Raw genomic sequence first — 113178 nt, 5'->3', positions numbered from 1 at the left:
CCACGGGCTTTAGGAATTACTTCATGAGTAGAGAGATCAATCCGTTCGCTTTTCGAATGCCCCCCGAGCTCCGTGCGAAGGTCGAAGAAGCAGCCAAAGAGAATCGCCGCTCAATAAATGCGGAGTTGGTGGCTCGCGTTGAAGAAACTTTTGCGAACAACCCGTCAGAAAACCTTGACGAGAGCACGCGAATTCTTAAATCGGCTGAAAGACTCGAAAAGGTAATTGAGGTATTAGCGGAATTGGGTCAGCAGATGAAAAAGGCCGGTTCCGCAGAGAAGCCTAAGGACTGAAAACCCCGGCAGGCGGCGAACCTCCGGGGTTTTGCTTTTTCAGTGCGCAGAAATGAGAAAGCCCGCACTTGGCGGGGTTCTACGGAATCAGATCGCAGTCAGTCTCGACTGGATTCACTTACACGACCAGACGAAGATGCGGGACTGCAAGTCGCACTTTTTCCGGCTCCGGAACCACTTCGGCCCCCATAAGCTCCGTCAGGAACTCCGGCTTCACATGCAGAAGACTAGCGATCTCTTTCCGTGTGATGCCTTTCTTCTTGGCAAGGATGGAAAGGGAGTTCTCCAGCATTTCCGGGGGTTCTTGAGGAATCAGGTAGTCGTCCTTTTCGTTCGTACCCTCAGTCCGCTTTAGCGTGATCACGCCAGTTTTATACTGTGCTTCGGTAATCAGTTCCAGTTGCCTGGCGCGGTAGAGGATGGCGGCTTTGCTGGCCTTCCAGGTCGTCTTGAACTCTCGGATGCCCTTCCAGTCCAGCCGAGTTCCGTTGGGGCGCGGGAACAGCTTCACCATCATGCTGCGAGGCAGTAACAGAGCGCTGGCAAAACGGTTGGCCTGATTCTCGGTCACTCTGTCGCCGGTCACGATGCCCTCATGCATGACAAGGTGGCCCAGCTCATGAGCAATGTCGAAACGCTGGCGGCACACGCTTTCTTTGAGTGTATTGCGGATGATAAAAGGGCGTTCAACCGCTACGGAGAGCGCATCGATTTCTTTCGATAGCCCCTCGAAGGTGGTGACAACAGCACCAAGGTTTTCGGCCAGTCGGCTCATGTTGGCGATCGGCCCCCAACCAAGCCCCCACTCCATCCGGCAGTTTTCAGCAATGCGCTCGATCTCTTCGCTGGTGTGGGGTACAGGCACACTCGGGATTTTCAGCGTCGGGAGCCGTAGCTCCTTGTCCAAGAGCTTGATCAGGGCATCGATCATCTCGCCCCGGGCAATCGCGACCTGCTTGACGGTTTTCTTGGTGGTCAGGAGCTTTCTGAAATGGAATTGGTCTTCGTGCAGACGGTTCGCTTTGGAGGCGAAAAAGCCCACCTCTACCTTGAGCGCGTCGGCAAGGTCTTGGGTAAGAATTTCGGTCGGCATGCTCTGCCCAGTTTCCAGCTTGTGCAGGTATTGGCGCGTCTTGCCAACCATTTCGGCGACATCTTCAAGAGCAAGCCCGCTGAAAACGCGGGCCAGCCGTAGAGATGCGCCATCAAAAACAGCGGTCATCGGTGTTACTCGTTCTGTGCTTTGTCGTGCTGCCCAGCCTCGTCTTCGCGTACGTCGACCTGAGCCGGGGGGATTTCTCTAGCGGGCGGCGTTTCGCTGTCCACAGAGTGCAATACGGGGCTGGAGGATGCGTACATCCACTCGGAGACCTTCTCCTGATAGGCATTGTATCCGCTGAAGAAGACGCGATCCTCGTCTTCATCGGTCAACGCCTTCTCGACGATGAAGCGCCACATCACGGGGTGGTTATCATCGATCTCGAAAAGATCATCGACATGGTTGCGTTTGAAGAAACCGGCCTTTTCCGGGGCTTCGTGATCGTCGCGGAAGAAACGGCAGGGAACCTGGCCGATCCGGAAGGTGATATCCATGGCCGGGCTTGCCAGGGTGAGCCAGTCGTGCTCCCCACTTTTGCACATTTCGATCAGCTTGTTCCGCGAGCGACCAAACGCGGTAGTTTCGCGCGTGTAAGTGTCGTCATAGGGGGAGTCGAGTTCGCGGACCGCGCCGAATCGGATGTCGAGCAGCGCTGCGGCGATGGTTTCCAGGCGCTCGCTCGTCAGATCTGCATAGAAGTGCTGGGGATGGGGAAGGCTCATCTGTGTTCCTTGCAAAAATAGAGATTTGTCAACCTAAAGAATCTTGCAGAAATCGCGATTTGTCAACCAGATAGGCGAGGTACTCACCCGCCGCTACCCCTTATCCACATTCTGCCACAGGTATCTGTATATAAACACAGTATAACTACCCATTTTATCCCACCTTCACGCCGCCCCAGGCATCAACACCCGCCAAGCCACCCTATCCGCCGCCTGCAAACCCTCATCTGCACACATCACACTTGACGCCATAGCTTTGGCAATCGTTACTTGAAAGCTATGATTTTAAGCTCCAACGGCCAGCAGACTAGGCATCATGAACGACCCCAAAATTACAGCATCTGCTTTAAAATCACTTATTGATGAGCTACCCAAGAGTGCTTCTCTTGCTGATAAGGCAGCTATTTTTTCCGCTATACGGCTGCTCTGCGATGACTTTGTTAATGCTGAAGATTCGCAAATAAACGGATATGCCAAAGAAAAGGCGGAGCAAATTCGCCGGCACTCAGCTGCTGCTCTTGGCTTTGATACCGACAATGGGCACACATTTAATGATCATTTCTGCTGGTGTCTTGGCGCATTCAACTCCCTTAAAGGCTCTCTACAAGACTTATCGCAGGGTATAAAAATGGAACACTTAAAAGAAAAGGAAGCGTGCGAGATGCTAGGCATCTCATCTTCAATCTTTAACTCTATTCGGACATGGAGAGATAGAAGCCCAACCGGGGGTAAACGTGGCGGATTTCAAACTCAAGTCACAATATGGCCCATCTCTCCACAGGATATGGCCTGTAGAGAACTGCAAATTCCAGAATTCCCTAAACCAAGCTCGAATGAAAACGGAATATCAGTATGGGATCTAAAAGTTATTAATGAATGGTATGAGTCGAACGGTTCATTAATAGAGCAGCTCAAAAAAGAAATTAAATAATATTCAACGACGAAGCCCGCGCTAGGCGGGCTTTCGTTCGTCGATGGTGATGGTGATGGTGATGGTGATGAACAGCAAAATATGGAAAATCTATAAACGTTGCCTATGCTAGGAATAGATCGCCTTTATAAGCGGAGGCACTCATGGACGAATTCAGTGTGACGGAGGTGGCTCAAGGCTTTCGAGCCAAGCTCTGGCGAGGCGAGCGCATGTGCCTGATCGGAATGGATGTCGATCAGCCAGAAGCAGGCTTGGTGGGTTTTGCCATTGAGGTAATAGGGCCAACAGCCGTAAAGCTATTGCCGACCATTGCCGAAACCCCGTTACCGCCTAAGCGGCTGGCTTGTCATAGCAAAAGTTGAGACGGTTCCTGAGAGGAATGAAGCTGCTACCCCTTGGCATACCCGAGAACCGCACAAACATCTGCAGCGCAGAACCATGGCTGATCGTCAATCAACAGGGTGCGGACTTCTAGGGCTTCGAACTGGAACGGAATGACTTGAGCGGTTTGCATGACAGAACTCCTACGATCAGTTTGGAGTTCGCCGCATCGTGACCAAACAATGGAGGCGAACCGTACGCAGGTTGGTCGACCGGGGAATAGGACCCGGCAGGTACAAGGCCTCCCGCGCACAGCCCGCCACAACACGGGCACAAAAAAACGCCTTACGGCGCCGTGCGCCTATTCATTATCGGGCGACCAAACCCGACCGCACATTTTGCTGCGGCACGGGAAAGGTAATATCGGAAGTGTCAGGCGTCAGTCAACTACGGATGAAATTCAATAATTTGGCTTAGGCATAACGTGCTGCACTGCTCTTCAACATGTCTTCGAAGCCATAGATATCTTCGAGAGAGCTAATCGGATGCTTGGTTTCAGCTCTCTCTTCGTCAAAGATACTGATGTACTTCTGAGTGCGATTGAAATGGAGCCGGCAGATCGGTTTACGATTGTTATCATCGATAAGGATGCCGAAATAGCTCTGCGTATCGCGACAAACAATGCGCTTTGAATCAATCACCGACCTGACAATAGCTTTCACCATGTGAAAGCCCTCCAGTTCGTCCTCGGTCGTAACCACCAAGCTTTTTTCTACCGGTTCACTTTCTGCGCTATCGGTTTTTTCACTAGCAGGCGCCGCCATCTGGGTCGATACGGTAGCCGTACCGCTCATTGCAGATTTCAAGCGGTCATTGATCTGTTCATTGAGAAACTGCGCAGCAGCCTTGCGGGTCAGTTCTCCAAATTGTTCGCGGACCTTTTGCGTGATGATTCCATCGTAGACGCGAGAGGCGATCAGCTTGATGAAGTCGTCATCAGGCACGCTGAGCTGGTTGGCAATGACCTTCTTGATCTGACTGACATACTTCAATTCACCGGCGGCACTGATGATCGAATCCACATCGAACGCCGACTTGGTGAGCTTGATCAGTTCGGGCACGGCATATTCGTCAATGTCCAGAAGGTCCAGCTCAAGGAATGGTTTTTCATCCATCTTGTTCGGTGCATCAAGGTCAGTGAAGAACTTGTAGACCTGGCCGTTTGTCAGGATGGATATGCGGGCGTTAGTGACATGGAAGTAGCGAAAGAGCTGGGAAGCGTGGTTTACGTTTAAGGATTCGCCGATCTTTTTACATTCAATCAGGATCTGGATCTCGCCATTCTTGAGGATGGCATAGTCGATTTTTTCACCCTTTTTGGTGCCGATATCGCAAGTGAATTCCGGGGTTACTTCAGTCGGATCGAATACGTCATACCCCAGAACAGCATTTATGAATGGCATCACAAAAGCATTTTTTGTCGCTTCTTCCGTCTGAATTGCCGACTTCTGTTGGCGGATTTTCGCTGACAGGCTATTCAGTTTTTCGTAAAACTCCATGGCTCTATATTCTCCTTGGCAGATTGCCGGCAATCCTATGAGCGATAATCCGGCACCGCAATAAAATGTTACCGCAACTTTCTTATAGCTCAATGAAATAGTAAGGAAAGAAGTCATTGCCATGAAAGTCGAAACCGTCAAGGAAGAGGTATGGAATCTTGCCGAAGAGATAAACAGAGTGCTTGGGTACCCCATGATTACCCCAACACAGCAGCCCGCAGGAGACCATAAAAATAAAAACATCAGCCTGATTGGTAATCAAGGAAGGCTATATATCAGACCTGCTTCCGGGGGCTACTGGGTTGCCTTATCAGGCGCTTCATTGGTCAATAAGATGCATGACTTCATGTGCAATTTAACTCACGAAGAAAAGCACGGCTATTACCATAAACACCAGGAGCGCGAGCCATATTGGTTTGTTTCCGACTATCAGCAGGTTCGAAAAGCAGCCTATTTTTATGCTGACATCGACTTATCAAAACAGGCTCACTCCTTCTCGGATCTTGACCAAGAATTTCAAGACAAGGTGCTTGAGTCACTCCGGGAAGAATCCAGCTCCCGCCAGGACAGAATTGCAAAAGCCAGCAAACTTACCGCACAAATACAGGTTATTGCGGTAGTCTTTCTGAGAAACCCTGATGTCGTTGCCGAGGCTTTGTTTAGAGCCTCAGGAACCTGCGAAAGATGCCAAAGAGCTGCGCCATTCAATAGAAAATCTGATGGAACACCCTATCTGGAGGTCCATCACATCAAGCGGCTGGCTGACGGCGGTGAAGATACCCTCGAAAATGTTCTAGCCCTCTGCCCCAACTGCCACCGAGAACTACATTACGGTGACATTTGAACTGCGTGGTAGAGCATTGATATGGCTAAAGCTACCACTCCAAGATCAGTATACTTGCCAGCTTGAGCAACCCTCGACGGCTTGTTTGATAAGGGCAACGTCTATCAGGATGCAACCAACCGCCCCAGCACTGCCACCAGTTCAGTCTGCCGCTCTGTGTCGGTCTTGCGCAACAAAGCGCGTAAGTGAGTACGGATAGTGTTGATGCTTACATTCAAGTGTTCAGCACATGCTTCCGGTGTCAGTCCCTCAAGAAGCAGGACTGCAATACGGCACTCGGCATTGGTAAAGTGAAAAATATCTACCAGCAATTCGAGCTTCGGCTGAAGCTCTGAGAGGCTTAGCAACACCAATGGGCTCTGAGTAATAGAGTGGTTCAGCATGGGCACTACAAGTAAATCCCGGCGGCGTTTGCCAGGAAGCCGTATCAAGCTTGCCTGTGCCGCTCCTTGGCGCCCAACAGCACGCTGGATTGCCGTATTCAGTGAGGAATCCAGCTGTGATGCCCGTAGTCGCCCCTGTGTTTCTTGCAGAGGAAAGCCACGCTCTTTAAGACAAGCTTCGGCACGGCGGCTAGCGAATATCAAACGACTCCGATCATTTACCAGCCAGAATGTGCAATGAGATTGCCATAATACAAAAGATTCTAGATTCAGTTGCAGGCTCAGGTCGCGCAGACGGGTCGACAGTGTTCCGGCCAGGCGCAAGTGTGGTGAAAGTCGCTCTAATAGCTTCTGCTGGTTATTGGTAGGGTATCGCGCGTCACTGGCAGTTATGAGTGACAAGTAGGCACTGGTGTTAGCAGTTTCGTGCAGCTTGACACAGGATAGGTAACCCAGTCCGAAAGGATGCTGATATTCCTGATAGTAAGGATTGCGCCGGATTTCCTCTGCACCCAAGTGCTGCAGGTCATGGTACCAGAGCCCGGCGGGCCGCTGTGGCATGACCCTACGCCCCGGATCAAGCTGATTATAGTAGGCAAGATAAGGTGGAATTACCTCTTCCGCATAGCGATGATATTCGGATACAGCTACTCGATCGGTATTCTCTACCCGTATCATCACGCCGCCCTGTTGCCGTCCACTAAGAGGGATTAGTCGTTCGAGCAGTACATTCCAGCGGCTTTCGTCCAGAACACATTCATAGCAGAGTTGCACCAATTCGTCGTAATTCCGCATGGCCCAATCCCTCTATTCGCCTTGTGCCCTTACACTGTCAAAACGATAGCCAAGCAGATCAAGGTGAAAAAGAAATAATGTAGCCTGATCAAGCTGATCAAGCCGCCTGCTCTACAAGCAGGCCTTCAGCCTGAAGTATCTCCTGCGCCTCTACCAGCGCATCATTCACCATCGCTTCCAGTGCCTGGTATACATCTGCTCGCCAGCGCCTACGGGTGCGTTCAGGATGCGCCTCCAGATCCCAGGTGTTCATGTCGTAGAACTCCGATGGCAGAACAATCATATCGGTCGAGCGCTTTCCGTCTTTACCCTTCAGCGGCGGGATTGCCCAAGCCGTGACGGCTTTGTACCGAAAAAGCTGCGGTGCGGGTGACTCTACTATCATAATCAGGCGGCCGATTGCCTCGACCTTACGAGCCTTGTGGGTGCTGTACTTTGCCACCAGTGCATACCAGGATCTGGACTTGAGCTGGCTATGTAGCCGAGCAAATACCCAGCAGTCGATAGCCATCATGTCATCGGCTGATACCGAATTCTCGCGAGATACTGGATATCCAGACTGATATTGTTTTTGCCATGCCTGCTTACTGGTGTTGTCGATGCACTCAGCTGCTAGGCAGCGCACTACTGCGCTCAGTACGTCACGATAGATCATGCCGCTTTCCCCTCTTCAAACTTTGAAATTCGCACTTCAGTTGCGTCACTAATCAGCCCGCTCTCTCGCAAAATCCGCCACTGCTCCAGCAGCCACTGCTGGAAAAGATCATCAGCGCTCAAGTGTCAATCTCCCTCCATCAGCGGCACGATGCGTACTTGCACACACGGCGTCTCGGCATAGCGGCGCCGGAACATTCCGTCCGTTGCCTGGACATCATCGCGCCACACCACTCCATTGCAGCCGTCACAGATGGCCTTTAAAACATTGTCCGTATCCGGTTTCAGCATCGGCTTGATCTCGCCCGCCAGTGCCAGAGACTTCCGCTTTTTCGACATGGATTGAGGCACACCATGCAGGATCTGCAGCTCAATCAACACTGGCCCAGTGATCAACTCGCGGCCCCGCATCGCCTCCTGGGCAGCAAGCGCTACCAGACTCTCGTAGGCGACGGTCTTCGCTGGCGTGAACATGCGAGCGTGGTTGCCAACACGACCGATGCGAGGCCTTCCCTTGCCCTGAGGAACACCTGGCACAACAAACGACACTGGGTGCAGATGAGCCTCGATGCCAAAGCTGACATTACGGATGAAAAGATCGCTCATTCATCCCAATCCCATGTCAGCTTGCCCGGAATCGGCGGTATCGCTTGTAGCGTGTCCAGATCCAGCAGGGTGAAATAGCCACTCTCTTCGGGAAGCCAACCACCGGTGTCAATGTGGTAGACGTTGCCCAGGGTAGTCGGCCGCCTCAAAGGCGAATGACCAACGACAACAGCACGAATACCCGCTACGCCACTTTCGTCCCCTTCCTTGACTCTCCGGCGCGACCAGAGGCACATGGCTTCGACCTGCGCTGTCTCTGTGTTGTCTGTCTCCAGGGCGCTAACCAGATCGGCCCAGGATTGTCGCGGACAATCTGCATGCACCAATCCAACCAGCCCACTCGCTGTCTCCACTTCGATCAAAAATGGAAGATCGGACAACAGTTCCGCATAGCAACGTTGTTCAACTGTCGATAAGCCGTAGAACCAAGTACCGCCATTGGTCAGATGTATATCGCGCTCATCACCCGTGAAGTCAGCCCGATACGAATCAATCGCCATTTGCTCGTGATTACCGCGAACAGCGTGGAACCATGGCTTGTTCAGCCAGACATCCACATCCTCGTTCTCAGGCCCACGATCAACCAGATCGCCGACAGAGAACAGGCGGTCACATGCCGGGTCGAAGGCGACGGCGTCCAGTGTCTGCTGCAGGAGAGTGAAGTGGCCGTGGATGTCGCCGACCGCATAATCCTTGCCGGCGGTGTTTCGCTCGAATCGCCTGATCTTGCTCATAACTGAACCTCCAACAACCCCTCATGGGTTATCCTTTCGACCTCTGTCCACGCCCCAGCATCACCTGCGCGCAGAACCTCTAGCTCGATAAACTCAGCCACGGCGCTTCCCTCTTTTCGGTTCTTGCTTCTTCGGCTTGGTTGTCGATTCGCTCACCACGCTGATCTGCATCGGCTCGCCGCCACAGCAACGGACCATATAGCTGGCAAGATCCGAGACCCGCCTGAGAGCTGATTCATGGGCAGCCAGATCTTTTTCCAGCGCCTCGCTCCGGGCTTGTTCAGTCTCCAGCGCTTCTTTCAAATCACTGTTTTGGGCGCGCAGCATGTTCAGTTCGCGGTACAGCCCACGCACTTCAGCAACTGGATATTCAGCAACTTCAGCCATTGCACTTCTCCTTTGCATTACTCTCCATTTCTATCCGTCGCAGCTCATGCCACATCCACCGTTTTGCCCGGCCAGATCGCTGACACAGCTGCCATTGCTTCAGCTCTGAGCATGGCTGCGCCCACCATCGAAAACGGGTGATAGCCTGGCACGCTCACCATCCAGCACGCCTTGGGCCCATGGCTGGCCAAGTGCTCATCACACAAGCGGTTGGCATCAGCCGCAGCCGAGCACGCCCCGCCAATCGGTCTGCTCTGCCAGATGGCCTGATACCGATCACCTTGCTTCTCGATTTGATACCCCTCAATGCTCTCGACGAGCGTGGGGCTCAATTTGCGCCATTTCATGCCGGGCTACTCCGACCTATACCCAACCTTGCCAGCAGCGCCTGGCGAGCCTCTGCGCCGTCCTGTGGAATGCCCTGGGCCTTGATCCGATGACGCAGTTGCTGCTCGGCCTGCTCTTGTGCCCGATCGGCAGCGGACTTCTGGCTGTCATGGCTGATACCGGTCAGGACCTGGCCGTCCAGTGGCTCGCCGTTTTCTAGGCGACGCAGCACGATGGCGTAGTTGCGCTCGAACTGGGCGAACAGGGCCTTGTTGTCATGTCGAGATCGACGCAGATCGTACGTGCCGGTCAACCTGGCGGCGACCCGAACCGCATCGTGTTCATACCGACCTGCCAACGCCTGTCCCCATGCCCCTCGCGCATCAGGCAACCCATCGACACGCCGGCATAGCTGGATGAATTCCTTCAGGCTCGGAGGGAAATCCGCATCCAGCACCATGCGCTGCAAGCCACGATCGACCTGCGCATCGGTCAACGGGCGAACCCCGGTGATCCAAATGCGTTTCGCCAGGCGCTCAGCCTGCTCGTGCCCATAGTGCTTCTCGTACCAAGCTGGATAGCTGGTCTTCAGCGTCGCGAAAACCCGCTTCACAGCACGGCGAGCCTTTGCATCCAGATCGATCACCCCCTCGCGCACAGGTTCACCAGTTTCACCAGTTGTCGTCGTTGAGGATGTCGACAGCGTTTCGTGTACGCCACGCAGGAGTTCGTCCACGGGTTCCATGGTTCTGACCCTCAGTTTGTTGGTAGCGATGGGTGTATTTCAGTTGCTGGGCCAGTTGGTGTTCCCATTGGGCCTGGCTCTGATGCTTCTCTGGACGTGCGATCCAGTAGCTCCGGAACTCGAGCAGCTGATCGGGATGGAATCGCTGATTCGCGAGCCCGTTGCGGAACAGCACTGCGGTGAAGGTTTCGCGGTCCGGTTCCCAGTTGTCATGCATCGGGAAGCGCCGGGCGACAGCGAAGTCCTCGCGCGCGTTGTGCGCTGTAGGATTATCTTTACCGGATACCGGAAGTAGGTTGCTGCTCGCCGAAAGCTCCGGTTCTTGCTCTGGTTGCAGCTCGGCTGCTAATTCGCTGCAAGCCGCGCCGCTACTAGGCTGCAATGGATTACCCGCCGGTTGTTGCTGCGGTTGCTGTTCTGGTTGTAGCTCGGTTGTAGCTGTTTTGGACGGACTATCCCTGCGAGCGTGCGGAAACTCGAAAACCAAGTTGCCGATCGACACCAATAGGCCCAGCTTTTCCAGCCTGCGAATGGCTGATCGGTACATCTCGCGAGTGATCGGCTTCGGCTTCGCTCGCCCGGGTATCGGATCGACCGTGAACCCCTCCCGCAGCACCGTCTCGTTGAGCAGCGTCTTGTGCCCAGCGATACCCGTGGCGAAATCCATGCGGCGCTTGAGCGCGCAGTAGAGTTTCAGCAACTCGGCAGGCTCCCCGGCCAGCAGCTCCCACTCGGTGTCGCCGATCCGGATCGCTGGCATCAGCCCACCCATCGAATGGCTTGCAGCAACTCGCCCGCAGCCTTCATCAGGGCCAGCAGCAGCGGCTCCAGCGCGCGGCGCTCATCTGCACAGAAGCGGCCATCCTTCGCCGCCTCGGAGCCAACGCCCAGTAACTCGGACGCCGACGACACCAGCGACAGGAACAGACGCACGGCCTCAGCCGGCTCGCGTTCCTCCAGCTCAAAATCCATTGGCACCTGGCCAACAACCTGCGCGAGGGCGAACACCGTGCGCCGCGCCTGGGCCACAACGATGATTTCGAGGATCACCCCGAACGACGGCGGCGGCGCCTCGTGGTCCGGGTTGATCCCATTGGCCAGGGTGTTCCCGTTCATGCCCATGGCCTGGGCCAGGGCGCGGATGCCGCCGGGAAACTCCTTGGCATCGGCCTGGAGCGCCAGGAACAGCGCGCGGTGAACTTGCTTGACGGGTCTACGCATGACGAATGGCTCTCCGGATTCGCCTACCGCCGGAATCGGGCCGGGCGAATACTGGCTGGGCGGCCATGGTCATATCAGGCCACCGCCTTCTTGGAAGAGGCCTTCAGTGCGCCATTGGTTAGCCGCTCCAACTGGAACTGCCGTAGCTCTGGAATGACCGAGCCCCACATAGTCACAGCGCTCGGGCTGATACCAAGCGCTTCGGCGAGCTTCTTCTTCGATCCGAAATAGGCTGTAGCGTCTGTCGTTTTCATATGGACTCCTCATGGATCGAGAAGATTTCAGCATACTGAAATTTGAGAGTCAACGAATGTCTTCAGCATACTGCATGCTTAAGTTAAGCAATCTTAGTATTGGGCGCATGGAACGGCATGAACGAATCGCCATGGCCATTGAGGCCAGTGGAAAGAAAAAAGGCCAGATCGCCGCCGAATGCGGGGTTGCGAACTCGGCCGTAACTCAGTGGATAAAAGGCGAAAGCAAGAGCCTCAAGCTCGAAAATCTTTATTCCCTTTCAGAAGCGACAGGCTTCAATGCCGAATGGCTGGCGACAGGTAATGGACCCGAACGACTGCGGCAATGCGAAAGCAACGTCGAGCCCGGACCGCCCATCACTAGCCCATGGCGAGCTATCAAAATCGTCGGAACTGCTCAGATGGGAACCGAGGGATACTGGCATGGCCTTGATAGCGCAGAAGGCTATATCGACCTACCGTCCAGGGATGCCGACGCCTACGCTCTGCGCTTGAAGGGTGACTCCATGTCGCCGGCTATCAAGTCGGGCTGGATAGCGATATGCGAACCGAGTCACGACCTGGTGCCGCTGGAATACGTGATGATCAGGCTCCGCGATGGCGAAAGCATGGTGAAGGAATTGCTGCGAGCGACCGACGAGGACGTCACCGTCCAGTCGGTGAACGATGCCTATGGCCGCCGAACGATTCCTATTGAGCAGATCGAAACCATGCACTACGTCGCCGCAATTGTGGCGCCGAGCAAGATCAAGCTCTGAGCATCTGGCGCAGCGGAGAGATGTAACCAAGCGTCACAATCAAAAAAGGAAACCCCATGCGATTCAAGCTGTTCGCAGCCCTACTGCTATCTATCTCTGCCCCGCTTGCCCAGGCATTACAGACGGACATTCAACCGCCCAGAACATTTGTCGAGGCTAAAAAGGTCGCGTGGAAAATTTACGCAGAGCGGCCAACGGACTTCTATTGCGGTTGCAAGTACGAAGGAAACCGCATTGATCTGAAAAGCTGCGGCTATACCCCGCGCAAAAATGCAAACCGCGCCGGCAGGGTTGAATGGGAACACATCGTGCCGGCCTGGGTAATCGGTAACCAGCGCCAGTGCTGGCAGAAAGGCGGGCGCAAGAACTGTACGGCCAGCGATCCGGTATTCAGCGCAGCCGAGGCCGATTTGCACAACCTGGTTCCGAGCATTGGCGAGGTGAACGGGGACCGCTCGAACATGGCATTGGGTATGAGTACGGAGAAACCCACTCAGTACGGCCAGTGCAAGACGGTCGTGGATTTTAAAGGCGATGTGACAATGCCTCGTGAAGAAGTGCGCGGCGCTGCTGCACGCGTCTATCTCTACATGGCCGACCGTTACAAGCTGCGACTGTCCTCGCAGGATCGCAAGACCTACGAAGCCTGGAACCGCATGTATCCGGTCAACGAGTGGGAACAATGGCGGAATCAGAAAACAGCCTGCGCAATGGGCTGGGGGAATAACTACGTCGGCAAAGTCGATCTGTCTCGGTGCTCTGGAACCACAGGCAAGAGCAAGGCCCTCTCCTCCGCTGCATCTGGCGCCACGACTCCCGTCCTGGCCACATCATCGACCAGCAGCCCATACAGTTGCTCGCCCAGGAAAACGTGCGGGCAGATGACCTCATGCGCCGAGGCACGCTACCGGCTGGAACAGTGCGGCGACCACAGAATCGACGGAGATAATGACGGCACGCCGTGTGAGGCGTTGTGCAAGTAATCGGCATGGGCAGCAACCAGCGCACAGATTCACAACCCAGAAACACGTAAAGTCCACGGAAACGGAAACCACATGCAAGGAGGCAATATGGGCAATCTCGTGCTCACCCGCCACGTCGGCGAAAAAATCTACCTCAAGCTTAACGTCACCCTCGATACCGATATTGAGGACGTGATCCGAAAGCTCGTGCATGAAGGAATCACGATCAACGTCAAAGACATCCATAACGGCAGAGCTGCGATAGGCATCGAGGCGCCACGAGAGGTGCGAGTGCTGAGGGCGGAGCTAGTGGATGAGTAACTAGTGCGCCAAGGCTCCCGTTTCATCAGTGCAAAATAGCTGAATAGATAGAGCACGGCATGAAGCACTCTCAAAATAAAAAGTAGCTAACTACTAATTTCACCTTTTAAATAAATATTTAAGTTTCTGGCCTTTTACAGATATTTAGTTTACCCAGGGGAGTAGCATGACCAAGGTTGTAGAGGAAAAATTTTCAATCTCGTATGATGCAGATGAAGGCGACTTAAATAACCATGAGATTGGTGCCTTGGCATTAGGTAGATCGATTCTTGGCGTTAACGACGCGGTTTCGCAAGCTAATGCATTGATAAATAAAGGCGCAGAAGTAAAGTTAAAAGTTTCGGCACCTGTTCGAGAAGGCTCGATTATAGTTGACTTTCTGCTTTTGGCGAGCACTCCTAATGCCCTCGCATTACTGAAGTATCTGGGATTTTCAGGCGCAGTAGGCGCTGTAGCTGGAGGTTCTCTGATAGAAGTAGTGCAGAAACTAAAAAATCGAAAGGTTGCTAAGGTCACTATTGAAGCGGAATCGAACGTGGCAGTAATAGAAGTCGACGGCGAAAAAATAGAATGCGACAAATATGTAGCCCAGCTTGCCGTCGATAAGAAGGTAAGAGATTCACTACATAACGTTATCCAAGCACCAATCTCGGGAAAAAAGAACGCTAAGTTCAAGGTCCTGAACGAACAGGAAATCGAAGTTTTGGTGATTGACGAAGCTGTTGCACATAGTTTTTCGCCGTTACCTGTAGGCTCTCTTGAATCGGAAGAAATAACTAAAGAAACGACGACTGTTTACTTTGTACAAGTTAACTTCAACTCAAAACGTGGGTGGCGTATAAAGTTAGCAGACGGACAAGAATATGCTGTTGAGCTTAATGATAATAAGTTTATGGCGAATGTTAATCAGAATAAACAGACCTTCTCAAAAGAAGATCTTTTCGAAGTTATCTTAGAAAAAAGATCTCTCTACAGACAAACTCGCTCATCGTATCAATATACAGTTGTTGAAGTTACAAATCATTTTACTGATAAGGATCGCCGACTTGTTTGAGGTGGCCTATGTATGTAAACGAAAACTTCGCTGAAGCGCTGCTTTACATAGCTTTAATGATCGTTACGCCGGCTCTCTGGAAAATGAGTCGAATACTCTTAAGGTATGTTTTTAACCGCTATATCGCAGCAGACGAAATAGTGGTCGTTTATAAGCGGCGAGGGATGGTGGTAGAGACCAGGCGGATCAAGGCGACTGGTTATGTCGTTGACCAGTTGAAACAGCTGAAGGATAGAGCGTAATGACCGATAATCGGAACACCGCTCCTCAAGGCCTCCAGGCTTCGATTACGGCAGGTATAGGTACTTTTGCAACTGCAAGCTGTATGAAATGGCTACCACCAGAAGATACGCAGTATTGGATTAGTGTATGTACTCTTCTCTCTCCAGTCGTCGGATATTTCGTTGCGAAATTTTTCTGCTCAATCGATGAGCCCGAGGAACTGACGAAGTACAAGGCCTGGCTTAATAAAGACCTAACTAACCAGAAAAAGATACTAAAGGATAAAAATGTCCCAGAGGACGTGAAGAAAGAAGTTAGGCAAAAATACACAGAAACCACGCTCAAGCTTGCATCAGCAAATCAAGATTATTCGCCACGCGGTATTGTAGTTAACGATCCAGACTGACTCATCTCCACATGCAATACGAAGATAACACCCGGCACATTTCATATTAGTCAAACAGCAGTATGGCTTTTCATTTCTGTAATACCTGTGCTTTATGGTAAGCACTCTGCACAGGAGACCAGCCATGCTAGCCACAGACCGGCCTCCCACCCAACCAGAACGCCTGTCTCTGCCATCGAAGAGAAGAGCAGTTTGCCTAGGTTGAACGGTGCGGCTCAACCAATAACGAACATCAATTAGCCTCCACGCGCGGACTTCCTTTTCCGCACCGAACCTTTTCCGCGCCTGGGCGGTCATTCTTTACAGGCTTCGCCTCATATAGGTGAGCAGGCCGGTTGTAAAGGCTTTTCTCGCTCTAAAATTGTTCCCTTTTCAGTTTTAGAGTAGGTCACCCCCAGGCCACACCAAAAAATGCAAAAAATCAATAATTTAACGATACAAGAAAGTGCCTTTTTGTACCTGATAGAACTGTTTTAGCTCGGTTATGCCGTCTTAATGACAGCCTGTCATTATTCTGAAATCACTATCAGTAATTAACGCCTACTTGCTCCCATCAAACACGTTCCCATGATTCTACTTCCCCTACATACACTTTAAAGATGGGGTGCGGAATAGGAGTTTCTGCGGCTTGCAACTTCCGATAAAGCGAAGGGTTGCGAGTTTGCAACTTTCCCAGCAAGTGCTTCCATTCATAAGCCAGCTGCCCCGAGGTAACGCTAAGAGTGATTGATTTGTATGCTGGCCCGATTTTTGTTTTGTCGAAGGAATAACCACGCGTCTCGGCTTCTGCGTAAATGGCCTTCAAGTATACGGAGATAGCCTCAAGAGACGCTGAGTGATTTTTGAAGCGATCCAGTTGTGGGTGATGCTGATAACCCTTCGTGTCTCCACGAAGTACGGCCTGAGCCAAGAGTGTTTCACGCCATAAGGCCACTAGACCTTGTCGATCAAGATACTGAGGGTGTAACGACCAGAGCCGCATATTAAGGTCCCATACTTGTTAGCTGGAGAGCTTACCAAAAGAGGCTTGGCCCGTTCTCCAGAGCGGGCTTTTTTTTGTCTGATCTGAAATTTTCTTGTTTTCTTACAAGATAGCGCTAGATTTCAAATGCAGCTCAGGATGACGCTGCTCTTCGTGGACCAACTCCAAGCCCGCTCACTGATTCATGTACTTACTGAGCGGGCTTTTCTTTGTTCCGAAACTGTAACTTCTATCATCTAAACTGAGCGAACCGACAGAAAAGTCGGGTATGTAATAGCGATCATTTTCCCGCTCGAATCACGCTCCGAGCGGGCTTTTTTTTGCCTGACGATTCGCGACTCAGGCGTGTGCCTCTCTATCCAATGCCTCAATGACCCACTGGTTCAGGCTTTTACCTTCAGCTGCGGCCGCGATAGCAATATCCGCATGCAGCTCAGGTGGAACCCTCACATTGAATTTACCAGAGAAGCTTTTTTGCGCTTCCACACCATCTTCGGCGCACATCTCCAGGAATACCCGTAACGATGTCGCCCCTTCCCGCTTCAGACCTTCAATGTCGGCTGCATAAAAATCAGCCCCACCGTTCAGTCCAAGAAACTCGCCGCGAAACATCTCGATCTCGGGACCGTATTGGATTACGGCCTGGTAGCCGTCGATAACCATAATGTTCTTCATGGCTTCACCCCATTTGAATTCAACCACTCACGTATTGCCGCCACCGCGCCCTTGTCCGTATTGGGCGAAGGATGAGGACGGTGAAACACCCGACGGTCGCCGAATAACCGCACCCCGACGCGCGCCCCCTCGCGTTCGCTGATCTCGGCGCCAAGCTCGACCAAGAGCGCCTCGATATCCCGCCATTGGATATTGCTGCTGACTGGGCGAGAAAAGATCAGCTCAAGGGTTTTCTGGTGCTTTCGTTTCATGGAAAAATAGTACTAAATTAAAGTACTAAATTAAAGTGTTTCGCCGCATGGCTTGTGCCCGGAATCTTCCCTATCTTCCTGACACGGTGCGCGGCAAGCCTCGCCCTTCGGGCGTCAGCGAGAGGGAGGGGAGGATGTCAAACGTCATTCTTCCTTAAGCGGATTTAAGCCCGGTTTTTCTTCCTTTTGGAATCACTCGCCCGTCTCCTGCACTACCTGCATCCTTCAGATGCGATCTTCTGACCTTCGCCTGTCCCGCAAAGCGTGACCTGGCTCATAGCCACACTTCTTTTCTATTCCTACCGTGCATAGAAATAGTAAAGGAGGTTGCTATGTCTCGCTCTATCGCCCGCAGTATCACAGCCCTATGGCAGGTATCAAGCTACGATCGCATGGTGCGCAGGATCAACGGACAGCTCTCGAATCTGTGCGCCCACAACACAACGCAGGCTAGTATCCAGCGGTTACCCGGCGAACGTGATGACGACTGGGAGCGACTGCTTGATGAGTTGCGCATCGCTGACAACGTCGCGGTGGAAGCCGGTAGGGACTGCGCGCACCTGAGCTGGGGAGAGTCCGAAAACGAATAGCCAAACACGAAAATGAGCCCGCCGAGTGCGGGCTTTTTGTTGCCCACTGAAAATAAAATTCAGCATTCTTAAAAATACTCTTGACCATAAATTTCAGCTTGCTTAAATTAACCTCATCGCCGCAACACAACGCGATGGGCCCCAGGGCCTCGGGCGACCGAAACGCTCTTTAGAAATTCGACGTGACCCAGCGACTTACCGGGATTCCGGTGGCAACCAAGCTAAACAGTCGCCCATGCAGGCTCTGGAACCTGCCGTGCTCCCACATGCGAGCACGCGAAGTTGCGCAGCCACCCGATGCGACGCCAGTAGCGGCAGCGGGCAGAGGTGGGGAAACCCGGCAGATGCGCAGCGAGATTGACCGGTGAAAACCGGAACAGCCCAGCCGGAGAGTGGCGAATAACGCCGGCCAGCAACACCGACGAATCACTGATGCGCCCGATCGCCCGGGCGCAAGGGGATGAAATAGCGGGCTTGGCCGAATGGCTCAGGCACCAGCCTTCCAAGCTGGTTATGCGGGTTCGATCCCCGCAGCCCGCTCCAATCGAGACAGCCTGGATAGACAGGCCCGATGGCTTCGCAAGAGGCTGCATCGGAAAGAGCGCGGGACAGCAAAAAAGACTGCTCCAGTGGCAACAGAGGAAACCCGGTCCTCGCCGCCTTTGAGTTGGAGATACCGCTCTTTTTCCGATGCAGGAATGCGCAGGCTCACGCCAGCCGCCACGACGGGCGGCACATCGCCTAAAAGTTTGATCGATATCAAATATATTTTGTTACCTCAGGTTAAAACCTGAGCATCAAAATATAGGTGATTTATGGAATCAAATAATGATGACGAAGAAGAGAGGAAAATTGAAGATATAGCCATAGCAATTTTGCTGATTCTGATATCAATTACGAGTCTCTGGATATTTGTAGAACTTTGGCCGTATTGAGCAAATACAAATTTCAGTTTAATTGGCGAAGAAACACCCTTCCCCCCAGCAATTCTGCTGAAGACCCCGACGCCTAATCCCGATTGCAAATGACCTCCCTGCACGCCAGGGCGGCATGGATTCCTTTTGCCCGGAGATAACCAACCATGGAAACCCTCATCAACTTCGCCTTCTGGCTGTACGTCGGATTGGCTGCCATCGCTATTTCCGCTGGTTTTTACTTCGACGCCTACGAGCGCGGCCACGCTGATGGCTACGACGAAGGCTTCGATGCCGCCAAGAACGTGAATCGGAGCATCACCGAACGCGATGCCTCTCTGCTCATGAGTCAGGAGGATGTCCAATGAACGCCAGTTGCCCTGTGTCTGCCGACCTGGAGCACCGCCTCAATCAGATCGATCGTGAAAACGACCTCGAATCCCTGCAAGAGCGCATCGCCAGCGATATCTCAGAAGGCGATCCGAAGACCTGCAACGCCTTCGCCGATTTCTGCGCCAACGAGCTCAACGGCAGTCTGATCTATGCGTTTTGCCTCGCTCGCATCCAGGCGGATGACGGCCTGCTGAAGCAGACCCTGGACGAGCTCGACACCTGCATCGAAACGTACCGTGAAAAGTTTATCGATGCTGAAACGGGCTTGGCCTTGGCTGCGTACAAAGAAGATGCCGAAGCACGCTGGGAGGCCATTCATTTTGAATGACGAAAAGTGCATGACGTTGATCATCACATCAACCTGGAAACAGCTCATCGAGGCCCTGCAATACGCGGGGCTTTCTTTTGCTCGCATGCGCCGGTCGCCGGTGCGAATTGGTGGCCGTTGGATCGCAGAGGTGCGGACGTGAACGTCGTCACCGTGCGGGCCTCATCCTGGGCTGGATTGTTCGACTGCGGATTCAAGTGGCAAGGCATCCACCTGCTGGGTATCAAATCACCCAGCAGTCCCCGCGCCTTGCTCGGCACCGCCATCCATGCCAGCACCGCCGCATTCGATGCCGCCCGGGTCGAGGGCTATGAGCTGTCGGCATTCGATGCGGCCGAGTACCTGGTGCAGACACTCCAGCATCCCGAGTTCGATGTGGACTGGCGCGGCGCCGACATCACCCCACGCGAGGCCGAGGCCACCGGCCTGACCCTGCATACCCGCTATTGCAACGAGATCAGCCCGCGCTATGAATTCGTGGCAGTCGAACTGGAAACCAAACCGCTGGAGATCGACTGCGGCGGCGGAACCATCGTCCGCCTCACCGGTACCTTGGATCGCGCCCGCATCAAACGTGGCCATGACGGCATCGGCATCGCTGATGTGAAAACGGGTGGCGCAGCCGTCAGCCAGGGCGTGGCCAAGACCAAAGGCCACCGCCCCCAGGTCGGCACCTACGAGCTGCTCTACGAGCACACAACCGGCCAGGCTTGCACCGCCCCCGCCGAAATCATCGGCCTCAAGACCAAGGGCAAGCCCGAGACCGGCACCGGCGAGATCGTCGGCGCCCGCGAGTTGATGGTGGGCACCGACGAATACCCCGGCCTGATCCAGTTCGCAGCGGACATGTTCCGAACCGGGCTTTTCCCGCCCAATCCCGCCTCGCCACTTTGCTCGGAACGCTACTGCCCACGCTGGTCGGCGTGCCGGTATCGAGATCAATAACCAAGGAAATCCCCATGACTCAAACCCAACCAACCCAGTTGGCCAGCCTCAAGCAAACCGGCAGGATGCAGGCGCGCGATGCAGGCGTCGGCAACGTGAAGAAATTTTTCGAAAGCCAGAAAGGCACCCTCATAGCGGTACTTCCTAAGCACGTCGATGCTGATCGGATGTTGAAGATCGCGCTCGGCGCTATGCGCACCACGCCGAAGCTGATGAACTGCACGGTCGAATCGCTTTTCGGTGCTATCGTCCAATGCTCGCAACTCGGTCTGGAGCCGAACACTCCGCTCGGCCATGCCTACCTGATCCCCTTCGATAACAAGAAGAAGGGAATCACCGAGGTTCAGATCGTATTTGGCTACAAGGGACTGGTGGATCTTTCTCGCCGCTCTGGCCAGATCGTCAGCATCGCCGCCCATGAAGTCTGCACCAATGATCGCTTCGAGTATGAATATGGCCTCGAAGAAAAACTGGTGCACAAGCCAGCGCTCAGTAAGCGTGGAGAAGTGATTGCTTTCTACTCCGTGGCCAAGCTGGTTGGTGGTGGTTACGCCTTCGAGGTCATGAGCCGCGAGCAGGTCGAAGAAATCCGCGACGCCAGCCAGAATTACAAGTTCGCCCGCGACAAGGGCTCCACCGTTTGGGGCCAACACTTTGTCGAGATGGGCCGAAAGACGGTGCTACGTCGCCTGTTCAAGTACTTGCCGGTCAGCATCGAATTGGCAACGGCATCAGCGCTGGACGGCAAAGTCGATCATGACACCCAGGCACTGGACAGCGTATTGAGCGGTGAATTCACGGTGATTGATGACGATGCCCCGCAGGTCGAAGAAGAGCCGGAGCCTCCCGCCCTCACCCACGAGCCCGGCGAAACCATCAACACCCTGACCGGCGAGATCACCCAACCCGAGCCCGAACCGGTAACCCGTCAGGCCAGCACAAAACCATCCCGCACCACTGCACAGCCACAGCCCCAGCCCACCGAGCAGGCTGGCTTTGACGATCTGAGCATGGAGTAACAGCAAAAAGGCAGGAAACCCAGCCTCTTAAATACTGACAAGGCTTTGGTCGATAATGCCTTCTTGATAACCAGAGATATCGTCACAGCCTTTGGCGCAAAACTGGATATCTCTGATCAATTCACGAGGAATCTCGCCGCAGCGATATACTTGACCGGCAACCATTTTAGCTTGCAGCTCATTGGCCTTCAGCTCGTAGAAGTCGCCTAAGCAGACCCAAGTATTTAGAGGGAAACAGCAGCTTCCAGCCGGCAGCAAAAAAGCAGGATAGTAGTTTCCTGATTGGCAACCAAAATCATTGCGATAACGATGACCCTTAGACGTGGTTTTGACTGCAATCAGCGTATGATCGACTTTGCCAATAATGACAAGGTACTTCTCTTTGGTAGAGCCATCGCTAAACACAAATTTCTTGTCTAGTAAAACCTTCCCTGGGTATAGCAATTCAACTCCTTAGGGCTGCCAGCATTTCCTCTCGGTCACGAATTGCTTCAGACATTAACTCGCGGTCCTGAGCCCGTAGAGACATAGTGTAGGGGATTTGCGCCTGGCGCCGACCCTGGACCTCAAAGACCTGATGCCAAGGCAAGTTTTCAAGATGTGTCGCCTCGATCATATCGTCGGCTTGGGTATCTTTGAATTCTTCGGCCAGCGCGTTCATGATCCGTAGTTCACGCTTTGAAAAGTGCTGGCTATTGAAGCTGTCCAACGCATCAATCTTTAGCATCACCCCATTTCTCACTTGGATAGACTCGAAGCTGACCTGATTCGACCACTCGTCACCAGGGCTTTCCATCTCTTCGTAAAGCGCCACAGGAACCGGCCCCATCTTCCAGGCGAAGTAATCCATACCGGTCACCGAGCGGCCCGTCTCCTTGAAATGCGTGAAATCAAGAAAATACAGAAGCTTGCACAGCTTGATTTTTCCAAGCCGCTTAGTGTTTAAAGCGAAAAACTTCACAACTTCAATGAGTTTTTCGCGGTCATGAGAGATAAGCATGGCTGCATCATACCTCGCATTTGTTTTTTGCGACTATGTATAGACTCTCACTTTCGAGAGTTGACGCCCTTCGCTTCCGGTATTACCTTTCTCCGAGCCGCAGCAAAATCTGCGGCCGGGTTTGGCGACCCGGATAGCTATGGCGCACAGCCGCTTCAGCGGTTTTTTTGTGCCCGCGTTATGGCGGGCCGTGCGTGGGAGACCGAAAGGTCTGCCGGGTCCCATAGCCCCGGTTCGCCAACCCGCGCACGGTTCGTCTCCACCTTTTGGCGAAGGTGTGGCGAACTCCATCAGCTATGGAGATCCACCATGTCAAACACTCAACTTGCCACTGTCGATTTTAACGGCCGCGCCCTTACTGTCATCACTAGCCAATCTGGCGAACGACTCGTCGCCATGCGGCCGATCTGCGAAGGCATCGGTCTCGGATGGCAATCACAGTACAACCGAATCCAGCGCGACGAAGTGCTTTCGACCTGCGTAGTCATCATGAATATGCAGATGCCGGGCGACGATCAGCGCCGCGAAATCACCTGCCTCCCACTGGCCTACCTCAACGGCTGGTTGTTCGGCATTGATGTGGCTCGCTGCCGCGAAGAAATCCGTCCCGCTCTGATCCAGTACAAGCGCGAGTGCTATGCCGCGCTGGCCGCTTACTGGCATCAAGGCGAGGCGGTCAACCCGCGCAAGGCTCGCAAGCCTAAGGCTCTACCGGATGGCCTGACCCTCGACCAGCAGACTGCCATCAAGCAGCTGGTCAAAGCCCGCGTCGAATCCGTACCGAAGGACAAGCAGGCCAAGGCGGCAATCACCTGCTGGTCGGCACTGAAATCCAAATTCGGCTGCACGTACAAGAAGATCGATCCTGAGCAGTTCGCCGAGGCAGCAAGCCTGGTGGCGAGGATCGAACTGGAGGGAGAGTTCCTGGGCAAAGAGCCCGAGTCACTCAGAAAGCCGACGTTCGCCGACATCATCGGCCGCCCTGTTACAGCGCCTGATCGCTGGCTTGTGTACGTTGATCGCCAGGGTCGAGAAGTTCATAAGCTCATCCCGTATGACGCCAACATCATGACTCACAAGCAATTGATCAAAGCCATGATGATCGATATTCCGGTTTCGTCCGAAGAGATGTTTGAGTTCGCGATGGCTGCTCTGGCCAACCTCAAGGCCCGTGACGCCTACCAAAGCTCGCGCATCAAAAAAGCTCGCGCTGCCGGCTTGAAAATCTGACCCACCCGGGCGCCGCCCGGCGCCCACCCCCACCCAATACCTAACCTAACCACTCGCCGCTGGCCACCAGCAGCGCGGGCACCTGCACGCCTGGAGAAAACCATGCGCCTCACAAATATCGAGATCACCAATTTTCAGGGCATCCGCCATGCCGCCCTGCCCGTCACCGAATCGCTGCTGCTTGTTTCCGGTCCAAATGGCCAGGGACCTTACCTGTAGTGCATTGTGGAACCGATTCCAGCACTTTATCGATCTTATTCGCAAGCATTAGATTTTCTGGCCTGGCCGCCATCAAAGTAACAACTGACGCAACCGTTGAAACCACGATGGCTGCTGTTTCAGCCATCGTTTTTCCACCAGGTGTCGAATCCGACCCAACCTTTATCAGCCGCCCATTATTATCCAGTTCCACGTTGAATTTAGATGTTTCAAAAAAAGCGGGCTTATATTGAATTAAAGAGGGATTGTCATAGTCGGAAACCATCTTGGTTTCCGTCACATTCACGGGCTTACATAGCTTTTCAAATGTATCCGCCGGATAATATTTTACAATTTCATTTTTATCGTTGGTAATCTGATTAAGATAATATTTCGATTCATTATTCTTTAAAGGATAATACAATACGCCCTCATATTTATTGCATTTAAATATATCATTTTTATCTAAGTTTTTATTACCCTCATCGTTATGGCAAAAATAATTAGCATCTGGATAAGTATATAAGTACCCAGAACAACCAGATAAAAATATAGCCGCTATCAATAAGCTTATAAAAAAAATCATTCGAAACATGAAACACCTCTTATATCCATATAAAATTAGCCAAAATAAGCGTAGTAGATTTTTTCAGTATCACTGAAACGAATAATGCCTTTGGCATTCTACGAGAGGTACTTCACATAATTAATATATTGACGCCCTTCGCTTCCGGTATTACCTTCTCCGTGCCGCAGCAAAATCTGCGGCCGGGTTTGGCGACCCGGTTAGCTACGACGCACAGACCGCGTTAGCGGTTTTTTTGTGCCTGCTTTATGGTGGGCTGTGCGTGGGAGACCTTAGGGTCTGCCGGGCTCCGTAGCCCCGGTTCGCCAACCCGCGCACGGTTCGCCTCCATCCCCAACGATCCAGCATTTTGACTATATGTCATTAATGTCGTGGGTATAAATTTCATCGGTACCACATTTATACACATAGATTTTTTTGAACTGGCAAGTTTGACTATTTAGCAATCCCAAAAAACGGTCTAAATTAGCCCGCCAACCAGGAAGTGTCAGATCTGTAGATATGTAGGCCAGGAGGCGAATATCGCCTTGATGAGTATATTTTTTATTAAGCTTTTTACTGATAGTACTTTCGGTCTCATCAGCAATAAAAGTACTCTGAATTGGATTAAAACAAGGGCCTTTAAATCGACCACGGCTAATTGATACGTCATAGCTATTAACTTTTACATGTCCAGAAAACCCAGATGGCAAATCCAATAAACCGTCGAAAAACCTTGGTAAGGTTTCTCTTACTTTTGGTATCGTCATCGCCTTAATATCAAATGATATATCTGCATCATCATATAATAAGTCAAATTTTATGCGCTTTTCAGAAGATAATGATTCCATACAGGAAATGCACTCATTTTTTAAACTCAGACCTTTATTTATTGCGCATTCAAGATCTTGGTCGGTTATTTCTACCAACTCAAAAGCTATGATTGAACCGTCATGGCCTTTGTATAAAATATCTGGCTCTGGAGGCGCTTTACTAAAAAGCTCGCCTCCAGGCAAAAAACCGGCAACTAACGCAAACTCATTAAATAAACTACGTTCTTTTTCTTCTTTATTCATTTTTTTACCTCCAAGTAATTCTATGAATGCGCTCAAAATTAGTCATTAATCAAAGTCTAGTCTCTGAAGAAAAGCCTGAATGGATATAAATAAACGCCCAGTACATTTATCAAGCTGTTGACGCCTTTCTGTTCCGGGTTTATGTTTGCCCTGTCGCCTACATGCGACACGGGTTTAGCCTCCCGGAAAAGTCAGGTGGGTACATAACCACCGCTCACGAGCGGTTTTTTTGTGCCCGCAGCATGGTCGCCCCTGTTATGAGGGGAGTCGTGTAGGCACTCGCAAGAGTGGCCGGGTTCCTGACTCCGGTAAGGCTAACCTGCACGACTCCGCTCACCCGATTAGCCTCGGGCGCGGGAGGCTGACTAAAAGTATGATATTTTTGATTAAATCAAAACATCATACTTATTAACAATCGCTTCCATAGGAAGAAAATCAAACCCTTTTAAATCAATTAAAACTTCTGACTCTTGATTATTTACTTTTCCTTCCGCATCAGTGTGTATAGTAATATGCAGATCACAAAGAATCTTGGTATCTACAACATAAACAATTCCATCAAACAACCAATTACCGGTTGCAAATTTCTTAGCGATTTCTTCCGATGAGGAAAATGATACATAACTTGTTTTATAGGTATCACTACAGTAATTATGGTCATAACGAGCATTCACCCCAGAGGCATATATCGTAAGAAAAGTATCTCCTGCAAAGTGATGCTTACTTCCGGCATATATCTCAGAAGTATTTTCATCGCCTTTCGGTATAATTTTTCCGCAGCTTTGTGAGTCTAGGTCTTTACTAACGCCTCGATATATTAGCATTTCACCTTCCTAATCACTTGAAACTCCTTTGCTTCCAGTATGCCGAACTGGTCGCAGAATACCATCACGGTTGGCGATAACATTTATCGTATCGTCTACAGATACCGAAGGGAAAGCTAGTGAAAAAAAATATCCTGACCTGCCTGTCGCTTGCAGGAATGCTCTACGCAAGTACCTCCATCGCAGGGCCATTTGGCCTAAGTATGGGGATGAAGCTGGAAGATGTAGGAATAGCCCCAGAAAAAACGATATCTAACGGGAAGTATAAATTTATTAGCGTCCCAAATCCTCACTCATCGTTTGATGGATACATACTAAAGTTTTCTCCAACAAAAGGGCTTTGCTGGATAAAAGCCATAGGAAAAGATGTAGATACGAGCGTCTATGGATACGAGCTAAGATCAGCTTTTAATGATATGAAGGGCAAGCTAGAAAAAGCATATGGCCCAACTATAACAACAGATAAGCTTCTTTATGGAAGCATATGGAAAGAACCAAATGAATTTATGATGTCGCTTATTAAAAGCGAGCGCCTTTTATTTTCAATTTGGGATAAAAAAGCAAAATCTAAACTAAGCGATAATATCGATAGCATTGGATTATTTGTTGGCGCGCTAAGCAGAAACAAGGGATATAGCTCCGTCGAGTATTCGTTTAGCAACGAGGCCGAATGCGACAAAGAATTAACCGAGAAAGAAGATTCCGCACTTTGACAAGCACCTCCCCCGCTTGACGCTTCGTGCTTACAGGTTTATGTTCGGCAGCAAGAGCGTAAGAACTCGATTGCCTGCCGGATACCACCACACCCGAAAGATGTGGATTTTTTTCGCCCTCAGTTTTGCTGGGGGTGACTCCAGCCTGTTTATGGCCGGGAGGGTGACGGATACAACACCCGAAAGGGGAAGAAGTCCGCCGTGCAGGCACGGTTCTTAACCTCCCGGCCACCAATTTTGGTGGTCAATCCGATTAAGAACGGAGCCTGACCATGAATAATTCTGCTCAAGTAGTACCCTTCGAGTTCGAAGCCAAAGAGATTCGCACCTTACTGATCGACGATCAGCCTTGGTTCTGCGCCAAAGACGTATGCGCTGTTCTTGGCTACGTGAATGACTCTGACGCCATCAAAAAACACTGCAGGGAAAAGGGGGTAGCGAAACGCGACTCCCTTACCTCTGGCGGTAAGCAGTCCCTAACCTTCATCAACGAAGGCAATCTATACCGCCTGATAATCAAAAGCCGTAAACCAGAAGCCCAGCGTTTTGAGTCATGGGTATGCGATGAAGTCCTCCCTGCCATCCGCAAGCACGGTCGCTACGAGGATGCCAGCGGCAAGATGGGCATCCTGCTCGACGACATAATCGGAACCAGTGGCGTCCTCGTGCTGGATCGTGTGATCGAGCAAAAAGCCACGCCCATCACATCCAGCCTGCAACGCAGCTTCAAGCACACGATGAAAAGCCGGCTGCGGTCTCGCTTCAACGTTCAGCGCACCGATCTGATCCCGGCAAGTCAACTGGCGGATGCCTGCAACTTCATTGCGGCCTATGCGCTTGAGGGCGAGTGGCTGGGCAAGGAGGAATCTGGCCTGTCATTACCGTCCATGGACAGCAGCACCCTACTACCCGCTGCCCAAGCCAAAGAAATTACTGATCGGCTTAATCGCCTTGGTCATTTGTTCAACCCACTCAGCGAGCAATTCGGAGACGTGCTGGGCATCCGCCGCGCTCTACGCGGACTGCATCCAAGAATCGGATTGCCTCAATCCGACTACGTTGAAGTGATCGGGCGTCCCGCCTGACGCTTTAAACCCCATACCCAATTCAACCAATCCCCGCTGCTGAGCAACCAGCGGCGCGGGCACCTGCACGCCTGGAGAAAACCATGCGCCTCACAAATATCGAGATCACCAATTTTCAAGGCATCCGTCATGCCGCCTTGCCCATCGCCGCCCCTCTACTGCTTGTTTCCGGACCAAATGGCGCTGGCAAAAGCTCTCTGCTCGATGCCATCAGCCTGGCGCTCACCGGCCAACCGCGCCGGGTGAGCCTCAAGAAAGACATCAGTCAACTCATCGCAGATGGCGCTAAAAAGGGCGAGGTCAGTCTGTCCTGGCTCAACGCCGACAGCGAGGAATTATCAGCTACCACCGCCCTACCCAGCGGTAAAGGCAACCCGCTGGCCGACCAGCCTTTCCTGCCCTTCGTGCTAGATGCCGCGAAGTTCGCCGGCCTGGATGCCAAGGATCGGCGCAAGGTCCTGTTCGAGCTGACCGGCGCCAGTGCCAGCCCTGCCGAAATCACCAAACGCCTGATCGAGCGCGGTGCCGACGCGGCTCTGGTCGAGCACATCAAGCCTCTGCTGCGGGCCGGATTCCAGGCGGCAGCCGACGAAGCCAAGGAGCGCGCCAGCCAGGTACGTGGCGCTTGGAAAGAGATCACCGGCGAAACCTACGGGAGCCAGAAAGCCGAAGGCTGGAAACCCGATACCGCCGCAATCCAGGTCAACCAAGACGACCTCGACGCCGCCATCAAGGCCCACGCCGACATCGATGCCGATCTGGCCGAAGCACTGAAAACCCTCGGTGCCCACAAATCGGCCCATGCCCAGGGCAAGCACCGCCAGCAACGCATGGACGAGCTTGCAGAAACCGCCGGCCTGCTCCAGCGCCGGCAGAACAAGCTGAACAATGACAAGACCGACCTTGAGAATTGGAAGAAGCAGGTGGCCAGTGCCGAGGCAGCAGCCGGCCATCAGCACGGCCTGCTCCATGACTTGGCAGCGAACCTGGCAGACTGGATCGAGATATCGAAAACGTCTCAGGGCTATGCAACCAATGATGGAAAGCTGATCACTCCATGGTTTACCAGTCCGGTAGCAGATCGCGCTGATCTGTTGCTTGAGCAGTACACGGCAGAGCATGGCCCCATCGCCGCCGGTGACCTTGCAGACAATCCAGAGCATGCCAAGCGCCTGCCGGAATATCGCAGTTACGTCGAGAACCTAACTCGGGCCGTCGCCAACAGCGAGCGCGACCTGCGCGCCGCCGAGGATGCCGCTACCCAACTCCAAGCGCTACAAACCGAAGCGGCCGCCCTGCCCTCGGAATCAGCCCTGGCAAACGCCGAGCAGCATATCAACGACCTGCGCCAGCAGCGTGACCAGGCTCGGGCCAAAGCCGAGTTCCTGCAGGAGCAATGCCAGGCCAATGCAGTGCGTGACACGGCAACGGAGAAAGCGGCCAAGCATCACACCGACGTGCAGGCCTGGACGCTGATCGCCGAAGCATTGGCACCCGATGGCATTCCGGCTGAGATTCTGTCCGGTGCTCTCGAACCCGTTAACACCCTGCTGACTATCCAATCCGCCGCCGCCAAGTGGAACCAGGTGCAGATCACCGCCGGCATTGAAATCACATACGGTGGTCGGCTGTACGGTCTGTTATCCGAGTCCGAGAAATGGCGCTGCGATGCCCTTCTGGCAGTGGCGATAGCACGCCTGTGCTGGGCTGCGCATCGTCACGCTTGATCGTTTCGACGTGCTCCAGCCCTCAGCCCGACCGCAGATTCTGGGCCTGCTCCGAACCCTGACCCAAGATGGCGATCTGGACTGTGCCATCCTGGCCGGGACCATGAAAGAGCCGATGGCGCGTGTGCCCCTAGGAATACAACAGGCATGGATCGAAGGTGGCGTGATTGCCGGCGACCAATCCAGCCAGGCGGCGTAAGGGAGGATGCAGCATGCACCACAAGACAACGCTGAATCTGCGGCCTGGAGTCTCTATGCCCAAAGAAAATCCTAGAATACAACTCTGGAGCAGCGGCGGCGGCGTCCAGTCGGCCGCAATCGCAGCGCTGATCGTGAGCGGGCGAATAGCCCCGCCTGACATGGCGATCATCGTCGATACCGAACGCGAGCAGTCCACGACCTGGGAGTACATGGATCAGGTTATCCATCCGGCCCTGGCCGGAGTCGGCGTCACCCTCCATCGCGTCCAGAAGAGCGAGTTCGAGAAGTGCGATCTGTACGGCGGTGCCAGCGGGGAAACCCTGCTGATGCCGGTATTCACAACCTACCGTGGCGAAATCGGCAAGTTGTCCAACTATTGCAGCTCCTACTGGAAGCGTGAAGTGGTGAAGCGCTGGGCCAACAGCCAGGGCGTCAAGGCCGTAGATAACTGGCTTGGCATCAGCATCGACGAGTTACAGCGGGTGACCAAGGGACGCGGTGGTAAGTGGCAGAATCGCTACCCGCTGATCGAGCAACGCATGAACCGCGGCGACTGCATCGCCCTGGTGAAGCGAATGGGATGGCCTCCGGCTCCACGCAGCTCCTGCTGGAGCTGCCCGAACCACACCCAAGAAGAGTGGCGCGACATCCGCGACAACAAACCGGACGACTGGCGGCAAGCTGTCGCAATGGATCAAGAGATCCGCAAGCGCGACCCACACGCCTTCCTCCACTCCGATTGCGCCCCTCTCGACCAAGCTGACCTCGACGACAGCAACGGCGTGTTGTTCGGGCACGGCTGCGTCAGTGGCCATTGCTTCACTTAAGGCGCGAAATCCCTTTGCCTGTAGAAAAAAAGGCCAGCGGCATGATCAAACGGACATTCAAGCATTTCTCGTGCGGCCTAGACGCTATGCTTTCCCCGAAATACCACCTTCCGGTGATAAGCCAAGTACGCCACCTGTTTTGCTGTGAACGTTCCGACATTGATCGACAGCTTGATCCCCCAAGCTTCCAGTACAGGCTCGGCCACCTTTGCCACCAGTAAATCCCCACTGTCTTCAAAGGAGATCCAGCCCCGATCGAATAGCTTGTCCACGTGGGGTGCGAGCATCAAGCCATTATTACCATCCAAGCGTTCGTCATTTTCACAGTCCCTCCAGGGCCTGATATGGCTCGCTATCAAGAAGCTCTGGTCATCCACACCAGTCAATCGGCAACGCGGCTCGATCGCTAATACTTTTTGGCGGAATAGACCTTGTCCGCATCGGGCACGGATCAATTGCTCTTTCACAGTTTCAGGAGTGTCTGCAGCAGACTCGATCGCTCGCTGCTGCTCGTCAGCCAAAGTCTGCATTTTAAGTTCGGAGATAATCTGTACTGCGCTAGAGTCGCCCATCTTGGCTAGTTGCAGGATTAAATGGCCTAGTTCCAATGAAATGTGGGCAAGATAGCAGCCTTGGTTCCCGTTCCCGCTTGCTTGCAACGGCGAGTTCTTCACAGGTAGCAGCGGCTGAATCAGCACGATATGAGCCTTGGGGGATAAAGGAGCCTTAAGCAATACCCACTCCACTGGTACCAACCAACCAATGTTGGACCAGTTCTCGCCTACCAGGCCAAACGCTTCGGGTTTCGGCGCCTCATGGTGAGCACCAGTAACAATGCCGATCGTTTTTATCAGCGTATCGGCATAGGACACCACTATATCGCCCGACTGTACCAATGTCAGATTGTCGTAGGTCTGGTTGCGGGCGCCGTTCTGATTGGCCTTGGGTGACCAGATGTAGCCACCCTCGACCTCGGCCTTGAAGGTCTGCTTGTGGTTGACCCACCAAAATCGAGGCGCGTACTTACTCAATGCTCATGCCCTTGGCCCTTTGTAGTGAGCCTAAGCATATGACCCTACCCTATCAGCAGCAAGGCAGACCTAATTCCATATCGACCTGCTACGGCCAGTGGCTGTCGGTTTGACCATCCCACAGTCAGTCATCTGACTGGCTCAACACTCAATATCACCACTCACCAGAAATCTCACTCAAGGAAAACGACATGATCAAACGGATCAGGGCCATGTTCGCCCGCAAGAAAGCAAAGCCGGCGCTTACAACCAAGGCGCCGGGACCCGCTTCAGAGCCGCGCAGCCGCTCCAGCTATGCCGCCCCATCTACAGCAAAGCGACGCAGCCATGACGACTCGTCAGATCAGTTCAACGCAACCCACCCGCTGAACCCGTTGAGCCCAGTCAGCCCGCTGAACCCGATCAATCAAATTTCAGCATCGGAACACTGCTCCAGCGATGACAACCATCGCAGCAGCTACTCATCCAGCAGCAGTTACAACAGCTCAAGCGATAGTGGATCGTCATCCAGCAGCGACTCCGGTAGCTCAAGCAGCTGCGACTGATCGATCAACTCCACCCAACATCATTCACAGCGCGCCCGCGCAAGCAGGCGCAGAGGAATCGCCATGGCCGCAGCCGAGAAGCTGACCTATTCAATCACCCCCGGCGACTGGTTCCGGGGCAACCTGCTGGTGCCCACATTCGGCATTACCGCCGAGGCCGCTCGAAAATACCGAGACCGCGGCGTCTGGCTCGAAGGCAAGCACTTCCGGCGCGACCCGCTGGGCATGTACGTCTACAACCGCCAAGCCATTACGGATTGGATGGGAGGCAAGGTTTGAGCAAGGCCGAACTGCCCCGAGGTGTAGCGAAGCTGCCCTCGGGAGTTGAAATTCATGGCAACCAGGTGCGCATATCGTTCTACCTGAACGGAAAGCGCTGCAAAGAACCGGTTCCGGGCGTATCGAGCATCACTAAAGCCACCATCGCATATGCAGACAACAAGCGGCGCACGATCATGGCCGAGATCAAGGAAGGTCGGTTCGACTACGCCCAGCACTTCCCGAACTCGGAGCGGGCCGCCGCATTGTCGGGCGTTGGAAAATCGAGCATGAAGCGCACGATCGCCGAGGGCGTCGCGCGCTGGCTCGAGGTCCAGAAAGCCAGGAAGGCTGGCAGCACATACCTCAACTATGCCAGCAAGGCGAAGCATGTCACAGAATGGGCCGGCTCACGGCGCATCGTCGACGTCGGAAAGACCGATTTGGAGCTCTTCCAGGCGAAGATGCTGAAAGCAGGGCTAGCCCCGAAGACGGTCAACGACGTGTTCACGGTCGTGCGCGGCGTGTGGGGCGATGCGTTCCAAGACGGAATCTTACGGATGAACCCCCTCGACCGGATCAGCAACATCGAGCGAGATAGCGATTCCGAGTTCGCCAATCCATTCAGCCGCGACGAGATCCGGCGCATTGCCGAGGGTGATCCGGATCGGATGCCCGACGTGCGGATGATCTTGTTCAACTGCTAGGCAGGCCTATCGTTGTCCGAGGTCATCGCCCTGGCGGTCGAGGACGTCGATATGGAGGCTGGTGGCGTGCACGTCAGGCGTGCACGTGTAGCAGCAGAGTACAAGGTACCGAAGGAACGGTCGCGTATCCGCTTCGTCGAACTCATCGCCCCAGCTCTGGAGCTGATGCAGCAGATACTCAAGGACTCTGCCGGCTACGAGCGCACCGAACTGGAAGTCATTCAGCGCGACAACGTCACGCGGAAAAAGGAACGCATCACCCTGCTGTTCCGGAACTCGGTCAGCGGCATACCATGGAGCGGCCAGAACGTCAGTGAATGGTTTACCGCTCATCTAAAACGGTCAGGCGTTGCCCACCGTGGCGCCAATCAGTGTCGTCACACGTTCGCCAGCCAGGCGATTTCGAGCTATGTTCCTCTCGAATGGGTCGCCCGCCAGCTCGGTCACACCGACACGACGATGGTGAAGAAACACTATGGTCGATGGATTCCCGCCAACACTAAGAGCATGGCGAAGATTGTTTCTGAAATGATGGGTTTCTGACTGGACAGCAGCGGCCACGAACGGACTGTAAGGGTGATATTTGGTCCCAAATTAGTCCCATGCCATGACCACAAAACTAAAAATCATTTGAAATATCATTTAATTTCAAATGCTTGCAAGACTTTAAGTATGGCGGAGAGATAGGGATTTGAACCCTAGGTGCCATTGCTGACACAACGGATTTCGAATCCGTCCCGTTCGGCCACTCCGGCATCTCTCCAGAGGGTGCAGCATTATAGCAGCTTGATTTGTTTTATCGAACCTCTTTCAAGTAAATTTATAATTACATCAGCTTTTTTCAAGCAGTCAGCCTCGTCAAGGCCTCACGATATTTTTCAGTTGTTTTCTGAGCAATTTCACAGGGGATGCTTGGAGGTGGCGGCTGCTTGTTCCATCCAGAGGACTCCAACCAATCTCGCACGAATTGTTTATCGAAACTCGGTGGATTTTGCCCTTCTACATAGCTATCGATCGGCCAGAAACGACTGGAGTCAGGAGTAAGTACTTCATCCATCAATGTTAACGTGCCGTCTTCATCCAGGCCGAATTCAAATTTAGTATCTGCAATGATTATTCCGCGATCGGCAGCATACCGAACTGCTACTTTATATAAAGCAATGGAAGTATCACGAACCTTATTGGCTAACTCTTCACCAATGATGGCCCTGCACTGTTCGAAAGTTATATTCTCGTCGTGATCACCCACTGCTGCCTTGGTCGAAGGGGTGAAAATAGGTTCAGGTAGACGAGAAGCTTCCTTCAGCCCAGCCGGCAAAGGGATTCCGCAGATGGTTCCCTGTTTCTGATATTCCTTCCACCCAGAGCCAGCCAAATATCCGCGCACTATGGCTTCTACAGCCACAGGCTTGAGCCGTTTGGCTACGACCGAGCGCCCCTCCAGCAATGGAAGCGCACTGGCAGAAACCACATCTTCTACTTTGTCGCCAGTCAAGTGATTAGGCACCAGATCAGCCAGCTCACCGAACCAGAAGTTGGAGATAGCAGTCAGGATTTTACCCTTGTCGGGAATGGGTTCGGCAAGGATCACGTCAAAAGCCGAAAGACGATCACTGGCAACCATGAGCATGCGCTTTTCATCTATTGCGTAGAGATCGCGAACCTTGCCTGAATAGAGCTTCTTCAAGCCAGGAACAGCTGATAAGGTCATATCGATTTCCAACCTCGAGCCAAAAACTAACGATTTCGTGGACCTTGTGCGCCAGGTGGTCGCATATCGGTGCGCCTTTCCGGCTCACTCAGATTCTTCTGCAGAAGCGAGAGGACTCGCCGGGCCACATCAGGTGGAGCTAACGTATTAAGATCTTTTTCGACAGAAATCTGTATGCCGTTGGCGACTTCACTCAAACGAATCTGGTAGCGCTCTGCATTTTTTTCCCGCTCAGTCTTATCATTCGATCCCCAACCAAAAAACCGACTGAAAAAGCCCGGCTGATCTTCGGTTTTATCGGCACCTTCAGCAAGGTTTATATAATAGACGCCCAGGCTCCGGTTCAGGTCATCGACCCGCACATCAGCGCTTTCCAGAGCACGCCCAACTCTGGACCAAGCTCGGTTGAAATCGGTATCCAGTTGAAGAAGCGGATTACCACTGGCATCCTGAATAAAATCGACACGATCCGGCGCATCAAACTCGCGCTGAGCCAATAAGGAAATCGAATCACCTGTTTCGGCATTGCGGGTAAGACTGGCCTGAAGTTCGTCCAAAATAGCCGAGTCCAGCCTTGGGTTGATAGATGATGCAGGCCAGGATAAATCGCTAGTTCCCGATGGTTTCTCAGCACTCTGTACCGAAACCTCGCTGGTATTGCGTTGTACCCCTGGCTCGATACGGATGCGAATACGGGTTTCATCCGTTTTTGACGCATTCTGTCTAATTGAAGGGATATACGCTGAGCCTGACTGCCAAGCAGTAACTAGCTCGCCAGCCTGTGGATGCTCTTCAGCAATATCGAAACCATATTCACTCAAAAACTGGCGTACGGATATCCATAACTGCGCAGGTGTCCTGAAAGCCACGAGCGAATACTGACCATCGGAGCTCTGTACGCTGAAATCGTTGGTTTGGCTTGCTAACAGAACTTTTTGCGGCCGAGGTATCTCGTACTCTTCCTCATGACGAGGATCAGCGACACGTGCGGGGATTGGCAGAAGTGGCTCCAAAGGCCGAGAAGAAATACCAGAAGGCGTTTCCATCGGTGCAGTTAGCCGAGAATCGCGATAATCACTCGCACGATCATAAAAATAACCGTCCTTACCCCAGATCCATGATACGAGAGAACAACCCGTATTCGCAGAGGCCAGCAAAGCGAGCACGAAAAATCCAACTAATCGCCTCATCCCAGTCCCTTCAAGATCCATCAACCTAGCAGACCACACTGCTGCATGGATTCACGCAAGGGCCCTTGAAAAGCGGGGCTAAGCCAGGTGAGTGGCAGTCGTATTCCATCAGGGATCAAGCCCATTTCGTGCAGGGCCCATTTCACGGGAATAGGATTCGACTCAAGAAACAAGGAGCGGTGCAAAGGCATCAGGCTTTCGTTGATTTCACGTGCCTTGTCTACCTGCCCAGCCATGGCAGCCGAACACATCTCGCTCATCCGGCGCGGAGCCACATTGGCAGTGACGGAAATATTACCTCTACCCCCTATCAGCATCAGCTCGACAGCGGTAGCGTCATCGCCGGAATAAACCAGAAAATCCTGATTGACACGCTCAAGAACCTCACGGCCACGCTGAATGTTTCCAGTCGCTTCCTTGATACCGATGATGTTTGGTACTTTCGATAAGCGTTCGACAGTTTCAGGCAACATGTCGCACACAGTACGTCCTGGGACGTTATAGAGTATCTGCGGAATAGCTACGGATTCTGCAATATGCCGGAAATGCTGGAAAAGCCCTTCTTGCGTAGGTTTGTTGTAGTAAGGAGTAACCAGCAGACAGGCATCCGCTCCGACATCCTTGGCTGCGCGGGTCAGATCGACAGATTCACGGGTGGAATTGCCACCGGTACCGGCAATTACCGGAATGTGGCCGTTAACCTGCTTCACAATACGACGAATCACTTCGACGTGCTCTACCACGTCCAGGGTAGCCGACTCGCCGGTAGTGCCAACCGCAACAATGGCATCGGTCTTTTCTTGCAGATGAAAATCGACGAGCTTGCTCAGGCTGCTCCAGTCCAAGTCGCCTTGTGCGTCCATGGGCGTGACCAGTGCCACCATACTGCCCGCAATCATGCTGCCACTCCTGCAGAAAAAAGAAAGGCGTAATGGTACAAGGCTCGATTACGCTTTGCGAGCACCCCTAAGCATGATCCAGACAAAGCCGGCCGATAACCGACTATTTATAAAGAGAGACAAAGCCGAATTCCATCGGCCGACCATTTTCGTTACCCTTTTCCGCTTTCGGCAAGTAGCTCGATCGAGATCACCAGGAAATCTGCATGACAACCCCATCCATCCGTGAACAATTCCTCGTCATCAGCGCCCTGGGACCAAACCCCATGGAGCTAACCAACGTGCTATGCCGTGCCTGCTTCGAAAATCGCTGTGCCGTGGATAGCACTCGTCTATCTCGGCATGGCGAATACAGTGCACTGGTCCTACAGGTTTCCGGTAACTGGGACGCTCTTGCACGTATGGAGTCAGCCTTACCCGGTTTGGGCAAAAAGCATGATTTCAGGACCAGTGTCATTCGCAGCGCCATATCTGCAAGTCGTCCACAGGCACTGCCTTATGTGGCTTATGTCAGTGCAGTCTATCGCCCGGATATCATCAGCGAATTGTGCCAATTCTTTATCGACCACAGGGTGGAACTGGAAAGCATGACATGCGATACCTACCTGGCCCCGCAAACAGGTGGCACGATGCTCAATGCAACCCTGACCGTCACGTTACCTGCAGGCACACAGATAAGCTGGCTGCGCGACCAATTCCTCGATTTTGCCGATGCACTGAATCTGGATGCGCTGATCGAACCTTGGCGCCCGCAAAATCCATAGGAGCTTTGGTATGGATGTAGCTATCAATAACGCACTACCGAACTTCCAGGCCCAGGCTACCAGTAACCAACTGGTTAACCTTGACGATTTCAAGGGAAAGCAATTGGTTCTTTATTTCTATCCGAAAGACAGCACACCTGGCTGCACAACCGAGGGGCAGGGCTTCCGCGATCATTACGCAGGCTTTCAGGCAGCCAACACACTGATTTTTGGCATATCTCGCGACAGCTTGAAAAGCCACGAAAATTTTCGCAGCAAACAGAGCTTCCCCTTCGAATTGATTTCAGATGCTGATGAAGCTCTATGCCAACTATTTGGTGTCATAAAACTCAAGAAACTATATGGAAAAGAGTATGTTGGGATCGAGCGAAGCACGTTCCTGATCGATCAGTCTGGCGTATTGCGGCATGAATGGCGGGGCGTAAAAGTACCTGGACATGTAGAGGCCGTGCTTGATGCTGCTAAAAAGCTTCACTCGACAGTGATCGATCCAAGGCCTATATAACTGATTCAATTATCAAATTTTATCGTTAGGCTGTGTTGCCATTCCTTGCCGCAGCCTTTACAGCTTGTCATGGTGCCTTCTCTAAAGAACCCCGGCACTCGAGACTTTATATAATAGTGCCGGCCGCTGGAAAAACATCTCAAGCCTTCTGTAACCAGTAGCGATAGATCCCTTGTTCAGCTTCTTCATGGAGTAATTGGTGTCCAGCCAACCGAGCAAAACTTCGAAAATCGCGTTGCGAACCAGGATCGGTAGCCGTTATTTTCAAAATGGCTCCGCTGGATAAACGATTTAGCTCTAGCTTGGTCTTGAGTAAAGGCATGGGACAGTCCAGGCCACTCGCATCAAGCTCGGCATCACAAGCGGCTGGGTCGGGTTTGATCGAAGTCATATCTGTTTCCTCTTTCAAGCTTCTTGACATATTCGCTCCAGCTTATCGCTGGTCACCACATCAACCCTACAGTTACAGTCAGCATCAGTCCGCAATGAGTTCTACTGGATGAAACTGCTCCGCCCTACCCTGTTAACCTTGGCTTGCCTACTCGCTCAACCGGTTACCGCCAACGATCTACCTTCACTTGGCGATTCCAGTTCGAGCATTGTCTCGCCTGAGCAGGAGCACGTGTTGGGACGAGCCTGGTTAAGCATGTTGCGCGGCCAAGTCAAACAGCTTTCCGACCCCCAACTCAAAGACTACGTAGAGACTAGCGTTTATCGCCTGGCCGAAACCAGTCAAGTACAGGATCGGCGCCTGGAATTCATTCTGATGGACAGCCCGGAATTGAACGCATTTGCGGCCCCAGGTGGAATTGTTGGCGTCAATGGTGGGCTGTTTCTACATGCCGAAACCGAAGCAGAATATGCTTCGGTACTGGCTCACGAGTTGGCGCACTTGTCCCAGCGTCACTTTGCCCGAGGGCTAGAAACCCAGCAGCGCCTGCAGCTCCCCATGATGGCAGCTCTGCTTGTCGGTATAGTGGCTGCCGCCGCTGGATCTGGAGATGCAGGGATGGCGGCTATCACCTCGACACAAGCTGCAGCTATCCAGGCGCAAAACACGTTTTCCCGACAGAATGAGCAGGAGGCGGATCGAATCGGTCTAGTCAATCTGGAACGGGCAGGTTATGACCCACGAGCCATGCCTTCGATGTTCGAGCGCTTGATGCGCCAGTATCGGTACGACCAAAAACCTCCAGAGTTTCTGCTTACCCACCCATTGACCGAGTCACGTATTGCCGATACCAAAAACCGTGCGGAACAGGCAATGCCCGGCGGCGCCGAAGATAGCCAGCGCTATCAACTAATGCGCGCGCGAATGAAACTCCAATTCGAAACGACTCCTGGAGTGACAGCCAAGCAGTTTCGTGCCTTGCTGGACGAAACCCCCAAAGACGATGCGGCGCGATATGGTCTGGCAATCGCTCAAATCAAGAATGGCCAATTCGACGAGGCTCGCAAAAACCTTTCGCCGCTACTGGCGAAAGCTCCAAATGACATGACTTATAACCTGGCACAAATGGAACTGGATATTGCGACGAACCGGCTACCCCAGGCAGATGAACGCATGAAGCGTCTTTACCAGCTCTACCCCAGCAATTATCCGGTTCAACAGATGCATATCGAACTGCTACTTAAACGGCGGGATACGGAAGCAGCAACCCGAATTCTCGAGCGCGTAGTATCTCAGCGAAACAAGGATCCCAATATCTGGTATCAGGTAGCCGAAGTTCGCGGCCAAGTGGGCAATTTGGTTGGTGTCCACCAGGCCAGAGCGGAGTATTTTGCTCTGACAGGCCAATATGATCAGGCCTTTCAGCAACTGGATTATGCCAAGCGCCGATCCTCCAACTTCCAAGAAGCATCGCGTATCGATGCGCGCTTGAAAGAACTCAAGGAAGAAAAAAGAGTTATCGACGAGATGTTCAACTGACAAATTCACGGTGCCAGGAGCAAGATTCTCAGAAGGCGCCAGAAATCTTCAGGGCTATGGATCTGGGATCTTCGGCGGCAGCTTCTTCACCTGAACCAGAGGAAGTTACCAGAAAGTCAACCCGAAAAGGCTGGTAAATAGGGAACCGTTAACATCAACAATGCTTCTACAGGTTGAGGAAGCTAGGCGTTTTATCGCGCCGCCAAGATCAACTACAGAAGAGAAGCCCGATGACGATTCTTCGCAAAAGTATCTACTCATTTTTCAAAGCCGGCATACTGACCAGCCTAATCGCCCCAACCATTGCTTATGCAGAACAGACAGTATCGGCTCAGGCCTCTGGACAGTCGAATATGCTGCTGACGATTTTTCTCCGCCACGATCAATCGCAAACACTCTTGGAACAACAGAAAAAATTGCAGCGCCAAGGCTTCTACAAGCAATTCCCGCCAGAAGGGACAGAAGTGGTGTCCTGGTATGTAATGATGGGAATCGGTCAGGTTGTAACCTTGCGAGTACCACCAGACAAGCTGCGCGAGGTCAACCGGACTATCGAGGAAAGCGCCTGGGGAGCTTTCCAGACAGAATTTTATCCTACTTACGATTACATCGATCTGGCCAGGGAAAACTACAAGCAACTGGAAGATTGATTGCCCGTGTATGCTGAATTTCATGTCTCACCATACCCTCCTATCAGGTCGTTTTGTCTCTTATCTCACCTGATCGGGACAGCAAGCCGTTCACAAATGTACTATTTTTCAATATTATTCCATTTAAAATCAACAATATACATAATGGCTCGAATATTGCTAACTATGGCGCACCATAAAACCGGGTAGCGCTCCTGTATGAAACTCATCATCGATCGTCCCTACGTAGAAGCACTGGTCAGCAAATTTCCGGACTTGTCCATGTTGGGCAACCAATTGAAATTCGGTAATCGGGCAGAAACTCCTTTCGACCAGCTATCTACCGTACAAGTGGACTTCCTGCACAACCTGTATGTGAGTGCTGGACCAAGCATGGAAGTACGGGCAGCGCAATTAGCCACGCTGCGGAAAGTCCTGCACGCAGGTGGCCAACGCTACAGTGAACAGGATCTGGAAAAACTGGTTCCCGCCATCGCCGAGTTCCTGATCAAGGATGTGATCCGTGGATGGCTATTCAAGGTCAACGCAACCGGCAAACCTTACGCTTATCTGGTTTCACGTATCGACTTCACGCCACCCGGTGAAGAAGAAAGCGGCCGCATCCTGCTCGATCTCAAAGCCAACAGCATGGCCAAGATCGCTACCGTGACCATACAAATATTCGAACGGGACATTCTGGAGAAGACCATTCCCGAAATACTTCTGGCTAAGGGTTTTCTCAAGGAAACGCCAGAATTGATTGCCGCCTATGATCATTCAGCCCAACGCTTTTTCGAATGGCGCTCGGACTATGGCCGGCAATTTTCTGCCAGAGGAACTGGAATCTATACCGAGGATCCCACCGCCTCACATCGCAGTACCGATTGGGCACGCAAAGAGCGCGTTGTGCTCTCTTCTTCAGGAGGTAGCGCCCGGCTGGTCAATGATGAGGACATACTCAAGGATCGTGTATTAATGCTGGATACCTCGGGCGATTTCCTGGCCAAGTACCTGCGCAAAGCTGGCCGCAGCACGAAATACGACGAGCGAGTGGAAAAAGCTACCGAATCGTTGCAATCCGATGTTCCCGAAGGAGCTTTTTCCGAACTGCCAGTGCATGGCTATGTACTAATGTTCCATCTCGATCTACACCATCATCTCTGGGTACACGTCGACGACATGCAGCCCTATGAATATCAGCCAGAATTAAAAGACAAGCTGATCCTGCCTCCGGAACAGACAGACCTCATCGACATTCTTACCGCCGAGATGGATGTGCTGATGGATGACATCGTCGAAGGCAAATCCGGTGGCACTACTGTGCTCTGTGCCGGCCCGCCCGGAGTCGGCAAGACGCTGACAGCCGAGGTTTACTCGGAAATCATCAAGCGCCCGCTCTATCGCGTACATTCCGGACAGCTCGGCCTGAATGTCTCGGAGATGGAACAGATCCTGAAAAAGACCCTGACCCGCGCTCAGCGCTGGGGAGCCGTCATGCTGATCGACGAGGCAGATGTCTACATCAAACGCCGCGACGATAACATTACCGCCAATGCGGTAGTCGGAGTTTTCCTGCGTGTACTAGAGTACTTCAACGGACTGCTTTTCCTGACTACCAATCGCGTTAACGATATTGATGAGGCGGTCGTTTCTCGTTGCATAGCATTGATCAAGTACCACCCACCCGGCCAGGAAGACCGGCGTAAAATCTGGAGGGTAATGACCGAGCAGTTCGGTCTCAACATCGATACCGAGCTCACCAGCAAGCTGGCCACTCTCTTTCCGCAAGCCAGTGGACGCGATATCAAAGGCTTAGCCAAACTGGTCGCCAAATATTGCTACCACAAATCGGTGGAGCCGACGCTGGAAGTCTTTGAGCGCTGCAGCATCTTCAGAGGTATGGATATCGGTGGACCAGAGGCCGAAGCCTCGTACTGAGTGTATTCACCAGACGGGCCGACCGGTTCTTTTCAATAAACCGGTTGCCCGGCGTAATGATCGTTCTCCTCTTGGAACGGGTCCTGACGAAAGCCCGTGCTGTATACCAGCAATGAGATAACGACCATTTTGAAGTCTGTGCACGCCTTGCCTGCCGGCAAAGAAAGATTGGCAGTAAGCTCTTACACGCTCAAGAAAACAGCTCAATCTGCTGTCGAATCCCGCCATAGCTGGCTGATCATATCGGCAGGGAACCCTCGGTAAGCAAGAAATCGCGCTTGCTTACCCCGCTCACGTTGATCCTGTGGCTTTTGTCCAGCAAATTTGCGTTGCCAGACATCACGCAAGCGCTCGGACCAATCGAAGGTGCTTTCCTGAAAAGCCTGCTCGATAGCACTGCGAGAAAGGCCTTGACGGGCAAGCTCTTCACGGATGCGCAGCGGGCCATAACCACCGATAGCTCGCTTTCTTACGAACGCTTCGAGATAACGGGCATCACTCAACAACCCTTCATCGGCCAGACGATCCAGAACCGGATCGACAAGACCGACCAAAGCGCCACATTGGCACAATTTGCGAGTCAGTTCGAAGCGACCGTACTCACGGCGAGCCAGCAGATCCATTGCGGCCCGTCGAACGGCTGCAGGCGAGTCGAGGACAACGGGCATGCAGTCAGTAATCGGCCGTATCTACACCTGCAGACTCATCGCTCATGGCTGCTGGCGAAGTGTTTTTGCTACTTGAAGCAGCTGTCACGAGAAGCTGTTGACGGATCTGCTGCTCGATAGCCTGGGCAATCTCCGGATTATCCTCCAGATATTTGGCGGCATTCGCCTTGCCCTGGCCGATCTTGCTACCCTGGTAGCTATACCAGGCACCAGATTTCTCGATCAGGCTTTGCTGCACGCCCAAATCGATGACTTCGCCATTGCGGTAGATACCCTTGCCATAAAGGATCTGAAATTCCGCCTGACGGAATGGCGGCGCAACCTTGTTTTTCACAACCTTGACTCGCGTTTCGCTACCGATTACTTCATCGCTGTCCTTCACTGCGCCGATACGACGAATATCCAGGCGCACGGAGGCATAGAATTTCAACGCATTCCCCCCCGTAGTGGTTTCCGGGCTTCCAAACATCACGCCGATCTTCATGCGGATCTGGTTGATAAAGATAACCAGGCAGTTGGCATTTTTGATATTACCAGTGATCTTGCGCAGCGCCTGGGACATGAGTCGGGCCTGCAGACCGACGTGAGCATCGCCCATTTCACCTTCAATCTCGGCTTTAGGCACCAGGGCGGCCACGGAATCGACGATGATCACATCCACCGCATTGGAGCGTACCAACATATCGGTGATTTCCAGTGCCTGCTCGCCAGTATCTGGTTGCGATACCAATAAGTCATCCACGTTTACCCCGAGTTTGCCGGCGTAGTCTGGATCCAAGGCATGCTCGGCATCGACGAAGGCGCAGGTAGCCCCCTGCTTCTGGGCTTCGGCGATTACCGATAGAGTCATAGTAGTCTTGCCGGACGATTCCGGGCCGTAGATTTCGACAATGCGCCCCTTGGGCAAGCCACCGATTCCCAATGCGATATCCAGCCCCAGAGAGCCAGTGGAAATGGAAGGAATAGCAGGGCGCTCATGATCACCCATGCGCATGACCGCACCCTTGCCGAACTGGCGTTCGATCTGGCCCAGAGCTGCAGCCAAGGCGCGTTTCTTGTTCTCGTCCATCTGATGTCCTCGTGTGATCGGGCGGCTTGAGGCCATAAAGCTGTATAAGTAACCAGTATTAAAGCATACCCCTCAGCCTGTCGCCTAGGGTCTGTTGTCGCTTTGCCATATGACTTTAACGGTACTGCAAAAAAACGTTGTCTCGCCCGAACTGATCGCGCAATGTCTGAATAAGATTATCTGCAGGATCGATCTGCCAATGTTCGCCAAGTTGTAGCAAGGCCCTGGCTTCTCGTCCGGTGTATTCCAGTGTAATTGGACAACCACCGCGATAACGTCCACAGACATCGGCCAGCCAATGTAAACGACTGTGCAATGCCTCGCTGGCAACCCTGACTCGCAGGCTTTCGGCAAGGCTGGTCCGCGCCTCCTCAAGACTCATGACTCGCTTTGCTCTCAGACGTAAGCCACCAGAAAAATCATCGTTACTTACCTCACCTTCTACTACGACCAGGGCATCGGTTTGCAACAACGCCTGAGCACTGGAAAAAGCGTCGGCGAACAATGAAGCCTCAATACGTCCCGAACGATCGTCCAGGGTGATGAAACCCATCTTTTCGCCCTTCTTGTTCTTCATGATTCGCAGATTCACGATCAATCCAGCCAGGGTCTGGGTCTCACGGGCTGGTTTGAGTTCGACGATCCGTTGTCGGGCGAAGCGCCGGACTTCACTTTCATACTCATCGATAGGGTGCCCTGTTAGGTAAAGCCCCAATGTATCCTTCTCTCCTTTCAATCGCTCCTTGAGTGAAAGCTCGCGCACATCACGGTGACTGGCGTAGATATCCGCCGCGGGCTCGGCGAACAAGCCGCCGAAGAGATCCAGATGCCCGCTATCCTCGCAGCGGGCGGTCTGCTCGGCCGACTGTACGGCAGCTTCCATGGCCGCCAGCAATACTGCCCGGTTTCGGTCGATATTAGCCTGATAGGCTTTGGTCTCGTCGGAGAAGAACGGCCCCAAGCGATCCAGAGCTCCACCTCGAATCAAGGCCTCAAGAGTTCGCTTGTTGATCCGTTTGAGATCGATGCGGTTGCAGAAATCGAATAGATCTTTGAACGGCTCGCCATGAGCACGGCATTCGGCAATAGCCTCTACCGGTCCTTCGCCAACGCCTTTGATGGCTCCTAATCCATAGACGATTCGACTATCCTCATCCACGGTGAACTGGAATTCCGATTTGTTCACGTCCGGAGCAATAATGCGCAGCCGCATGCTGCGACACTCTTCGATAAGAGTCACGACTTTGTCGGTGTTGTGCATGTCGGCAGACAACACTGCAGCCATAAAGGGCGCTGGATAGTGGGTTTTGAGCCAGGCAGTCTGGTAGGAAACCAGGCCATAGGCTGCAGAGTGCGATTTGTTGAACCCGTAGCCCGCGAATTTTTCCACCAGATCGAAGATGTTTCCGGCCAGGTCGGCATCGATACTGTTATTGGTACAACCTTCGATGAAACCGCCTCGCTGCTTGGCCATTTCTTCCGGCTTTTTCTTGCCCATGGCACGCCGCAGCATATCGGCACCACCCAGTGTATAACCAGCCATCACCTGGGCAATCTGCATCACCTGTTCCTGATAAAGGATGATGCCGTAAGTGGGAGCCAAGACCGGTTTCAGCCCCTCATATTGGTAATCCGGGTGCGGATAGGAAATATCCGAACGACCGTGCTTGCGATTGATGAAGTCATCCACCATGCCTGACTGCAATGGGCCCGGACGAAACAAGGCCACCAGAGCGATGAGATCCTCCAGACAATCCGGCTTGAGCTTTTTGATCAACTCCTTCATACCGCGCGATTCTAGTTGAAACACGGCCGTTGTTTCGGCACGCTGCAACAGTTCGTAAGTATCCTTGTCATTCAGCGGAATGAAATCGATATTGAGCGGTTCCTGCCTCTTTCGAGCCCGCTCACGATTGATGGTCTCCATCGCCCACTTGATGATGGTCAAGGTGCGCAGGCCCAGGAAGTCGAACTTGACCAGACCGGCTGACTCCACATCGTCCTTGTCAAACTGGGTTACCAAACCACCGCCCTCTTCATCACAGGCGATGGGAGAGAAGTCGGTCAGCTTGGTCGGAGCGATCACCACCCCCCCGGCGTGCTTACCGGTACCACGCGTGATTCCCTCCAGTTTGAGGGCCATATCCCAGATTTCCTGAGCTTCCTCGTCGCTCTTGAGAAAATCGCGCAGCAACTCTTCCTGCTTGTGCGCTTTCTCCAGAGTCATACCTACTTCGAAGGGAATCAACTTGGACAGTTTGTCCGCCAGGCCGTAAGACTTACCCTGCACGCGTGCCACATCACGCACTACGGCCTTGGCCGCCATCGAACCAAAAGTAATGATCTGGCTTACCGCGTTGCGACCATAGGTTTCAGCAACATAGTCGATGACCCGATCACGGCCGTCCATGCAGAAATCGACATCGAAGTCGGGCATGGAAATCCGTTCTGGATTAAGGAAGCGCTCGAACAGCAAATCATAGGCCAACGGGTCAAGATCGGTGATTTTGAGCACATAGGCCACCAGCGATCCGGCACCCGAACCCCGTCCCGGACCAACTGGTACACCATTACTTTTGGCCCATTTGATAAAGTCCATCACAATCAGAAAGTAACCTGGGAAGCCCATCTGAATAATGGTGCCGAGTTCGAATTCCAAGCGATCGACATAGACCTGCCGCTTGCTTTCGTAATCCGCCGTATCTTTGGGCAGTAGTACTTGCAGGCGCTCCTCCAACCCTTCAAAGGAAACCTGACGCAAGTAATCGTCGATAGTCATACCTTCGGGAATTGGAAAGCTCGGCAAGAAATATTTGCCAAGCTGAACCTCGATATTGCAGCGCTTGGCAATCTCGACAGTGTTCTCCAACGCCTCAGGCAAATCGGCGAACAGCTCGGCCATTTCCTCAGGAGTTTTCAGGTACTGCTGATCCGAGTAGTTGCGCGGCCGGCGTGAGTCGCCCAAAATCCTTCCTTCGCCGATACACACCCGCGTTTCATGGGCCTCAAAGTCTTCCTGAGCAAGAAAGCGCACATCATTGGTAGCCACCAGAGGCGTACTAGTACGCTCAGCCAAAGCCACCGCAGCATGCAGATATTCTTCGTCGTTGATTCGACTAGTGCGCTGCACCTCCAGATAGAGGCGATCACCGAATACTGCTTGCCATTCATGCAGCAGCGTTTCAGCAGCAGACGTGTCACCAGCCAATAGCGCCTGGCCGATTTCACCTTCACGCGCACCGGACAGCACGACCAACCCACCAGCTGCTTCCTTTAGCCAATCTCGCTCAATGATCACCAAGTCATTACGCTGGCCATTGGTCCAGCCACGCGAAATCAATTCGGTAAGATTGCGGTAGCCGGCAGTGTTCATGACCAATAGCGTCATGCGCGACAAAGGGCCATCTTCATCCCGACTGGCCAACCAGATGTCGGCACCACAAATAGGCTTGATACCCGCCCCCATGGCTGCCTTGTAAAATTTGATCAGCGAACACATGTTGCTTTGATCTGTAACCGCTACCGCTGGCATCCCGGCAGCACTAACAGCCTTGACCAACGGCTTTACACGTACCAGTCCATCAACTAGCGAATATTCGGTATGCAGGCGCAGATGGACGAAGCGAACGGTCATTAGAATCCCTGCCCAGGTGAACAGTTAATGTTAATAAAGGCGGGAATTGTACTGCATGATGTGCAAGCCAGGACCCGACCTGCAGTAATGGAAATGCCTACGAAATGACGCAGTACAGCACAACGCAGTTCATTCAGAAGATCGCATCTTCGGCCCTGCCCGTTACACCGGCCTCCAGCAATTTCCGAACGGGGGCGAACGAGCGCCGGTGAATCACAGTGGGACCCAATCTGCGAAGTGCATCGAGATGGACAATTGTAGGATAGCCCTTGTGCCCGGCCAGGCCATATCCAGGATAAACCAGATCCAGTTCTCGCATTTCCCGGTCACGGCTGACCTTGGCCAGGATCGAGGCAGCAGCAATAGCAGGGATTTGGCTATCTCCCTGAATCACTGAAGCACATGGCACCGGTAGCGTTGGGCAGCGATTACCATCAATCAACGCCCGACGTGGTATCACACTCAACCCAGCGACGGCTCGCTGCATCGCCAACATCGTGGCATGCAGGATATTCAATTGATCGATTTCATCCACATTAGCCCTGGCTATGCTCCAAGCCAGAGCCTTATCACAAATCTCATCGAATAGCTTTTCACGTCGCGCTTCACTGAGCTTCTTCGAATCATTGAGTCCCTGAATCGGTCGGCCTGGATCAAGAATTACCGCAGCAGTGACCACAGGACCGCACAATGGGCCTCGGCCGACCTCATCGACACCCGCTACCAGCTCCTCGACGAGCGAAAAATCCAGCCCCAGTTGCATCAGGCAATTCCCGCCACATGTAGAACCACATCTGCAGCTCGTTCGGAAGCGTTACAACGCAGCGCCTTATGCATAGCAGCAAAGCTCGCAGTTTGCAGTTCGCCCTTTTCGAGCAATGGAGAGAGCAGCTCGAACATGGCTTGTGGCGTCGCATCGTCCTGAATGAGCTCTGGAACCAGCATGCGCCCAGCCAACAAATTGGGTAGCGAGAAAAAAGGAGTTTTTACCAGACGCTTGGCAATTCGGTAAGTCATTGGAGAAACTCGGTAAGCTACAACCATCGGCCGTTTGTATAGCATGGCCTCGAGTGTTGCAGTTCCCGAAGCGATCAAGACTGCATCACAGGCAGCCAGAACCTCATGAGATCGACCATCGAACAGGGTAAGCGGCAAGTCATCTTTGCCAATCAGCATTTGCTCGAGCTGCTGGCGGCGTGCCTGATTGGCACAGGGAACAATAAAACGTACATTCGGACGATTGGCCCTCAATAACCTCGCCGCTTCGAAAAAAAGCTCACCCAAACGGGCAACTTCACCGCCACGACTACCCGGCATGAGCGCGACCACAAGCTGGTCCTGCGGCAAATTCAGAGCGCCTCGTGCTGCCTGCCGGTCCGCCTCGAGCGGAATGATATCGGCCAGGGGGTGACCGACAAAACGTACAGGTACCCGATGCTCCTCGTAAAAGCGAGCCTCGAAAGGCAATAGCGTCAGCATCATGTCGCAAGCGTCACGAATCGTGAAAACTCGTTTCTGTCGCCAAGCCCATACCGAAGGGCTGACATAATGTACGGTGCGGATTCCTGCCTTGCGTAGCCTGAGCTCCAATCCCAGATTGAAATCGGGAGCATCGATACCAATGAAGACATCAGGCCGGCTCTCGATCAGGGTGTTAAGCAAGCGGTGACGTCGCAATATCAGCTCAGGCAGTCTTCCCAAGACCTCTACTAACCCCATGACAGCAAGGCGTTCTTGAGGAAAATAGGAATCGAGCCCTTGCGCCTGCATCCTCGGCCCACCGATACCGATGAATTCGATATGGGGATGATGCTTTTTCAGGGCTTGCATCAAGCCGGCACCCAGAATATCTCCGGAAGCTTCTCCTGCAACCAGAGCGACACGAAACAGGCGATCTCCGTTAGCGAGTGATGCCACGCTTCGAATCCTTGATCGAGTCACGGAATGTAGCTACCTCAGGATATCGGGTAGCATCTTCGAGCAACTCATCGAGCGCCTCTTCAATCGTGAAATTCTTGCGATAGACCGTCTTGTAGGCACGGCGCAAAGCCTGCACAGCCTCAACGGAGAAACCTCGCCTGCGCATACCTTCGAAGTTCATGCTGCGCGCTTCAGCAGGATTGCCAAGAACAGTCACGAACGCCGGTACGTCCTTGACGATACCCGAACCCATGCCGCAGAAACTATGCGGGCCGATATGACAATACTGATGAACCAGAACATAACCGGAAATGATGGCCCAGTCACCGACATGCACATGGCCGGCAAGTCCGGCATTATTGATGATGATGCAATGATTGCCTACCACGCAGTCATGTCCAATATGGGCATAGGCCATGACGAGGTTGTGACTACCTATAATGGTTTCCGAACGATCCTGGATAGTCCCTCGATGAATGGTCACACCTTCCCGGATAATATTGTGATCACCTATCACTAGCCGGGTCGGCTCTCCCTTGTACTTCATATCGGGAGTATCTTCCCCAATCGAGGAAAACTGGAAAATTCGGTTGTTCTTGCCAATTTTCGCTGGCCCTTTGACGATTACATGCGGGCCGATAACTGTACCTGAATCGATCTCGACATCTGGTCCAATGATTGACCATGGACCTACCTCGACATCGTCGGCCAACCTGGCCGAAGGATCGATGATGGCGCGAGAATCGATAATCTTCATAGCTTGCGTTCCGCACAAATGATTTCAGCCGAACATACAGGCTTGCCATCGACGGTTGCCTGGCAATCGAATTTCCAGATCGAGCGCTTGGCACTAATGAAGGTTGCATCAAGAATCAGTTGGTCGCCAGCCAGGACAGGTTGCCGAAGACGTACTTTATCTGAACCAACGAAATAATAGAGCGTACCGTCGGCTGGCGTTACGTCGAGCATTTTAAAACCAAGGATTCCAGCTGCCTGGGCCATGGCTTCGATAATCAACACTCCCGGCATGATCGGGTGTTGCGGAAAATGCCCGTTGAAAAACGGCTCGTTGATGGTGACGTTCTTATAAGCGCGAATGCGCTTGGCCTCTGTGTCCAGCTCTACCACCCGATCGACCAGCAGGAAGGGATAGCGGTGCGGTAGATATTCGCGAATCTCGTTGATGTCCATCATTTTCAGGAAAAGGGCCTGTTATAAAAGAAAGTCCGGGCGGGCCGTTCGCTCCAAAGCTGCCAACGGATTTCCGCAGCCTGAAGATCAGGCTGCGAATTAGGCATCAGGAACAGTATCGTTGTCACCAGCAGTCATGGCTGCCAAGCGTTTTTCCAACTGCTGCAGGCGTCGCGCCATATCATCCAGTTGATGAAAGCGTGCAGCACTTCTTCTCCATTCCGCGGCAGGCTGTATGCCAGTTCCAGACGAATAGGCACCAGGCTTGGAAATGGAACGCGTCACCATGGTCATGCCGGTAAAGAATACGTCATCGCAAATTTCCAGATGACCGGCCATACCGACAGCTCCACCAATAATGCAGCGACGGCCAATCTTCGAGCTGCCGGAAATACCAACGCAGGCGGCCATGGCAGTATGATCGCCAACTTGGACGTTGTGTCCAATCATGATCTGGTTATCGAGTTTCACTCCATTTCCCAGCCAGGTATCAGAGAGCGCTCCTCGATCAACAGTGGTATTCGCACCGATTTCGACATCGTCACCAATCTGCACTCCGCCAAGCTGGGCAATTTTCTGCCAGCTATCTTTCTCCTTGGCGAAACCGAACCCTTCCCCTCCTACTACGGCACCCGACTGCATGACAACCCGCTGGCCGATCACTACATCATGATAAAGAGTGACTCTGGGAGCCAGACGCCCGCCTTCGCCAATTCGACAACGAGCACCAATGAAACAGTGGGCACCGATCACAACCTCAGGGCCAATCCAGACTCCCGGCTCGATGACCACGTAGGGCCCGATACTGGCAGTAGGATCGATCTGGACGTCATCGGCAACCACGGCTGTCGGATGAATCCCCTTGATGGCTGGTAGGCGAGTTTCAAATAAGTGGGAAACACGCGAATAAGCCAGATAGGGATCGCTAACAATCAATGCGGCTTCCGGACAGGCTTCGGCATCTTCTGCTTTCAGAATGACGGCGGCAGCACGACACTCCGGCAAGAATTTGCGGTACTGCTTGTCGACCAGGAACGTCAGGTGCTCTGGTCCCGCCTCCTGCAATGGCGCAAGTCCTCTGACCACCGCATCAGGATTACCTTTCAAGTTAGCACCAAGATACGCTGCCAGGTGACCGAGAGTAAGCACGATGGAACGCTCCATAAATCAGCGCAGTTGGTTCATACGCTCGATAACACGACGGGTGATATCGTATTGCGGTTTGACATCGACCACGGCTCCCCGCTCGAATACGAAATCGTAATCACCACTCTTGATCACCTCCTCGACAGCCTTGTCCAGCTTGGGCTTGAGCTGCTTGAGCATGTCGCGATCGGACACGGCTTTGGCATCGTTCAATTCCTTGGATTGGAATTGGAAATCGCGTGCCTTCTGCTTGAACTCCAGCTCGAGACGCTCTCGCTCCCCCTGTGACATTTTTTCACCGTCTTTTGAGACGCGATCCTGGATTCGCTTGGCATCGTCTTCAAGCCGCTTGAGCTTGTCCAGTTGAGGGCCGAATTTTTTCTCTGCATCGACCGCATAGCGTTTGGCGGCGTCCGATTCGAGCAAGGCCATCTGGTAATTGAGTACGGCGATCTTCAAATCGGCAAATACTGGAGTTGCAATCAAGGTTGCAGAAGCTAAAAGGATTTGAATCAACTTACGCACGGCGAAGTCACTCCTCAAATAATGAATGGCCCGTAGCCGAAAGCTCCAGGCAATTAAAAGGTTTGTCCCATTGAGAACTGGAAGAACTGGGTTTCCGCATCCTTGGGCTTGCTTACAGGTAAAGCCAAACTGAAACTGAGCGGGCCAAAACCACTGACCCAGGTTCCTCCAATCCCGATGGAGTGCGCCATATCGGTCAGGTCAATATTGCTACAATCTTTAGAGCCTGATCGGCAATTGGTATCAAACACGTTACCTGCATCCCAGAAAACGCTGGTACGAAAGGATTTTTGGTCCTGAACGAAAGGTACCGGGAACAGTATTTCCGCTCCTCCTGTGATCAACACATTACCACCATAAGGTTCCGGACTCTGGTCATCGTCTTCCAGAGTCCCTTTGCGGCCTCCATTGGCCTCTCCTCGACTGGGTGTACTACGAGGGCCAAGCGTATTGTCCTGGAACCCACGAACCGAGCTGAAACCACCTGCATAATAGTGCTCGTAGAACGGCATGCGGGTTGTAGAACCAAAGCCATCGCCATATCCGAGGCGACCATGCAAGCGGAAGGTATAATCTTGGTTTATAGGGAAGAAAGCCTGATTATTGTAATCAATCTTGTAGTAATACAGGTCGCTGGCAGGAAGACTTGTCTCGAATGTCAGGCTTTGTGAAGCACCACGGTTGGGCATTATTCCTCGATTCAGGGTCGACTCCGACCAACCGACCGATGCCTTGAAGTTGAGGAAGTTCTTACCCTCTTTATCAAGAAAATCGAAAATCTCATCCACGGTATAGCGACCGGTACTAATGTCGTCTTGCTGCACGCTCGCACCGAATGTGAGGCGAGCCGTTTCACTGATGGGGTAACCAATATTGACTCCACCCCCCATACTATCGATCGAATAGCTGGAAACATCGTAATTCAGATCGCTGTAATCCGTGGTGCGATAGAAAGCATTATAGCCAAGGCTGATTCCATCCTCGGTCCAGTAGGGATTGAGAAAGCCAAAGTTATAGGTAGTCTGATATTCGCTTTGGTTGAGCCCCACTGTGACACGATTACCAGTACCGAGGAAGTTGCTCTGGTCAATCGACCCTCCCAGAATCAAACCGGAGTTCTGGGCAAAACCGACACTCGCCGTAACCGAACCAGATGGCTGCTCTTCAACCGTATAGTTAACATCGACCTGATCGTCGGTACCTGGTACGGCAGGCGTTTCGACTGCCACCGTACTGAAATACCCCAGCCGCTCCAAGCGCATCTTGGATTGGTCTATCAGGTAAGTGGAGGCCCAGCCACCTTCCATTTGGCGCATCTCACGACGCAAAACCTCATCGTCGGTTTTGGTATTTCCACGAAAATTGATTCGGTTGACGTAAGCTCGCTTGCCTGGATCAACGACGAATGTGATTGACACGGTTTTATCTTCGTCATGTGGTTCGGGAATACCATTGACGTTGGCAAACGTATATCCCTCATTACCGAGGCGGCGAGTAATCAACTCCGAGGTGCTTGTCATTACGTTGCGCGAGAAAATCTGTCCCTGCTTCGATAACAGCAGCGCTTCGACTTCCTCACGAGGAACTTTAAGGTCACCACTGAGCTGTACATCACGCACCGTATAACGATCACCTTCGACGATATTGACAGTGATATAAACGCTTTTCTTATCTGGCGTGATAGATACCTGTGTCGAAGTTATATCCATATTGATATAGCCTCTATCCAGGTAATAAGAGCGCAGTCGCTCCAAATCACCAGCCAGTTTTTCGCGTGAATATTTATCGTCATTGCGAAAAAATGAAAGAAGGTTGGTTGTTTTCAGCTCAAACAAGTTTTCAAGGTCTTTATCTGGAAAAAGGCTGTTTCCAACGACATTGATATGCTTGATTGCAGCGACCGAACCTTCATTAATTTTAATCTTGAGGGACACTCGGTTACGCGGTTGTGGCAGCACTTCGGCTTCGATGCTGGCAGAATAACGACCTTGTGCAACATATTGGCGCTGCAATTCGTTTCTTATGCCATCGAGCGTGGCCTGCTGAAAAATTTCGCCCTCGGCCAATCCTGATTGCTGCAATCCCTTGAGCAAATCCTCGCTTTTGATCGCCTTGTTCCCCTCGATTTCGATATTGGAGATCGAAGGACGCTCGACCACACTGATAACGAGAACGTTACCTTCTCGGCCAATCTGGATATCCTGGAAAAAACCAGTTCTGAATAATGAGCGAGTCGCCTCAACCAGACTTCTTTCGTCAGCTACGTTACCAACGTTAAGTGGCAACGCACTAAAAACGCTACCAGCGGAAACCCGTTGCAGGCCGTTTACACGAATATCTGAAATTGTAAAGGACTCGGCGTGAACCTCAGCAACCATAAATGCTGAAAAAACAACCGGTAGCAGCAGACGTTTCATGAAGTCATTTCTTGAAAAACCTTAAAAAGAACTGCTTGGCGAGAACTCTTGGCTTCAGAGGCGACCTATATCGTTAACCAAGGCCAACAACATCACCCCAATCACTAGACTAATGCCAATTTGCATACCCCAGGCCTGTACTTTCTCTGGCAATGGAGCTCCACGGACCCATTCGATCAAATAGAAAAGCAAATGTCCTCCATCAAGGACAGGAATGGGCAAAAGATTGAGTACACCCAAGCTGATACTCAGGTAGGCAAGAAAGTTTAGAAAGTCCCCCAGACCTGACTGGGCAGAAGCGCCCGCTACTTTAGCAATCGTTATCGGGCCACTCAAGTTTTTTACCGAAAGCTCTCCAAAAAGCATTTTCTTCAGAGAATCAAGCGTAAGCAAGCTCATCGACCAGGTTTTTCTGGCACCTTCGGCAATGGCATCAATCGGTCCGAAACGGATTTCCTGCAGCATTTCCTGCGGCCATTCTGCCGGTTGAACACCAGCGCCCAGATAGCCACGCCGAGCCTCACCTTCACCACGAACCCCTAACGTCAAAGCCATATCCATCGAGCGGCCGTCCCGCTCGACCAATAGTGTAATGGGTTGCCCAGCAAGCTCTCTGATTTGATCGACAATAACGTACCAATCGCTTACGGATCGGCCATTGAGTTGCAACAGGCGATCACCGACTTGAAGACCTGCCGCTCGCGCCGGTCCCTGTTCATCGAGCTCAGCAATGACTGGCACGATCACGGGACGCCAAGGCTTGATCCCGAGTGAATCGATCGGGTTGGGCTCATCGACATTCTTCAACCAATTCTCAAGCTGGATTACATGTTCTGTTTCAAGGGTAGCGTTTCGCTCGCGAACAACGAGATCCAATTGGCCAGTCTCGCCAAGGCGCTTCACCAGTTGCAGGTTGACTGCAGCCCAACCGCTAATACCTTCCCCATCGACAGAAACAATTTCCTGGCCAGCTGACAAACCTGCCGAATCGGCAAGGCTGCCCGGCTCAACTGAGCCGATGATTGGTCTCCCCTGTTGCGAGCCAAGCATTGCCAATAACCAGAAGAATAAAAATGCCAGAATGAAATTAGCCAGTGGGCCAGCGAACACAATGGCAAAACGTTGCTTTACCGTTTTCCGATTGAAAGCCTGGCCTATCTCTCCAGAGGAAACTTCTTCTTCTCTTTCATCCAGCATTTTCACGTAGCCCCCCAGCGGGATGGCAGCTACAACGAACTCTGTTCCATGCCGATCATGCCAACGAACCAGTGGAGTACCAAAGCCCACCGAGAAACGTAGAACCTTCACTCCACAACGCCTTGCCATCCAAAAATGGCCAAACTCATGGAACGTAACCAGTATGCCTAACGCAACCAAGGTACCGATGATCATGTAGAGAGCATTCATCAAAATCCTCCAGGGCGGCAGGTAGAAGCCGGCTCTGCGATCATTAGCGATCGTAGTTATTCAACCAGCTTTCGGCCAAGGCGCGGGCACGTTCGTCGGCTGTCAGCACATCATCCAGGCAGGTTGTCGGGATTGAAGCCTCACGTTCAAGCACATGCTCAATGACATCGGCTATTTCAGTAAAACGAATTCGCCGATTCAAAAATGCCGCAACAGCTATTTCATTGGCGGCATTCAGCATCGCTGGGGCCGTTCCGCAAGTCACGGCAGCCTGACGAGCCAAGCGTAGACAGGGAAAGCGTTGCTCATCCGGCGATTCGAAATCAAGGCAGCCAATACGAAGCAGGTCCAGTGCCGAAACACCTGATTCGATACGCTCTGGCCAAGCCAAAGCATGTGCAATCGGCGTACGCATATCGGGGTTACCCAACTGCGCCAGAACCGAGCCATCTACGTAATCGACCATTGAGTGGATAACACTTTGCGGATGGATGATCACTTCGACCTGATCCGACCGGGCACCGAATAACCAACATGCCTCGATCAGCTCCAATCCTTTGTTCATCATGCTTGCCGAGTCGACTGAAATTTTTCGCCCCATGGACCAGTTGGGGTGAGCGCATGCCTGCTCTGGCGTGACATCGGCCAGTTGTGACATGGCAAACTTGCGGAAAGGTCCTCCCGAAGCAGTGAGAAGTATGCGGCGTATGCCTTTGCCAGCAATGGTTTCTGACTTGGGCGGAAGACATTGAAAGATCGCATTGTGCTCACTGTCTATCGGCAGCAATTCGGCGGAACTGGCGTGCAATGCCTGCATGAACAATGCACCAGACATTACCAGCGCTTCCTTGTTGGCTAAAAGCACGCGCTTGTTTGCCTGGATCGCCGACAGTGTCGGATGCAAACCCGCCGCTCCGACGATGGCTGCCATGACCACATCGACATCCGGATGAGCAGCAACATCACAAAGTCCGCTTCTACCCAGTAGAACTTGGGTTTTGAGGCCAGCATTGGCAAATTCTGTACGCAGAAAACGCGCATCAGCTTCTTCCGCCACAACTGCATACTGAGGCCGATGAATCAGGCATAGCTGAAATAATTCACGTATGCGGCTGAATCCGGTCAATGCAAAAACGCCATAGCGTTCCGGGTGTCGAGCTATTACATCGAGCGTACTAAGACCGATAGAACCGGTTGCGCCCAAAATGGTAACTTGTAGAGTACGACTCATCAATTTCCCCAACCCGCCAACCAAAGCAGAACGGCAAACACAGGAATGGCGGCCGTCAGGCTATCAATGCGATCAAGAATTCCCCCATGCCCAGGTAACAGCTGACTACTATCTTTTACTCCAGCGCTGCGCTTGAACATACTTTCCGTCAGATCCCCTACCACCGAAATCGCCACTACGATAGTCGATACAATCATCGCGGCGATTAATACCTGTATCGACCACCCCTGGTAAAGAACAGTGAATAAAGTTACGGCAAGACTGGATACCAATCCGCCCCAAAATCCCTCCCAGCTTTTTCCAGGACTGACTTTGGGAGCCAATTTGTGTCGACCGAGCTTTCTGCCTACGAAAAAAGCTCCGATATCGGCAACCCAGACCAACAGCATGACAGCCAGGATCAACCAATTTCCCTGAGGCCATGACTTGAGCAATACCAGCCCTTGCCAAGCAGGTAGCAGGATCAGCAGGCCAATGAACAGAGTTCTCGGCTTACCTACCCAAAATCGGCTGCTATCCGGGTACTTAAGAATCAGCATGATAGCCAATAACCACCAAGCAGCGCTTAGCAGCAAAAGTGGAATCGCCAACAGAGATAGCCAATGGAGGGCAACCAGGAGCAGCGCAACGACCAGCGCATAGCCCATACGATCAGCCTGGCTTGAAAGGCCAGCCAAGCGAGCCCACTCCCAAGCCCCCAAGGTGATCACAAAGCCGATGAACAAGGCAAACGGCAGGCCATCCAGTCCAAAGAAACCAAGTATCGAAATGAGGACGAGTATCGATGCTGTAATGATACGTTGTCTTAGCATTGAGTACTTGCCTCTGCCTCCACTTGCTCATCCGTCCTGCCGAAACGGCGCTGACGATCGGCAAAGGCGTCAAGCGCCTCGCGCATTGCTGCATGTTTGAAGTCGGGCCAATAAAGATCGGAAAAATACAGCTCTGTATAAGCTAACTGCCATAACAGGAAATTGCTGATACGCCGCTCGCCTCCTGTACGGATGCAAAGATCAGGCGAAGGCAGATCCCCAGTCGACAAATGATGCTGGAAAAATGCTGGCGTAATATCTTCCGGTTTGATTTGCCCGGCCTGGGCCTGCCTGGCCAAATCGCGAGCAGCCTGCAGGATATCCCATTGGCCACCATAATTGGCTGCGACTTGCAAAACGAGGCGCTGGCCGCTTTCCGTCAAGGTCTCAGCATCTCGGATGGCTACCTGCAATTCGGGATGAAAGCGAGAGCAGTCGCCAATAACTCGTAAACGAATACCATTATCTCTAAGCTTGCGAACTTCACGACGCAAAGCAGAAAGAAATAGTTCCATCAAGGCACCCACCTCATCGGCAGGCCGCTGCCAGTTTTCACTGGAAAACGCAAACAAAGTCAAAACTTCAACCTTGGCTTCGGCACACACTTCGATAACGGCACGAACAGCATCGACGCCGGCCTTATGTCCTGCGACTCCAGGCAACAAACGCCTTTTTGCCCAACGATTGTTACCATCCATGATGATTGCGACATGGCGAGGGGTTTTTCGCTCGGCAATCTGCCTGATCTTTTCCATGATCTACTCTACTTGCGCCTCACAGCGCTTCGAATGAAGAAAAGAAACTACCAGCCTGATTCCCCAGCGAACATTTTCAAGCTGGAAATCGATGCTATGGCAGACTTGGCACCAGCAGAAATAAATATGTTCAGCAACTGCACTAGCGAACAGATGGCTGAGTTTCGATGGCTCAATAACCATCGCAAAGAATCTTAGAATCAATGTCCGCCCCAGATTAGACTGCCATCAAATCGGCTTCTTTCTTGTCTAGAGCCTTGTCGATTTCCGCTATGAATTTATCGGTGATTTTCTGAACGTCATCCTGTGCCCGACGCTCTTCATCTTCACTGATTTCCTTTTCCTTGACCAAATCCTTGAGCTGGGCCAGAGCATCGCGGCGAATGTTTCGTACGGCAACTTTAGCCTGCTCGGTCTCAGTGCGAGCTTGACGAGTGAAGCCCTTACGAGTTTCTTCCGTGAGCGGAGGCATAGGAACACGAATCGTGGTTCCGGCAGTTGCCGGATTCAGACCGAGATCGGAAGTCATGATGGCTTTCTCAACTGCCTGGATCATGGACTTGTCGAATACTGCCAGCGCCAGAGTGCGAGCATCCTCTACCACGATATTAGCCACCTGACGAAGTGGCATGTCGCTACCATAGTAGGAAACCATGACGCTATCCAGAATACTGGGGTGAGCCCGCCCAGTACGGATCTTTGCAAAAGCCTGGGCCAATGTATCAACAGTCTTTTGCATACGCCCCTGCGTATCTTTTTTAATCTCGCTGATCATACATTCGTCTCCTCGATCAGGGTTCCTTCAGCTTCCCCCAGCACGATATTCAACAAAGCACCTGACTTGTTCATATTGAAAACTCGTAGAGGCATGTTGTGATCTCGGCAAAGGCAGATTGCAGTCAAATCCATGACCCCAAGCTTACGATCAAGCACGGCATCATACGTTAATCGTTCAAAGCGCTCCGCGTTCGGATCCTTGAATGGATCAGCGGTATAGACGCCATCGACCTTGGTAGCCTTGAGAACCATATCGGCATGGATTTCGATTGCGCGCAGACAGGCAGCGGAGTCAGTAGTAAAGAAAGGGTTTCCAGTTCCTGCCGAGAAGATGACTACTTCGCCGGAGTTCAGATGACGCATGGCCTTACGCCGATCATAATGATCGGTGACACCAACCATCGAGATTGCCGACATCACCAAGGCCGGGATGTTGGATCGCTCCAACGCATCGCGCATGGCAAGGGAATTCATTACCGTAGCCAGCATCCCCATGTGATCACCGGTGACACGATCCATGCCGGCAGCGGAAAGAGCCGCTCCACGAAAAAGATTGCCTCCCCCGATGACCAGACCGACCTGAACGCCTATCCCGATCAACTGGCCAACTTCCAGCGCCATGCGATCAAGAACCTTGGGATCGATGCCGAAATCTTCCGCCCCCATCAGGGCTTCGCCACTCAATTTGAGCAGAATACGTTTGTAACGAGGTTTGCGCCCGCTTACTGATTGGACCATCGGCATATCTCCCTAAGGCTTTTCTGTATAAGACTTTTCAAGTCGAAATCAACTGCGCTTCGACAACGTGACGGCTGTTTCGTGCCGGACGCCACAAGAAAAATACGGATGGAGAATCAAAGCCCATCTGAAGAAAAGGCTGCGCGCAACGATAGCGAGCAGCCTTACACTATAGCAACCTGCCTTACTGCTTGGTCGCAGCAACTTGAGCTGCAACTTCAGCAGCAAAATCGACCTCAATTTTTTCGATGCCCTCACCTACTTCAAAGCGCACGAAAGATATGACTTCGGCACCTGCTTTTTTGGCTAGATCACCAATCTTGACATCTGGATCCTTGACGAAAGGCTGCTCGACCAAGCTGGCCTCGGACAGGAATTTCTGGATACGTCCAGCAACCATCTTCTCGACGATTTCAGCAGGCTTACCCTTGACTTTCTCCTCATTGAGAGCCAGAAAAATTTCTTTTTCCTTGGCAATCAATTCCTCAGAGACTTGAGAAGGATTCAGTACCGCCGGGTTCGTTGCCGCGACATGCATAGCGATGTCCTTGGCCAATTCCGGATTACCGCCACTCAGAGCAACCAGCACAGCGATACGCTTGTTGCCATGAACGTAGCCACCGACGACCACACCTTCCACCCGATTGATGCGACGAATGCTGATGTTCTCACCGATCTTCTGAACCAGAGCCTCGCGATCTTTCTCACGCGCTTCAACCAGAGGAGCAACATCGTTCAGCCTGTCGGCAAATGCCTTCTCGACAGTGGCCTCGACAAAGCCAAGAAAGCTTTCATCACGGGCAACGAAATCGGTTTCAGAGTTGACTTCTACAACTACGCCATATTTACCATCGGCAGCAACCTTGATAGCAACCACACCATCGGCAGCAATACGACCAGCCTTTTTGGCAGCTTTGGCTTGACCAGACTTACGCAGATCGTCGATGGCTTTTTCGATATCACCATCGGCCTCGACCAAGGCCTTTTTACACTCCATCATGCCGAGACCGGTACGCTCACGCAGTTCTTTTACCAGGGCCGCAGAAACTTGTGCCATGTTATCAATCCTCTCGATTCGGTTTTTAACCAAGCCTTTCCTAGAACGGAGGCTATCAATTCTGGAGTGATAAAAAGGGGGCCAAGCCCCCTTTTTATCATTCGGGTAACACTATGCAGACGCTATGCTTCAGCCTTCAGCGGCCTCTGGAGCGACTTCCTCGACATATTCGTCGCTCACACCGGCATTCTGCCGTCCACGTAGGACAGCATCGGCCATGGCTCCCAGGTAGAGCTGCACGGCACGAATAGCATCATCGTTACCTGGGATAATGTAGTCGACACCTTCCGGGCTGCTGTTCGTATCGACAATACCTATAACCGGAATACCTAGCTTATTGGCTTCGGAAATGGCAATGCGCTCATGGTCGACGTCGATGACGAACATGGCGTCAGGCAAACCGCCCATGTCCTTGATACCACCCAGGCTGCACTCGAGCTTATCGAGGTCACGACTACGCATCAGGGCTTCTTTCTTGGTCAGCTTGTCGAAGGTACCATCCAGAGACTGGGCTTCCAGCTCACGCAAGCGCTTGATAGAGGCGCGGATGGTCTTGTAGTTGGTAAGCATGCCGCCGAGCCAGCGGTGATCGACGTATGGCATCTTGCAGCGGGCAGCTTCCTCGCGAACCAACTTGCCAGCGGATCGCTTGGTGCCGACGAACATGATTTTATTCTTGCCGCTGGCCAGCTTCTCAACAAAAGACAGAGCCTCATTGAACATCGGCAACGTCTTTTCGAGATTGATAATATGGATCTTGTTACGCGCACCGAAAATATACTTACCCATTTTCGGATTCCAGTAACGGGTTTGGTGGCCGAAGTGCACACCAGCCTTCAGCATGTCGCGCATGGTGACTTGAGACATGAATAGAGTTCCTTATGGAATTGGGTTAGGCCTCCACGCATCCCGCTATTCAACCCTTGCGGGCACCCAGAATAACGTGCCGATACGTGTGTGGATTCAGGCTTGACGAGAATAGCTCTCCATCAAGCGGCGCACTTTATAGCACAAAACCGTATCACGGGCTACCAAACGATTTGGATGGTTCGACCCGTGGTCGCCTGCAGTTCTGCAAGCTTTCGTTTATCATTTCATACCTGTCTTTAGTTTGCTTAGCTCCACTATGTGCGCCAGCGCGCCGATGAGGATTGAATGCCTGTCACCATAAAATCCCCCGAGGAAATCGAAAAAATGCGTGTAGCTGGCCGGCTGGCCGCAGAGGTGCTGGAAATGATCGCCGAACACGTCAAGCCGGGAGTGACGACCGAGGAGCTTGACCGTATCTGCCATGACTACATCGTCGATGTGCAGCAGGCCATTCCCGCTCCACTCAACTACAAAGGCTATCCAAAATCGATTTGCACATCGGTCAACCATGTGGTCTGTCATGGCATTCCTAACGAAAAACCCTTGAAGGAAGGCGATATCGTCAATATCGATATCACCGTCATCAAGGATGGTTATCACGGCGATACCAGCAAGATGTTCCTGGTTGGCAAGACTTCGGAATGGGCCGAACGCCTTTGCAAAATCACCCAAGAATGCCTTTATAAAGGTATAGCGATGGTCCGCCCTGGCACTCATTTGGGCGATATTGGCGAGACCATTCAAAAACATGCGGAGAAGAATGGTTTTTCCGTCGTCCGAGAGTATTGCGGTCATGGTATCGGCAAGGTATTCCACGAGGAGCCACAAGTCTTGCACTATGGCCGTGCCAATACAGGCATGGAACTCCAAGAAGGCATGACCTTCACGATCGAACCGATGATCAATCAGGGCCGCGCCGAGACTCGCCTGCTGGGCGATGGCTGGACAGCCATCACCAAGGACCGCAAGTTGTCGGCTCAACTGGAACACACCGTACTGGTCACTGCCGATGGATACGAAATCCTGACGCTACGTAGTGATGACACTATTGCGCGGACAACTGGCTGAATTCCAACGAGCGCACGCTCGATACAGATTCAAGGAGGGCTTCCATGATCAGAAGGGATCCCGATCTGTTTGACTACGGCCAGTTCCAGACGGAACTGGTACTCCAAAGCAGCCCTATCACAGCATTCAAGAAAGCCATTCGCCAGGCTCGTGAAGTGCTGGACGAACGCTTTGCCAACGGTAGGGATATTCGTAAGCTGATCGAAAGCCGCGCGTGGTTTATCGATCAAATCCTGCAAACCGCCTGGGAGCGTTTCGACTGGAGCGACGAGATCGAAATAGCCTTGCTGGCAGTCGGTGGCTATGGTCGCGGGGAGTTGCATCCCTACTCGGATATAGATCTGTTGATTCTGCTCGGCGAAGGCAAACAGGAAACTTTTCGTGAACCGATCGAGCGATTTCTGACCCTGCTTTGGGATATCGGCCTCGAAGTTGGGCAAAGCGTACGCTCCATCCATGAATGTGCTGAAGAAGCTCGGGCCGATCTAAGCGTCATCACCAATCTGATGGAAAGCCGCACCATCGCGGGTCCCGAATATTTACGCCAAGCCATGCTCGATGTGACCAGCCCCGAACGGATGTGGCCAAGCGATGAGTTTTTTCTGGCCAAGCAAAAGGAACAATGGCTGCGCCACGACAAATACAACGATACCGAATATAACCTGGAGCCCAACGTAAAAGGCTCGCCAGGTGGCTTGCGCGACATCCAGACCATCTTCTGGATTGCTCGCCGGCAATTCGGTACGTCTGATCTGCCGACCATGGTGTACAAGGGCTTTCTGCTGGAGGGCGAGTACACCGTGCTTACATCCTGCCAGGAGTTTCTCTGGAGTGTGCGCTATGCCCTGCACATGCTCGCCGGCCGTGCAGAAGACCGTCTGCTGTTCGATTATCAACGGCAAATCGCCGGCTTGCTGGGACTCAAAGACAACGATGCGAAGCTGGCCGTCGAACGCTTTATGCAGAAGTACTACCGTGTCGTCATGGAAGTTGCCGAACTGAGCGACCTGATCAAGCAGTATTTCGAAGAGATGATCCTAGGCTCGGAAAACGACGAGTCGGTACAGCCATTGAACGAGCATTTCCAGATACGCGATGGCTATCTCGAAGTTACCCATGACAAAGTTTTCGAGCAAACCCCCAGCGCTATTCTAGAAGTTTTCGTACTACTCGCCCAACATCCGGAAATCAAAGGCGCGCGCGCAACTACCATACGCTTGCTGCGCGATCACCGTTATCTGATAGACGACAAGTTCCGTGCTGATCCACAGAATATCAGCCTTTTTATTGAGCTCTTCAAAAGGCCCGAGGGTATCCACCGCAACCTGCGCAGAATGAGCCGGTACGGCATCCTGGGACGTTACCTCCCGGAATTTGGCGATATTATCGGGCAGATGCAGCACGACCTTTATCATATTTATACGGTCGACGCGCATACGCTCAACGTCATCAAGCACATAAGAAAGCTCAAGCGCCCGGAACAGGCGGAAAAGTACTCCCTGGCGAGCAAGCTGCTGGACAAGCTGGCAAAACCTGAGCTGATCTACATTGCCAGCCTCTATCACGATATTGCCAAGGGGCGCGGTGGCAATCATTCCGAGTTGGGGGCAATCGATGCCCGGAAATTCTGCGAGCGCCACAACCTGCCAGCCTGGGATACCCATTTGATTGTCTGGCTAGTGCGCAATCATCTGGCCATGTCCAGCACAGCGCAACGCAAGGATCTATCCGATCCTCAAGTGATCAACGATTTCGCTCAATTGGTAGGTGACGAAATCTACCTCAACTACCTGTATATCCTGACCGTCGCCGATATCAACGCCACCAATCCTTCGCTATGGAACTCCTGGCGGGCCAGCTTGCTTCGTCAGCTTTATACCGAAACCAAGCGGGCACTCAAGCGCGGCCTGGAAAATCCATTGGACCGGGAAGAACAGATTCGCCATACCCAGATAGCTGCGCTCGATCAGCTAGTGCGCAGCGGGACTGACCCGGATGATGCGGAAATTCTCTGGTCACAACTGGGAGACGACTATTTTCTTCGGCATACCTCGGCAGACATTGCCTGGCATACCGAAGCGATCATTGATCATCCTGGCAACAATGGCCCACTGATACTGATCAAGGAAACAACCCAGAGAGACTTCGAGGGCGGTACACAAATCTTCATTTATGCACAAGACCAGCACGACTTCTTTGCCGTGACCGTGGCGGAAATGGACCAGCTCAACCTGAGCATTCACGATGCTCGAATCCTTACTTCCAGCAGCCAGTTCACCCTGGACACCTATATCGTGCTGGAAGCCGACGGCAGCCCTATCGGTCACGATCCGGAACGGATCGAAGAAATTCGCCAAGGCCTGATCGAAGGGCTGCGCAACCCGGATGAATACCAGAGCATTATCCAGCGCCGCGTACCACGACAGCTCAAGCATTTTGCCTTTGCACCTAAAGTCACCATCCATAACGATACCCAGCGCGCCCAGACCATCATCGAAATCATCGCACCAGATCGGCCGGGCCTACTGGCACGGGTCGGTCGACTGTTCCGGGAGTTCGAACTTTCAGTGCAGAATGCCAAGATCGCGACCCTCGGCGAACGAGTGGAAGACATTTTCTTTGTGACTGACGCGAGACACCAGCCGCTATCCGACCTCAAACTCTGTACGCGCCTGCAACAGGCACTGATCGAGCAGTTATCGGAAGAGAATGGAATCCAGCTCTCGCCCAGTAGTTTCACGATATGAAACAGGTGCGAGCATAGCTCGCATGATTCGACCCCGAGCAGCAGTGCCCGCCCTGGATAAACTCATGAATGACGCCTTGAATACCCTGCAACCCTACCCGTTCGAAAAACTTCGTGCGTTATTGGCAGGCTCGCAACCAACCAGTGACAAACGGGCGATTGCCCTGTCGATTGGTGAACCCAAGCACAATTCCCCGGATTTCGTGCTACAAACCCTGGCTGAAAATCTGCACCAGCTTGCCGTCTACCCCACTACCCAAGGCACCTTGGCCTTGCGCGAAGCCGTTGCCGGCTGGTGCGAGCGGCGTTTCCGCTTGGGTCAAGGTAGCCTTGATCCAGCCAGCCAAGTGCTACCTGTCAACGGAACTCGTGAAGCACTGTTTGCCTTCACTCAATCAGTAGTCAACCGTAATCCCGAAGCCTTGGTCGTCAGCCCGAATCCCTTCTACCAAATCTATGAGGGCGCAGCTCTACTAGCCGGTGCCAAACCGCACTACCTGCCTTGCCTGGAAGAAAACGGCTTCAATCCGGATTTCGACGCGGTTTCTAGCGAAACCTGGCAGCGCTGCCAAATTCTCTTCTTATGCTCCCCCAGTAATCCCACCGGTGCCTTGCTGCCACTGGAAACGCTGAAGAAACTCATCATGCTGGCCGACGAACATGATTTCGTGATTGCTGCCGATGAGTGCTATAGCGAGCTGTATTTTGATGAAGAAAATCCGCCAGCAGGATTACTGACAGCCTGTATCGAACTCGACCGCCAGGATTTCAAGCGCTGCGTCATCTTCCATAGCCTTTCCAAGCGTTCCAACCTTCCCGGGCTTCGCTCTGGCTTCGTCGCTGGCGATGCAGAGATTCTCAAGAGCTTTCTGCTCTACCGTACCTATCACGGTTGTGCTATGTCGCTTCCTACCCAGCTAGCCAGCATTGCAGCCTGGAACGAAGAAACTCATGTACAGGCCAACCGCGATCTGTATCGGGAAAAATTCACGGCCGTACTCGATATCCTTTCGCCAGTGCTGGATATCCACCGGCCGGATGGCGGCTTTTACCTGTGGCCAAAGACTCCGATCGACGACTGTACATTCACGCGGGAACTGTTCGTTCGTGAGTACGTCACCGTAGTGCCAGGTTCTTATCTCTCCAGAGAAGTGAACGGAGTGAATCCTGGCAGCAACCGTGTACGCATGGCCCTGGTCGCACCGTTGACCGAATGTGTCGAGGCGGCCAGACGCATCCGATCTTTCGTTCAAGATCTGCAATGACTTCGATCTTGCGCACTACGTGAAAAACCATTTCGCTCGTTTTGTCAGGGCCTGTTCAACGTCTCACAAGCTATAACCAAACAAAGCAAAAAGTCTGAGGAAGCGGACCGGGCTGGCGATCCAGGCCGATTTCAACGCCGTTTGGTCGACGCGCAGCAGATCGTGAACAGACTCTTAGAACTGCTACCAAACCGTTAGCCTTGTCCAACTATTAGAGAAAAAACGATGATTTCTTCCTCCGATATTATCGAGCTATCCAACACCTATGCTGATCGCTCGCCTCAAGACATCCTCAAACTGGCTTTCGAGCACTTTGGCGATGACCTATGGATTTCTTTCAGTGGTGCCGAGGACGTGGTTCTGCTGGATATGGCCTGGAAACTGAACAAAAATGTGAAAGTCTTCAGCCTTGATACCGGCCGCTTGCACAGCGAAACCTACCGCTTCATCGAACAGGTTCGTGACCATTACGCAATAGCTATCGACGTGCTCAGCCCCGACCCACGGCAACTAGAGCCTCTGATCAAGGAAAAGGGACTGTTCAGCTTTTACAAGGATGGCCATGGCGAATGCTGCGGAATTCGCAAGATCGAGCCGCTACGCCGCAAACTGTCGAGCGTATCGGCCTGGGCCACCGGCCAGCGTCGCGATCAGAGCCCTGGCACGCGCAGCCAGGTACCGGTGATTGAAGTCGACACTGCTTTTTCCACTACAGAAACACCCCTGATCAAGTTCAACCCCCTGGCAAAGATGACCAGCGAGGAAGTCTGGGGTTATATCCGTATGCTGGAAATCCCCTACAACGCGCTGCATGAGCACGGTTTCATCAGTATCGGTTGCGAACCTTGCACTCGCCCGGTATTACCTAACCAGCATGAACGGGAAGGTCGCTGGTGGTGGGAAGAAGCTACGCACAAAGAATGTGGCCTGCATGCGGGAAATCTGGCGGACAAATAGAATCGATAACCCGGTTTGGCTGACAACGAGGCATCACTGCCCCACTCAGCCAGCCAGTTCGTGCAGGCGAGCTAGAAAAGCTGCCTCGTCCAGAATCTGCAATCCCAATTCGCTAGCCTTGACCAGCTTGGAGCCGGCGCCAGGACCTGCGACCACGCAGGTAGTTTTTGCCGATACCGATCCTGCGACCTTGGCGCCCAAGGCTTCCAGTGCCTCCTTGGCTATCTCTCGGCTCATGCTTTCCAACGTGCCGGTGAGAACCCAGGCCTGCCCTGCCAGCGGCAAACCGACAGCTTGTCCTTTCTCACTCTCCCAATGCATGCCAAAAGCACGCAACTGCTCCTCAATGGCACGAGCTCGCACGACATTGGCTGCATCCCCAAAAAAAGCCCGAACCGACTGTCTGGCTTTTTCACTCAACCCCTTCATCGCACTCAAATCCAACCAATCAGCCTGGATGATCGCCTCGAGGCTACCAAAGCGCTCGGCAAGGTTCTTTGCCCCGGTGGCGGCAACAAAAGGAATATCCAGCTTGTCCAGCAGCTCTGCCAATGAAGCATACCCGGCAAATTCAGGATGCAAATCGCCCGCTTCCCCAAACACCACGCCTCGTTCGAGCAGGTTTTCGATTACTTTTTGGTTGTGCTCGTCTTCGAAAAAATGATGGATCTCGTGCGCAACCTCCAGACCAATTTCGGGTAGCCAAGTAAGTACCTCGGGCAACGCCATGCCGACACGCTGCAACGAACCCAGCGCTCGTACCAGCAGCTTGGCGGTTTCTTCGCCCACATCAGGAATACCCAAGGCATAGATAAAGCGCGCGAGGCTGGATGATTTGCTGTTCTCGATTGCCTCAAGAAGATTGCGACTGGATAAATCGGCAAACCCCTCCAGCAGGACGATTTGCTCATAAGTCAGGATATAAAGATCGGCAGGAGAATGTAGCAGTCCTTTGTCGACCAACTGCTCGACACTTTTCTCGCCAAGTCCATCGATATCCATGGCCCGACGCGAAACGAAATGAATGATCGCCTGTTTGAGCTGCGCCTGACAGGTCAGCCGGCCGACACAACGATAGATTGCGCCTTGGCTGAAAGTTTCCTTGCCCTTGCCGCGCTTGACCAACCGAGTACGCTCAACAACGGAACCACAGACCGGACAGTGCAACGGAACGGCTACAGCACAAGCATCCACCGGTCGACGCTCGGTAATGACCCCCAGAATCTGCGGAATTACGTCACCAGCACGCCGCACGATCACGGTATCGCCAATCATGACACCCAGGCGGGCCACTTCATCCATATTATGCAAGGAAGCATTGGAGACAACCACGCCGGCTACCTGGACTGGCTTCAATCGCGCGACAGGAGTAATGGCTCCGGTTCGCCCGACCTGGAATTCGACACCGATCAATTCGGTCACTTCTTCGCGCGCCGGAAACTTATGAGCAATAGCCCAATGCGGCTCACGAGCCCGAAAGCCTAACTCACGCTGCTGCACGACCGAATTGACTTTGAAAACCACACCATCGATCTCATAAGGAAGCTCATCGCGCCGGGCACCGATTTTCTGAAAATAATTCCGGCATGCTTCGATTCCCTTGGCCAGAACAAGCTCACGACTGATAGGCAATCCCCAACTTTTCAATGCCTGAAGAATACCGCCATGGGTATCAGGCAGTACTCCATCACTACGGCCTACCCCATACACACACAGCTCCAACGGGCGAGCTGCGGTAATTTTCGGATCGAGCTGACGCAGGCTGCCGGCAGCTGCATTGCGCGGATTGGCAAAAGTCTTGCTGCCAGTTTCCAGTTGCCTGGCGTTCAATGCCTCGAAACCGGATTTGGGCATATAGATTTCACCACGCACCTCAAGAAGCGCAGGCCAACCATTACCATGAAGCCGCAATGGAATGTTCCGCACAGTCCGAACGTTGGCACTGATATCTTCACCTATCGTTCCATCGCCCCGCGTAGCTCCACGCACCAACTGACCATTTTCATAAAGCAGGCTGACTGCCAGCCCATCCAGCTTAGGCTCGCAACTGTATTCCACCTCTACATTCGTACTAACGGAAAACCCCAAGCCCTTGCGTACACGTCGATCAAAATCCAGCAAGTCTTTATCTTCGAACGCATTGCCAAGACTGAGCATCGGAACATCATGACGAACCTGCCCAAAAGCCGCCAAGGCCTCGCCACCAACCCGCTGCGTAGGGGATTCTGGTGTAATCAATTCCGGATGCTCGTTTTCAAGCTCTTTCAGCTTGATGAACAATCGGTCGTACTCCGAATCCGGCACACTCGGTTCATCCAATACGTAGTAACGATAGTTATGCGTATCGATTTCACTGCGTAACTGGGCAATGCGTTCAGCAGCTATTTGGGCGGAAGACATAGATAGCTAAGGGCTTCAATAACGGAACAAAAGATGCGGAATTTTAGCTGCTTTGCTTGAGCTAAGCTTGATCAAACCGGAAGATTTAAGCACGACGGAGCTCATGCCATGATCAGGCAAGCCATTCGATAGATGAACTGACACCTACTGCGCCCTTGGATATTGGAAAAGGCTTGACTCCAGCTGAATCCCCTATAGAATGCGCACCCGTTACAGGCACATAGCTCAGCTGGTTAGAGCACCACCTTGACATGGTGGGGGTCGTTGGTTCGAGTCCAATTGTGCCTACCAACTCAAACCCGCATCAGGCGGGACTTAAAAGGCGATCCGAAAGGTTCGCCTTTTTTTGTTTTAGCAAAATACTTTCAGTATTTGTTCAAAACACCCCCATCCCGCCCGTCCTGGACAATCAATCCCCCCATAGAAAGCCCCGCACTTGGCGGGGCTTGAAAACAAAAAATCCAGCGACATGCCAGGCTCTACTTATTTATTTCTCTGAATATCCGGATCTTCTGGCACTACATCGGGGCCTGAATCATCGATAGGATCTTCATAGTCACCTTCGCTACCGGGACCTTCGTTTGGATCATCTATCGGATCTATCTGATCGTCATCTGGTATTTTCTGAGCCTTAATCATGAAGCACCTCCTATCAAGCTGCTTAACCAGTTGGAGGAGCACTATGGGTCAGCGTTCAGACCGCTTGGCGGGTCAGGATAGATTGGTGCTGGATCCGGCTGTTGTTTCGCTGTGTGGGTAGTGCTGCTGTTGTCTGTTGCGCGACATAAATAAAAACCCGGCACGTGGCCGGGGGCTTTATTGGGTTCGTCGAATTCCAATCTTTGGCTGATCAGCCTAAAGGGCTTTCTCCTGCGTTCGCCTCTTTCTTCCAGAATTTGTAAGAAGCTACTTTTTTACTGGGCGAACGGTAATCGTCCTGATCTTCCGCCGCTACATCCGAATCGTCATGCGGAGTTTCATAGCCAACATCACTTCCTAAACCTATCTCTGGGTCATCAAAAGGATTTGGCTGAACGTCATATGGCATTTGCTGAGCCTTGATCATGAAGCACCTCCTGCCGGGCTTTACCTGTCTTTGGAGGGACAACATCAATGAGTGTTCAACAAAAACACCAGCACTTGGCTGGGGTCTTGAATCTTTGAATAGGGTTTCGGCGCCCTTTCTTCCACCAGCAGACATCAACGTTCCTGCGCTAACCTAAACCATCTCGCCACTTCCGCCGCCTGCTCTGCTCCACGATTCAACCGAGCCTGTATCACCGCCTTGGTTTTTGATAAAAGGTTGTCGCTTTGCAGATCGGCTGCAGCATTCGCAGCATGTTCGTCGTAGTACGGATAATCTCGGACGGAAAACTGACGAAGGTTCCGGCTAGAAGAAATCTCGCCAACCAGTTGCGCTCCTATGGCTACCGATGTGAAACGTCAACAGCCCTTAAAACAGGGAAACAACCAGAGACAACAAAGCCCGCACAGGGCGAGCTTTTCAGGTGGTTTCGTAGACAATGAGAGACGTCTAGAAACAACATTCTGGTGCCGGCAAGAGGAGTCGAACCCCCGACCTTCGCATTACGAATGCGCTGCTCTACCAACTGAGCTATGCCGGCAGTGGCGGCGCATTATCCGAATTTAGCGGTACAGACTCAAGCCTCTCCTATATCGGATTCGATTACACACCAAGCCTTACTCAAGCCCGATCTGCCAGAGATGTCCATCGGATTGATCGGTTAGTACATAGAGATAACCGTCGGGGGCCAGACGGACTTCGCGGATGCGCTCTTCCAAATCCTTCAGTAACCGCTCTTCATGGGCAATTCGATTACCGTCCAACTGCAAGCGAATCAACGCTTGGTCTTTCAAGGCTCCGATGAACAGATTGTGCTGCCAGGGTGGAAAGCGTTCGCTATCGTAAAAAGCCATACCGCTGATAGCGGGTGATTTTTCCCAGACAAAATGCGGTGGTTCAGTATCCTTGAGGGTTTTACCCTTGGCTTCCGGGATCGGCAGAAGGCTATAGTTGATGCCATGGGTCGCCAACGGCCAACCATAGTTCTTGCCAGCGGCTGGCAGATTGATCTCATCGCCACCTCGCGGGCCGTGCTCATGGGTCCAGAGCACACCAGTCCAGGGATTGAAGGCAGCACCCTGCTGGTTGCGGTGACCATAGGACCAGATTTCCGGGTGGATGCCTGCCTGGCCGACAAAGGGGTTGTCTTTGGGAATGCTGCCATCGGGATAAATGCGGACTATCTTGCCTTGTAGCTTGTCCAGATCCTGAGCAGTAGAGCGCTGGTTGTTCTCGCCAAGCGCAATGAACAGATGACCGTCGGTATCGAATACCAGCCGGGAGCCGAAGTGTTCACCTACCGACAGTTTTGGTTCCTGCCGGAAAATCACTTGGAAGCCTTCTAGTTTCAACATGTTTTCGGACAGGCGCCCGCGTCCTACAGTCGTGCCAGCCTTACCATTTTCACCTGCTTCACCATAGGAAAGGTAAATCAGACGATCCTTGGCGAAACCGGGAGAAAGCCGTACATCCAGCAGACCGCCCTGTCCATCGGCAAATACTTCGGGCACTCCGTCTATGGGCGCGGAAATCTTGCCGTTCAAGTCGACGATACGCAGGCGCCCAGGCCGCTCAGTCACTAGCATTTGCTGGCCATTTGGCAGGAAGGCCAAAGCCCAGGGGTGCTCCAGTCCAGAAGCAATCAATCTGACCTGAACGGACCCCAGTTCGCTGTCGTAATGCTCGATTTGGGCTGCCTGAACATTGAATAGAGCAAAACCGAATATCACGATAAGCATGGCGTAGCGCAGCATCATATCCTCCACATCGTTAGAGGGTTCTGCGGAAGAAGACACTTTCGTAGGCCAGCAGGCAGGCACGAGCAGCGTCGGACAGAGCTATAAGCCCTGTCCTTGAGTGGGTTTCGGCTACGATGGGAAAATTGATCGCCAAGCCAGGACGACTAGCTAGCGGCCGGGCCTTCGGCCATCCGCTACAGCCTGGGCCAGTGCTTGGCTGGCAAAAGGCCCGGCAACCGTACAACCATCCAGTTCGACGACCCAGCAGACGAGCCAGGCTGCTCGCCAAGCTTGTGGAATTTCTTTGCTTTTCAGTTTCTTGACTTCGATTTTCATGTCCGTCTCCTTCACCGAGTTACGCAAGGACTACTGAGAAGCTAACCACAGCAAAATTGATTTGCTTATAGCTTGATGCAGTTTTCATTGGAAGTTCCACTCGTCGAAACTAGCCAGACAAGCTGAAACAGGTGAAAACGCGCCATGAAAATGCATGGTCTACCTTTCAGCATCCACTTGATTGGAGGTCATTGAAATGAATCCGTCAACCATGAGTCTGGATAGCGCCATGAAGCTGGCCAGCGAAGCCTTCCTACCCTATAGCTGTGTGACCTGTACCAATGCCGGAGAAGAAGGATTCAAGCTCGCCATCATGAGTATTGATGGCGAAAAGGTGCTCCAGAAAGCACATCTTTCGCGGGACGAATACAGCAATCCAGTACGGTTTTTCGATGCGATCGAACAGACGCGCCACCATCTGGAAGACAAGGGTCGCCACCTCAATCCCTGGAAAATGCCGTTCATCCTCGACGATACAGGGATTCCGGAAATGCCGCCAAACTACTGACCGCTTCGTCTGAGCTGATCTTCGGCGCGCTGGCTTTCGATTACTTCAGCCTGGCCGGGAGCAAGCGAGCCATGAGCGTGTTCGCCTGGTCCGTTAACGCGCTGCAGTTGAATGATTTCTCCCTGTTCCCAGGCATTGGCCAACGGATCGATTTTCGGTTGGGCGATCGCCTGTCGATTACGCTGGACGGCCTGGGTATCGATACCCAAACGCTGATCACGCAGCTTTACCAGCTCCGGATCGAGCTGACCGTCAGCTGTAAAGCCCATCATCAAGGCTGGAATGCCGTAGGGCAGCGTCTTGTCACGATCGGTATGCCAGGTGTGCCAAGTCTTGCCGTAAGTAGTGGCAACCTTTTCCATCAGTTCCTTTTCCGCTATATCGGGGAGTCCCGGCGCGACCAGTGCACCGGACTTCACCTCATAATCATGGCTGTGCCAGAGCTTTTTCTCATCCTCCGGCAATTCATGAAATAGCCGTGCGCTGATGATGTATTCCACCCCCATCAATTTGGCATCTTCGCCGTTGCCATCAAAGATCACTGCCTGTAGCAGATCCTCGTTGAGCCAGGTGACGTAATGGTGGGCTTCCATCTGGCCGTTAATATCCCCGTTATAGAAATGGAAACCGTCCAGATAGGCACTGACCGCATTCAGTGGCGACTTGCCCTGCAACAGCTTTGCCCCGGCTTCCAACACTTCGCTCTTGGTGCTTTTCTCGGCACCCGGAGCTTTGACGTAAGAAGCGGTGTTGTCCTGATTGCAGCCAACCAGCGCCATGATTGCCAGCGGTACGACGATTTTTTTCATCAGACTCTCCACTTCCTTCGTTCATCTTACAGAGTGGTACAGCAGATTCGAGTTCGGGTCGAACGGCAGAAACTTCGTACTTTCCAGTGAGTCGGTAAATAGAGAATCCACCGATTTCACTACCACTCCAGGGGGGACAATGGGCAATCTGGTACATGAGCCGAGCCAGCGATCAGTGATAACCGAACAGGGCAATCTGTTGCACCGCTACCTGCACAGCCGGACCACCAGCGAAACGATCTGCTCTCCGTTAGAAATCGAAGATCATGTAATCCAGAGCATGCCCGAGGTCAGTCCTCCCAAATGGCATCTGGGGCACACCAGCTGGTTCTATGAAGCCTTTTTGCTAGTTCCCTTTCTGACGCACTACAAGCCACTGAATAAGGCCTACGACCATCTGTTCAATTCCTATTACGAAACCCACGGCACACCCTTTCCTCGAGCGGCCCGCGGTCTGGTTTCGCGTCCCGGTGTGGTAGAGGTCTACCACTATCGCAACTATGTCGACCAGGCGATGGGAGAGCTGCTGAGCAACCCACCGGAACAACAGGCAGCGGAAATCCTGCGCCGCACCGAACTGGGCATCCAGCACGAGCAGCAGCATCAGGAGCTACTCCTGATGGATATCAAGCACATCCTGGCGCAGAACCCACTGCACCCGATCTACCGTAGCGATCTCAAGCCAGCTCCCGTGGCTCCTCCCAGCCGGTTGCGCTGGCAATTCCACGAAGGCGGGCTGAAGTACATCGGCCATACTGGCGGAGGCTTCGCCTTCGATTGCGAAACACCACGGCATCGGCAGTTTGTCGAAGACTTCAAACTGGCCAGCCGACCGGTCAACAATGGTGAATACCTATCTTTCATGGCTGATGGCGGCTATGCCCGTGCGGAGCTCTGGCTGGCCGATGGCTGGAGCCAGATTCAGCAGAGCGGCTGGCACGCACCACTCTATTGGCAGCGTCAGGATGGTTTCTGGCATGAAATGACCCTGGGCGGCCTGCGCCCGCTAGATCTGGCTGCGCCAGTCTGCCATATCAGTTTCTATGAAGCCGATGCTTATGCCCGCTGGGCCGGTGCTCGCTTGCCCACCGAGGCAGAATGGGAAATTGCTGCTGCCGACCAGCCGGTACAAGGCAATTTTCTGGACAGCGGCTATCTGCAACCCATTGCCGCTCACGATCCCGACGAAAGCACGCGAACCCATGTACCGGCCCGGTTGTTCGGCGATGTCTGGGAATGGACCGCCAGTGCTTATCGGCCCTACCCGGGCTTCCGTCCCCACGCAGGCAGCCTCGGCGAATACAACGGTAAGTTCATGTCCAATCGGATGGTGTTGCGTGGTGGGTGTTGCGCGACGCCACAGACCCATATCCGCGCCACATATCGCAATTTCTTCCAGCTTGAGCTGCGCTGGCAATTCGCCGGCTTGCGGTTGGCAAAGGAGATTTAGGATGGCTTTGGCTGTGCAGGTTCATGGGCAATATCCGCTCAAGCAACAGGATGCTCTACGCGACGCAGTGCTGGCCGGTTTTTCTGTATCGCCGAAATGGTTACCCCCCAAATTCTTCTATGATCGGCGCGGCTCCGAGCTGTTCGAAGCTATCTGTCGACAGCCCGAATACTACCTTACCCGTACCGAGGAACAGATCCTGGTCCGGGCAGTACGGGAAATCGGTGAACTTACCGGCCCTGGTGCGGACCTGCTCGAATTCGGCAGCGGTGCCAGCCACAAAGTCAGGCTGCTACTCGAAGCACTACGCCCAGCGCGCTACCTGGGTATCGATATCTCCGAAGATTTCCTGCTTTCCAGCACCCGGCGCCTGGCAGCGGACTATCCCTGGCTGGATGTCCATGCATTCTGTAGCGACTTTTCCCAGTGCGCCATCTTGCCGGAGGGTTTCGCAAGCGAGCATGCGCTGGCCTTCTTTCCCGGCTCCAGCCTCGGTAACTTCACTCCACCCCAGGCGCGACGTTTTCTGAGCGAGTTGCAACAGCTATTGCCCAAGGGCGGCGGCTTGCTGATCGGCATCGATCTGGTCAAAGACAGGAAAATTCTCGAAGCAGCCTACAATGATGCAGCCGGAATCACCGCAGCGTTCAATCTCAATTTGCTGGAGCGCATCCGCAACGAGCTGGATAGCGATATCGACCGATCCCGCTTCAGGCATCGCGCCTTTTTCAACGAGATCGAGTCGCGTATCGAAATGCATTTAATCAGCAAGACGACGCAAGATGTGAACATCGAAGGCCGGCAGTTTCGCTTCGAAAATGACGAAAGCCTGCATACCGAAAATTCCTATAAATATTCCCTGGAATCCTTCACGGCCCTGGCTAAATCGGCTGGCTTCGAGCCCATGGCTTGCTGGACCGATTTAAAGGAGTTGTTCAGCGTGCATTATCTGGTGCGTAGCTGACCCGGGCCTCTTCGAACCCTATTGCTCGATAACCGGCTTGCGGCGCTTGAGCGGTGCAAGCCCGTCCGCGCTCACCAGCGATGGCTTTTCCGGCCTGGATTTTGGTGTATTTCTAGCGGGTCTGGCGATTTTTTCACCAACCTTCTTCTTTTCCACTTTTTTCTTCTTGGTACCTGCTGCCTTGCCCGAAGCCTTGAGGTTCTTCGGTCCCTGATAGTGCCCTTTCAGACCGGGAATCAGGCGCTTCTCGAAACGCTGCTTGAGATAGCGCTCCACACTGGACATCAGGTTCCAATCGTTGTGGCAGATCAGCGAGATCGCCAGACCGCCCTCGCCCGCCCGCCCGGTACGGCCGATGCGATGCACGTACTCGTCGCCCGAGCGTGGCATGTCGAAGTTGATGACCAGATCCAGTCCGTCGATATCCAGCCCGCGTGCCGCCACATCGGTAGCCACCAGCACCTTTACCCCACCTTGCTTCAAGCGGTCGATGGCCAGCTTGCGCTCCTTCTGGTCCTTTTCACCATGTAGGACAAAAGCCTTGATCTCGCTGGCCACTAGACGCCCATAGAGCCGGTCGGCCTGGGCACGAGTGTTGGTGAAGATGATCGCCTTCTGGTAGCTTTCGTTGACCAGTAACCAGTGCACCAGTCGCTCCTTGTGCCCCGGATCGTCGGCCGTAATGACTTGCTGGCGAACGTTCTCGTTCAGCTCGCTGACCGCATTGAGCATCAGGTGCTTGGGCTCACGCAGCAGCTTGCCGGTCATCTCGCGCAGCCCGACACCACCGGTGGTGGCAGAAAACAGTAATGTCTGCTGGCGCTTGGTACAGATATCTGCCAGACGCAGCACGTTTTCAGCGAAACCCATGTCGAGCATGCGATCCGCTTCGTCGAGTACCAGCACCTGCACATCGTCGAACACCAGATTGCCGGCTTCGAGATGCTCGATCAGCCGTCCTGGCGTGCCGATCAATACGTCCGGGATCTTGCGCAGCATGGCTGCCTGCACCTTGAAGTCTTCGCCGCCGGTAATCAGGCCAGCCTTGAGGAAGGTATATCTGGCAAAGCGCTCGACCTCTTTTAAGGTTTGTTGCGCCAACTCGCGAGTCGGCAGCAGGATCAGCGCACGCACATCACTATTGCTTCGCTCCTCCTTCAACAGCCGATGTAGAACCGGCAGCACAAAAGCCGCTGTCTTGCCACTGCCGGTCCGAGCAGTGGCGCGCAGATCATGTCCTTGCAGTGCCAGAGGAATCGCGGCGGCCTGCACCGGCGTCGGCTCGGTGAAATTGAATTCCGCCAGTGCCTTGAGCAGGCGTTCATGCAAGTCGAATTGAGCGAACAAGGGCTGATACCTCAGTTGAAACATCAAAAGCCGCATAGGTTAGGAGGTGTTCGGAATAAATGCAGCAGTGATCTTATCGACAGATTTCGATTTTTCACCCCATGTTGATGGATTCGCGGCATTAAACAGCTGAACTTCGACGTCATAATCAATCGCTTGAATCGAATTGCCTTGCCAGGGTGGTACTTAACATGCTGAAAAAACTTGGACTCGCAATCTGTTCCCTGCTGCTCTCCAGCCAACTATTGGCAGCAGAAAACCCACGGGTGCTGTTGCATACCAGCCTGGGTGAGATCGAAATCGAGCTGGATGCGAAAAAAGCACCGATCAGTGTCGAAAATTTCCTTACCTACGTAAAAAGTGGCTTTTACGACAAGACGCTGTTCCACCGGGTGATTCCCGGCTATATCGTCCAGGGTGGCGGCTTCGACCAAAACCTCACGATAAAAAAACCACTATCGCCGATCAAAAACGAGGCTGACAATGGCTTGCACAACGTGCGCGGAACCTTGGCCATGGCACGCACTCAAGCAGTGGATTCAGCAACCAGCCAGTTTTTCATCAATCATCGTGACAATACTTTCCTTGATCATAGCAAGCGCGATTTCGGCTATGCCGTGTTCGGAAAAGTCATCCGTGGCATGAGCGTAGTCGATCAGATCGCTCAGGTTCCCACCGAACACCGAGGCGCTCTACGCAACGTCCCGCACGAACCAGTGGTCTTAATCTCCGCGCAACGCCTCTGAAATGACAACTACGCCCACTCCACCAAGCTGCTCCTGTCGGTCTTTCCTGGATATCCTATGATCTTTCGCCGCTTCGAAAATCTCATCGACCCTTTCCAGGAAGCCCCCACGCCCTTGCCCCCGCGAGGCGTCCTGCGTTTCTACTGCTATTACCTGTACCAGGCCTGGCCGGTGCTGCTGGCCCTGGTGACGGTGGGCTTCTTCGCCGCACTGATCGAGGTGGCGCTGTTCGATTTCCTCGGCCGCCTGATCGACATGGTCCAGGCAGCGCCCGGCGCGGACTTCTTTCGCCGGCACGCCAATGAGCTGATCTGGATGGCGGTGGTGACGCTGCTGCTGCGACCGCTGGCATTCGGCCTGCACGACCTGCTGGTGCACCAGTCGCTGACACCGAGCCTGACCAACCTGATCCGTTGGCAGAATCACCGCTATCTGCTGCGCCAGAGCCTGAACTTTTTCCAGAGCGACTTTTCCGGGCGCGTCGCCCAGCGCATGATGCAGACCGGCAACTCACTGCGCGACTCCGCCGTGCAGGCGGTCGACGCGCTCTGGCACGTGTTCATCTATGCCGGCAGTGCCCTGCTGCTGTTCGCCCAGGCAGACATTCGCCTGGTCATTCCGCTGGCCCTGTGGATCATCGGCTACATCGCCACGCTGATCCATTTCGTCCCGCGCGTCCGGCAGCGTTCGGCCGACGCCTCGGCGAGCCGCTCCAAGGTCATGGGGCGGGTGGTCGACGGCTACACCAATATCCTCACCCTCAAGCTATTCGCCCACTCGCGCGACGAGGAGGGCTACGCTCGCGCGGCGATGGGCGAGATGGTCGAAAACGTCCGTGGCCAGGCACGCCTCATCAGTGGCATGAACATCGCCCTGACCTGCCTGAGCAGTGCACTGATCGCCGGCACCGTCGGCCTGGCCCTGTGGCTGTGGAGTAACGGTCGCATCAGCGTCGGCGACATCGCCTTGGCCAGCGGCCTGGTGATCCGCATCAACAACATGTCGCAATGGATCATGTGGGTGGTCAACGGCATCTTCGAGAATGTCGGCACCGTGCAGGACGGCATGCAGACCATCGTCCAGCCGCTGGCCGTTACTGACCGACCCGGTGCCCGCACACTCGATGTGAAACGGGGCGAAGTGCGCCTCGAACAGGTGCACTTCCAGTACGGCCCGGAGCGGCCGGTCATCGACGGGCTCGATCTGATCGTCCGACCGGGCGAGAAGGTCGGCCTGGTCGGGCCGTCAGGCGCCGGCAAATCGACCCTGATGAGCCTGTTGCTGCGCCTCTACGATCTCTCTGGCGGACGCATCCTGATCGACGGCCAGGACATCGCCAGCGTCACCCAGGAAAGCCTGCGCGCGCAGATCGGTGTGGTCACCCAGGACACCTCGCTGCTGCACCGCTCGATCCGCGAGAACCTACTCTACGGCCGCCCCGAGGCCAGCGAGGCGGAGCTGCTCGAAGCGCTGCGCCAGGCCCGCGCCGACGGCTTCGTGCCGACGCTGCGCGACGCCCAAGGCCATACTGGGCTCGATGCCCAGGTCGGCGAACGCGGCATCAAGCTATCCGGCGGCCAGCGCCAGCGCATCGCGATCGCCCGCGTGCTGCTGAAGAACGCCCCGATCCTGATCCTCGATGAGGCCACCTCGGCGCTGGACTCGGAAGTGGAAGCGGCCATCCAGGAAAGCCTGGAAACCCTGATGCAGGGCAAGACAGTGATCGCCATCGCCCACCGTCTCTCCACCATCGCCCGCCTGGACCGGCTGGTGGTACTCGACCAAGGACGCATCGTCGAGAGTGGAACCCACGCCGAACTGGTGGCCAGCGGCGGTCTCTATGCCCGACTCTGGCAACACCAGACCGGAGGCTTCGTCGGCCTCGACTGACTAAGCGGGAGGAGCTGCCCGTACCGAAAGCGGCATTGGCATTGGGGCATTCAGGAGGGAGTGCGGAAAAACACCTTCTTCTCATCTCCCGAGTGCTGGCCAGCGTCCTCCCTGACCCACTCGTACAGCGTCGTCTGGGTCGGGTCGCACTTGCAACAGCCTGAGCCACAGGTGGAGCCCTCGGGCAGGCGCCGTACTCGTCCCTTGCGCTCCAGCCTGCCAAGAATGGCTTCGACAGCCTCAGGGGTGCTGTCCATGGCCATGGCCATATCGCTCAGGCTGGCTCGGCCATGCTGGTGGAGATACTCGTTGAGCTGGGCAAGAATCATATTCTCCGTCCTCTCTTAGAACCTATTCACGATCTGCTGCGCGTCGACCAAACGGCGTTGAAACCGGCTTCGAAATGCTCATTTACCACCCGTAAACTCGCACGCGAGCCCGGTCCGCTTCCTCAGCCGTTTTCGCCGCCGTTTAGCTCTAGCTCGCGAGATCGTGAACAGGCTCTTAGTCAGTCGCTCTCGTCACGAAACCGCCGCCAGATCATCGGTGACCGCACGCTGACCAGCGCGCCGCAGGATGTACACCAGGAGCGCGAGGCTGGCCAATATCACGACCACCCATGTCAACGAGGACAACGGATGCCTCGCCCAGGTTGCAACCTGATAGAACAGCGTGGCCATTCCATAGGCCAACCCGGTGGACCACAAGCCCACGAATAACGTCCAGCGTACCCCGGATTCCTGATAAACGGCAGCGGTCGCCGCGGTACAGGGCATGTACAGCAGGATGAACAGCAGGTAGGCGAAGGCCCCGACGGTACCGTCGAAACGGCTCGCCATGGCACCGAAGATACCGGCGGACACCTCCTGCTCCTCAGCTACCGCCTGCTGGTCGCTGAGGTCGCCGACCTCCACGCCGAGCGGGTTGGCCCAGTGGCCGAAGGCATCGGCGAGGTTGGCGGGAATGGTGGCGAAGGCGGCGGCGATTCCTTCGGCCAGCGAAGGCTCTTCCTCGTCGCCGGCCGCTCCGGCCTCATCGACAGCCAGGGATGCATAGGTGGTATTCAACGTCCCCACCACCGCCTCCTTGGCCAGGATACCGGTGAAGATGCCGACCGTCGCCGGCCAGTTTTCCTCGTTCAGCCCGAAGGGTGAAAAGACCGGTGCCATACTGCGACCGATGGCGGCCAGAACCGACTTGTCGCTGCCCTCGTTGTGGTAACTGCCGTCGGTTCCCAGCGCATTGAGCACATTCAGCACCAGCACCATGGGAACGATGACCCGCCCGGCGCGGAAGATGAAGCGCTTGAGCCGGTCCCAGGTATGGATCAGCACGCCCTTGACGGTGGGCAAGTGGTAGGGCGGCAGCTCCATGATGAACGGCGAGGCTTCGCCCCGCAGCAGGGTATTCTTCAGCATCAATCCGGTCAGCACCGCCACCGCGACGCCGATCAGGTAGAGGCCGAACACCAGGTTCTGCGCATATTCGGCGAAGAAGGCGGCGGCGAACAGCACGTATACCGGCAGACGGGCGCCACAGGACATGAAGGGCGCCATGGCGATGGTCATCAGCCGGTCACGGCGATGCTCCAGGGTGCGGGTCGCCATGATCGCCGGCACCGTGCAGCCGAAGCCGACGATCAGTGGCACGAAGGACTTGCCCGGCAGGCCGACCCAGTGCATGAAGCGATCCATCACGAACGCGGCCCGGGCCATGTAGCCGGAATCCTCCAGCACCGACAGGAACAGGAACAAAAAGCCGATCACGGGGATAAAGGTCGCGACGGTCTGAATGCCGCTGCCGATGCCCTGGGCCAGCAGCAGTTCGAGCCAGGCCGGAGCCCCCAGGCCGACCAGCAGGCTGGAGAAACCGTCCACCACCAGCACCTGGCCGAGCTGGTCGAAGAAATCGATGAAGGCCCCGCCGATGTTGATGGTGAACATGAACATCAGATACATCATCAAGAGAAAGATCGGAATGCCGAAGAAGCGGTTCAGCACCACGTGATCGATGCGGTCGGTGAGGTCGCGATTGACGCGGCCGCTGACCGTCACCACCTGGCTGGCGATGCGGTGGGCCAGGCCGTAGCGGGCGTCCGCCACCAGGATATCGAGATCCTCCCCCAATTCCTGGCCGAGCGCGGCAGCCTGTGCCTGCAACTCGGCACCGGCGAGCCGGCGGGCCAGATCGTCGCCTTCCAGCAGGCGCACCGCCAGCCAGCGCGACGATGAGCTACCCGCGCCATGCCGCTCCAGTTGCGGAAGCAGCGCGGCGATCGCCTGCTCCACGGCGGCATCGTATTCGAGCAGGGCCGTCGAGGCGCCGGGCGCGGCGACCGCCCGCTCGATGGCCGCCTTGAGTTCGCCGACGCCCTGGCCCTCCGAAGCCACCATCGGCACCACCGGACAGCCCAGGCTGCGGGACAGCGCCTCCGGGTCCAGCTTCATGCCCTTCGTCTCGGCCACATCGACCATGTTCAGCACCACCAGCAGGGGCGCCTGCATCTCGACGAGCTGGCTGGTCAGGTAGAGGTTGCGCTCCAGGTTGGCGGCATCGACGACATTGATGACCAGTTCGGCTTCCTTGCTCTGGATGTAGTCACGGGCGACCTTTTCGTCGAGGGAGACTTCGGCGTCCAGCACATCCAGCGAATAGGTTCCCGGCAGATCCACCACCTCGAAGCGCTTGCCTTCGAAGACGTATTCACCACTCTTCTTCTCGACCGTGACCCCCGGCCAGTTGCCGACCTGCTGGCGCGAACCGGTCAGGGCATTGAACAGTGTCGTCTTGCCGCAATTGGGGTTGCCGACCAGGGCAACGCGATGGTTCATCGTCATGGCAGCTTTTCCACCGACAAGGCATCGGCCTCGTGCTTGCGCAGCGAAAGCGCGAAGCCGCGCACGCGAATCTCGACCGGATCCCCCATCGGCGCTACCCGGGTGATGCGAATCTCAGCCCCTGGGGTGAGCCCCATCGACAGCAGCTTGCGGCGATAGGAATGACTGCCTTCGGCGAAGCCAAGCACCTTGGCGCGATCACCGACGCCCAATTCCTTGAGTAACATCAATACCTCCAAATCCATGAAAAATCTCGCCGCCCTCCTACTGATCGGAGCGGTCGATTCTCGATGTAAAGCTTCAGGCTTCGCACACCAGGATCTTGTGCGCCATGCCGACGCCCAGCGCGAAACGCGTTTCGCCGCGCGACACCACCAGACCCTCGCCCTGGCGCTGGCGGACCCGTAGTTCGCTACCCACGTTGAGGCCCAAATCGGCCACCCGGCGCGCCAGCGTGGCGCCACCCTGGATCGCCACGACCCGCACGGTGCTGTCCTCACTGGCCATGGTTAACGGAAAAGCGGAAGAAAGTGGGGATGAACTCATCTCGGATACCTGTCGGATCAATGCAGGGCGGCGTGTTTTCGCCGCGCGCGGGGCTTGTCTGGCAGGCCGGCGCCGGCCAGCGCGCGCAGCAGGATAGCGATAGTACTGCCGTTATGCAGCATCGAGGCTGTAATAGGACTCAGAAAGGCGAAGATGGCCGCAGACAGGATGGCGGCCATTCCATCCACAAGGGGTTGAAATTCCCGCCTCGGTCGACCTAGCTCTACAGCGGATGGCAATTCCACAACAGATACCTCCAGCTTCAGACGGATACGCCCAAGTATCTGGTAGACAGCACGGATATCGGCAAGAAAAAGGCGCAACGCTCGAAAGACGGCCCAATCATATGCGTATCAGCAAGCAAGGGTCACGCCCACTTGCACCAGAAAAAAACCGAAGGCAAAACCATATTCACCTTAATGAGCCTGCACACATAATAATAATTCTTATTACAAAATATCACTGACATGCTCTTAATCAAATAATATTTGCAAGCTTTCCATCGACAAAACCTGACCGAAAGGAAAACGAACTGACGGTTGTCGAACTTCGGTTGCCTGATATCGCACGATTATTTTGCATCAGAAACACCCTGTTACCGCCCTGCAGCAATATCGATAAGGCGACCAAAGGCCCCATATTGACTCAATGGAATGCAGCAATGGAGTGGTACTTACGCCGCTGCACCGCTATGGAAGCGAAATTCCTTATCCGGCGTGAGAATCGCCTGGCGCTCGATTTCGGCAAAGAAGGACACGCGCTCATCAATGGGGTCGTCGGCATACTGCCGAGCCATGTTCAGATAGTCCTGATAGTGGCGCGATTCCGATTCGAGCAGCGAAACGTAGAAGCTGTTCAGCTCTTGATCCAGATAAGGCGCCAGCCGGAAGAAGCGCTCACAGGAACGAGCTTCGATATAGGCACCGACGATCAAAGTATCAACCAACCGCCCCGGCTCGTTCTTGCGGATATGCACATGCAAGCGCTGGGCATAAAGCGATGCGCTGATCTGGCGGTAGATGACGCCGCGCTTTTTCATCAATTCCGCCACTTGCTCGAAATGACGAAGCTCTTCACGCGCCAGGCGTGACAATTTGTATTGCAAGGTTTCCTTGTCGACATGCCGAAACAGCAGGGTCAGCGCCGTACCGGCCGCTTTTTTCTCACAGTTGGCATGATCGATCAGCAGGATCTCGGGGTGCTCCAACGCCTGGTCGAGCCAAGCCTGAGGCGTCGGGCAAAGCAGGAAGCTTTCTATTTCAGGAAGCAGGGACATGGTCGGTGGATTCAATATCGCGAATCGAAAAGGAGGCGCGAGTATAAAGGCTTACTCCAAGCCTTGTATCAAAAAGCCTCTCTGTCATATTCGTGTCCAAATCCTCCCATAGCGTTAGGGCTCCCAATAAAAGTGTGGAGCCACAACCGTGAAAGAAGGAAAAAACTCGATCCAGCTTGGAAGCGGAGACGAGCCACCAAGCAATCATTCGAACAATCCTCATATCAACGATGTGCTGGCCATGGGACGTCGCCAGCTGCTATCCGGCAGCGCTGCCCTGGGTGCCCTGGCCTTTCTCGGAACAGTTTTTCCGGGAACTGCCGAAGCTCAATCGGCAAGATCGAAGAAGCCTTCGTCGCGGCTGCCCTTCACGGCAATCGCCACCAGTCGCGCCGATCAGGTGATCGTGCCAGAAGGCTACGACTGTCAAGCCTTCATTCCATGGGGCACGCCGATTACTGGCGGTTATCCCGCTTACCTGGAAGATGCCAGCAATACAGCCCAGGATCAGGCCGAACAAACCGGCATGAACCATGACGGCATGCACTTCTTCCCCATCGATACCCCCATTGGCGCAGGTATTCGTAGCGATCACGGGTTGCTGGTGCTCAACCACGAATATATCGACCCGGGCGTGTTGCACCCCCGTGGACCGAGCGAAACCGATGGCAAGCGCACCAGCGCCGACGAAGTACGCAAGGAAATCAATGCCCACGGTGTTTCCGTGGTCGAAATACGCCGCGATAATCGCGGGCAATGGGCGGTGCAGCCATCGGCACGCAACCGCCGCATCACCGGTTCGACACCGATGAAGATCGAAGGCCCGGCCAAAGGCCATGCGCTGCTGCAAACCCGCTACAGCCCCACCGGCACTTCCACTCGCGGAACCTTGAACAACTGCTCCAATGGTTTCACGCCCTGGGGAACCTACCTGACCTGCGAAGAAAACTGGGCCGGCTACTTTGCCTCGCGTGACAGCGAACTGCCGCGCGAACTGTCCCGCTATGGCATTGAAAAAACCGGGCGCTATGGCTGGGAAACGGTTGCCGGCGACGAATTCCAGCGCTTCGATGCCACCCGCAGCGGCGAAAATGCGCAGAGCGACTATCGCAACGAACCCAACACCTTCGGCTGGATCGTCGAGATCGACCCGTTCGATCCGAACTCCACCCCAGTCAAACATACGGCATTGGGTCGCTTTGCCCATGAAGGCGTGATCTTCGCCCCCGTAAAACCGGGCCGCCCCCTGGTGTGCTACGCAGGTGACGATACACGCAACGAATACATCTACAAGTATGTCAGCCGTGACGCTTATCGCCCACGCCGCGGCAACAGCCAGAATAGCCAATTGCTCGATGAGGGTACGCTCTATGTGGCGCGTTTCAATGCCGATGGCACGGGTGTCTGGCTGCCTCTCGATATCCAGGACCAAAGCTTCCAGGCTGCCTGTGTCGCAGCAGGTGCCAGCTTCGCAGATCAAGGCGAAGTGCTGATCAACACCCGTCTGGCTGCCGATATTGTCGGCGCGACGAAAATGGATCGGCCGGAATGGGGAGCAGTCAACCCAGACAATGGGGATGTGTATTTCACCCTGACCAACAACAGCGAGCGCCAGGAAACGGACGCCGCCAACCCACGCAAGCCCAATTCTTACGGGCATATCATCCGCTGGCGCGAATCCAGCCGGGATTACGCCGGTACTCGCTTCAGATGGGATATCTATCTGCTTGGCGGTCCGCAAGGCGTAGGTCTTGACCCCAGGGGCAACAGCCTTACGGCCGACAACATCCTTGCCAGCCCTGATGGACTGTGGTTCGACAAGGATGCCCGCATGTGGATCCAGACGGACATGAGTGGCAGCCAACTCAGTCAGGGACCGTTCGGCAACAATCAGATGCTGGTTTCCGACCCAACGACCGGCGAGATCAAGCGCTTTTTGGTCGGGCCGGTCGGTTGCGAAATCACCGGCATTGCCGCCACACCGGATTTGCGCACGTTATTTGTCAACATCCAGCATCCGGGCGAAGGCTCTACACCGGACTCGTTCATCAGTAACTGGCCAGATGGCAATGGGAAAAGACCGCGTTCGGCAACAGTTATCATCACCCGCAAAGATGGCCAGCCATTGATGCAAAACAAATCGACACGCGCGAAATGAACTATAAATACTGTCCTCAATCAATATTTTACTAATCTGAACAAAGTAAGCCGGTATGGAAATACCGGCTTTATTTTTTGCAAAACATAATTTCCCACAAAGAAATTTACTTAATGGAAATTACCGGCTTAAAATGAACCACCGTGACGAAATGCTGCACCTTAACCAATAATTAAGCCGTTCCTTATAAGGAGCCCGGCATGTCGGATATCAGCAATTCCCTGACCCATAACTGGGGCTTGGCCATATTCCTGCTTGGAGTATTCGGTCTCTGTGCATTCATGCTTGGTGTTTCAAGTCTGCTTGGTAGCAAGGCTTGGGGACATAGCAAGAATGAACCGTTCGAGTCAGGTATCGTACCCACTGGAACCGCGCGCCTGCGGTTATCCGCTAAATTCTATCTGGTCGCGATGCTCTTCGTGATCTTCGATGTCGAAGCCCTTTATCTGTTCGCCTGGGCTGTGTCCGTACGTGAAAGCGGCTGGGCAGGCTTGGTCGAAGCTACTGTTTTCATTGCAATTCTGTTGGCAGGTCTTGTCTATCTGTGGCGAGTCGGCGCTCTTGACTGGGCACCGGAAGGCCGTCGAAAAAGGCAGGCGAAGCTCGAACAATGAGGCTTGGGCTATGCAATACAAACTTACTCGGATCGACCCGAATGCCGTAAACCGGCAATATCCGATCGGCGAACAGGAAACTGTTGCCGATCCACTGGAGCAAGTTCACCGTAATGTGTTCATGGGTAAACTTGAAACAGTATTGAGCAAAGCGGTTAATTGGGGAAGAAAGAATTCTTTATGGCCATATAACTTTGGCTTGTCCTGTTGTTATGTGGAAATGACAACTGCATTTACCGCACCACATGATATTGCCCGCTTTGGTGCCGAAGTTATTCGAGCATCACCGCGCCAGGCAGACTTCATGGTTATTGCCGGAACTCCGTTCATTAAAATGGCGCCTGTTATTCAACGTCTTTATGAACAGATGCTCGAACCCAAATGGGTCATATCCATGGGCTCCTGCGCCAACTCCGGCGGTATGTACGACATATATTCGGTAGTTCAAGGCGTCGATAAGTTCCTTCCGATCGATGTCTATGTGCCTGGCTGCCCTCCTCGTCCCGAAGCATTCCTGCAAGCCTTGATGCTGTTGCAGGACTCAATTGGCGAAGAGCGCCGGCCATTGTCCTGGGTCGTTGGTGATCAAGGCGTATATCGCGCCGAAATGCCGTCCCAGCGCGACCAGCGGCACGAACAGCGAATTCAGGTCACGAATCTGCGCAGCCCCGACGAAGTGTGACTCGATCCTTACTTTCAGGTTCGCCACACCCACCGTTGACCGATAGCGATCAAAATCATGACTGCAGACCAAGCTCTGTACGTACCCTCGTACACGGCCGACGACCAAGATGTCGTCTCCGAACTGAATGCCCGCTTTGGGGCGCAAGCCTTCGTTACCCAAGCCACCCGGACCGGCATGCCCGTTCTGTGGGTATCCCGCGACCAACTGCTCGATGTACTGCGCCACTTGCGCGACCTGCCTCGCCCCTACGTAATGCTCTACGACCTGCACGGTGTCGACGAGCGTCTGCGCACCCAGCGCCGCGACCTGCCCGGCGCTGATTTCAGCGTGTTCTACCACCTGATTTCCATCGAACGTAATAGCGATGTGATGATCAAGGTCGCCCTCAACGAGGGTGACCTGAACCTGCCCAGCGCGACCGGCATCTGGCCTAACGCCAACTGGTATGAGCGTGAAGTCTGGGACATGTACGGCATCCACTTTTCAGGGCATCCACACCTGGCCCGAATGCTGATGCCATCGACTTGGGAAGGCCATCCGCTGCGCAAGGACTACCCGGCGCGCGCGACCGAATTCGATCCCTACAGCCTGTCGGTCGCCAAACAGGAGTTGGAACAGGAGGCCTTACGCTTCGACCCAGCGCAATGGGGCATGAAGCGGCAGAGAGAACACGAGGACTTCATGTTCCTCAACCTCGGCCCCAACCATCCCTCCGCCCATGGTGCCTTCCGCATCATCCTGCAACTGGATGGCGAGGAAATCGTCGACTGCGTACCGGAAATCGGCTATCACCATCGCGGTGCCGAGAAGATGGCCGAGCGTCAGAGCTGGCATAGCTTCATTCCCTATACCGACCGTATCGATTACCTCGGTGGGGTCATGAACAACCTGCCCTACGTGCTGGCAGTAGAAAAACTCGCGGGCATCAAGGTGCCATTGCGGGTCGATTTCATCCGGGTGATGCTGGCCGAATTCTTCCGCATCCTCAACCACCTGCTCTACCTCGGCACCTATATCCAGGACGTCGGGGCAATGACCCCGGTGTTCTTCACGTTCACTGACCGTCAACGCGCCTATACAGTGATCGAGGCCATCACCGGCTTCCGCCTGCACCCGGCCTGGTATCGCATCGGCGGCGTCGCCCACGACCTGCCGCGTGGCTGGGACAAGCTGGTCAGGGACTTCATCGACTGGATGCCCAAGCGCCTCGACGAATACGAAAAGGCGGCGTTGCAAAACAGCATCCTGCGTGGCCGTACCCGTGGCGTGGCTAGCTACAACACCAAGGAAGCCCTGGAGTGGGGCATCACCGGCGCCGGTCTGCGTGCCACCGGGCTCGATTTCGACCTGCGCAAGGCACGCCCTTATTCCGGCTACGAGAACTTCGAATTCGAAATACCACTGGCGTACAACGGCGATGCCTACGACCGCTGCATGGTCAAGATGGGCGAGATGCGCCAGAGCCTGCGCATCATCCGCCAGTGCCTGGATGGCATGCCGGAAGGCCCGTACAAGGCGGATCACCCGCTGACCACGCCGCCGCCGAAGGAACGCACCCTCCAGCACATCGAAACCCTGATCACTCACTTCCTGCAGGTTTCCTGGGGGCCGGTGATGCCGGCCAACGAAAGCTTCCAGATGATCGAGGCGACCAAGGGCATCAACAGTTACTACCTGACCAGCGACGGCAGCACGATGAGCTATCGCACGCGCATCCGCACGCCCAGCTTCGCCCACCTGCAGCAGATCCCTTCGGTGATCCGCGGCAGCATGGTGCCGGATCTGATCGCCTACCTGGGTAGTATCGATTTCGTCATGGCCGACGTGGACCGCTGACATGAGCCAGACAAACCTGATCCAGACCGACCGCTTCACCCTGAGCGAAACCGGCCGCTCGGCCATCGAGCACGAGCTGCACCACTACGAAGATCCACGCGCGGCCTCCATCGAAGCGCTGAAGATCGTCCAGAAGGAACATGGCTGGGTGCCGGATGGCGCCATCTACGCGATCGCCGAAGTGCTGGGTATTCCAGCCAGCGATGTAGAAGGCGTGGCCACCTTCTACAGCCAGATATTTCGAGTGCCGGTCGGCCGCCACATTATTCGTGTATGCGACAGCATGACCTGCTACATCGGCGGCCACGAGTCGGTGCTGGCCGCGATCCAGCAAAAACTGGGTATCGCCAGCGGCCAGACCACCACCGATGGGCGCTTCACCCTGCTGCCGGTGTGCTGCCTGGGCAATTGCAACAACGCCCCGACCCTGATGATCGACGACGACACTTTCGGCAATGTCAGTCCCGAAGGTGTGGCGCAATTGCTGGAGGGCTACCCATGAAACTTACCTCCTTCGGTACGGCCAATCGCACGCCGCGCCAAGAGGAAACCCATCCGCTGACCTGGCGTCTGCGCGACGATGGCGAGACCGTCTGGCTCGACGAGTATCGCCAGAAGAACGGTTATGCCGCCGCGCAGAAAGCGCTGACCGAAATGGCCCAGGCCGATATTGTCCAACAGGTCAAGGATTCCGGTCTCAAGGGGCGTGGCGGCGCCGGCTTTCCCGCCGGTGTGAAATGGGGCCTGATGCCCAATGACGAGTCCATGAACATCCGCTACCTGCTGTGCAATGCGGACGAAATGGAGCCCAACACCTGGAAGGACCGGCTGCTCATGGAACAGCTGCCGCACCTGCTCATCGAAGGCATGATCATCAGTGCCCGCGCACTGAAAGCCTATCGCGGCTACATCTTCCTGCGTGGCGAATATGTCGATGCGGCGCGCATTCTCAATCGCGCCGTCGAAGAAGCCAAGGCGGCGGGCCTGCTCGGCAAGAATATCCTCGGCAGCGGTTTCGACTTCGAACTGTTCGTGCATACCGGTGCTGGCCGCTACATCTGCGGCGAAGAAACCGCGCTGATCAACTCCCTCGAAGGCCGCCGGGCCAACCCCCGCGCCAAGCCGCCATTCCCGGCTGCCGTGGGCGTCTGGGGCAAGCCGACCTGCGTCAACAACGTTGAAACCCTCAGCAACGTACCGGCCATCGTTGCCAACGGCGTGGACTGGTACAAAGCCCTTGCCCGCGAAGGCAGCGAAGACATGGGCACCAAACTGATGGGCTTCTCCGGCAAGGTGAAGAACCCTGGCGTCTGGGAATTGCCCTTCGGTATCACCGCCCAGGAATTGTTCGAAGACTACGCCGGTGGCATGCAGGACGGTTTCCGCTTGAAGTGCTGGCAGCCTGGAGGCGCCGGGACCGGCTTCCTGTTGCCGGAACACCTGTCCGCGCAGATGTTCGCCGGTGGCATCGGCAAGGTCGGCACCCGGATGGGGACCGGCCTCGCGCTGGCAGTGGACGAGCGCATCAACATGGTTTCGCTGCTGCGCAACATGGAAGAGTTCTTCGCCCGCGAATCCTGCGGTTGGTGCACCCCGTGCCGCGATGGCCTGCCCTGGAGCGTGAAACTCCTGCAGGCTCTGGAAAAAGGTCAGGGCCAACCCGGCGATATCGAGACGCTGGAACAGCTATGTCACGGCCTTGGCCCGGGCAAGACCTTCTGTGCCCATGCCCCCGGAGCGGTCGAGCCGTTGGGTAGCGCGATCAAGTATTTCCGCAGCGAATTCGAAGCCGGCATCGCCGGGACGGCACCAGCGGGGCAACCCGAAACGGCGACGGTCAGCGTGTAACGAGTATTTCGCTTGCCGAAGACCGGCTATGGAATTCGGCAATTAAGGCTTTCCTTTAGTCAGTCCCGCTTCGGCGGGTGAGAAGAACGATAATGGCCACTATCCACGTAGACGGCAAAACCTACGAGGTCGAGGGCGCAGACAACCTGTTGCAGGCTTGCCTCACGCTCGGCCTCGATGTTCCCTACTTCTGCTGGCATCCGGCGCTTGGTAGCGTCGGGGCCTGCCGCCAGTGCGCGGTCAAGCAGTACAACGATGAAAACGACACGCGCGGCCGCCTGGTCATGTCCTGCATGACCCCGGTCGCCGACAACAAGACCTGGATTTCCATCGAGGACCAGGAAGCACGGCAATTCCGCGAAAACGTCGTCGAATGGCTGATGACCAACCACCCGCACGACTGCCCGGTGTGCGAGGAAGGTGGCCACTGCCACCTGCAGGATATGACGGTAATGACCGGCCATAATACCCGGCGCTACCGCTTCACCAAGCGTACCCATCAGAACCAGGAGCTCGGCCCGTTCATCGCCCATGAGATGAACCGCTGCATCGCCTGTTACCGTTGCGTGCGCTACTACAAGGACTATGCCGGTGGCACCGATCTCGGGGTTTACGGCGCACATGACAACGTCTACTTCGGACGGGTCGAAGATGGCGTACTGGAAAGCGAATTCTCCGGTAACCTGACCGAGATCTGCCCGACCGGCGTATTCACCGACAAGACCCATTCCGAGCGCTACAACCGCAAGTGGGACATGCAGTTTGCGCCGAGCATCTGCCATGGCTGCTCATCCGGCTGCAACATCAGCCCCGGCGAGCGCTACGGCGAACTGCGGCGCATCGAGAACCGCTTCAACGGTGATGTGAACCACTACTTTCTCTGTGATCGCGGCCGCTTTGGCTATGGCTACGTCAATCGCCAGGATCGTCCACGCCAGCCGCTGGCCGACGGGCAGAAACTCGGCATCGACGAGGCGCTGGACAAAGCCGCCGAACTGCTGCAAGACAAGCGAGTGATCGGCATCGGCTCGCCCCGCGCCAGCCTGGAAAGCAACCATGCCCTGCGCGAGCTGGTCGGTGCGAACAACTACTACAGCGGTATTGCTGCTGGCGAGTTGGACATCCTTCGGTCGAGCCTCGATATCCTGCAGAACAGCCCACTGCCAGTGCCCACGATGCGCGAGATCGAGGATCATGATGTGATCTTCGTGCTCGGTGAGGACCTGACCCAGACCGCTGCCCGCGTCGCGCTTTCCGTGCGTCAGGCAGTCAAGGGCAAAGCCACGGAAATCGCCGCATCGATGAAGATCCAGGACTGGCACATGGCCGCAGTCCAGAACGTTGCCCAGCGCGCGCGCAATCCATTGTTCATCGCCAGCCTCGCAGAAACCCGCCTGGATGATGTGGCCGAGGAATGTGTCCACGCGGCACCGGAAGACCTGGCCCGCCTCGGCTTTGCCGTGGCCAATGCCATCGACAACTTCGCACCGGCGGTCGATGGGCTGGACGATGAAACCAGAGGATTGGTGCAGCGTATTGCCGATGCCCTCCTGGCCGGCAAGCGCCCTCTGATCATTTCCGGTGCTTCGCTGGGCTCGAAAGCCCTTCTCGAAGCGGCGGCCAATATCGCCCAGGCCCTGAAGCATCGCGAGAAAAATGCCTCCATCACTCTCATGCTGCCAGAGGCCAACAGCATGGGTCTGGCATTGTTCGGTGGTGAATCGCTGGATGCCGCGCTCGACAGTCTCACCAATGGCCAGGCGGATGCCGTGGTGATTCTGGAAAACGATCTCTACCGCCGCGCCGACAAGGCCAAAGTGGACGCTGCGCTGAATGCCGCGCAAAGTGTGATCGTCCTCGACCACCAGCAGACGGCGACCACCGCCAAGGCGAACGTGTTGCTGTCGGCGGCCAGTTTCGCTGAAGGCGATGGCACCCTGGTCAGCCAGGAAGGTCGCGCCCAGCGCTTCTTCCAGGTGTTCGACCCGGTCTACTACGCCCCGGAAAACCGTGTCCGCGAGAGCTGGCGCTGGCTGCATGCGCTGCACAGCACCTTGCAGGGCAAGACGGTGGACTGGACCCAACTGGATCAGGTTACCGAAGCCTGCGCCACCAGCCATCCGGTCCTGGCGGCTATCGTGGGTGCCGCACCTAACGCCGCGTTCCGCATCAAGGGGCTGAAACTGGCCCGCGAACCGCACCGCTACAGCGGCCGCACAGCCATGCGCGCCAATCTCAACGTCAGCGAACCGCGGGCCCCGCAGGATATCGACTCGGCCTTTGCCTTCTCCATGGAAGGCTACGCCGGCAGCAGCGAATCTCGTCAGCAAATTCCCTTCGCCTGGTCGCCGGGTTGGAACTCACCACAAGCCTGGAACAAGTTCCAGGCCGAAGTGGGTGGTCATCTACGGGCCGGTGATCCCGGCGTGCGGCTGATCGAACCGAACGGCACGGCGCGCTGGTTCGAGGTGAACGCGCCCTTCCAGACTCGCCATGACCAATTCAAGGCCGTGCCGCTGTATCACTTGTTCGGCAGCGAAGAAATGTCTTCCCGGGCCGCGCCCGTGGAAACCCGTATCCCAACGACCTATGCCCTGCTGGCCAGGGAAGATGCTGCACGGCTCGGCCTGAACGAGGGTGCGAATATCGCCCTCAACGTGACGAACGGCGAACGCCTGGCCGTCACCCTGCGCCTCAGCGACAAGCTCGCACCGGGCCTGATCGGCCTGCCGGTCGGATTGCAAGGGATACCTGCCCTGGTCGCCAGCCTGTCCATCGATTCTGTCGAGGAGGCTGCACAATGAGCTGGTTTTCGCAAGAGGTCATCGATGTACTTGTCCAGATCGGCAAATCCATCGTCATCCTGCTCGCCGTGGTCGTCAGCGGCGCGCTGCTGAGTTGGGTCGAGCGCCGCATGCTGGCGCTCTGGCAGGATCGCTACGGCCCCAACCGGGTCGGTCCGTTCGGTGCCTTCCAGTTGGGCGCGGACATGCTGAAGATGTTCTTCAAGGAGGACTGGACCCCGCCGTTCGCCGACCGGATGATCTTCACCCTGGCACCTGTCATCGCGATGAGTGCGCTGCTGATCGCCTTCGCGGTGATCCCGATCACCCCCACCTGGGGCGTCGCCGACCTGAACATCGGGCTGCTGTTCTTCTTCGCCATGGCCGGTCTCACCGTCTACGCGGTGCTCTTCGCCGGCTGGTCGAGCAACAACAAGTTCGCCCTGCTCGGCAGCCTGCGCGCCTCGGCCCAGACGCTCTCCTACGAGGTGTTCATGGGGCTGTCGCTGATGGGCGTGGTGGCTCAGGCCGGCTCGTTCAACCTGCGCGACATCGTCCATTACCAGATGGAAAACCTCTGGTTCATCATTCCGCAGATCCTGGGTTTTCTGACCTTCTTCATCGCCGGCGTCGCGGTCACTCACCGCCATCCGTTCGACCAGCCGGAGGCCGAACAGGAACTGGCCGACGGTTACCACATCGAATACGCCGGCATGAAATGGGGCATGTTCTTCGTCGGTGAGTACATCGGCATCGTACTGGTCTCGGCGCTGCTGGTAACGCTGTTCTTCGGTGGCTGGCAGGGACCGTTCGGCCTGCTGCCGCAGATCCCGTTCATCTGGTTCGCGCTGAAGACCGCCTTCTTCATCATGATTTTCATCCTGCTGCGTGCCTCGCTGCCACGCCCGCGCTACGACCAGATGATGGCTTTCGGCTGGAAGGTCTGTCTGCCACTGACCCTGGCCAACCTGCTGGTGACCGGCGCGCTGGTTCTGGCTGCCCGGTGAGGAACGAACAATGATCAAGCACTCGATAATCCACCTTCTGCACGGCACCTACACCCAGTTCCGCACATTGTGGATGGTGTTCTCGCATGCCTTTCGCAAGCGCGACACGCTGCAATACCCGGAAGAAGCGGTCTACCTGCCGCCGCGCTATCGCGGTCGCATCGTGCTGACCCGCGACCCCGACGGCGAGGAACGCTGCGTGGCCTGCAACCTCTGCGCAGTGGCCTGCCCGGTAGGCTGCATCGCCTTGCAGAAGGCCGAGAAAGAGGATGGCCGCTGGTACCCGGAGTTCTTCCGCATCAACTTCTCGCGCTGCATCTTTTGCGGCATGTGCGAGGAAGCCTGCCCGACCACCGCAATCCAGCTCACGCCGGATTTCGAGATGGCCGAGTACAACCGCCAGAACCTCGTCTACGAAAAGGAACACCTGTTGATTTCGGGCCCAGGTAAGTATCCGGACTATAACTTCTATCGCGTCGCCGGCATGGCTATCGCCGGCAAGCCCAAGGGGGCCGCGCAGAACGAGGCCGAGCCGATCAACGTGAAAGGCTTGCTGCCCTGAGGAAGAAACGATGGAATTCGCCTTCTATTTTGCTGCCGGCGTGGCTGTACTCGCCACTCTGCGCGTGGTGACCCACACCAACCCGGTCCATGCCCTGCTCTACCTCATCATCTCGCTGCTGGCAGTGGCCATGTGCTTCTTCGCCCTGGGCGCACCGTTCGCCGGTGTGCTGGAGATCATCGTCTACGCCGGCGCCATCATGGTGCTGTTCGTCTTCGTGGTGATGATGCTCAACCTCGGCACTTCGGTATCGAACCAGGAGCATCAATGGCTGCGCCCCGGTACCTGGATCGGTCCGGCCCTGCTGGCGCTGCTGCTGCTGGGCGAGCTGCTCTACGTACTGCTCAGTACCACCGGCAACACCCTGATCACTGGCGATACGGTAGATGCCAAGACCGTCGGTATCAGCCTGTACGGTCCTTACCTGCTGGCAGTCGAGCTGGCTTCCATGCTGCTGCTCGCTGCGCTGGTCGCCGCCTTCCACCTAGGACGCCTCGAAGCTAAGGAGCTGTCATGAACGGCATACCCATGGAGCATGGCCTCGCTCTGGCCGGCGCTCTGTTCAGCCTCGGCCTGCTGGGCCTGATGGTCCGCCGCAACATTCTGTTCGTGTTGATGAGTCTGGAAGTCATGATGAACGCAGCCGCGCTGGCCTTCGTCGTCGCCGGTGCGCGCTGGCTGCAGGCCGATGGCCAGGTCATGTACATCCTGGTGATCACCCTGGCGGCAGCGGAGGCCAGCATCGGCCTGGCGATCCTGCTGCAGCTGTATCGTCGCTTCAACACCCTGGATATTGACGCAGCCAGCGAGATGCGCGGATGAACCTCTTATTCCTGACTTTCCTGTTTCCGCTGATCGGCTTCAGCCTGTTGGCCTTCTCCCGCGGGCGCTGGTCGGAAAACACTTCGGCAACGATCGGCGTCGGCTCCATCGCCCTGTCGGCCTTGAGCAGTGCCTGCGTGATCCTGGACTTCCACGCCAACCCTCCTGCCGGCGGAGCCTATGTGCAGACCCTCTGGCAGTGGATGTCGGTGGATGGCTTCACGCCAAAATTCGCCCTGTATCTGGACGGCCTATCGGTGACCATGCTGGGCGTGGTGACCGGGGTGGGGTTTTTCATCCACCTGTTCGCCTCCTGGTACATGCGCGGCGAGGCTGGCTATTCCCGCTTCTTCGCCTACACCAACCTATTCATCGCCAGCATGCTGTTCCTGGTGCTGGGCGATAATCTGCTGTTCCTCTACTTCGGCTGGGAAGGCGTGGGGTTGTGTTCGTACCTGCTGATCGGCTTCTACTACGCCGATCGCAACAACGGCAACGCCGCACTCAAGGCTTTTATCGTCACGCGGGTCGGCGATGTATTCATGGCCTTCGGCCTGTTCATCCTGGCCATCCAGGTCGGTACGCTGGATATCCAGCAACTGTTGCAACTGGCACCGCAAAAATTCGCCGAAGGCGATCTGTGGATCACCCTGGCGACCCTGGCCCTGGTCGGTGGCGCAGTGGGCAAATCAGCCCAACTGCCGCTGCAGACCTGGCTGGCCGATGCCATGGCCGGCCCGACTCCAGTGTCGGCGCTGATCCACGCAGCGACCATGGTGACCGCCGGCGTCTACCTGATCGCCCGGACCCATGGCCTGTTCCTGCTGGCGCCGGATATCCTCCACCTGGTCGGCATCATCGGTGCGCTGACCCTGCTGATGGCTGGCTGCGCCGCACTGGTGCAGACCGATATCAAGCGCGTCCTTGCCTATTCGACCATGAGCCAGCTCGGCTACATGTTCCTGGCCCTGGGCGTCGGTGCCTGGGACGCGGCGATCTTCCACCTGATGACCCATGCCTTCTTCAAGGCGCTGCTGTTCCTTGCTTCCGGCTCGGTGATCCTCGCCTGCCATCACGAGCAGAACATCCTCAAGATGGGCGGACTGTGGAAGAAACTGCCCCTGGCCTACGCCAGCTTCGTCATTGGCGGTAGCGCCCTGGCTGCCCTGCCGGTGCTTACCGCCGGTTTCTACTCCAAGGACGAGATCCTCTGGGAAGCCTACGCCAGCGGTCATGGCTTGCTGTTCTTCGCTGGCCTGGTCGGCGCCTTCCTGACTTCGATCTATACCTTCCGCCTGATCTACCTCACCTTCCATGGCGAGGCGAAGACCGAAGCCCACAATGGACATGGTTTGGCCCACAGTCTGCCACTGGGTGTGCTGATCGTTCTTTCCACCTTTGTCGGCGCCCTGATCCATCCGCCGCTGGAAGGCGTGCTGCCCGAAAGCATCGGACATGCCGGTGGCGATGCACAGCTGTTCGTCGAGCTGCTCTGTGCTGCCGTCGCCATCTGTGGGGTGATCTTCGCGGCCCTGTTGTTCATCGGTGATCGTAAACGTCTCGACAATCTCGCCCACAGCGAACAGGGGCGCACACTGAGTGCATTGTGGTACGAGGCCTGGGGCTTCGACCGGCTGTACGACAAGCTCTTCGTCAAGCCATTCCTGGCTATCTGCAAGCGGCTCGGGCTCGACCCGATCGACCAAGGCATCGGCCTGATACCGCGCCTGGCACGTGGCGGCCACCTTCTGATGAGCCGCAGCGAGACTGGCCTGGTGCGCTGGTACGCGGCCTCCATCGCCGGTGGCGCCGTGCTGCTGCTCGGCCTCGTTCTGCTCTGATCTGGCAAAGGACTCGACCTCGAATGATTCTGCCCTGGCTCATCTTCATCCCCTTCATCGGCGGCCTGCTCTGCTGGCTCGCCGAACATCGCAACAAGACGCTACCGCGCTGGATTGCCCTCGCGACCATGCTGCTGCTGTCGTTCTTCAGCCTCTGGCTATGGTGGACCGGTGACTACCAGCTCGCCCCGACACCCGGCGCTACCGCCGTCTGGGCCGTGGAGTTCAAGCACGCCTGGATCGAACGCTTCGGCATCAACTTCCATCTGGCACTGGATGGCCTGTCGCTGCTGATGATCATACTCACCAGCCTGCTTGGCCTACTGTCGGTGCTCTGCTCCTGGAAGGAAATCCAGAACCACGTCGGCTTTTTCCACCTCAACCTGATGTGGATTCTCGGCGGCGTGGTTGGCGTGTTCCTCGCCCTTGATCTGTTCCTGTTCTTTTTCTTCTGGGAAGTGATGCTGGTGCCGATGTACTTCCTCATCGCGCTCTGGGGTCACAGTGGCAGTACCGGCAAGAGCCGGATCACTGCAGCGACCAAGTTCTTCATCTTCACCCAGGCCAGTGGCCTGATCATGCTGGTGGCAATCCTTGGCCTGGTGCTGGTGAACTATCAGAACACCGGCGTACTCACCTTCGACTACTCACAGTTGCTGCAGGCCACTTTCTCCGAAGGTGTCGGCTATATCCTGATGCTCGGCTTCTTCGTCGCCTTTGCAGTGAAGTTGCCGGTAGTACCGGTGCATTCCTGGTTACCGGACGCCCACGCCCAGGCACCAACTGCCGGTTCCGTGGACCTGGCCGGCATCCTGCTGAAAACCGCTGCCTATGGCCTGCTGCGCTTTGCCCTGCCACTGTTCCCGGAAGCTTCGGCGCAGTTCGCCCCCATCGCCATGCTGCTCGGTTTGATCGGCATCTTCTACGGCGCCTTCCTGGCGTTCGGCCAAACTGACATCAAGCGCCTGATTGCCTATTCCAGTGTGTCGCACATGGGCTTCGTGCTGATCGGTATCTATTCCGGCAGCCAACAGGCCTTGCAGGGTGCGGTGATCCTGATGCTGGCCCACGGGCTGTCCGCCGCCGGGCTGTTCATCCTGAGCGGTCAGCTCTACGAGCGCCTGCATACCCGCGACATGCGCGAAATGGGAGGACTCTGGTCGCGCCTGCCCTGGCTACCGGCGATCAGCCTGTTCTTCGCCGTTGCCTCACTCGGCCTGCCCGGCACCGGTAACTTCGTTGGCGAATTCCTAGTGCTGATGGGCAGTTTCGCCCATACCCCCTGGGTCATCGTCATCGCCACCTTCGGTCTGGTGGTCGGTTCGGTCTATTCGCTGATCATGATCCACCGCGCCTACTTCGGCCCGACTCGTGCGGAAGGTGGCCTGGCCGGGCTGGATAAACGCGAACTGGTCATGGTGCTGGGTCTGGCCGGCTTGCTGATTCTGCTCGGCGTCTACCCACAACCGATCCTCGATACCTCGGCCGCAACCATGGCTGGCGTCCAGCAATGGATCGGCAGCGCCCTCTCTCAACTGGTTACGGCCCGCTAGCAGCCCAGGATGGACATTCCCGATATGCAATTCACCACATCCCACTTCGCCGCCTTGCTGCCACTGCTGGTTGTCGCCGCCACAGCGATAGTCGTCATGCTGAACATCGCCTGGCGGCGCAACCACTCGATAACCTTCGGCATCTCGGCCATTGGCCTGAACCTGGCACTGCTTTCAGTCATCCCGGCGGTGAAAGCCGCGCCGCAGGCCGTGACCCAATTGCTCCTGGTCGACCGCTTCGCCTGCTACTACATGGCGCTGATCCTGATTGCCACGCTGGCCTGTGTGACCCTGACGCACGCCTACCTGGGCAAACAGCAGAACGAAGGCTTCAAGGGCAACCGTGAAGAACTCTATCTGCTGATGCTGCTAGCCTGTGCCGGTAGTCTGGTCCTGGTCAGCACGGGGCATCTGGCCGGGCTGTTCATCGGCCTGGAACTGCTGTCCGTACCGGTCTACGGCATGGTTGGTTATGTGTTCTTCAATCATCGTTCGCTGGAAGCCGCGATCAAGTACATGGTGCTCTCGGCAGCCGGCTCAGCCTTCCTGCTGTTCGGCATGGCGCTGCTTTACGCAGACAGCGGCAGCCTGGCGTTCTCCGTCATCGGCCAGGCCGAGGCTAGCGAATTGATGCGCCTGGGCATCGGCATGATGCTGGTTGGGCTGGCGTTCAAGCTGTCGCTGGTGCCTTTTCATCTCTGGACCCCGGACGTCTATCAAGGCGCGCCGGCACCCGTTGCGGCGTTTCTGGCAACGGTCAGTAAGGTCGCTGTATTCGCCGTGCTGCTGCGTCTCTATCAGACGATGCCAGCGACGTCCGAAGGTTGGCTGAACACCCTGTTGACCCTGATTGCCATCGCCTCGATTCTGGTTGGTAACCTGCTCGCCCTGCTGCAAAACAGCCTCAAGCGCCTGCTGGGTTACTCCTCCATCGCGCATTTCGGCTATCTGCTGGTGGCATTGATCGCCAGCGATGGCCTGGCAGACGAAGCGGTGGCGGTCTATCTGGCCAGTTATGTGCTGACCAGCCTGGGCGCCTTCGGTGTCGTAACGCTGATGTCGACACCCTTCAAGGAGCAGGATGCCGATTCACTCTACGACTATCGCGGCCTGTTCTGGCGGCGCCCCTACCTGACCGCAGTACTGGCTGCGATGATGCTCTCACTGGCGGGTATTCCACTGACGGCAGGCTTCATCGGCAAGTTCTACGTTATCGCCAGTGGCGTCGAAGGCCATTTGTGGTGGTTGCTGGCTTCTCTGATCGTCGGCAGCGCCATCGGTGTCTTCTACTACCTGCGGGTGATGGTGACACTGTTCCTGATGGCGCCTGGCCTGCATCGCTACGATGCGCCCCTGGCCTGGGGCCAGCAAGCCGGCGGCATCATGCTACTGGCAGTCGCCGTGCTGACCTTCGCGCTGGGCGTCTATCCCCAGCCGCTGTTGGATCTGGTCCAGCACGCAGTGCTCGCGACTTCCCTCTGAAGCCCGCAAGCTCCGGTCGCCAGGCCGGAGCTTGCGCTGTTTCGTTACGCCTGCTGCTTCTGCGCCTGTTCTTCCTTTTCTTTTTCTTTCAACTTATTAGCTGCTTCCTCCTCCGGCGTCAGGTCGATATCGCCGAACAGCGCCCAGGCGGAAATGAACAAGGCGGCAATCAGCGGACCGATGACGAAACCGTTCAGGCCGAAGACCGCCAACCCACCCAAAGTCGAGATCAGCACCAGGTAATCCGGCATCTTGGTGTCTTTGCCGACCAGGATCGGGCGCAGGACGTTATCCACCAGGCCGATCACCAGAATCCCATAGGCAGTCAGGACCACTGCCTTCAGTAAATTGCCGCTCATGAAGAAAAACAGTGCCACTGGAACCCAGACGATGCCTGCCCCGACAGCCGGCAACAATGACAGGAAAGCCATCACCACACCCCAGAGGAAAGCGCCGGGAACATCCAGAATGGCGAAGATGATGCCGCCCAATGCGCCCTGAGTGGCAGCAATGACGATGTTGCCTTTCACCGTCGCCCGAACGACACGGGTGAATTTGCTGAACAAACGGCGCTTCTGTTCATTGTTGAGCGGAACACTGGTATACATCCGCACCACAAGGTCCCGACCATCGCGAATAAAGAAAAACAGGATGTAGACCATGATGAAAAAGGACACCACGAAATCGAAGGTGCCCTGGCCAAAGCTGTAAGCCTGGGTTGCCATGACCTGGCTTATGTGCAAAGCCCCCTCGGCCAGACGCTTGCGGATATTTTCGAAAGTGCCATATCCCGACGTATTCAGCTGCTTCTCCAATACATCGGGCAGCATGCTCTTGAAATTGTGCAGGTATTTGTCGAAATCGACTTGACCATCCTGGATCGCCAGGTACACATCCGAAGCCTGCTGGACCAGCATCGTAGTGATGATGCTCATCGGCAGAACCGCCAGCAGCAGGCATGCCACCAAGGTAGTCATAGCCGTCAGGTTGTCGCGTCCGGGATAGCTCCTCTGCAGCCGCCTCTGCATGGGCGCGAAGATGATCGCCAGAATCACCGCCCAGAACACGGCACCGTAATACGGCAGCAATATCCAGACGAAGGCAATGGAAACGAATATAAGCAAGGCCAGGAAAAATCGTTGTTCCGTCTTTGAATGAGCCATTGGCTGTCCTTGATGTTGTAGTGAAACGCTTCCCCTGCTTAGTCAGCAGCCTCGGATACAGGTGCTGGAAAGCGATGGATTTTCACATCTCTTTGCCCTGGGGCCAGCCCTGAGCGGATAATCGCGCCAGTTGCGAGCGTGGGCCACCGGCCCGGCTTGCGTCGTTCCTTTTCCAGCGAGCCTTGACGTGGAAATCTTCAAAGAATTCACCTTCGAATCGGCACACCGCCTCCCTCATGTTCCCGCAGGCCACAAGTGCGGGCGCCTACATGGTCACTCCTTCCGCGCGGCCATTTACCTCAAGGGTCCGGTCGATCCGGTAACCGGCTGGATTCGCGACTTCAGCGAGATCAAGGAAATCTTCAAACCCCTCTACGAACAGCTGGACCACAACTACCTGAACGACCTGCCCGGCCTGGAAAACCCCACCAGCGAAAACCTGGCCCGTTGGATCTGGCACAAGCTCAAGCCACTGCTACCGGAGCTGTCGCGCATTCGTATCCACGAGACTTGTACCAGTGGTTGCGAATATGCTGGCGAGGATTAAAAGTATAGGTAGTTCAATAGCATAGCAACCCATTAGCATTGGCTGAAGGTAGCTGGGTCAAGCGCCATCCAGCCTATCGCCGAGCATGAAAAAAGCGGCCTTGGCCGCTTTTTTCATATTGCCGGGCTTGCTCAGAGATAAGCATTCTCGCGCTGGCTGTGATCGGTCATGTCGCGCACACCCTTCAAGTCCGGGATACGCTCCATCAGGGTCTTTTCCACCCCCTCCTTGAGCGTCGCATCGACCATGCTGCAGCCCTGGCAACCGCCACCGAATTGCAGTATCGCGACGCCCTCGTCGACGATATCCACCAGACTGACCTGTCCGCCATGCTCGGCGAGGCCAGGGTTTATCTCGGTTTGCAGGTAGTAATTGATGCGCTCCTGGATCGGACTGTCGTCGCTGATCATCGGCACCTTGGCATTCGGTGCCTTGATGGTCAGTTGGCCACCCATGCGGTCGGTGGCATAGTCCACTACGGCATCTTCCAGGAACGGCTCGCTCATCGCGTCGATCCAGGCCGTGAAGTCCTTCAGCGCAATCGCGCAATCGTCGTGCTTCTGCTCACCCGGCTTGCAGTAGGACAGACAGGTTTCGGCATAGGGCGTCCCCGGTTGGGTAATGAAGATCCGGATGCCGATACCCGTGGTGTTCTGCTTGTCGAGCAGATCGGCGAGGTATGCCTGAGCGGATTCGGTAATGCTGATAGCTGTCATGGCAACTCCTTGGAAACTTTCTGGCAGTGTACGCCAATCGACTTGGACGAATAAAGTCCAAGTACCTTACTCGGAAATTACGAAGCTCGCACCAACGGTTCTCTCCTGTTCAGCCAGGACTTGGCGCTCAGGAACAAGCGCTTTTCGAACAGCTCGTAACTGATCCACGACAGCAGCAGAATCAAAGGCATGCAGACGGCGATGATCCAGCGTTGATCAAAACCGAAATACCTGGCCACATACCAACCCGTGGACAGTACCAGCACATGCACGAGATAGACCGAATACGAGCAATCTCCGAGCATCTTCAACGACCTGAGCTTGGACAACCAGGGTTCGAGAGAGATGCAGGCGGCCACGATACAAGCGCTTGGCACTCCCCAGTGCAACAACCGTGCAGAGCGGTCCAGATGCCAGATCGCAGTTGCCGACAAGGCCAGAACAGCCAGTGGCAGCCACAGCCCCGGCTTGATCCAGCCACGTCGATAGCAGATGCCGACGCCGATACCAAATAGAAATTCGTAGACGATGCTGTTGCGATAGAAGTTGCTCAGCCATTCCTGCCGGGCCAGCACCGAGCTGACCAGTACCAGTGCGGCAGCGATCAGCAACGGCCGCAAACGCGCCGGAAAGGTCAGCGACAGCGCGAACAGCAGATAGAAGAACATCTCATAGTTGAGCGTCCAACCGACATTGAGCGTCGGGTACATGCCGAATCCTCCCGGATTCTCGGCCGGGATAAAGAACAGCGACAAGAGGAAATGCCGTACAGCAAAGTCCTGGATCGGCATCACCTCATGGGCATAGACGATGATCAGCGCAGCCAGCGCCGTATACAGCCAGTAAGCCGGCATGATGCGCATGGCCCGGTAGAACAGGAAGCGGCCGATGGGGATGTCCTTGTCCAGGGTCGACAGGTAGATCACAAAACCGCTGATGACGAAGAAAATATCGACCCCGATCGCACCACGTTCGGCCAGGAACCAGCCGATGGCGCTGTCAGCATGGAAATCGAAGAACACTTGCATCACATGATGAAAAACTACCAGCCAGGCTGCCAAAGCGCGCAGCGCCTGTAGCGAAATGAGCATGCTTCTGGATCCTCTCGCAGGGGGTGCCGTCCAGACACTCGTTATTGGAACGAGACCAGCCGACCAACCACAGCAGAAAAATCCCAGGGCCTGTTATCAACCATGCAGGCTCTCACCACTGGGCACGGTTCGGACCGGCCACGGGGAGATGTGGGCCTGCACAAATCATGAAAGTTCAAAAACCTGCGTGCTATTCATCGGTTAAGACCAGGCCTGCAGCGCTTCACTTCATGGCAAACCGGCCGGAAATTCTGCCTTTTGTTATCATCTGAACCCTTTTTCATGCTTTACCCAGGTATTTCCTTCATGTCCAATCGCGCCGCCCGCCTCCAGTCCCTCCAGCAAGCCCTCCAGGAACGCATCCTGATCCTCGATGGCGGCATGGGCACCATGATCCAGGGCTACAAGCTGGAGGAAGGCGATTACCGTGGCCAACGCTTCGCCGACTGGCCGCAGGATGTCAAGGGCAACAACGACCTGCTGCTGCTGACCCGCCCGGACGTGATCCAGGCCATCGAGAAAGCCTACCTGGACGCCGGCGCCGACATCCTCGAAACCAACACCTTCAACGCCACCCAGGTGTCCCAGGCCGACTACGCCATGGAAGCGCTGGTCTACGAGTTGAACGTCGAGGGCGCGCGCCTGGCCCGCGAAGTCGCTGACGCCAAGACCATCGAAACCCCGGACCGGCCGCGTTTCGTCGCCGGCGTGCTCGGCCCGACCAGCCGCACCTGTTCCATTTCTCCGGACGTGAACAACCCCGGCTACCGCAACGTCACCTTCGACGAACTGGTGGAGAACTATCTCGAAGCCACCCGTGGCCTGATCGAGGGCGGCGCCGACCTGATCCTGATCGAGACCATCTTCGACACCCTCAACGCCAAGGCCGCGATCTTCGCCGTGCAACAGGTGTTCGAGGACGATGGCATCGAATTGCCGATCATGATTTCCGGCACCATCACCGACGCCTCCGGACGCACCCTCTCCGGACAGACCACCGAGGCGTTCTGGAACTCGGTACGGCATGCCAAGCCGATCTCGGTCGGCCTCAACTGCGCCCTCGGCGCCAAGGATCTGCGTCCCTACGTCGAGGAACTGGCGACCAAGGCGAACACCTTCGTCTCCGCCCACCCCAACGCCGGCCTGCCGAACGCTTTCGGCGAATACGACGAGACGCCCGCCGAAATGGCCGCGGTGATCGAGGAGTTCGCCGCGGCGGGCTTTCTCAACATCGTCGGCGGCTGCTGCGGCACCACCCCAGGGCATATCAGGGCTATCGCCGAAACGGTTGCCAAGTACCCGCCACGTGCCATTCCGGATATTCCCAAGGCCTGTCGCCTATCCGGCCTGGAGCCCTTCACCATCGACCGCCAATCGCTGTTCGTCAACGTCGGCGAACGCACCAACATCACCGGCAGCGCCCGCTTCGCCCGGCTGATCCGCGAAGAGAACTACAGCGAAGCCCTGGAGGTCGCGCAACAGCAGGTGGAAGCCGGCGCCCAGGTGATCGACATCAACATGGACGAAGGCATGCTGGACTCGAAGGCGGCGATGGTCACCTTCTTGAACCTCATCGCCTCTGAGCCGGACATCTCCCGCGTGCCGATCATGATCGACTCCTCCAAATGGGACGTGATCGAAGCCGGCCTCAAGTGCATCCAGGGCAAGGGCATCGTCAACTCCATCTCCATGAAAGAAGGCATCGAGCCGTTCGTTCATCACGCGAAAATGTGCAAGCGCTACGGCGCCGCCGTGGTGGTGATGGCCTTCGACGAGGCCGGCCAGGCCGACACCGCCGCGCGCAAGCGGGAAATCTGCCAGCGCAGCTACGAGATCCTGGTCAACGAGGTGGATTTTCCGCCGGAAGACATCATCTTCGATCCGAACATCTTCGCCGTCGCCACCGGCATCGAGGAACACAACAACTACGCGGTGGACTTCATCGAAGCCTGCGCCTACATCCGCGACCACCTGCCCTACGCCCTCTCCTCCGGCGGCGTTTCCAACGTATCTTTCTCGTTTCGCGGCAACAACCCGATGCGCGAGGCGATCCACTCGGTATTTCTCTACTACGCGATCCAGAACGGCCTGAGCATGGGCATCGTCAACGCCGGCCAGTTGGAGATCTACGACGAGATCCCGCCGGAATTGCGCGAGAAAGTCGAGGATGTGGTGCTCAACCGCCATCCCGGCGCCACCGAGGCACTGCTGGCCATCGCCGATCGATACAAGGGCGACGGCACGGTCAAGGAGGCCGAGACCGAGGAATGGCGCTCGCTGCCGGTCGGCAAGCGTCTGGAGCACGCACTGGTCAAGGGCATCACCACCTGGATCGTCGAAGACACCGAGGAATACCGCCAGCAATGCAAGCGGCCCATCGAGGTCATCGAAGGCCCGCTGATGAGCGGCATGAACGTTGTTGGCGACCTGTTCGGCGCCGGCAAGATGTTTCTCCCGCAGGTGGTCAAGTCCGCCCGCGTGATGAAGCAGGCGGTCGCCCACCTGATCCCCTTCATCGAGGAAGAAAAAGGCGACAAGCCGGAAGCCAAGGGCAAGATCCTCATGGCCACCGTGAAGGGCGACGTGCACGACATCGGCAAGAACATCGTCGGCGTGGTGCTCGGCTGCAACGGCTACGACATCGTCGACCTGGGCGTGATGGTGCCGGCGGAGAAAATCCTGCAAACCGCCCGCGACGAAAAATGCGACATCATCGGCCTGTCCGGGCTGATCACCCCATCGCTGGACGAGATGGTCCACGTCGCCCGGGAAATGCAGCGCCAGGACTTCTCGCTGCCGCTGATGATCGGCGGCGCCACCACCTCCAAGGCGCACACCGCGGTGAAGATCGAGCCGCAGTACAGCAACGACGCGGTGGTCTACGTGACCGACGCCTCGCGCGCCGTGGGCGTGGCCACCCAGTTACTCTCGAAGGAACTGAAAGCCGGCTTCGTCGAAAAGACCCGCACCGAATACATCGAAGTGCGCGAACGCACCCATAACCGTCGAGCCACCAGTGAACGCCTGAGCTACGCAAAAGCCGTCGCCAACAAGCCGCACTTCGACTGGGCCAGCTACCAGCCAACCGCGCCCTCCTTCACCGGCGTCCGCGTACTGGAAGACATCGACCTCGCCGTGCTCGCCGACTACATCGACTGGACACCCTTCTTCATCACCTGGGACCTGGCCGGCAAATACCCGCGCATCCTCACCGACGAAGTAGTCGGCGAAGCTGCCACTGCACTGTTCAACGATGCCCAAGCCATGCTGAAAAAATTGATCGAGGAAAAATCGATCAAGGCCCGCGCCCTGTTCGGCCTCTGGCCGGCCAACCAGGTACGCGACGACGACCTGGAACTCTACGCCGACAACGGCAGAATACTGGCTACCTTGCACCACCTGCGCCAACAGACCAGCAAACCGGACGGCAAGCCCAACCTGTCCCTGGCCGATTTCGTGGCACCGAGAGACAGCGGCGTAACCGACTATATGGGCGGCTTCATCGTCACTGCCGGCCTCGGCGCCGAGGAGTTGGCCAAGGCCTACGAAGCCCAGGGCGACGACTACAACGCCATCATGGTCAAGGCCCTCGCCGACCGCCTCGCCGAAGCCTGCGCCGAATGGCTGCACGAGCGTGTGCGCAGGGAATATTGGGGCTATGCAGCCGATGAACAGCTCGATAACGAAGCCCTGATCAAGGAGCAATACAAAGGCATCCGCCCCGCCCCCGGCTACCCCGCCTGCCCGGACCACACCGAAAAAGGCACCCTGTTCCAGTTGCTCGACCCGCAAGGCGAAAGCGGCGTCAGCCTGACCGAACACTACGCCATGTACCCGGCGGCAGCGGTCAGCGGCTGGTACTTCGCCCACCCGCACGCGCAGTATTTTGCGGTAGGCAAGATCGACAAGGATCAGGTGGAAAGCTATGCAGTGCGCAAGGGACAGGAACTGACGGAAACCGAGCGGTGGCTGGCGCCGAACCTGGGGTATTAAGGTTGAGATAATGCTTATGAAGGTGGGAAGTGCCTTGCGATTTTCCACCTTTACAATCTTTCAATATTCGTGAAGACGCAAGTCACTGTTCTTTTGGGCGTAGATCATGGTTGTCTTCATATCTGACAGCACGGTAATGCGCTCTTTCATACCTGTCACCAGCGCAATATTGTCTTCCAATGCAGCCAGCAGGTGCTGAGTTTCCTTGCGCGACATTCTGGGTAAAAGCAGAAACATTTCGGTCGACAGTCAACTAAAACAGAAACGTTCTATTTCTGACGCGCCCATTGACTCGGGATGCGCAATTGATGAAAACGAATCTAATCCCGGACCCATTTCACATAAGCCGTTTCGATGCATATGGAATGATAGCGAACATAAGTCTGCTCACGCAGTTGATTCAACAATCTAGGCTTTCCATCCATGGTGTATAACTCCCTTCGATAGCGTCACGACACCGCTGTAAACCCAGCCTAGCTGGGGGCTTGGTAAGAGGATAAGTAATGTTATCAACCACGCCCGTTCGGGGAGTTATATACCAGATGGTGTCTAATAATAGTTAGGCCTCACAGGACAGATGAATGAATCTTGCAGCAGTCGAAATCAAGGCTTTCGTCCCGGCGCGCGACTTTGAAAGTTCCAAAGACTTCTACACCCGGATTGGATTTGAGATTCCGTGGTCGTCAGACGATCTCGCATATGTTCGATACGGTGACACGAGCTTTTTGTTGCAAAAGTTCTATGTGGAAGAGTACACAGCAAATTTCATGATGCACTTCCTCGTTGAGGACGTTGGCGCTTGGTATCAGCACGTCATCAATTTTGGCGTCATCGAAAGGTTTGGCCTCCGAGTTGAGCCGCCTCAAGATCGTCCTTGGGGCTTGCGGGACTTCCCGCTAGTCGACCCAAGTGGAGTCCTTTGGCGTGTCGGCCAGAACATAGGCAGTGAGGCCTAACAATTCCATAAGGAGCTTCCCGTCAACCCGTGGTGCATGACGCCCTTGCCTTAAGCTTTCGGCTTTGTTCTTCCTGTTTTCATTACGT

119 protein-coding genes, 4 tRNA genes and 1 pseudogene are annotated in these 113178 nt (G+C 54.9%); 59 read left to right on the top strand and 65 right to left on the bottom strand.

The window, feature by feature from the left end; genetic code table 11:
- Window positions 1–23: 23 nt before the first annotated feature.
- Window positions 24–293 (top strand): Arc family DNA-binding protein, encoded by a 270-nt coding sequence (locus FHR87_RS10600; RefSeq protein ID WP_183166688.1) that lies wholly within the window; start codon window positions 24–26, stop codon window positions 291–293.
- 118 nt (window positions 294–411) lie between these two features.
- Here the strand turns inward: FHR87_RS10600 and FHR87_RS10595 are convergent, their stop codons facing one another.
- Together FHR87_RS10595 and FHR87_RS10590 are read right to left on the bottom strand one after the other, a co-directional pair.
- Window positions 412–1515, bottom strand: coding sequence for a helix-turn-helix domain-containing protein (locus FHR87_RS10595; protein ID WP_183166687.1), 1104 nt, complete (start codon window positions 1513–1515; stop codon window positions 412–414).
- A gap of 5 nt (window positions 1516–1520) precedes the next feature.
- On the bottom strand, window positions 1521–2114 hold the full coding sequence (locus FHR87_RS10590; protein WP_183166686.1) for a hypothetical protein: 594 nt from the start codon (window positions 2112–2114) through the stop codon (window positions 1521–1523).
- Window positions 2115–2430: 316 nt separating this feature from the next.
- Between FHR87_RS10590 and FHR87_RS10585 the strand changes: the two genes are divergently transcribed.
- Window positions 2431–3045, top strand: coding sequence for a hypothetical protein (locus FHR87_RS10585; RefSeq protein WP_183166685.1), 615 nt, complete (start codon window positions 2431–2433; stop codon window positions 3043–3045).
- 143 nt (window positions 3046–3188) lie between these two features.
- Entirely contained in the window at window positions 3189–3407 is a 219-nt protein-coding gene (locus tag FHR87_RS10580) for a hypothetical protein (RefSeq protein WP_183166684.1), read from the top strand.
- A gap of 26 nt (window positions 3408–3433) precedes the next feature.
- Here the strand turns inward: FHR87_RS10580 and FHR87_RS10575 are convergent, their stop codons facing one another.
- Complete coding sequence (locus FHR87_RS10575) at window positions 3434–3559, bottom strand: BRO-N domain-containing protein (RefSeq protein WP_183166683.1); 126 nt, start codon at window positions 3557–3559, stop codon at window positions 3434–3436.
- Between the two features lie 280 nt (window positions 3560–3839).
- Window positions 3840–4925: a type I restriction endonuclease gene (locus tag FHR87_RS10570; protein ID WP_183166682.1), complete on the bottom strand. Its 1086-nt coding sequence runs from the start codon at window positions 4923–4925 to the stop codon at window positions 3840–3842.
- Between the two features lie 121 nt (window positions 4926–5046).
- Here FHR87_RS10570 and FHR87_RS10565 point away from each other — a divergent pair, with 121 nt between their 5' ends.
- The gene (locus FHR87_RS10565; protein WP_246335971.1) at window positions 5047–5769 is read left to right on the top strand and encodes an HNH endonuclease; all 723 of its coding nucleotides are present in this window, start codon (window positions 5047–5049) and stop codon (window positions 5767–5769) included.
- Window positions 5770–5873: 104 nt separating this feature from the next.
- Here FHR87_RS10565 and FHR87_RS10560 read toward each other — a convergent pair whose 3' ends face one another.
- From FHR87_RS10560 to FHR87_RS10515, 11 genes are all read right to left on the bottom strand, one after another.
- Complete coding sequence (locus FHR87_RS10560) at window positions 5874–6947, bottom strand: helix-turn-helix transcriptional regulator (RefSeq protein ID WP_183166681.1); 1074 nt, start codon at window positions 6945–6947, stop codon at window positions 5874–5876.
- Window positions 6948–7044: 97 nt separating this feature from the next.
- The gene (locus FHR87_RS10555; RefSeq protein ID WP_183166680.1) at window positions 7045–7602 is read right to left on the bottom strand and encodes a hypothetical protein; all 558 of its coding nucleotides are present in this window, start codon (window positions 7600–7602) and stop codon (window positions 7045–7047) included.
- Window positions 7599–7724, bottom strand: coding sequence for a hypothetical protein (locus FHR87_RS19480; protein WP_275944075.1), 126 nt, complete (start codon window positions 7722–7724; stop codon window positions 7599–7601). Before FHR87_RS19480 ends, FHR87_RS10555 begins: the two co-directional genes overlap by 4 nt.
- Window positions 7725–7727: 3 nt before the next feature.
- Entirely contained in the window at window positions 7728–8207 is a 480-nt protein-coding gene (locus FHR87_RS10550; protein ID WP_183166679.1) for a RusA family crossover junction endodeoxyribonuclease, read from the bottom strand.
- Window positions 8204–8941 (bottom strand): metallophosphoesterase, encoded by a 738-nt coding sequence (locus FHR87_RS10545; protein WP_183166678.1) that lies wholly within the window; start codon window positions 8939–8941, stop codon window positions 8204–8206. The genes FHR87_RS10550 and FHR87_RS10545 overlap by 4 nt, the downstream gene beginning before the upstream one ends.
- 93 nt (window positions 8942–9034) lie before the next feature.
- The gene (locus FHR87_RS10540; RefSeq protein WP_183166677.1) at window positions 9035–9328 is read right to left on the bottom strand and encodes a hypothetical protein; all 294 of its coding nucleotides are present in this window, start codon (window positions 9326–9328) and stop codon (window positions 9035–9037) included.
- 44 nt (window positions 9329–9372) lie between these two features.
- Window positions 9373–9675: a hypothetical protein gene (locus FHR87_RS10535; protein WP_183166676.1), complete on the bottom strand. Its 303-nt coding sequence runs from the start codon at window positions 9673–9675 to the stop codon at window positions 9373–9375.
- On the bottom strand, window positions 9672–10400 hold the full coding sequence (locus tag FHR87_RS10530) for a replication protein P (RefSeq protein ID WP_221189812.1): 729 nt from the start codon (window positions 10398–10400) through the stop codon (window positions 9672–9674). The genes FHR87_RS10535 and FHR87_RS10530 overlap by 4 nt, the downstream gene beginning before the upstream one ends.
- A complete protein-coding gene (locus FHR87_RS10525) occupies window positions 10327–11172 on the bottom strand; it encodes a DnaT-like ssDNA-binding domain-containing protein (RefSeq protein WP_183166675.1) in 846 nt (281 codons plus the stop codon). Before FHR87_RS10525 ends, FHR87_RS10530 begins: the two co-directional genes overlap by 74 nt.
- Window positions 11160–11621 (bottom strand): phage regulatory CII family protein, encoded by a 462-nt coding sequence (locus tag FHR87_RS10520; protein ID WP_183166674.1) that lies wholly within the window; start codon window positions 11619–11621, stop codon window positions 11160–11162. The genes FHR87_RS10525 and FHR87_RS10520 overlap by 13 nt, the downstream gene beginning before the upstream one ends.
- Window positions 11622–11695: 74 nt before the next feature.
- The gene (locus tag FHR87_RS10515) at window positions 11696–11875 is read right to left on the bottom strand and encodes a Cro/CI family transcriptional regulator (RefSeq protein ID WP_183166673.1); all 180 of its coding nucleotides are present in this window, start codon (window positions 11873–11875) and stop codon (window positions 11696–11698) included.
- A gap of 107 nt (window positions 11876–11982) precedes the next feature.
- Here FHR87_RS10515 and FHR87_RS10510 point away from each other — a divergent pair, with 107 nt between their 5' ends.
- The 6 genes and pseudogenes from FHR87_RS10510 (at window position 11983) to FHR87_RS10490 (ending at window position 15598) form a co-directional block, all read left to right on the top strand.
- A complete protein-coding gene (locus FHR87_RS10510) occupies window positions 11983–12633 on the top strand; it encodes a LexA family transcriptional regulator (protein ID WP_183166721.1) in 651 nt (216 codons plus the stop codon).
- A gap of 56 nt (window positions 12634–12689) precedes the next feature.
- A pseudogene (locus FHR87_RS10505) lies at window positions 12690–13406 on the top strand (endonuclease); the annotation flags it as partial.
- Entirely contained in the window at window positions 13380–13616 is a 237-nt protein-coding gene (locus FHR87_RS19475) for an excalibur calcium-binding domain-containing protein (RefSeq protein ID WP_275944076.1), read from the top strand. The pseudogene FHR87_RS10505 and the gene FHR87_RS19475, both read left to right, overlap by 27 nt.
- 87 nt (window positions 13617–13703) lie before the next feature.
- Window positions 13704–13916 carry a carbon storage regulator gene (locus FHR87_RS10500; RefSeq protein WP_183166671.1) on the top strand — a complete coding sequence of 71 codons (213 nt, stop codon included), beginning with the start codon at window positions 13704–13706 and terminating at the stop codon, window positions 13914–13916.
- A 166-nt stretch (window positions 13917–14082) separates the two neighbouring features.
- Window positions 14083–14970 (top strand): LAPAL motif-containing putative phage structural protein, encoded by an 888-nt coding sequence (locus FHR87_RS10495; protein WP_183166670.1) that lies wholly within the window; start codon window positions 14083–14085, stop codon window positions 14968–14970.
- Between the two features lie 241 nt (window positions 14971–15211).
- The gene (locus FHR87_RS10490) at window positions 15212–15598 is read left to right on the top strand and encodes a hypothetical protein (RefSeq protein WP_183166669.1); all 387 of its coding nucleotides are present in this window, start codon (window positions 15212–15214) and stop codon (window positions 15596–15598) included.
- 553 nt (window positions 15599–16151) lie between these two features.
- On the opposite strand, the gene FHR87_RS10485 is transcribed toward FHR87_RS10490, so the two are convergent.
- The 3 genes from FHR87_RS10485 to FHR87_RS10475 form a co-directional block, all read right to left on the bottom strand.
- Window positions 16152–16580, bottom strand: coding sequence for a pyrimidine dimer DNA glycosylase/endonuclease V (locus tag FHR87_RS10485; protein ID WP_183166668.1), 429 nt, complete (start codon window positions 16578–16580; stop codon window positions 16152–16154).
- Between the two features lie 339 nt (window positions 16581–16919).
- Entirely contained in the window at window positions 16920–17255 is a 336-nt protein-coding gene (locus FHR87_RS10480) for a type II toxin-antitoxin system HicB family antitoxin (protein ID WP_183166667.1), read from the bottom strand.
- Window positions 17252–17506, bottom strand: coding sequence for a type II toxin-antitoxin system HicA family toxin (locus tag FHR87_RS10475; protein WP_183166666.1), 255 nt, complete (start codon window positions 17504–17506; stop codon window positions 17252–17254). The genes FHR87_RS10480 and FHR87_RS10475 overlap by 4 nt, the downstream gene beginning before the upstream one ends.
- Window positions 17507–17838: 332 nt before the next feature.
- Between FHR87_RS10475 and FHR87_RS10470 the strand changes: the two genes are divergently transcribed.
- The 7 genes from FHR87_RS10470 to recT all read left to right on the top strand — a co-directional run bounded on the left by FHR87_RS10470 (window position 17839) and on the right by recT (window position 21695).
- Window positions 17839–18096: a DUF1654 domain-containing protein gene (locus FHR87_RS10470; RefSeq protein WP_183166665.1), complete on the top strand. Its 258-nt coding sequence runs from the start codon at window positions 17839–17841 to the stop codon at window positions 18094–18096.
- A gap of 468 nt (window positions 18097–18564) precedes the next feature.
- Window positions 18565–18639: transfer RNA gene (locus FHR87_RS10465), tRNA-Gly, on the top strand.
- A gap of 538 nt (window positions 18640–19177) precedes the next feature.
- On the top strand, window positions 19178–19378 hold the full coding sequence (locus FHR87_RS10460; RefSeq protein WP_183166664.1) for a hypothetical protein: 201 nt from the start codon (window positions 19178–19180) through the stop codon (window positions 19376–19378).
- Window positions 19379–19392: 14 nt separating this feature from the next.
- Window positions 19393–19731, top strand: a complete 339-nt coding sequence (locus tag FHR87_RS10455; RefSeq protein ID WP_183166663.1) for a hypothetical protein — start codon at window positions 19393–19395, stop codon at window positions 19729–19731.
- 10 nt (window positions 19732–19741) lie between these two features.
- Window positions 19742–19873 (top strand): hypothetical protein, encoded by a 132-nt coding sequence (locus FHR87_RS19470; protein ID WP_275944074.1) that lies wholly within the window; start codon window positions 19742–19744, stop codon window positions 19871–19873.
- On the top strand, window positions 19849–20676 hold the full coding sequence (locus FHR87_RS10450) for a RecB family exonuclease (RefSeq protein ID WP_221189811.1): 828 nt from the start codon (window positions 19849–19851) through the stop codon (window positions 20674–20676). The genes FHR87_RS19470 and FHR87_RS10450 overlap by 25 nt, the downstream gene beginning before the upstream one ends.
- Before the next feature lie 14 nt (window positions 20677–20690).
- Window positions 20691–21695, top strand: a complete 1005-nt coding sequence (gene recT / locus FHR87_RS10445; RefSeq protein ID WP_183166662.1) for a recombination protein RecT — start codon at window positions 20691–20693, stop codon at window positions 21693–21695.
- A 27-nt stretch (window positions 21696–21722) separates the two neighbouring features.
- Here the strand turns inward: recT and FHR87_RS10440 are convergent, their stop codons facing one another.
- Complete coding sequence (locus tag FHR87_RS10440; protein ID WP_183166661.1) at window positions 21723–22139, bottom strand: hypothetical protein; 417 nt, start codon at window positions 22137–22139, stop codon at window positions 21723–21725.
- A 1-nt stretch (window position 22140) separates the two neighbouring features.
- Window positions 22141–22695 carry a Panacea domain-containing protein gene (locus tag FHR87_RS10435; protein WP_183166660.1) on the bottom strand — a complete coding sequence of 185 codons (555 nt, stop codon included), beginning with the start codon at window positions 22693–22695 and terminating at the stop codon, window positions 22141–22143.
- A gap of 60 nt (window positions 22696–22755) precedes the next feature.
- Here FHR87_RS10435 and FHR87_RS10430 point away from each other — a divergent pair, with 60 nt between their 5' ends.
- Complete coding sequence (locus tag FHR87_RS10430) at window positions 22756–23925, top strand: phage antirepressor N-terminal domain-containing protein (RefSeq protein WP_183166659.1); 1170 nt, start codon at window positions 22756–22758, stop codon at window positions 23923–23925.
- A gap of 163 nt (window positions 23926–24088) precedes the next feature.
- Here FHR87_RS10430 and FHR87_RS10425 read toward each other — a convergent pair whose 3' ends face one another.
- The 3 genes from FHR87_RS10425 to FHR87_RS10415 form a co-directional block, all read right to left on the bottom strand.
- Window positions 24089–24718, bottom strand: a complete 630-nt coding sequence (locus tag FHR87_RS10425) for a hypothetical protein (protein ID WP_183166658.1) — start codon at window positions 24716–24718, stop codon at window positions 24089–24091.
- A 344-nt stretch (window positions 24719–25062) separates the two neighbouring features.
- Window positions 25063–25764, bottom strand: coding sequence for a hypothetical protein (locus tag FHR87_RS10420; RefSeq protein ID WP_183166657.1), 702 nt, complete (start codon window positions 25762–25764; stop codon window positions 25063–25065).
- Between the two features lie 386 nt (window positions 25765–26150).
- Window positions 26151–26588, bottom strand: a complete 438-nt coding sequence (locus FHR87_RS10415; protein WP_183166656.1) for a hypothetical protein — start codon at window positions 26586–26588, stop codon at window positions 26151–26153.
- A 119-nt stretch (window positions 26589–26707) separates the two neighbouring features.
- Between FHR87_RS10415 and FHR87_RS10410 the strand changes: the two genes are divergently transcribed.
- From FHR87_RS10410 to FHR87_RS10395, 5 genes are all read left to right on the top strand, one after another.
- Window positions 26708–27301 carry a hypothetical protein gene (locus tag FHR87_RS10410; protein WP_183166655.1) on the top strand — a complete coding sequence of 198 codons (594 nt, stop codon included), beginning with the start codon at window positions 26708–26710 and terminating at the stop codon, window positions 27299–27301.
- A 272-nt stretch (window positions 27302–27573) separates the two neighbouring features.
- Window positions 27574–28386, top strand: a complete 813-nt coding sequence (locus tag FHR87_RS19195) for a BRO-N domain-containing protein (protein ID WP_183166654.1) — start codon at window positions 27574–27576, stop codon at window positions 28384–28386.
- Between the two features lie 83 nt (window positions 28387–28469).
- Entirely contained in the window at window positions 28470–30113 is a 1644-nt protein-coding gene (locus tag FHR87_RS10400) for an AAA family ATPase (RefSeq protein ID WP_246335969.1), read from the top strand.
- Window positions 30114–30123: 10 nt separating this feature from the next.
- Window positions 30124–30312, top strand: a complete 189-nt coding sequence (locus FHR87_RS19190; RefSeq protein WP_246335967.1) for a hypothetical protein — start codon at window positions 30124–30126, stop codon at window positions 30310–30312.
- A gap of 55 nt (window positions 30313–30367) precedes the next feature.
- The gene (locus tag FHR87_RS10395; protein WP_183166653.1) at window positions 30368–31141 is read left to right on the top strand and encodes a hypothetical protein; all 774 of its coding nucleotides are present in this window, start codon (window positions 30368–30370) and stop codon (window positions 31139–31141) included.
- 77 nt (window positions 31142–31218) lie between these two features.
- On the opposite strand, the gene FHR87_RS10390 is transcribed toward FHR87_RS10395, so the two are convergent.
- Window positions 31219–32172 (bottom strand): HNH endonuclease, encoded by a 954-nt coding sequence (locus FHR87_RS10390; RefSeq protein ID WP_183166652.1) that lies wholly within the window; start codon window positions 32170–32172, stop codon window positions 31219–31221.
- 191 nt (window positions 32173–32363) lie between these two features.
- Here FHR87_RS10390 and FHR87_RS10385 point away from each other — a divergent pair, with 191 nt between their 5' ends.
- From FHR87_RS10385 to FHR87_RS18935, 4 genes are all read left to right on the top strand, one after another.
- Window positions 32364–32717, top strand: coding sequence for a hypothetical protein (locus FHR87_RS10385; protein ID WP_183166651.1), 354 nt, complete (start codon window positions 32364–32366; stop codon window positions 32715–32717).
- 63 nt (window positions 32718–32780) lie between these two features.
- Complete coding sequence (gene xisR / locus FHR87_RS10380) at window positions 32781–32996, top strand: excisionase family protein (protein WP_183166650.1); 216 nt, start codon at window positions 32781–32783, stop codon at window positions 32994–32996.
- Window positions 32993–33682 (top strand): Arm DNA-binding domain-containing protein, encoded by a 690-nt coding sequence (locus FHR87_RS18940; RefSeq protein ID WP_221189810.1) that lies wholly within the window; start codon window positions 32993–32995, stop codon window positions 33680–33682. Before xisR ends, FHR87_RS18940 begins: the two co-directional genes overlap by 4 nt.
- A 12-nt stretch (window positions 33683–33694) precedes the next feature.
- Window positions 33695–34225 carry a tyrosine-type recombinase/integrase gene (locus tag FHR87_RS18935; RefSeq protein ID WP_221189809.1) on the top strand — a complete coding sequence of 177 codons (531 nt, stop codon included), beginning with the start codon at window positions 33695–33697 and terminating at the stop codon, window positions 34223–34225.
- 130 nt (window positions 34226–34355) lie between these two features.
- Here the strand turns inward: FHR87_RS18935 and FHR87_RS10370 are convergent.
- From FHR87_RS10370 to dapA, 4 genes are all read right to left on the bottom strand, one after another.
- Window positions 34356–34445: transfer RNA gene (locus FHR87_RS10370), tRNA-Ser, on the bottom strand.
- A gap of 78 nt (window positions 34446–34523) precedes the next feature.
- Window positions 34524–35393 (bottom strand): phosphoribosylaminoimidazolesuccinocarboxamide synthase, encoded by an 870-nt coding sequence (locus FHR87_RS10365; protein WP_183166649.1) that lies wholly within the window; start codon window positions 35391–35393, stop codon window positions 34524–34526.
- Window positions 35394–35419: 26 nt separating this feature from the next.
- A complete protein-coding gene (gene bamC, locus FHR87_RS10360; protein WP_183166648.1) occupies window positions 35420–36583 on the bottom strand; it encodes an outer membrane protein assembly factor BamC in 1164 nt (387 codons plus the stop codon).
- 20 nt (window positions 36584–36603) lie between these two features.
- Complete coding sequence (gene dapA, locus FHR87_RS10355) at window positions 36604–37482, bottom strand: 4-hydroxy-tetrahydrodipicolinate synthase (RefSeq protein WP_183166647.1); 879 nt, start codon at window positions 37480–37482, stop codon at window positions 36604–36606.
- Window positions 37483–37688: 206 nt separating this feature from the next.
- On the opposite strand from dapA, the gene FHR87_RS10350 reads away from it, so the two are divergent.
- Together FHR87_RS10350 and FHR87_RS10345 are read left to right on the top strand one after the other, a co-directional pair.
- Window positions 37689–38246 carry a glycine cleavage system transcriptional repressor gene (locus FHR87_RS10350; RefSeq protein ID WP_183166646.1) on the top strand — a complete coding sequence of 186 codons (558 nt, stop codon included), beginning with the start codon at window positions 37689–37691 and terminating at the stop codon, window positions 38244–38246.
- Between the two features lie 10 nt (window positions 38247–38256).
- The gene (locus tag FHR87_RS10345; RefSeq protein ID WP_183166645.1) at window positions 38257–38751 is read left to right on the top strand and encodes a peroxiredoxin; all 495 of its coding nucleotides are present in this window, start codon (window positions 38257–38259) and stop codon (window positions 38749–38751) included.
- 139 nt (window positions 38752–38890) lie between these two features.
- On the opposite strand, the gene FHR87_RS10340 is transcribed toward FHR87_RS10345, so the two are convergent.
- Window positions 38891–39142, bottom strand: coding sequence for a sulfurtransferase TusA family protein (locus FHR87_RS10340; RefSeq protein ID WP_183166719.1), 252 nt, complete (start codon window positions 39140–39142; stop codon window positions 38891–38893).
- Window positions 39143–39250: 108 nt separating this feature from the next.
- Between FHR87_RS10340 and FHR87_RS10335 the strand changes: the two genes are divergently transcribed.
- The 3 genes from FHR87_RS10335 (at window position 39251) to FHR87_RS10325 (ending at window position 43248) form a co-directional block, all read left to right on the top strand.
- Window positions 39251–40681, top strand: coding sequence for a M48 family metalloprotease (locus FHR87_RS10335; protein WP_183166644.1), 1431 nt, complete (start codon window positions 39251–39253; stop codon window positions 40679–40681).
- Window positions 40682–40911: 230 nt separating this feature from the next.
- Entirely contained in the window at window positions 40912–41331 is a 420-nt protein-coding gene (locus tag FHR87_RS10330) for a hypothetical protein (RefSeq protein WP_246335965.1), read from the top strand.
- Between the two features lie 198 nt (window positions 41332–41529).
- On the top strand, window positions 41530–43248 hold the full coding sequence (locus FHR87_RS10325) for an ATP-binding protein (RefSeq protein WP_183166643.1): 1719 nt from the start codon (window positions 41530–41532) through the stop codon (window positions 43246–43248).
- Window positions 43249–43451: 203 nt separating this feature from the next.
- Here the strand turns inward: FHR87_RS10325 and recX are convergent, their stop codons facing one another.
- The 18 genes from recX to rpsB form a co-directional block, all read right to left on the bottom strand.
- Entirely contained in the window at window positions 43452–43916 is a 465-nt protein-coding gene (recX, locus tag FHR87_RS10320) for a recombination regulator RecX (RefSeq protein ID WP_183166642.1), read from the bottom strand.
- A 4-nt stretch (window positions 43917–43920) separates the two neighbouring features.
- A complete protein-coding gene (gene recA / locus FHR87_RS10315) occupies window positions 43921–44985 on the bottom strand; it encodes a recombinase RecA (protein WP_183166641.1) in 1065 nt (354 codons plus the stop codon).
- Between the two features lie 115 nt (window positions 44986–45100).
- Entirely contained in the window at window positions 45101–48619 is a 3519-nt protein-coding gene (dnaE, locus tag FHR87_RS10310) for a DNA polymerase III subunit alpha (RefSeq protein ID WP_183166640.1), read from the bottom strand.
- Window positions 48620–48752: 133 nt separating this feature from the next.
- Window positions 48753–49382 carry a ribonuclease HII gene (rnhB, locus tag FHR87_RS10305; RefSeq protein ID WP_183166639.1) on the bottom strand — a complete coding sequence of 210 codons (630 nt, stop codon included), beginning with the start codon at window positions 49380–49382 and terminating at the stop codon, window positions 48753–48755.
- Window positions 49382–50536: a lipid-A-disaccharide synthase gene (gene lpxB, locus FHR87_RS10300; RefSeq protein ID WP_338021245.1), complete on the bottom strand. Its 1155-nt coding sequence runs from the start codon at window positions 50534–50536 to the stop codon at window positions 49382–49384. Before lpxB ends, rnhB begins: the two co-directional genes overlap by 1 nt.
- On the bottom strand, window positions 50520–51296 hold the full coding sequence (lpxA, locus tag FHR87_RS10295) for an acyl-ACP--UDP-N-acetylglucosamine O-acyltransferase (RefSeq protein ID WP_183166638.1): 777 nt from the start codon (window positions 51294–51296) through the stop codon (window positions 50520–50522). Before lpxA ends, lpxB begins: the two co-directional genes overlap by 17 nt.
- Window positions 51293–51733 carry a 3-hydroxyacyl-ACP dehydratase FabZ gene (gene fabZ, locus FHR87_RS10290; protein ID WP_183166637.1) on the bottom strand — a complete coding sequence of 147 codons (441 nt, stop codon included), beginning with the start codon at window positions 51731–51733 and terminating at the stop codon, window positions 51293–51295. The genes lpxA and fabZ overlap by 4 nt, the downstream gene beginning before the upstream one ends.
- Window positions 51734–51829: 96 nt before the next feature.
- Entirely contained in the window at window positions 51830–52894 is a 1065-nt protein-coding gene (gene lpxD, locus FHR87_RS10285; RefSeq protein ID WP_183166636.1) for a UDP-3-O-(3-hydroxymyristoyl)glucosamine N-acyltransferase, read from the bottom strand.
- A gap of 3 nt (window positions 52895–52897) precedes the next feature.
- A complete protein-coding gene (locus FHR87_RS10280; protein WP_183166635.1) occupies window positions 52898–53401 on the bottom strand; it encodes an OmpH family outer membrane protein in 504 nt (167 codons plus the stop codon).
- A 53-nt stretch (window positions 53402–53454) separates the two neighbouring features.
- The gene (gene bamA, locus FHR87_RS10275; protein ID WP_183166634.1) at window positions 53455–55818 is read right to left on the bottom strand and encodes an outer membrane protein assembly factor BamA; all 2364 of its coding nucleotides are present in this window, start codon (window positions 55816–55818) and stop codon (window positions 53455–53457) included.
- Between the two features lie 54 nt (window positions 55819–55872).
- Entirely contained in the window at window positions 55873–57225 is a 1353-nt protein-coding gene (rseP, locus tag FHR87_RS10270; protein ID WP_183166633.1) for an RIP metalloprotease RseP, read from the bottom strand.
- Between the two features lie 43 nt (window positions 57226–57268).
- Window positions 57269–58456 carry a 1-deoxy-D-xylulose-5-phosphate reductoisomerase gene (gene ispC / locus FHR87_RS10265; RefSeq protein WP_183166632.1) on the bottom strand — a complete coding sequence of 396 codons (1188 nt, stop codon included), beginning with the start codon at window positions 58454–58456 and terminating at the stop codon, window positions 57269–57271.
- Entirely contained in the window at window positions 58456–59268 is an 813-nt protein-coding gene (locus tag FHR87_RS10260) for a phosphatidate cytidylyltransferase (RefSeq protein ID WP_183166631.1), read from the bottom strand. Before FHR87_RS10260 ends, ispC begins: the two co-directional genes overlap by 1 nt.
- Window positions 59262–60023 (bottom strand): polyprenyl diphosphate synthase, encoded by a 762-nt coding sequence (gene uppS / locus FHR87_RS10255; protein WP_183166630.1) that lies wholly within the window; start codon window positions 60021–60023, stop codon window positions 59262–59264. Before uppS ends, FHR87_RS10260 begins: the two co-directional genes overlap by 7 nt.
- A gap of 217 nt (window positions 60024–60240) precedes the next feature.
- Window positions 60241–60798, bottom strand: a complete 558-nt coding sequence (gene frr, locus FHR87_RS10250) for a ribosome recycling factor (RefSeq protein WP_183166629.1) — start codon at window positions 60796–60798, stop codon at window positions 60241–60243.
- Window positions 60795–61538, bottom strand: coding sequence for a UMP kinase (pyrH, locus tag FHR87_RS10245; protein WP_183166628.1), 744 nt, complete (start codon window positions 61536–61538; stop codon window positions 60795–60797). Before pyrH ends, frr begins: the two co-directional genes overlap by 4 nt.
- Window positions 61539–61722: 184 nt before the next feature.
- A complete protein-coding gene (gene tsf / locus FHR87_RS10240; RefSeq protein ID WP_183166717.1) occupies window positions 61723–62595 on the bottom strand; it encodes a translation elongation factor Ts in 873 nt (290 codons plus the stop codon).
- A gap of 129 nt (window positions 62596–62724) precedes the next feature.
- Entirely contained in the window at window positions 62725–63462 is a 738-nt protein-coding gene (gene rpsB / locus FHR87_RS10235) for a 30S ribosomal protein S2 (protein WP_183166627.1), read from the bottom strand.
- A 288-nt stretch (window positions 63463–63750) separates the two neighbouring features.
- Here rpsB and map point away from each other — a divergent pair, with 288 nt between their 5' ends.
- From map to FHR87_RS10215, 4 genes are all read left to right on the top strand, one after another.
- Window positions 63751–64533, top strand: a complete 783-nt coding sequence (gene map, locus FHR87_RS10230; RefSeq protein WP_183166626.1) for a type I methionyl aminopeptidase — start codon at window positions 63751–63753, stop codon at window positions 64531–64533.
- Window positions 64534–64577: 44 nt separating this feature from the next.
- Complete coding sequence (locus tag FHR87_RS10225) at window positions 64578–67280, top strand: [protein-PII] uridylyltransferase (protein ID WP_183166625.1); 2703 nt, start codon at window positions 64578–64580, stop codon at window positions 67278–67280.
- Between the two features lie 64 nt (window positions 67281–67344).
- Entirely contained in the window at window positions 67345–68544 is a 1200-nt protein-coding gene (dapC, locus tag FHR87_RS10220; protein WP_183166624.1) for a succinyldiaminopimelate transaminase, read from the top strand.
- A gap of 225 nt (window positions 68545–68769) precedes the next feature.
- Complete coding sequence (locus tag FHR87_RS10215) at window positions 68770–69501, top strand: phosphoadenylyl-sulfate reductase (RefSeq protein WP_183166623.1); 732 nt, start codon at window positions 68770–68772, stop codon at window positions 69499–69501.
- Between the two features lie 45 nt (window positions 69502–69546).
- Here the strand turns inward: FHR87_RS10215 and ligA are convergent, their stop codons facing one another.
- The gene (ligA, locus tag FHR87_RS10210) at window positions 69547–71901 is read right to left on the bottom strand and encodes an NAD-dependent DNA ligase LigA (RefSeq protein WP_183166622.1); all 2355 of its coding nucleotides are present in this window, start codon (window positions 71899–71901) and stop codon (window positions 69547–69549) included.
- A 214-nt stretch (window positions 71902–72115) separates the two neighbouring features.
- Here ligA and FHR87_RS10205 point away from each other — a divergent pair.
- Window positions 72116–72192, top strand: a tRNA-Val gene (locus FHR87_RS10205).
- Window positions 72193–72384: 192 nt separating this feature from the next.
- On the opposite strand, the gene FHR87_RS10200 is transcribed toward FHR87_RS10205, so the two are convergent.
- From FHR87_RS10200 to FHR87_RS10180, 5 genes are all read right to left on the bottom strand, one after another.
- On the bottom strand, window positions 72385–72540 hold the full coding sequence (locus FHR87_RS10200; protein ID WP_183166621.1) for a hypothetical protein: 156 nt from the start codon (window positions 72538–72540) through the stop codon (window positions 72385–72387).
- A gap of 211 nt (window positions 72541–72751) precedes the next feature.
- Entirely contained in the window at window positions 72752–72967 is a 216-nt protein-coding gene (locus FHR87_RS10195) for a hypothetical protein (RefSeq protein WP_183166620.1), read from the bottom strand.
- A 483-nt stretch (window positions 72968–73450) separates the two neighbouring features.
- A tRNA-Thr gene (locus FHR87_RS10190) sits at window positions 73451–73526 on the bottom strand.
- 76 nt (window positions 73527–73602) lie between these two features.
- Window positions 73603–74724 (bottom strand): PQQ-dependent sugar dehydrogenase, encoded by a 1122-nt coding sequence (locus tag FHR87_RS10185; protein WP_246335991.1) that lies wholly within the window; start codon window positions 74722–74724, stop codon window positions 73603–73605.
- A 168-nt stretch (window positions 74725–74892) separates the two neighbouring features.
- On the bottom strand, window positions 74893–75060 hold the full coding sequence (locus tag FHR87_RS10180) for a hypothetical protein (protein WP_183166619.1): 168 nt from the start codon (window positions 75058–75060) through the stop codon (window positions 74893–74895).
- A gap of 196 nt (window positions 75061–75256) precedes the next feature.
- On the opposite strand from FHR87_RS10180, the gene FHR87_RS10175 reads away from it, so the two are divergent.
- Complete coding sequence (locus tag FHR87_RS10175; protein ID WP_183166618.1) at window positions 75257–75568, top strand: hypothetical protein; 312 nt, start codon at window positions 75257–75259, stop codon at window positions 75566–75568.
- Here FHR87_RS10175 and FHR87_RS10170 read toward each other — a convergent pair.
- A complete protein-coding gene (locus FHR87_RS10170; RefSeq protein ID WP_183166617.1) occupies window positions 75562–76377 on the bottom strand; it encodes an OBAP family protein in 816 nt (271 codons plus the stop codon). The genes FHR87_RS10175 and FHR87_RS10170 overlap by 7 nt on opposite strands.
- Before the next feature lie 139 nt (window positions 76378–76516).
- On the opposite strand from FHR87_RS10170, the gene egtB reads away from it, so the two are divergent.
- On the top strand, window positions 76517–77827 hold the full coding sequence (gene egtB, locus FHR87_RS10165) for an ergothioneine biosynthesis protein EgtB (protein WP_183166616.1): 1311 nt from the start codon (window positions 76517–76519) through the stop codon (window positions 77825–77827).
- Window position 77828: 1 nt separating this feature from the next.
- Window positions 77829–78791: an L-histidine N(alpha)-methyltransferase gene (gene egtD, locus FHR87_RS10160; RefSeq protein ID WP_183166615.1), complete on the top strand. Its 963-nt coding sequence runs from the start codon at window positions 77829–77831 to the stop codon at window positions 78789–78791.
- A gap of 18 nt (window positions 78792–78809) precedes the next feature.
- Here egtD and FHR87_RS10155 read toward each other — a convergent pair whose 3' ends face one another.
- A complete protein-coding gene (locus FHR87_RS10155; protein WP_183166614.1) occupies window positions 78810–80138 on the bottom strand; it encodes a DEAD/DEAH box helicase in 1329 nt (442 codons plus the stop codon).
- A gap of 191 nt (window positions 80139–80329) precedes the next feature.
- Between FHR87_RS10155 and FHR87_RS10150 the strand changes: the two genes are divergently transcribed.
- Together FHR87_RS10150 and FHR87_RS10145 are read left to right on the top strand one after the other, a co-directional pair.
- Window positions 80330–80884 (top strand): peptidylprolyl isomerase, encoded by a 555-nt coding sequence (locus tag FHR87_RS10150; RefSeq protein WP_183166613.1) that lies wholly within the window; start codon window positions 80330–80332, stop codon window positions 80882–80884.
- A gap of 57 nt (window positions 80885–80941) precedes the next feature.
- Window positions 80942–82774 carry an ABC transporter ATP-binding protein gene (locus tag FHR87_RS10145; protein WP_221189807.1) on the top strand — a complete coding sequence of 611 codons (1833 nt, stop codon included), beginning with the start codon at window positions 80942–80944 and terminating at the stop codon, window positions 82772–82774.
- A 50-nt stretch (window positions 82775–82824) separates the two neighbouring features.
- On the opposite strand, the gene FHR87_RS10140 is transcribed toward FHR87_RS10145, so the two are convergent.
- From FHR87_RS10140 to FHR87_RS10115, 6 genes are all read right to left on the bottom strand, one after another.
- Window positions 82825–83103: a FeoC-like transcriptional regulator gene (locus FHR87_RS10140; RefSeq protein WP_183166612.1), complete on the bottom strand. Its 279-nt coding sequence runs from the start codon at window positions 83101–83103 to the stop codon at window positions 82825–82827.
- A 192-nt stretch (window positions 83104–83295) separates the two neighbouring features.
- Window positions 83296–85611 (bottom strand): Fe(2+) transporter permease subunit FeoB, encoded by a 2316-nt coding sequence (gene feoB / locus FHR87_RS10135; protein ID WP_183166611.1) that lies wholly within the window; start codon window positions 85609–85611, stop codon window positions 83296–83298.
- A complete protein-coding gene (locus FHR87_RS10130) occupies window positions 85608–85856 on the bottom strand; it encodes a FeoA family protein (protein WP_246335964.1) in 249 nt (82 codons plus the stop codon). Before FHR87_RS10130 ends, feoB begins: the two co-directional genes overlap by 4 nt.
- Before the next feature lie 55 nt (window positions 85857–85911).
- Window positions 85912–86157 (bottom strand): FeoA family protein, encoded by a 246-nt coding sequence (locus FHR87_RS10125; RefSeq protein WP_183166610.1) that lies wholly within the window; start codon window positions 86155–86157, stop codon window positions 85912–85914.
- A gap of 17 nt (window positions 86158–86174) precedes the next feature.
- The gene (locus tag FHR87_RS10120; RefSeq protein WP_183166729.1) at window positions 86175–86345 is read right to left on the bottom strand and encodes a hypothetical protein; all 171 of its coding nucleotides are present in this window, start codon (window positions 86343–86345) and stop codon (window positions 86175–86177) included.
- A gap of 485 nt (window positions 86346–86830) precedes the next feature.
- On the bottom strand, window positions 86831–87433 hold the full coding sequence (locus tag FHR87_RS10115) for a MiaE family protein (protein ID WP_183166609.1): 603 nt from the start codon (window positions 87431–87433) through the stop codon (window positions 86831–86833).
- Between the two features lie 148 nt (window positions 87434–87581).
- Here FHR87_RS10115 and FHR87_RS10110 point away from each other — a divergent pair, with 148 nt between their 5' ends.
- The 14 genes from FHR87_RS10110 to nuoN all read left to right on the top strand — a co-directional run bounded on the left by FHR87_RS10110 (window position 87582) and on the right by nuoN (window position 104624).
- Window positions 87582–89591: a PhoX family protein gene (locus FHR87_RS10110; protein WP_338021244.1), complete on the top strand. Its 2010-nt coding sequence runs from the start codon at window positions 87582–87584 to the stop codon at window positions 89589–89591.
- 200 nt (window positions 89592–89791) lie between these two features.
- A complete protein-coding gene (locus tag FHR87_RS10105) occupies window positions 89792–90205 on the top strand; it encodes an NADH-quinone oxidoreductase subunit A (protein ID WP_183166608.1) in 414 nt (137 codons plus the stop codon).
- 10 nt (window positions 90206–90215) lie between these two features.
- Complete coding sequence (locus FHR87_RS10100; RefSeq protein ID WP_183166607.1) at window positions 90216–90887, top strand: NADH-quinone oxidoreductase subunit B; 672 nt, start codon at window positions 90216–90218, stop codon at window positions 90885–90887.
- Window positions 90888–90944: 57 nt separating this feature from the next.
- Window positions 90945–92726: an NADH-quinone oxidoreductase subunit C/D gene (gene nuoC / locus FHR87_RS10095; protein ID WP_183166606.1), complete on the top strand. Its 1782-nt coding sequence runs from the start codon at window positions 90945–90947 to the stop codon at window positions 92724–92726.
- 1 nt (window position 92727) lies between these two features.
- The gene (gene nuoE, locus FHR87_RS10090; protein ID WP_183166605.1) at window positions 92728–93228 is read left to right on the top strand and encodes an NADH-quinone oxidoreductase subunit NuoE; all 501 of its coding nucleotides are present in this window, start codon (window positions 92728–92730) and stop codon (window positions 93226–93228) included.
- On the top strand, window positions 93225–94574 hold the full coding sequence (gene nuoF, locus FHR87_RS10085; RefSeq protein ID WP_183166604.1) for an NADH-quinone oxidoreductase subunit NuoF: 1350 nt from the start codon (window positions 93225–93227) through the stop codon (window positions 94572–94574). Before nuoE ends, nuoF begins: the two co-directional genes overlap by 4 nt.
- 92 nt (window positions 94575–94666) lie before the next feature.
- Window positions 94667–97378: an NADH-quinone oxidoreductase subunit NuoG gene (nuoG, locus tag FHR87_RS10080; RefSeq protein WP_183166603.1), complete on the top strand. Its 2712-nt coding sequence runs from the start codon at window positions 94667–94669 to the stop codon at window positions 97376–97378.
- Window positions 97375–98364 carry an NADH-quinone oxidoreductase subunit NuoH gene (nuoH, locus tag FHR87_RS10075; RefSeq protein ID WP_183166602.1) on the top strand — a complete coding sequence of 330 codons (990 nt, stop codon included), beginning with the start codon at window positions 97375–97377 and terminating at the stop codon, window positions 98362–98364. The genes nuoG and nuoH overlap by 4 nt, the downstream gene beginning before the upstream one ends.
- A 10-nt stretch (window positions 98365–98374) precedes the next feature.
- Complete coding sequence (nuoI, locus tag FHR87_RS10070; RefSeq protein ID WP_183166601.1) at window positions 98375–98926, top strand: NADH-quinone oxidoreductase subunit NuoI; 552 nt, start codon at window positions 98375–98377, stop codon at window positions 98924–98926.
- Between the two features lie 10 nt (window positions 98927–98936).
- The gene (gene nuoJ / locus FHR87_RS10065) at window positions 98937–99443 is read left to right on the top strand and encodes an NADH-quinone oxidoreductase subunit J (RefSeq protein ID WP_183166600.1); all 507 of its coding nucleotides are present in this window, start codon (window positions 98937–98939) and stop codon (window positions 99441–99443) included.
- Complete coding sequence (gene nuoK / locus FHR87_RS10060; protein WP_183166599.1) at window positions 99440–99748, top strand: NADH-quinone oxidoreductase subunit NuoK; 309 nt, start codon at window positions 99440–99442, stop codon at window positions 99746–99748. Before nuoJ ends, nuoK begins: the two co-directional genes overlap by 4 nt.
- Window positions 99745–101589, top strand: a complete 1845-nt coding sequence (nuoL, locus tag FHR87_RS10055) for an NADH-quinone oxidoreductase subunit L (protein ID WP_183166598.1) — start codon at window positions 99745–99747, stop codon at window positions 101587–101589. The genes nuoK and nuoL overlap by 4 nt, the downstream gene beginning before the upstream one ends.
- Window positions 101590–101612: 23 nt before the next feature.
- A complete protein-coding gene (gene nuoM, locus FHR87_RS10050; RefSeq protein WP_183166597.1) occupies window positions 101613–103142 on the top strand; it encodes an NADH-quinone oxidoreductase subunit M in 1530 nt (509 codons plus the stop codon).
- A 24-nt stretch (window positions 103143–103166) separates the two neighbouring features.
- A complete protein-coding gene (nuoN, locus tag FHR87_RS10045) occupies window positions 103167–104624 on the top strand; it encodes an NADH-quinone oxidoreductase subunit NuoN (protein WP_183166712.1) in 1458 nt (485 codons plus the stop codon).
- Window positions 104625–104668: 44 nt separating this feature from the next.
- On the opposite strand, the gene FHR87_RS10040 is transcribed toward nuoN, so the two are convergent.
- Entirely contained in the window at window positions 104669–105787 is a 1119-nt protein-coding gene (locus FHR87_RS10040; protein ID WP_183166596.1) for an AI-2E family transporter, read from the bottom strand.
- A 187-nt stretch (window positions 105788–105974) separates the two neighbouring features.
- On the opposite strand from FHR87_RS10040, the gene queD reads away from it, so the two are divergent.
- Window positions 105975–106334, top strand: a complete 360-nt coding sequence (queD, locus tag FHR87_RS10035; RefSeq protein WP_183166595.1) for a 6-carboxytetrahydropterin synthase QueD — start codon at window positions 105975–105977, stop codon at window positions 106332–106334.
- 131 nt (window positions 106335–106465) lie between these two features.
- Here queD and nfuA read toward each other — a convergent pair whose 3' ends face one another.
- Both nfuA and FHR87_RS10025 read right to left on the bottom strand, forming a co-directional pair.
- On the bottom strand, window positions 106466–107050 hold the full coding sequence (gene nfuA, locus FHR87_RS10030) for a Fe-S biogenesis protein NfuA (protein ID WP_183166594.1): 585 nt from the start codon (window positions 107048–107050) through the stop codon (window positions 106466–106468).
- A 77-nt stretch (window positions 107051–107127) separates the two neighbouring features.
- The gene (locus FHR87_RS10025) at window positions 107128–108141 is read right to left on the bottom strand and encodes an acyltransferase family protein (protein WP_183166593.1); all 1014 of its coding nucleotides are present in this window, start codon (window positions 108139–108141) and stop codon (window positions 107128–107130) included.
- 306 nt (window positions 108142–108447) lie between these two features.
- Here FHR87_RS10025 and metH point away from each other — a divergent pair, with 306 nt between their 5' ends.
- A complete protein-coding gene (gene metH / locus FHR87_RS10020) occupies window positions 108448–112134 on the top strand; it encodes a methionine synthase (protein ID WP_183166592.1) in 3687 nt (1228 codons plus the stop codon).
- Between the two features lie 60 nt (window positions 112135–112194).
- Here the strand turns inward: metH and FHR87_RS10015 are convergent, their stop codons facing one another.
- Window positions 112195–112350: a hypothetical protein gene (locus FHR87_RS10015; RefSeq protein WP_183166591.1), complete on the bottom strand. Its 156-nt coding sequence runs from the start codon at window positions 112348–112350 to the stop codon at window positions 112195–112197.
- Between the two features lie 365 nt (window positions 112351–112715).
- Here FHR87_RS10015 and FHR87_RS10010 point away from each other — a divergent pair, with 365 nt between their 5' ends.
- Window positions 112716–113090 (top strand): VOC family protein, encoded by a 375-nt coding sequence (locus FHR87_RS10010; protein ID WP_183166590.1) that lies wholly within the window; start codon window positions 112716–112718, stop codon window positions 113088–113090.
- The last annotated feature ends 88 nt before the right edge of the window (window positions 113091–113178 follow it).

Origin of the sequence: Azomonas macrocytogenes (assembly GCF_014191985.1) — a bacterium.
Classification (GTDB): Bacteria; Pseudomonadota; Gammaproteobacteria; order Pseudomonadales; family Pseudomonadaceae; genus Azomonas; species Azomonas macrocytogenes.
This window is presented reverse-complemented; position numbering and strand designations above follow the sequence as displayed.

Bases quoted from the DNA above. Each gene is read 5' to 3' on its own strand.
- FHR87_RS10600 (WP_183166688.1), top strand. From the start codon at position 24: ATGAGTAGAGAGATCAATCCGTTCGCTTTTCGAATGCCCCCCGAGCTC.
- FHR87_RS10595 (WP_183166687.1), bottom strand. From the start codon at position 1,515: ATGACCGCTGTTTTTGATGGCGCATCTCTACGGCTGGCCCGCGTTTTC.
- FHR87_RS10590 (WP_183166686.1), bottom strand. From the start codon at position 2,114: ATGAGCCTTCCCCATCCCCAGCACTTCTATGCAGATCTGACGAGCGAG.
- FHR87_RS10585 (WP_183166685.1), top strand. From the start codon at position 2,431: ATGAACGACCCCAAAATTACAGCATCTGCTTTAAAATCACTTATTGAT.
- FHR87_RS10580 (WP_183166684.1), top strand. From the start codon at position 3,189: ATGGACGAATTCAGTGTGACGGAGGTGGCTCAAGGCTTTCGAGCCAAG.
- FHR87_RS10575 (WP_183166683.1), bottom strand. From the start codon at position 3,559: ATGCAAACCGCTCAAGTCATTCCGTTCCAGTTCGAAGCCCTAGAAGTC.
- FHR87_RS10570 (WP_183166682.1), bottom strand. From the start codon at position 4,925: ATGGAGTTTTACGAAAAACTGAATAGCCTGTCAGCGAAAATCCGCCAA.
- FHR87_RS10565 (WP_246335971.1), top strand. From the start codon at position 5,047: ATGAAAGTCGAAACCGTCAAGGAAGAGGTATGGAATCTTGCCGAAGAG.
- FHR87_RS10560 (WP_183166681.1), bottom strand. From the start codon at position 6,947: ATGCGGAATTACGACGAATTGGTGCAACTCTGCTATGAATGTGTTCTG.
- FHR87_RS10555 (WP_183166680.1), bottom strand. From the start codon at position 7,602: ATGATCTATCGTGACGTACTGAGCGCAGTAGTGCGCTGCCTAGCAGCT.
- FHR87_RS10550 (WP_183166679.1), bottom strand. From the start codon at position 8,207: ATGAGCGATCTTTTCATCCGTAATGTCAGCTTTGGCATCGAGGCTCAT.
- FHR87_RS10545 (WP_183166678.1), bottom strand. From the start codon at position 8,941: ATGAGCAAGATCAGGCGATTCGAGCGAAACACCGCCGGCAAGGATTAT.
- FHR87_RS10540 (WP_183166677.1), bottom strand. From the start codon at position 9,328: ATGGCTGAAGTTGCTGAATATCCAGTTGCTGAAGTGCGTGGGCTGTAC.
- FHR87_RS10535 (WP_183166676.1), bottom strand. From the start codon at position 9,675: ATGAAATGGCGCAAATTGAGCCCCACGCTCGTCGAGAGCATTGAGGGG.
- FHR87_RS10530 (WP_221189812.1), bottom strand. From the start codon at position 10,400: ATGGAACCCGTGGACGAACTCCTGCGTGGCGTACACGAAACGCTGTCG.
- FHR87_RS10525 (WP_183166675.1), bottom strand. From the start codon at position 11,172: ATGGGTGGGCTGATGCCAGCGATCCGGATCGGCGACACCGAGTGGGAG.
- FHR87_RS10520 (WP_183166674.1), bottom strand. From the start codon at position 11,621: ATGCGTAGACCCGTCAAGCAAGTTCACCGCGCGCTGTTCCTGGCGCTC.
- FHR87_RS10515 (WP_183166673.1), bottom strand. From the start codon at position 11,875: ATGAAAACGACAGACGCTACAGCCTATTTCGGATCGAAGAAGAAGCTC.
- FHR87_RS10510 (WP_183166721.1), top strand. From the start codon at position 11,983: ATGGAACGGCATGAACGAATCGCCATGGCCATTGAGGCCAGTGGAAAG.
- FHR87_RS10500 (WP_183166671.1), top strand. From the start codon at position 13,704: ATGGGCAATCTCGTGCTCACCCGCCACGTCGGCGAAAAAATCTACCTC.
- FHR87_RS10495 (WP_183166670.1), top strand. From the start codon at position 14,083: ATGACCAAGGTTGTAGAGGAAAAATTTTCAATCTCGTATGATGCAGAT.
- FHR87_RS10490 (WP_183166669.1), top strand. From the start codon at position 15,212: ATGACCGATAATCGGAACACCGCTCCTCAAGGCCTCCAGGCTTCGATT.
- FHR87_RS10485 (WP_183166668.1), bottom strand. From the start codon at position 16,580: ATGCGGCTCTGGTCGTTACACCCTCAGTATCTTGATCGACAAGGTCTA.
- FHR87_RS10480 (WP_183166667.1), bottom strand. From the start codon at position 17,255: ATGAAGAACATTATGGTTATCGACGGCTACCAGGCCGTAATCCAATAC.
- FHR87_RS10475 (WP_183166666.1), bottom strand. From the start codon at position 17,506: ATGAAACGAAAGCACCAGAAAACCCTTGAGCTGATCTTTTCTCGCCCA.
- FHR87_RS10470 (WP_183166665.1), top strand. From the start codon at position 17,839: ATGTCTCGCTCTATCGCCCGCAGTATCACAGCCCTATGGCAGGTATCA.
- FHR87_RS10460 (WP_183166664.1), top strand. From the start codon at position 19,178: ATGGAAACCCTCATCAACTTCGCCTTCTGGCTGTACGTCGGATTGGCT.
- FHR87_RS19470 (WP_275944074.1), top strand. From the start codon at position 19,742: ATGACGTTGATCATCACATCAACCTGGAAACAGCTCATCGAGGCCCTG.
- recT (WP_183166662.1), top strand. From the start codon at position 20,691: ATGACTCAAACCCAACCAACCCAGTTGGCCAGCCTCAAGCAAACCGGC.
- FHR87_RS10435 (WP_183166660.1), bottom strand. From the start codon at position 22,695: ATGCTTATCTCTCATGACCGCGAAAAACTCATTGAAGTTGTGAAGTTT.
- FHR87_RS10425 (WP_183166658.1), bottom strand. From the start codon at position 24,718: ATGTTTCGAATGATTTTTTTTATAAGCTTATTGATAGCGGCTATATTT.
- FHR87_RS10420 (WP_183166657.1), bottom strand. From the start codon at position 25,764: ATGAATAAAGAAGAAAAAGAACGTAGTTTATTTAATGAGTTTGCGTTA.
- FHR87_RS10415 (WP_183166656.1), bottom strand. From the start codon at position 26,588: ATGCTAATATATCGAGGCGTTAGTAAAGACCTAGACTCACAAAGCTGC.
- FHR87_RS19195 (WP_183166654.1), top strand. From the start codon at position 27,574: ATGAATAATTCTGCTCAAGTAGTACCCTTCGAGTTCGAAGCCAAAGAG.
- FHR87_RS10400 (WP_246335969.1), top strand. From the start codon at position 28,470: ATGCGCCTCACAAATATCGAGATCACCAATTTTCAAGGCATCCGTCAT.
- FHR87_RS10395 (WP_183166653.1), top strand. From the start codon at position 30,368: ATGCCCAAAGAAAATCCTAGAATACAACTCTGGAGCAGCGGCGGCGGC.
- FHR87_RS10385 (WP_183166651.1), top strand. From the start codon at position 32,364: ATGATCAAACGGATCAGGGCCATGTTCGCCCGCAAGAAAGCAAAGCCG.
- xisR (WP_183166650.1), top strand. From the start codon at position 32,781: ATGGCCGCAGCCGAGAAGCTGACCTATTCAATCACCCCCGGCGACTGG.
- FHR87_RS10365 (WP_183166649.1), bottom strand. From the start codon at position 35,393: ATGACCTTATCAGCTGTTCCTGGCTTGAAGAAGCTCTATTCAGGCAAG.
- bamC (WP_183166648.1), bottom strand. From the start codon at position 36,583: ATGAGGCGATTAGTTGGATTTTTCGTGCTCGCTTTGCTGGCCTCTGCG.
- dapA (WP_183166647.1), bottom strand. From the start codon at position 37,482: ATGATTGCGGGCAGTATGGTGGCACTGGTCACGCCCATGGACGCACAA.
- FHR87_RS10350 (WP_183166646.1), top strand. From the start codon at position 37,689: ATGACAACCCCATCCATCCGTGAACAATTCCTCGTCATCAGCGCCCTG.
- FHR87_RS10345 (WP_183166645.1), top strand. From the start codon at position 38,257: ATGGATGTAGCTATCAATAACGCACTACCGAACTTCCAGGCCCAGGCT.
- FHR87_RS10340 (WP_183166719.1), bottom strand. From the start codon at position 39,142: ATGACTTCGATCAAACCCGACCCAGCCGCTTGTGATGCCGAGCTTGAT.
- FHR87_RS10335 (WP_183166644.1), top strand. From the start codon at position 39,251: ATGAAACTGCTCCGCCCTACCCTGTTAACCTTGGCTTGCCTACTCGCT.
- FHR87_RS10330 (WP_246335965.1), top strand. From the start codon at position 40,912: ATGACGATTCTTCGCAAAAGTATCTACTCATTTTTCAAAGCCGGCATA.
- FHR87_RS10325 (WP_183166643.1), top strand. From the start codon at position 41,530: ATGAAACTCATCATCGATCGTCCCTACGTAGAAGCACTGGTCAGCAAA.
- recX (WP_183166642.1), bottom strand. From the start codon at position 43,916: ATGCCCGTTGTCCTCGACTCGCCTGCAGCCGTTCGACGGGCCGCAATG.
- recA (WP_183166641.1), bottom strand. From the start codon at position 44,985: ATGGACGAGAACAAGAAACGCGCCTTGGCTGCAGCTCTGGGCCAGATC.
- dnaE (WP_183166640.1), bottom strand. From the start codon at position 48,619: ATGACCGTTCGCTTCGTCCATCTGCGCCTGCATACCGAATATTCGCTA.
- rnhB (WP_183166639.1), bottom strand. From the start codon at position 49,382: ATGCAACTGGGGCTGGATTTTTCGCTCGTCGAGGAGCTGGTAGCGGGT.
- lpxA (WP_183166638.1), bottom strand. From the start codon at position 51,296: ATGAAGATTATCGATTCTCGCGCCATCATCGATCCTTCGGCCAGGTTG.
- fabZ (WP_183166637.1), bottom strand. From the start codon at position 51,733: ATGATGGACATCAACGAGATTCGCGAATATCTACCGCACCGCTATCCC.
- lpxD (WP_183166636.1), bottom strand. From the start codon at position 52,894: ATGGAGCGTTCCATCGTGCTTACTCTCGGTCACCTGGCAGCGTATCTT.
- bamA (WP_183166634.1), bottom strand. From the start codon at position 55,818: ATGAAACGTCTGCTGCTACCGGTTGTTTTTTCAGCATTTATGGTTGCT.
- rseP (WP_183166633.1), bottom strand. From the start codon at position 57,225: ATGAATGCTCTCTACATGATCATCGGTACCTTGGTTGCGTTAGGCATA.
- ispC (WP_183166632.1), bottom strand. From the start codon at position 58,456: ATGAGTCGTACTCTACAAGTTACCATTTTGGGCGCAACCGGTTCTATC.
- FHR87_RS10260 (WP_183166631.1), bottom strand. From the start codon at position 59,268: ATGCTAAGACAACGTATCATTACAGCATCGATACTCGTCCTCATTTCG.
- uppS (WP_183166630.1), bottom strand. From the start codon at position 60,023: ATGGAAAAGATCAGGCAGATTGCCGAGCGAAAAACCCCTCGCCATGTC.
- frr (WP_183166629.1), bottom strand. From the start codon at position 60,798: ATGATCAGCGAGATTAAAAAAGATACGCAGGGGCGTATGCAAAAGACT.
- pyrH (WP_183166628.1), bottom strand. From the start codon at position 61,538: ATGGTCCAATCAGTAAGCGGGCGCAAACCTCGTTACAAACGTATTCTG.
- tsf (WP_183166717.1), bottom strand. From the start codon at position 62,595: ATGGCACAAGTTTCTGCGGCCCTGGTAAAAGAACTGCGTGAGCGTACC.
- rpsB (WP_183166627.1), bottom strand. From the start codon at position 63,462: ATGTCTCAAGTCACCATGCGCGACATGCTGAAGGCTGGTGTGCACTTC.
- map (WP_183166626.1), top strand. From the start codon at position 63,751: ATGCCTGTCACCATAAAATCCCCCGAGGAAATCGAAAAAATGCGTGTA.
- FHR87_RS10225 (WP_183166625.1), top strand. From the start codon at position 64,578: ATGATCAGAAGGGATCCCGATCTGTTTGACTACGGCCAGTTCCAGACG.
- dapC (WP_183166624.1), top strand. From the start codon at position 67,345: ATGAATGACGCCTTGAATACCCTGCAACCCTACCCGTTCGAAAAACTT.
- FHR87_RS10215 (WP_183166623.1), top strand. From the start codon at position 68,770: ATGATTTCTTCCTCCGATATTATCGAGCTATCCAACACCTATGCTGAT.
- ligA (WP_183166622.1), bottom strand. From the start codon at position 71,901: ATGTCTTCCGCCCAAATAGCTGCTGAACGCATTGCCCAGTTACGCAGT.
- FHR87_RS10200 (WP_183166621.1), bottom strand. From the start codon at position 72,540: ATGATTAAGGCTCAGAAAATACCAGATGACGATCAGATAGATCCGATA.
- FHR87_RS10195 (WP_183166620.1), bottom strand. From the start codon at position 72,967: ATGATCAAGGCTCAGCAAATGCCATATGACGTTCAGCCAAATCCTTTT.
- FHR87_RS10185 (WP_246335991.1), bottom strand. From the start codon at position 74,724: ATGCTTATCGTGATATTCGGTTTTGCTCTATTCAATGTTCAGGCAGCC.
- FHR87_RS10180 (WP_183166619.1), bottom strand. From the start codon at position 75,060: ATGAAAATCGAAGTCAAGAAACTGAAAAGCAAAGAAATTCCACAAGCT.
- FHR87_RS10175 (WP_183166618.1), top strand. From the start codon at position 75,257: ATGAATCCGTCAACCATGAGTCTGGATAGCGCCATGAAGCTGGCCAGC.
- FHR87_RS10170 (WP_183166617.1), bottom strand. From the start codon at position 76,377: ATGAAAAAAATCGTCGTACCGCTGGCAATCATGGCGCTGGTTGGCTGC.
- egtB (WP_183166616.1), top strand. From the start codon at position 76,517: ATGGGCAATCTGGTACATGAGCCGAGCCAGCGATCAGTGATAACCGAA.
- egtD (WP_183166615.1), top strand. From the start codon at position 77,829: ATGGCTTTGGCTGTGCAGGTTCATGGGCAATATCCGCTCAAGCAACAG.
- FHR87_RS10150 (WP_183166613.1), top strand. From the start codon at position 80,330: ATGCTGAAAAAACTTGGACTCGCAATCTGTTCCCTGCTGCTCTCCAGC.
- FHR87_RS10145 (WP_221189807.1), top strand. From the start codon at position 80,942: ATGATCTTTCGCCGCTTCGAAAATCTCATCGACCCTTTCCAGGAAGCC.
- FHR87_RS10140 (WP_183166612.1), bottom strand. From the start codon at position 83,103: ATGATTCTTGCCCAGCTCAACGAGTATCTCCACCAGCATGGCCGAGCC.
- feoB (WP_183166611.1), bottom strand. From the start codon at position 85,611: ATGACGATGAACCATCGCGTTGCCCTGGTCGGCAACCCCAATTGCGGC.
- FHR87_RS10130 (WP_246335964.1), bottom strand. From the start codon at position 85,856: ATGGATTTGGAGGTATTGATGTTACTCAAGGAATTGGGCGTCGGTGAT.
- FHR87_RS10125 (WP_183166610.1), bottom strand. From the start codon at position 86,157: ATGAGTTCATCCCCACTTTCTTCCGCTTTTCCGTTAACCATGGCCAGT.
- FHR87_RS10115 (WP_183166609.1), bottom strand. From the start codon at position 87,433: ATGTCCCTGCTTCCTGAAATAGAAAGCTTCCTGCTTTGCCCGACGCCT.
- FHR87_RS10105 (WP_183166608.1), top strand. From the start codon at position 89,792: ATGTCGGATATCAGCAATTCCCTGACCCATAACTGGGGCTTGGCCATA.
- FHR87_RS10100 (WP_183166607.1), top strand. From the start codon at position 90,216: ATGCAATACAAACTTACTCGGATCGACCCGAATGCCGTAAACCGGCAA.
- nuoC (WP_183166606.1), top strand. From the start codon at position 90,945: ATGACTGCAGACCAAGCTCTGTACGTACCCTCGTACACGGCCGACGAC.
- nuoE (WP_183166605.1), top strand. From the start codon at position 92,728: ATGAGCCAGACAAACCTGATCCAGACCGACCGCTTCACCCTGAGCGAA.
- nuoF (WP_183166604.1), top strand. From the start codon at position 93,225: ATGAAACTTACCTCCTTCGGTACGGCCAATCGCACGCCGCGCCAAGAG.
- nuoG (WP_183166603.1), top strand. From the start codon at position 94,667: ATGGCCACTATCCACGTAGACGGCAAAACCTACGAGGTCGAGGGCGCA.
- nuoH (WP_183166602.1), top strand. From the start codon at position 97,375: ATGAGCTGGTTTTCGCAAGAGGTCATCGATGTACTTGTCCAGATCGGC.
- nuoI (WP_183166601.1), top strand. From the start codon at position 98,375: ATGATCAAGCACTCGATAATCCACCTTCTGCACGGCACCTACACCCAG.
- nuoJ (WP_183166600.1), top strand. From the start codon at position 98,937: ATGGAATTCGCCTTCTATTTTGCTGCCGGCGTGGCTGTACTCGCCACT.
- nuoK (WP_183166599.1), top strand. From the start codon at position 99,440: ATGAACGGCATACCCATGGAGCATGGCCTCGCTCTGGCCGGCGCTCTG.
- nuoL (WP_183166598.1), top strand. From the start codon at position 99,745: ATGAACCTCTTATTCCTGACTTTCCTGTTTCCGCTGATCGGCTTCAGC.
- nuoM (WP_183166597.1), top strand. From the start codon at position 101,613: ATGATTCTGCCCTGGCTCATCTTCATCCCCTTCATCGGCGGCCTGCTC.
- nuoN (WP_183166712.1), top strand. From the start codon at position 103,167: ATGCAATTCACCACATCCCACTTCGCCGCCTTGCTGCCACTGCTGGTT.
- FHR87_RS10040 (WP_183166596.1), bottom strand. From the start codon at position 105,787: ATGGCTCATTCAAAGACGGAACAACGATTTTTCCTGGCCTTGCTTATA.
- nfuA (WP_183166594.1), bottom strand. From the start codon at position 107,050: ATGACAGCTATCAGCATTACCGAATCCGCTCAGGCATACCTCGCCGAT.
- FHR87_RS10025 (WP_183166593.1), bottom strand. From the start codon at position 108,141: ATGCTCATTTCGCTACAGGCGCTGCGCGCTTTGGCAGCCTGGCTGGTA.
- metH (WP_183166592.1), top strand. From the start codon at position 108,448: ATGTCCAATCGCGCCGCCCGCCTCCAGTCCCTCCAGCAAGCCCTCCAG.
- FHR87_RS10015 (WP_183166591.1), bottom strand. From the start codon at position 112,350: ATGTCGCGCAAGGAAACTCAGCACCTGCTGGCTGCATTGGAAGACAAT.
- FHR87_RS10010 (WP_183166590.1), top strand. From the start codon at position 112,716: ATGAATCTTGCAGCAGTCGAAATCAAGGCTTTCGTCCCGGCGCGCGAC.